Source organism: Planomonospora parontospora (assembly GCA_014647935.1).
Taxonomy (GTDB): domain Bacteria; phylum Actinomycetota; class Actinomycetes; order Streptosporangiales; family Streptosporangiaceae; genus Planomonospora; species Planomonospora parontospora.
The window spans coordinates 205,347-317,634 of the sequence record BMQD01000005.1 but is presented as its reverse complement, the minus strand read 5'-3'; the positions used below and the strand labels follow the sequence as shown (position 1 = coordinate 317,634).

General features: G+C 70.5%; 108 protein-coding genes, 3 tRNA genes and 4 pseudogenes (1 of these 115 running past the window's edge). 63 read left to right on the top strand and 52 right to left on the bottom strand.

Annotation, left to right across the window (positions count from 1 at the left end; all coding sequences use genetic code 11):
* Positions 1-203: 203 nt before the first annotated feature.
* The gene (locus IEZ07_RS36190) at positions 204-371 is read left to right on the top strand and encodes a site-specific integrase (protein WP_307729014.1); all 168 of its coding nucleotides are present in this window, start codon (positions 204-206) and stop codon (positions 369-371) included.
* A 188-nt stretch (positions 372-559) separates the two neighbouring features.
* Here IEZ07_RS36190 and IEZ07_RS10745 read toward each other — a convergent pair whose 3' ends face one another.
* Complete coding sequence (locus IEZ07_RS10745) at positions 560-970, bottom strand: hypothetical protein (protein WP_191894582.1); 411 nt, start codon at positions 968-970, stop codon at positions 560-562.
* A 530-nt stretch (positions 971-1,500) separates the two neighbouring features.
* Here IEZ07_RS10745 and IEZ07_RS10740 point away from each other — a divergent pair.
* Positions 1,501-1,962, top strand: a complete 462-nt coding sequence (locus IEZ07_RS10740) for a hypothetical protein (RefSeq protein ID WP_191894581.1) — start codon at positions 1,501-1,503, stop codon at positions 1,960-1,962.
* Between the two features lie 438 nt (positions 1,963-2,400).
* Positions 2,401-2,709 carry a DUF7677 family protein gene (locus IEZ07_RS10735; RefSeq protein WP_191894580.1) on the top strand — a complete coding sequence of 103 codons (309 nt, stop codon included), beginning with the start codon at positions 2,401-2,403 and terminating at the stop codon, positions 2,707-2,709.
* Between the two features lie 39 nt (positions 2,710-2,748).
* Here the strand turns inward: IEZ07_RS10735 and IEZ07_RS10730 are convergent, their stop codons facing one another.
* Complete coding sequence (locus IEZ07_RS10730; protein WP_191894579.1) at positions 2,749-3,483, bottom strand: DUF6193 family natural product biosynthesis protein; 735 nt, start codon at positions 3,481-3,483, stop codon at positions 2,749-2,751.
* 463 nt (positions 3,484-3,946) lie between these two features.
* Between IEZ07_RS10730 and IEZ07_RS10725 the strand changes: the two genes are divergently transcribed.
* The gene (locus tag IEZ07_RS10725) at positions 3,947-4,465 is read left to right on the top strand and encodes a hypothetical protein (protein WP_191894578.1); all 519 of its coding nucleotides are present in this window, start codon (positions 3,947-3,949) and stop codon (positions 4,463-4,465) included.
* Positions 4,466-4,719: 254 nt separating this feature from the next.
* A complete protein-coding gene (locus IEZ07_RS10720) occupies positions 4,720-5,262 on the top strand; it encodes a hypothetical protein (protein WP_191894577.1) in 543 nt (180 codons plus the stop codon).
* 245 nt (positions 5,263-5,507) lie between these two features.
* Here the strand turns inward: IEZ07_RS10720 and IEZ07_RS10715 are convergent, their stop codons facing one another.
* Positions 5,508-5,858, bottom strand: a complete 351-nt coding sequence (locus IEZ07_RS10715; protein WP_191894576.1) for a hypothetical protein — start codon at positions 5,856-5,858, stop codon at positions 5,508-5,510.
* A gap of 272 nt (positions 5,859-6,130) precedes the next feature.
* Here IEZ07_RS10715 and IEZ07_RS10710 point away from each other — a divergent pair, with 272 nt between their 5' ends.
* The 5 genes from IEZ07_RS10710 (at position 6,131) to IEZ07_RS10690 (ending at position 9,579) form a co-directional block, all read left to right on the top strand.
* A complete protein-coding gene (locus IEZ07_RS10710; RefSeq protein ID WP_191894575.1) occupies positions 6,131-6,973 on the top strand; it encodes a helix-turn-helix domain-containing protein in 843 nt (280 codons plus the stop codon).
* Positions 6,974-7,081: 108 nt separating this feature from the next.
* Complete coding sequence (locus IEZ07_RS10705) at positions 7,082-7,486, top strand: ATP-binding protein (protein WP_191894574.1); 405 nt, start codon at positions 7,082-7,084, stop codon at positions 7,484-7,486.
* The gene (locus IEZ07_RS10700; RefSeq protein ID WP_191894573.1) at positions 7,477-7,758 is read left to right on the top strand and encodes a hypothetical protein; all 282 of its coding nucleotides are present in this window, start codon (positions 7,477-7,479) and stop codon (positions 7,756-7,758) included. Before IEZ07_RS10705 ends, IEZ07_RS10700 begins: the two co-directional genes overlap by 10 nt.
* A 157-nt stretch (positions 7,759-7,915) precedes the next feature.
* Positions 7,916-8,755 carry a sigma factor-like helix-turn-helix DNA-binding protein gene (locus IEZ07_RS10695; protein ID WP_191894572.1) on the top strand — a complete coding sequence of 280 codons (840 nt, stop codon included), beginning with the start codon at positions 7,916-7,918 and terminating at the stop codon, positions 8,753-8,755.
* Between the two features lie 5 nt (positions 8,756-8,760).
* On the top strand, positions 8,761-9,579 hold the full coding sequence (locus IEZ07_RS10690; RefSeq protein ID WP_191894571.1) for a protein phosphatase 2C domain-containing protein: 819 nt from the start codon (positions 8,761-8,763) through the stop codon (positions 9,577-9,579).
* A 1-nt stretch (position 9,580) separates the two neighbouring features.
* On the opposite strand, the gene IEZ07_RS10685 is transcribed toward IEZ07_RS10690, so the two are convergent.
* The 4 genes from IEZ07_RS10685 to IEZ07_RS36185 form a co-directional block, all read right to left on the bottom strand.
* Positions 9,581-9,745 carry a hypothetical protein gene (locus IEZ07_RS10685; protein WP_191894570.1) on the bottom strand — a complete coding sequence of 55 codons (165 nt, stop codon included), beginning with the start codon at positions 9,743-9,745 and terminating at the stop codon, positions 9,581-9,583.
* A 343-nt stretch (positions 9,746-10,088) separates the two neighbouring features.
* On the bottom strand, positions 10,089-11,051 hold the full coding sequence (locus IEZ07_RS10680) for an ankyrin repeat domain-containing protein (protein WP_191894569.1): 963 nt from the start codon (positions 11,049-11,051) through the stop codon (positions 10,089-10,091).
* Positions 11,052-11,477: 426 nt separating this feature from the next.
* Positions 11,478-11,566 (bottom strand) — tRNA-Ser (locus IEZ07_RS10675).
* 154 nt (positions 11,567-11,720) lie between these two features.
* Positions 11,721-14,159 (bottom strand): MinD/ParA family ATP-binding protein, encoded by a 2,439-nt coding sequence (locus IEZ07_RS36185; RefSeq protein WP_307729013.1) that lies wholly within the window; start codon positions 14,157-14,159, stop codon positions 11,721-11,723.
* 114 nt (positions 14,160-14,273) lie between these two features.
* Here IEZ07_RS36185 and IEZ07_RS10665 point away from each other — a divergent pair, with 114 nt between their 5' ends.
* Positions 14,274-15,230 (top strand): NAD(P)H-quinone oxidoreductase, encoded by a 957-nt coding sequence (locus IEZ07_RS10665; RefSeq protein WP_191894568.1) that lies wholly within the window; start codon positions 14,274-14,276, stop codon positions 15,228-15,230.
* Positions 15,231-15,234: 4 nt separating this feature from the next.
* A complete protein-coding gene (locus IEZ07_RS10660) occupies positions 15,235-15,747 on the top strand; it encodes a bacterial proteasome activator family protein (RefSeq protein ID WP_068900086.1) in 513 nt (170 codons plus the stop codon).
* A gap of 91 nt (positions 15,748-15,838) precedes the next feature.
* Here IEZ07_RS10660 and IEZ07_RS10655 read toward each other — a convergent pair whose 3' ends face one another.
* Positions 15,839-16,636 carry an HAD family hydrolase gene (locus IEZ07_RS10655; RefSeq protein ID WP_191894567.1) on the bottom strand — a complete coding sequence of 266 codons (798 nt, stop codon included), beginning with the start codon at positions 16,634-16,636 and terminating at the stop codon, positions 15,839-15,841.
* A 245-nt stretch (positions 16,637-16,881) separates the two neighbouring features.
* On the opposite strand from IEZ07_RS10655, the gene IEZ07_RS10650 reads away from it, so the two are divergent.
* Positions 16,882-17,085 carry a cold-shock protein gene (locus tag IEZ07_RS10650; protein WP_043619750.1) on the top strand — a complete coding sequence of 68 codons (204 nt, stop codon included), beginning with the start codon at positions 16,882-16,884 and terminating at the stop codon, positions 17,083-17,085.
* A 358-nt stretch (positions 17,086-17,443) separates the two neighbouring features.
* On the top strand, positions 17,444-18,970 hold the full coding sequence (locus IEZ07_RS10645; RefSeq protein ID WP_191894566.1) for a hypothetical protein: 1,527 nt from the start codon (positions 17,444-17,446) through the stop codon (positions 18,968-18,970).
* 16 nt (positions 18,971-18,986) lie between these two features.
* Here IEZ07_RS10645 and serS read toward each other — a convergent pair whose 3' ends face one another.
* The 3 genes from serS to IEZ07_RS10630 form a co-directional block, all read right to left on the bottom strand.
* Entirely contained in the window at positions 18,987-20,249 is a 1,263-nt protein-coding gene (gene serS / locus IEZ07_RS10640; protein ID WP_191894565.1) for a serine--tRNA ligase, read from the bottom strand.
* A gap of 120 nt (positions 20,250-20,369) precedes the next feature.
* Positions 20,370-21,290 carry a prephenate dehydratase gene (gene pheA, locus IEZ07_RS10635; RefSeq protein WP_191894564.1) on the bottom strand — a complete coding sequence of 307 codons (921 nt, stop codon included), beginning with the start codon at positions 21,288-21,290 and terminating at the stop codon, positions 20,370-20,372.
* A gap of 9 nt (positions 21,291-21,299) precedes the next feature.
* The gene (locus tag IEZ07_RS10630) at positions 21,300-22,625 is read right to left on the bottom strand and encodes a glycosyltransferase 87 family protein (RefSeq protein WP_191894563.1); all 1,326 of its coding nucleotides are present in this window, start codon (positions 22,623-22,625) and stop codon (positions 21,300-21,302) included.
* A gap of 65 nt (positions 22,626-22,690) precedes the next feature.
* Here IEZ07_RS10630 and IEZ07_RS10625 point away from each other — a divergent pair, with 65 nt between their 5' ends.
* A complete protein-coding gene (locus tag IEZ07_RS10625; protein ID WP_191894562.1) occupies positions 22,691-25,210 on the top strand; it encodes a hypothetical protein in 2,520 nt (839 codons plus the stop codon).
* Here the strand turns inward: IEZ07_RS10625 and mptB are convergent.
* From mptB to IEZ07_RS10610, 3 genes are all read right to left on the bottom strand, one after another.
* Positions 25,110-26,681, bottom strand: coding sequence for a polyprenol phosphomannose-dependent alpha 1,6 mannosyltransferase MptB (mptB, locus tag IEZ07_RS10620; RefSeq protein ID WP_239319902.1), 1,572 nt, complete (start codon positions 26,679-26,681; stop codon positions 25,110-25,112). The two genes, IEZ07_RS10625 and mptB, sit on opposite strands and share 101 nt — an antisense overlap.
* 75 nt (positions 26,682-26,756) lie before the next feature.
* Positions 26,757-27,458 carry a glycosyltransferase gene (locus IEZ07_RS10615; RefSeq protein ID WP_191894561.1) on the bottom strand — a complete coding sequence of 234 codons (702 nt, stop codon included), beginning with the start codon at positions 27,456-27,458 and terminating at the stop codon, positions 26,757-26,759.
* 79 nt (positions 27,459-27,537) lie between these two features.
* A complete protein-coding gene (locus IEZ07_RS10610; protein ID WP_191894560.1) occupies positions 27,538-27,891 on the bottom strand; it encodes an STAS domain-containing protein in 354 nt (117 codons plus the stop codon).
* A gap of 258 nt (positions 27,892-28,149) precedes the next feature.
* On the opposite strand from IEZ07_RS10610, the gene IEZ07_RS10605 reads away from it, so the two are divergent.
* Positions 28,150-28,677 carry a hypothetical protein gene (locus IEZ07_RS10605; RefSeq protein WP_068900105.1) on the top strand — a complete coding sequence of 176 codons (528 nt, stop codon included), beginning with the start codon at positions 28,150-28,152 and terminating at the stop codon, positions 28,675-28,677.
* A gap of 11 nt (positions 28,678-28,688) precedes the next feature.
* Here IEZ07_RS10605 and IEZ07_RS10600 read toward each other — a convergent pair whose 3' ends face one another.
* Together IEZ07_RS10600 and IEZ07_RS10595 are read right to left on the bottom strand one after the other, a co-directional pair.
* Entirely contained in the window at positions 28,689-29,816 is a 1,128-nt protein-coding gene (locus tag IEZ07_RS10600; protein WP_191894559.1) for a sensor histidine kinase, read from the bottom strand.
* Positions 29,813-30,508, bottom strand: coding sequence for a response regulator transcription factor (locus IEZ07_RS10595; RefSeq protein ID WP_068900110.1), 696 nt, complete (start codon positions 30,506-30,508; stop codon positions 29,813-29,815). The genes IEZ07_RS10600 and IEZ07_RS10595 overlap by 4 nt, the downstream gene beginning before the upstream one ends.
* Before the next feature lie 136 nt (positions 30,509-30,644).
* On the opposite strand from IEZ07_RS10595, the gene IEZ07_RS10590 reads away from it, so the two are divergent.
* The 3 genes from IEZ07_RS10590 to IEZ07_RS10580 all read left to right on the top strand — a co-directional run bounded on the left by IEZ07_RS10590 (position 30,645) and on the right by IEZ07_RS10580 (position 31,885).
* Positions 30,645-30,809: a hypothetical protein gene (locus tag IEZ07_RS10590; RefSeq protein ID WP_157237496.1), complete on the top strand. Its 165-nt coding sequence runs from the start codon at positions 30,645-30,647 to the stop codon at positions 30,807-30,809.
* A gap of 16 nt (positions 30,810-30,825) precedes the next feature.
* Positions 30,826-31,089: a DUF6412 domain-containing protein gene (locus IEZ07_RS10585; protein WP_191894558.1), complete on the top strand. Its 264-nt coding sequence runs from the start codon at positions 30,826-30,828 to the stop codon at positions 31,087-31,089.
* A 91-nt stretch (positions 31,090-31,180) separates the two neighbouring features.
* The gene (locus tag IEZ07_RS10580; RefSeq protein ID WP_191894557.1) at positions 31,181-31,885 is read left to right on the top strand and encodes a YidC/Oxa1 family membrane protein insertase; all 705 of its coding nucleotides are present in this window, start codon (positions 31,181-31,183) and stop codon (positions 31,883-31,885) included.
* Position 31,886: 1 nt separating this feature from the next.
* Here the strand turns inward: IEZ07_RS10580 and IEZ07_RS10575 are convergent, their stop codons facing one another.
* Positions 31,887-32,336: an ATP-binding protein gene (locus IEZ07_RS10575; protein WP_068900116.1), complete on the bottom strand. Its 450-nt coding sequence runs from the start codon at positions 32,334-32,336 to the stop codon at positions 31,887-31,889.
* A gap of 265 nt (positions 32,337-32,601) precedes the next feature.
* Here IEZ07_RS10575 and IEZ07_RS10570 point away from each other — a divergent pair, with 265 nt between their 5' ends.
* Positions 32,602-33,180, top strand: a complete 579-nt coding sequence (locus tag IEZ07_RS10570) for a methylated-DNA--[protein]-cysteine S-methyltransferase (protein WP_191894556.1) — start codon at positions 32,602-32,604, stop codon at positions 33,178-33,180.
* Between the two features lie 39 nt (positions 33,181-33,219).
* Here IEZ07_RS10570 and IEZ07_RS10565 read toward each other — a convergent pair whose 3' ends face one another.
* From IEZ07_RS10565 to IEZ07_RS10550, 4 genes are all read right to left on the bottom strand, one after another.
* A complete protein-coding gene (locus tag IEZ07_RS10565; protein ID WP_191894555.1) occupies positions 33,220-34,590 on the bottom strand; it encodes a purine-cytosine permease family protein in 1,371 nt (456 codons plus the stop codon).
* Positions 34,591-34,894: 304 nt separating this feature from the next.
* Positions 34,895-35,227 carry a rhodanese-like domain-containing protein gene (locus tag IEZ07_RS10560; protein WP_191894554.1) on the bottom strand — a complete coding sequence of 111 codons (333 nt, stop codon included), beginning with the start codon at positions 35,225-35,227 and terminating at the stop codon, positions 34,895-34,897.
* 55 nt (positions 35,228-35,282) lie between these two features.
* Positions 35,283-35,888: a TenA family protein gene (locus tag IEZ07_RS10555; RefSeq protein ID WP_191894553.1), complete on the bottom strand. Its 606-nt coding sequence runs from the start codon at positions 35,886-35,888 to the stop codon at positions 35,283-35,285.
* A 44-nt stretch (positions 35,889-35,932) separates the two neighbouring features.
* A complete protein-coding gene (locus tag IEZ07_RS10550; protein ID WP_191894552.1) occupies positions 35,933-36,511 on the bottom strand; it encodes a DM13 domain-containing protein in 579 nt (192 codons plus the stop codon).
* A 239-nt stretch (positions 36,512-36,750) separates the two neighbouring features.
* Here IEZ07_RS10550 and IEZ07_RS10545 point away from each other — a divergent pair, with 239 nt between their 5' ends.
* Positions 36,751-37,386: a GOLPH3/VPS74 family protein gene (locus tag IEZ07_RS10545; protein ID WP_239319904.1), complete on the top strand. Its 636-nt coding sequence runs from the start codon at positions 36,751-36,753 to the stop codon at positions 37,384-37,386.
* A gap of 207 nt (positions 37,387-37,593) precedes the next feature.
* Here the strand turns inward: IEZ07_RS10545 and IEZ07_RS10540 are convergent, their stop codons facing one another.
* Positions 37,594-38,583: an LCP family protein gene (locus IEZ07_RS10540; RefSeq protein WP_239319906.1), complete on the bottom strand. Its 990-nt coding sequence runs from the start codon at positions 38,581-38,583 to the stop codon at positions 37,594-37,596.
* Positions 38,584-39,170: 587 nt separating this feature from the next.
* Between IEZ07_RS10540 and IEZ07_RS10535 the strand changes: the two genes are divergently transcribed.
* Positions 39,171-40,679 carry a hemolysin family protein gene (locus tag IEZ07_RS10535; RefSeq protein WP_191894551.1) on the top strand — a complete coding sequence of 503 codons (1,509 nt, stop codon included), beginning with the start codon at positions 39,171-39,173 and terminating at the stop codon, positions 40,677-40,679.
* Positions 40,676-41,707 (top strand): hemolysin family protein, encoded by a 1,032-nt coding sequence (locus IEZ07_RS10530; protein ID WP_191894550.1) that lies wholly within the window; start codon positions 40,676-40,678, stop codon positions 41,705-41,707. The genes IEZ07_RS10535 and IEZ07_RS10530 overlap by 4 nt, the downstream gene beginning before the upstream one ends.
* Before the next feature lie 550 nt (positions 41,708-42,257).
* On the opposite strand, the gene IEZ07_RS10525 is transcribed toward IEZ07_RS10530, so the two are convergent.
* Positions 42,258-42,340: transfer RNA gene (locus IEZ07_RS10525), tRNA-Leu, on the bottom strand.
* Between the two features lie 94 nt (positions 42,341-42,434).
* Between IEZ07_RS10525 and IEZ07_RS10520 the strand changes: the two genes are divergently transcribed.
* The 7 genes from IEZ07_RS10520 to pknB all read left to right on the top strand — a co-directional run bounded on the left by IEZ07_RS10520 (position 42,435) and on the right by pknB (position 51,177).
* Entirely contained in the window at positions 42,435-43,175 is a 741-nt protein-coding gene (locus IEZ07_RS10520; RefSeq protein WP_068900132.1) for an FHA domain-containing protein, read from the top strand.
* A gap of 17 nt (positions 43,176-43,192) precedes the next feature.
* A complete protein-coding gene (locus tag IEZ07_RS10515; RefSeq protein ID WP_068900135.1) occupies positions 43,193-43,660 on the top strand; it encodes an FHA domain-containing protein FhaB/FipA in 468 nt (155 codons plus the stop codon).
* Positions 43,657-45,024, top strand: coding sequence for a Stp1/IreP family PP2C-type Ser/Thr phosphatase (locus IEZ07_RS10510; protein ID WP_191894549.1), 1,368 nt, complete (start codon positions 43,657-43,659; stop codon positions 45,022-45,024). The genes IEZ07_RS10515 and IEZ07_RS10510 overlap by 4 nt, the downstream gene beginning before the upstream one ends.
* Positions 45,025-45,028: 4 nt before the next feature.
* The gene (locus IEZ07_RS10505) at positions 45,029-46,405 is read left to right on the top strand and encodes an FtsW/RodA/SpoVE family cell cycle protein (RefSeq protein WP_191894548.1); all 1,377 of its coding nucleotides are present in this window, start codon (positions 45,029-45,031) and stop codon (positions 46,403-46,405) included.
* Positions 46,402-47,859, top strand: coding sequence for a peptidoglycan D,D-transpeptidase FtsI family protein (locus IEZ07_RS10500; protein WP_191894547.1), 1,458 nt, complete (start codon positions 46,402-46,404; stop codon positions 47,857-47,859). The genes IEZ07_RS10505 and IEZ07_RS10500 overlap by 4 nt, the downstream gene beginning before the upstream one ends.
* The gene (locus IEZ07_RS10495) at positions 47,856-49,220 is read left to right on the top strand and encodes a serine/threonine-protein kinase (RefSeq protein WP_191894546.1); all 1,365 of its coding nucleotides are present in this window, start codon (positions 47,856-47,858) and stop codon (positions 49,218-49,220) included. Before IEZ07_RS10500 ends, IEZ07_RS10495 begins: the two co-directional genes overlap by 4 nt.
* Positions 49,221-49,302: 82 nt before the next feature.
* Positions 49,303-51,177 carry a Stk1 family PASTA domain-containing Ser/Thr kinase gene (gene pknB / locus IEZ07_RS10490; RefSeq protein WP_191894545.1) on the top strand — a complete coding sequence of 625 codons (1,875 nt, stop codon included), beginning with the start codon at positions 49,303-49,305 and terminating at the stop codon, positions 51,175-51,177.
* A gap of 153 nt (positions 51,178-51,330) precedes the next feature.
* Here pknB and IEZ07_RS10485 read toward each other — a convergent pair whose 3' ends face one another.
* A complete protein-coding gene (locus IEZ07_RS10485) occupies positions 51,331-51,903 on the bottom strand; it encodes an anthranilate synthase component II (RefSeq protein ID WP_068900147.1) in 573 nt (190 codons plus the stop codon).
* 227 nt (positions 51,904-52,130) lie between these two features.
* Between IEZ07_RS10485 and IEZ07_RS10480 the strand changes: the two genes are divergently transcribed.
* Positions 52,131-52,376, top strand: a complete 246-nt coding sequence (locus IEZ07_RS10480) for a cell division protein CrgA (protein WP_191894544.1) — start codon at positions 52,131-52,133, stop codon at positions 52,374-52,376.
* 50 nt (positions 52,377-52,426) lie between these two features.
* Here IEZ07_RS10480 and IEZ07_RS10475 read toward each other — a convergent pair whose 3' ends face one another.
* Both IEZ07_RS10475 and IEZ07_RS10470 read right to left on the bottom strand, forming a co-directional pair.
* Positions 52,427-53,341 carry a rhomboid family intramembrane serine protease gene (locus IEZ07_RS10475; RefSeq protein ID WP_191894543.1) on the bottom strand — a complete coding sequence of 305 codons (915 nt, stop codon included), beginning with the start codon at positions 53,339-53,341 and terminating at the stop codon, positions 52,427-52,429.
* A 246-nt stretch (positions 53,342-53,587) separates the two neighbouring features.
* The gene (locus IEZ07_RS10470) at positions 53,588-54,124 is read right to left on the bottom strand and encodes a peptidylprolyl isomerase (protein ID WP_068900153.1); all 537 of its coding nucleotides are present in this window, start codon (positions 54,122-54,124) and stop codon (positions 53,588-53,590) included.
* A 179-nt stretch (positions 54,125-54,303) separates the two neighbouring features.
* On the opposite strand from IEZ07_RS10470, the gene IEZ07_RS10465 reads away from it, so the two are divergent.
* Complete coding sequence (locus IEZ07_RS10465) at positions 54,304-54,927, top strand: hypothetical protein (RefSeq protein ID WP_191894542.1); 624 nt, start codon at positions 54,304-54,306, stop codon at positions 54,925-54,927.
* A gap of 211 nt (positions 54,928-55,138) precedes the next feature.
* On the opposite strand, the gene IEZ07_RS10460 is transcribed toward IEZ07_RS10465, so the two are convergent.
* On the bottom strand, positions 55,139-55,765 hold the full coding sequence (locus IEZ07_RS10460) for a hypothetical protein (RefSeq protein WP_191894541.1): 627 nt from the start codon (positions 55,763-55,765) through the stop codon (positions 55,139-55,141).
* 262 nt (positions 55,766-56,027) lie between these two features.
* Here IEZ07_RS10460 and IEZ07_RS10455 point away from each other — a divergent pair, with 262 nt between their 5' ends.
* Together IEZ07_RS10455 and IEZ07_RS10450 are read left to right on the top strand one after the other, a co-directional pair.
* Positions 56,028-56,696: a response regulator transcription factor gene (locus IEZ07_RS10455; RefSeq protein WP_068900160.1), complete on the top strand. Its 669-nt coding sequence runs from the start codon at positions 56,028-56,030 to the stop codon at positions 56,694-56,696.
* A 1-nt stretch (position 56,697) separates the two neighbouring features.
* Positions 56,698-58,020 (top strand): sensor histidine kinase, encoded by a 1,323-nt coding sequence (locus tag IEZ07_RS10450; RefSeq protein WP_191894540.1) that lies wholly within the window; start codon positions 56,698-56,700, stop codon positions 58,018-58,020.
* 140 nt (positions 58,021-58,160) lie between these two features.
* Here IEZ07_RS10450 and IEZ07_RS10445 read toward each other — a convergent pair whose 3' ends face one another.
* From IEZ07_RS10445 to IEZ07_RS10435, 3 genes are all read right to left on the bottom strand, one after another.
* Positions 58,161-59,123: a GNAT family N-acetyltransferase gene (locus IEZ07_RS10445; protein ID WP_191894539.1), complete on the bottom strand. Its 963-nt coding sequence runs from the start codon at positions 59,121-59,123 to the stop codon at positions 58,161-58,163.
* A gap of 93 nt (positions 59,124-59,216) precedes the next feature.
* A complete protein-coding gene (locus tag IEZ07_RS10440) occupies positions 59,217-59,972 on the bottom strand; it encodes an MBL fold metallo-hydrolase (protein WP_191894538.1) in 756 nt (251 codons plus the stop codon).
* Positions 59,973-60,125: 153 nt separating this feature from the next.
* Positions 60,126-61,298, bottom strand: coding sequence for a GH25 family lysozyme (locus IEZ07_RS10435; protein WP_191894537.1), 1,173 nt, complete (start codon positions 61,296-61,298; stop codon positions 60,126-60,128).
* A 330-nt stretch (positions 61,299-61,628) separates the two neighbouring features.
* Here IEZ07_RS10435 and IEZ07_RS10430 point away from each other — a divergent pair, with 330 nt between their 5' ends.
* The 4 genes from IEZ07_RS10430 to IEZ07_RS10415 all read left to right on the top strand — a co-directional run bounded on the left by IEZ07_RS10430 (position 61,629) and on the right by IEZ07_RS10415 (position 64,909).
* On the top strand, positions 61,629-62,498 hold the full coding sequence (locus IEZ07_RS10430; RefSeq protein WP_191894536.1) for a GNAT family N-acetyltransferase: 870 nt from the start codon (positions 61,629-61,631) through the stop codon (positions 62,496-62,498).
* 241 nt (positions 62,499-62,739) lie between these two features.
* A complete protein-coding gene (locus IEZ07_RS10425; RefSeq protein ID WP_191894535.1) occupies positions 62,740-63,252 on the top strand; it encodes a SigE family RNA polymerase sigma factor in 513 nt (170 codons plus the stop codon).
* The gene (locus tag IEZ07_RS10420; protein WP_191894534.1) at positions 63,249-64,199 is read left to right on the top strand and encodes an endolytic transglycosylase MltG; all 951 of its coding nucleotides are present in this window, start codon (positions 63,249-63,251) and stop codon (positions 64,197-64,199) included. The genes IEZ07_RS10425 and IEZ07_RS10420 overlap by 4 nt, the downstream gene beginning before the upstream one ends.
* Positions 64,200-64,273: 74 nt before the next feature.
* Entirely contained in the window at positions 64,274-64,909 is a 636-nt protein-coding gene (locus IEZ07_RS10415; protein ID WP_191894533.1) for a LysE family translocator, read from the top strand.
* Between the two features lie 125 nt (positions 64,910-65,034).
* Here the strand turns inward: IEZ07_RS10415 and IEZ07_RS10410 are convergent, their stop codons facing one another.
* The 5 genes from IEZ07_RS10410 to IEZ07_RS10390 form a co-directional block, all read right to left on the bottom strand.
* The gene (locus tag IEZ07_RS10410; RefSeq protein ID WP_068900175.1) at positions 65,035-65,601 is read right to left on the bottom strand and encodes a DUF4291 domain-containing protein; all 567 of its coding nucleotides are present in this window, start codon (positions 65,599-65,601) and stop codon (positions 65,035-65,037) included.
* Positions 65,602-65,666: 65 nt separating this feature from the next.
* Positions 65,667-66,518 (bottom strand): DUF72 domain-containing protein, encoded by an 852-nt coding sequence (locus tag IEZ07_RS10405; protein WP_068900178.1) that lies wholly within the window; start codon positions 66,516-66,518, stop codon positions 65,667-65,669.
* Between the two features lie 154 nt (positions 66,519-66,672).
* Positions 66,673-67,533 carry a 3-methyladenine DNA glycosylase gene (locus IEZ07_RS10400; RefSeq protein ID WP_239319909.1) on the bottom strand — a complete coding sequence of 287 codons (861 nt, stop codon included), beginning with the start codon at positions 67,531-67,533 and terminating at the stop codon, positions 66,673-66,675.
* 118 nt (positions 67,534-67,651) lie between these two features.
* Positions 67,652-68,368, bottom strand: a complete 717-nt coding sequence (locus IEZ07_RS10395; protein ID WP_191894531.1) for a response regulator — start codon at positions 68,366-68,368, stop codon at positions 67,652-67,654.
* Positions 68,365-69,525, bottom strand: coding sequence for a sensor histidine kinase (locus IEZ07_RS10390; RefSeq protein WP_191894530.1), 1,161 nt, complete (start codon positions 69,523-69,525; stop codon positions 68,365-68,367). Before IEZ07_RS10390 ends, IEZ07_RS10395 begins: the two co-directional genes overlap by 4 nt.
* A 143-nt stretch (positions 69,526-69,668) precedes the next feature.
* Here IEZ07_RS10390 and IEZ07_RS10385 point away from each other — a divergent pair, with 143 nt between their 5' ends.
* From IEZ07_RS10385 to IEZ07_RS10365, 5 genes are all read left to right on the top strand, one after another.
* The gene (locus IEZ07_RS10385; protein ID WP_204054360.1) at positions 69,669-70,892 is read left to right on the top strand and encodes a serine hydrolase domain-containing protein; all 1,224 of its coding nucleotides are present in this window, start codon (positions 69,669-69,671) and stop codon (positions 70,890-70,892) included.
* Positions 70,893-71,280: 388 nt separating this feature from the next.
* Positions 71,281-71,919, top strand: coding sequence for a hypothetical protein (locus tag IEZ07_RS10380; protein WP_191894529.1), 639 nt, complete (start codon positions 71,281-71,283; stop codon positions 71,917-71,919).
* A gap of 184 nt (positions 71,920-72,103) precedes the next feature.
* Entirely contained in the window at positions 72,104-73,003 is a 900-nt protein-coding gene (locus tag IEZ07_RS10375; protein ID WP_191894528.1) for an ABC transporter ATP-binding protein, read from the top strand.
* The gene (locus IEZ07_RS10370) at positions 73,000-73,776 is read left to right on the top strand and encodes an ABC transporter permease (RefSeq protein ID WP_191894527.1); all 777 of its coding nucleotides are present in this window, start codon (positions 73,000-73,002) and stop codon (positions 73,774-73,776) included. Before IEZ07_RS10375 ends, IEZ07_RS10370 begins: the two co-directional genes overlap by 4 nt.
* A gap of 88 nt (positions 73,777-73,864) precedes the next feature.
* On the top strand, positions 73,865-74,815 hold the full coding sequence (locus tag IEZ07_RS10365) for a WD40 repeat domain-containing protein (RefSeq protein WP_191894526.1): 951 nt from the start codon (positions 73,865-73,867) through the stop codon (positions 74,813-74,815).
* On the opposite strand, the gene IEZ07_RS10360 is transcribed toward IEZ07_RS10365, so the two are convergent.
* Positions 74,812-75,078: a hypothetical protein gene (locus IEZ07_RS10360; RefSeq protein WP_191894525.1), complete on the bottom strand. Its 267-nt coding sequence runs from the start codon at positions 75,076-75,078 to the stop codon at positions 74,812-74,814. The two genes, IEZ07_RS10365 and IEZ07_RS10360, sit on opposite strands and share 4 nt — an antisense overlap.
* 705 nt (positions 75,079-75,783) lie before the next feature.
* On the opposite strand from IEZ07_RS10360, the gene IEZ07_RS10355 reads away from it, so the two are divergent.
* Positions 75,784-76,212: a hypothetical protein gene (locus tag IEZ07_RS10355; RefSeq protein WP_191894524.1), complete on the top strand. Its 429-nt coding sequence runs from the start codon at positions 75,784-75,786 to the stop codon at positions 76,210-76,212.
* A 361-nt stretch (positions 76,213-76,573) separates the two neighbouring features.
* Here the strand turns inward: IEZ07_RS10355 and IEZ07_RS10350 are convergent, their stop codons facing one another.
* Entirely contained in the window at positions 76,574-77,749 is a 1,176-nt protein-coding gene (locus IEZ07_RS10350; protein WP_191894523.1) for an MFS transporter, read from the bottom strand.
* A 507-nt stretch (positions 77,750-78,256) separates the two neighbouring features.
* On the opposite strand from IEZ07_RS10350, the gene IEZ07_RS10345 reads away from it, so the two are divergent.
* Both IEZ07_RS10345 and IEZ07_RS10340 read left to right on the top strand, forming a co-directional pair.
* Positions 78,257-78,652: a MerR family transcriptional regulator gene (locus IEZ07_RS10345; protein ID WP_191894522.1), complete on the top strand. Its 396-nt coding sequence runs from the start codon at positions 78,257-78,259 to the stop codon at positions 78,650-78,652.
* A 106-nt stretch (positions 78,653-78,758) separates the two neighbouring features.
* A complete protein-coding gene (locus IEZ07_RS10340; RefSeq protein ID WP_191894521.1) occupies positions 78,759-79,682 on the top strand; it encodes an NADP-dependent oxidoreductase in 924 nt (307 codons plus the stop codon).
* Between the two features lie 306 nt (positions 79,683-79,988).
* Here the strand turns inward: IEZ07_RS10340 and IEZ07_RS10335 are convergent, their stop codons facing one another.
* The gene (locus IEZ07_RS10335; protein WP_191894520.1) at positions 79,989-80,987 is read right to left on the bottom strand and encodes an SDR family NAD(P)-dependent oxidoreductase; all 999 of its coding nucleotides are present in this window, start codon (positions 80,985-80,987) and stop codon (positions 79,989-79,991) included.
* Positions 80,988-81,068: 81 nt separating this feature from the next.
* Here IEZ07_RS10335 and IEZ07_RS10330 point away from each other — a divergent pair, with 81 nt between their 5' ends.
* Positions 81,069-81,671, top strand: coding sequence for a TetR/AcrR family transcriptional regulator (locus IEZ07_RS10330; RefSeq protein WP_191894519.1), 603 nt, complete (start codon positions 81,069-81,071; stop codon positions 81,669-81,671).
* Between the two features lie 327 nt (positions 81,672-81,998).
* Here IEZ07_RS10330 and IEZ07_RS10325 read toward each other — a convergent pair whose 3' ends face one another.
* The 3 genes from IEZ07_RS10325 to IEZ07_RS10315 all read right to left on the bottom strand — a co-directional run bounded on the left by IEZ07_RS10325 (position 81,999) and on the right by IEZ07_RS10315 (position 83,422).
* A complete protein-coding gene (locus IEZ07_RS10325) occupies positions 81,999-82,631 on the bottom strand; it encodes a DUF6461 domain-containing protein (protein ID WP_191894518.1) in 633 nt (210 codons plus the stop codon).
* Between the two features lie 159 nt (positions 82,632-82,790).
* A complete protein-coding gene (locus IEZ07_RS10320; protein ID WP_191894517.1) occupies positions 82,791-83,132 on the bottom strand; it encodes a winged helix-turn-helix domain-containing protein in 342 nt (113 codons plus the stop codon).
* Positions 83,129-83,422 (bottom strand): hypothetical protein, encoded by a 294-nt coding sequence (locus IEZ07_RS10315; RefSeq protein ID WP_191894516.1) that lies wholly within the window; start codon positions 83,420-83,422, stop codon positions 83,129-83,131. The genes IEZ07_RS10320 and IEZ07_RS10315 overlap by 4 nt, the downstream gene beginning before the upstream one ends.
* Positions 83,423-83,549: 127 nt before the next feature.
* Between IEZ07_RS10315 and IEZ07_RS36270 the strand changes: the two are divergent.
* The 5 genes and pseudogenes from IEZ07_RS36270 to IEZ07_RS10290 form a co-directional block, all read left to right on the top strand.
* Positions 83,550-84,023 (top strand): annotated as a pseudogene (locus tag IEZ07_RS36270) (site-specific integrase); the annotation flags it as partial.
* A 209-nt stretch (positions 84,024-84,232) separates the two neighbouring features.
* Positions 84,233-85,423 (top strand): annotated as a pseudogene (locus IEZ07_RS10305) (IS3 family transposase).
* 90 nt (positions 85,424-85,513) lie between these two features.
* Complete coding sequence (locus tag IEZ07_RS10300; protein ID WP_191894515.1) at positions 85,514-86,179, top strand: hypothetical protein; 666 nt, start codon at positions 85,514-85,516, stop codon at positions 86,177-86,179.
* A 182-nt stretch (positions 86,180-86,361) separates the two neighbouring features.
* Positions 86,362-87,547: pseudogene (locus IEZ07_RS10295) on the top strand (transposase family protein).
* A gap of 43 nt (positions 87,548-87,590) precedes the next feature.
* Positions 87,591-87,845: a tyrosine-type recombinase/integrase gene (locus IEZ07_RS10290; protein ID WP_191894660.1), complete on the top strand. Its 255-nt coding sequence runs from the start codon at positions 87,591-87,593 to the stop codon at positions 87,843-87,845.
* A 1,158-nt stretch (positions 87,846-89,003) separates the two neighbouring features.
* Here the strand turns inward: IEZ07_RS10290 and IEZ07_RS10285 are convergent.
* Both IEZ07_RS10285 and IEZ07_RS10280 read right to left on the bottom strand, forming a co-directional pair.
* Positions 89,004-89,303 (bottom strand): annotated as a pseudogene (locus IEZ07_RS10285) (DnaA ATPase domain-containing protein); the annotation flags it as partial.
* A gap of 1,300 nt (positions 89,304-90,603) precedes the next feature.
* A complete protein-coding gene (locus IEZ07_RS10280; protein ID WP_191894514.1) occupies positions 90,604-91,332 on the bottom strand; it encodes a hypothetical protein in 729 nt (242 codons plus the stop codon).
* A gap of 265 nt (positions 91,333-91,597) precedes the next feature.
* On the opposite strand from IEZ07_RS10280, the gene IEZ07_RS10275 reads away from it, so the two are divergent.
* Positions 91,598-92,008: a hypothetical protein gene (locus IEZ07_RS10275; protein ID WP_301549315.1), complete on the top strand. Its 411-nt coding sequence runs from the start codon at positions 91,598-91,600 to the stop codon at positions 92,006-92,008.
* A 26-nt stretch (positions 92,009-92,034) separates the two neighbouring features.
* On the opposite strand, the gene IEZ07_RS10270 is transcribed toward IEZ07_RS10275, so the two are convergent.
* Both IEZ07_RS10270 and IEZ07_RS10265 read right to left on the bottom strand, forming a co-directional pair.
* Positions 92,035-92,508, bottom strand: coding sequence for an NUDIX domain-containing protein (locus IEZ07_RS10270; protein WP_239319913.1), 474 nt, complete (start codon positions 92,506-92,508; stop codon positions 92,035-92,037).
* 42 nt (positions 92,509-92,550) lie between these two features.
* Entirely contained in the window at positions 92,551-93,765 is a 1,215-nt protein-coding gene (locus tag IEZ07_RS10265) for a helix-turn-helix domain-containing protein (RefSeq protein WP_275413810.1), read from the bottom strand.
* Positions 93,766-94,172: 407 nt separating this feature from the next.
* Between IEZ07_RS10265 and IEZ07_RS10260 the strand changes: the two genes are divergently transcribed.
* The 9 genes from IEZ07_RS10260 (at position 94,173) to IEZ07_RS10220 (ending at position 101,064) form a co-directional block, all read left to right on the top strand.
* Positions 94,173-94,487: a hypothetical protein gene (locus tag IEZ07_RS10260; protein ID WP_191894511.1), complete on the top strand. Its 315-nt coding sequence runs from the start codon at positions 94,173-94,175 to the stop codon at positions 94,485-94,487.
* 5 nt (positions 94,488-94,492) lie between these two features.
* Positions 94,493-94,771 carry a hypothetical protein gene (locus tag IEZ07_RS10255; protein ID WP_191894510.1) on the top strand — a complete coding sequence of 93 codons (279 nt, stop codon included), beginning with the start codon at positions 94,493-94,495 and terminating at the stop codon, positions 94,769-94,771.
* A 183-nt stretch (positions 94,772-94,954) separates the two neighbouring features.
* Positions 94,955-95,689 (top strand): GntR family transcriptional regulator, encoded by a 735-nt coding sequence (locus IEZ07_RS10250; RefSeq protein WP_191894509.1) that lies wholly within the window; start codon positions 94,955-94,957, stop codon positions 95,687-95,689.
* 126 nt (positions 95,690-95,815) lie between these two features.
* Complete coding sequence (locus IEZ07_RS10245; RefSeq protein ID WP_191894508.1) at positions 95,816-96,241, top strand: plasmid replication, integration and excision activator; 426 nt, start codon at positions 95,816-95,818, stop codon at positions 96,239-96,241.
* A gap of 81 nt (positions 96,242-96,322) precedes the next feature.
* A complete protein-coding gene (locus IEZ07_RS10240; RefSeq protein ID WP_191894507.1) occupies positions 96,323-97,735 on the top strand; it encodes an FtsK/SpoIIIE domain-containing protein in 1,413 nt (470 codons plus the stop codon).
* Entirely contained in the window at positions 97,732-97,935 is a 204-nt protein-coding gene (locus IEZ07_RS10235) for a hypothetical protein (protein ID WP_191894506.1), read from the top strand. Before IEZ07_RS10240 ends, IEZ07_RS10235 begins: the two co-directional genes overlap by 4 nt.
* The gene (locus tag IEZ07_RS10230; RefSeq protein ID WP_191894505.1) at positions 97,932-99,614 is read left to right on the top strand and encodes a replication initiator; all 1,683 of its coding nucleotides are present in this window, start codon (positions 97,932-97,934) and stop codon (positions 99,612-99,614) included. Before IEZ07_RS10235 ends, IEZ07_RS10230 begins: the two co-directional genes overlap by 4 nt.
* Entirely contained in the window at positions 99,611-99,856 is a 246-nt protein-coding gene (locus IEZ07_RS10225) for an excisionase family DNA-binding protein (protein WP_191894504.1), read from the top strand. The genes IEZ07_RS10230 and IEZ07_RS10225 overlap by 4 nt, the downstream gene beginning before the upstream one ends.
* Positions 99,856-101,064 carry a tyrosine-type recombinase/integrase gene (locus IEZ07_RS10220; protein WP_191894503.1) on the top strand — a complete coding sequence of 403 codons (1,209 nt, stop codon included), beginning with the start codon at positions 99,856-99,858 and terminating at the stop codon, positions 101,062-101,064. The genes IEZ07_RS10225 and IEZ07_RS10220 overlap by 1 nt, the downstream gene beginning before the upstream one ends.
* A gap of 58 nt (positions 101,065-101,122) precedes the next feature.
* On the opposite strand, the gene IEZ07_RS10215 is transcribed toward IEZ07_RS10220, so the two are convergent.
* The 4 genes from IEZ07_RS10215 to IEZ07_RS10205 all read right to left on the bottom strand — a co-directional run bounded on the left by IEZ07_RS10215 (position 101,123) and on the right by IEZ07_RS10205 (position 103,179).
* Positions 101,123-101,198 (bottom strand) — tRNA-Ala (locus IEZ07_RS10215).
* A 435-nt stretch (positions 101,199-101,633) separates the two neighbouring features.
* Complete coding sequence (locus IEZ07_RS10210) at positions 101,634-102,356, bottom strand: HAD-IA family hydrolase (protein WP_191894502.1); 723 nt, start codon at positions 102,354-102,356, stop codon at positions 101,634-101,636.
* A gap of 54 nt (positions 102,357-102,410) precedes the next feature.
* Positions 102,411-102,530, bottom strand: a complete 120-nt coding sequence (locus IEZ07_RS35560) for a DLW-39 family protein (protein WP_218061633.1) — start codon at positions 102,528-102,530, stop codon at positions 102,411-102,413.
* Positions 102,531-102,894: 364 nt separating this feature from the next.
* Positions 102,895-103,179: a GNAT family N-acetyltransferase gene (locus IEZ07_RS10205; RefSeq protein ID WP_068900216.1), complete on the bottom strand. Its 285-nt coding sequence runs from the start codon at positions 103,177-103,179 to the stop codon at positions 102,895-102,897.
* Positions 103,180-103,428: 249 nt separating this feature from the next.
* Between IEZ07_RS10205 and IEZ07_RS10200 the strand changes: the two genes are divergently transcribed.
* Positions 103,429-104,286 carry an NAD(+)/NADH kinase gene (locus tag IEZ07_RS10200; protein ID WP_239319915.1) on the top strand — a complete coding sequence of 286 codons (858 nt, stop codon included), beginning with the start codon at positions 103,429-103,431 and terminating at the stop codon, positions 104,284-104,286.
* Between the two features lie 681 nt (positions 104,287-104,967).
* Here IEZ07_RS10200 and IEZ07_RS10195 read toward each other — a convergent pair.
* From IEZ07_RS10195 to IEZ07_RS10185, 3 genes are all read right to left on the bottom strand, one after another.
* Entirely contained in the window at positions 104,968-108,069 is a 3,102-nt protein-coding gene (locus IEZ07_RS10195; protein ID WP_191894500.1) for a PAS domain-containing sensor histidine kinase, read from the bottom strand.
* Positions 108,070-108,215: 146 nt separating this feature from the next.
* On the bottom strand, positions 108,216-109,505 hold the full coding sequence (locus tag IEZ07_RS10190; RefSeq protein ID WP_204054363.1) for an MFS transporter: 1,290 nt from the start codon (positions 109,503-109,505) through the stop codon (positions 108,216-108,218).
* Positions 109,506-110,053: 548 nt separating this feature from the next.
* On the bottom strand, positions 110,054-112,288 hold the 3' portion of the coding sequence (locus IEZ07_RS10185; RefSeq protein WP_191894499.1) for an EAL domain-containing protein. The gene runs 678 nt beyond the window's last position; the window shows 2,235 of its 2,913 coding nt (coding positions 679-2,913); its start codon lies beyond the right edge, outside the window; its stop codon occupies positions 110,054-110,056.

Genomic DNA, 112,288 nt, shown 5'->3' with positions numbered 1-112,288 from the left:
CCCCGGTGCGGCGGGTTGCAAGAGAGCGGCGGGCGCTGGGTGCGGTGCGCGGCCCTGAGGCCCGCGCCGTCCGGGACCGGCGCCCACGCCGCACGCCCGAACGGCTGGCGGGCGGCGGGCCGTGTGGCGGCGCGCCGCGCCGCCGCCTTGATGAATTCGGCGCACACGAGGACGGGCGCCTGTTCCGGACCTCACGCGGTGGCGTGAGCTCCATCGGGACCTACTGCGAGGCGTGGAAGGCGGCCCGGCACCTGGCGTTGGCCCCCGAGCAGGTCGCTTCGCCTCTGGCGGCACGGCCGTACGACCTGCGGCACGCGGCCGTCTCGCTCTGGCTCAACGCCGGAGTGGCGGCCCCCGACGTGGCAGAGTGAGCGGGACACGGGGTGGACGTACTGCTCAAGGTCTACGCCAAGTGCATCGACGGCGGCGCGGAGATCGCCAACCGCAGGATCGAGGACGCGTTGGCCGCGTGACCGTCCGCATCATGAAGGGGCCTCGGGAACAGCGGGGCCCCTTCTCTTTTCGCCTCACCACGAGTGCAGGCACCCGGCTCCCCGCGTCAGCCGGCCTCTGTGTTCCAGCCTTCGTCGAGTCTGGCCAGCAGCAGCATCACACCGGCCCGATGCCCTCCGCCCCCGGACGGGTCGTCGGCGACGCGGTGCAGCATGTCCGTGGCGTCGCGGACGCACCTCATGATTCCTTCGATGAGACCGACAGACCCGGCCGACGGGTCCACGTAGGTCCCGAACCCCGGTTCCGGATGGAAGCATCCCCACCAGTCCAGCAGCGCGTTCAACGCCTCCTGCCGGGGTGGTCCCGGCCGTTCCCCGATCGCCTCCAGCAGCACGCTCGTCGCAGGGACGGCGGCCGGGTAGAGAGTCCCGGCGTGGTCGTTCGTGACCGCGTACCGGAGATCGGCCAGCGCTCGGGCGGCCTGCCCATCGTCTGCGGACCTGACCAGCGCTTCCATCGCCGCTCGGGCATCCTTCGGGAGATACCAGGCCGGTCCCGGTATCCGGTCCCAGTCCATGTGCTCCACGGCTTCCCTCCCGATTCCCAGGGCAGGATTCCCCCGCGTGACCTCGGAGAACATCTCAAGATCCATCCCGCATATATCCCGCGAACACCGGCCGAGAGCCGCTCACGGTGGCACACGGCTGCACACGCCGGAAACGGTCAACGGCGCCTCACCGGGGCGGAACCCCTGGTCAGACGCCGTTTCGCGCGCTCAGCGGAGAGCGTGGGATTCGAACCCACGAGGACCGTCACCGGCCCTAGCGGTTTTCAAGAGGGCTGTGTTCCGGGCGACGGCAGAGTTTCTGAGCAGGGCGAAAGCCTCTTCCCTGACCCGAACGATGGAAGATCATCCCGCATATATCCCGCAGGCTCCTCACCCCCCTCTAACCATGATCCAGGAACTGATCACGCCCTTCCATCCGTGGAAGCTCCCCCAGCCCGGCTCTTGACCTACCCTCTCCGCCATCCGAGATCATGTCGGCCATGTGGTTCTTCCGTTTCCTCGCCATCGGACTCCTCAGCGGGATCCTGATGGTCCCGCTCCTGCACTCCCCGCGGGGTGACGGATTCGAGCATCTGCGCCTGGACGCGATCATGAGTCTGGAGATCGGCTGGTTCCTCATGGTCCCGCTCGCACTGGTGGTCGGAGCCGGGAAGGCCTTCTCTTCCAGCGAGCGTTCCCGGCCGGCGCCTCCGGGCTTCGTCCTGGGAGGGATCACCTTCGCGTTCGGCGCTCTGGTCCTGCACCAGGCGATGGCCGCGTCACGATGGCTCAACGGCTCGCCGTCCGGAGTCGGTGATCCGGACGGCGAGTACGTCATGGCGGCGTTCGCCGAACTTTCGGGTGCGGCGATCATGATCGTCGGCATGGTGATCCTGATCGGTCGGGTGGTCGCCATCATCGATTCCCGCGAGGCGAATATCCCGACACCCACGAGCCGTTGATCAGAGACGGAAAAGCCGAGCTACTGACATCCTGCTTGCAAAGACGCATACCGATCATGGGCGACCAGCGAAGACGCAGCTCACGGCACTGATCGTGTTCCCCGCGACTTCCCGCTGTTCCCCCTCGCTTCCCGTCCCATCGGGCACGCGACAGGCACGGCGTCGAACCGTCGACAGTTTTACAGGGCATGACCGTTCCCGATGGTGCAGTGTGCCTGACCTGCGGCAGAGCAGCTCTCCGCATCGACAACGACCTTGATCATTGCACGCATGTTGCACATCAAGGCAGACGCGCCCGGAGACTCATCCCCCGAGTAGCGGAGGGGCCTCCCAGTAGGGCGAGCACCCCATTATGGAGGTCAGCTGCCGAAGATCATCCCGCGTATATCCTGCAGCAGTCACCACCAATGTCATGGTCATCACGCCAGATAATGAAGTATGCCCCGACTTTCTGAGGATGTCCGCGCCAGCCTGCGCCTCTTTGCGTTCTACCTGGCCAACGGCACCATCGACATGGAGCTGTTGGAGGACATCGACTACCGGCCAGCCCTGATGGAGTTCGGTTCGCCGCTGGAGATGGTGTTTACGATCTTCACCAATGTGCTTGAGGTAGACGAGAACGGCATGGTCACCAACGAAGGGGACGCTCAGAGGCGGGCAGCCCAGTGGATCCGCCATCACTGTGACCCGTCTTACGAGGTCGACCCGCCGTTCCAACCGTGGGAGACCGAACTCATCGGCCCTTGACCATCGGCTATCCATAGCTTTGCCGTGGAACGGCGCGCACTACTTTCCATACGCTCCGGTCACGGCTGGCCCGATACCGGTCGGCAGGTGCCTGGCAGCCAGCGCTACCGCCTCCTCCGGGCCGGCGGTCTCCCCCAGCACCGGTCCATACGAAGATGCCTTGACGACGTAGCCGTCCCTGCCGACTTGCAGACACACCACGTCGGGTGAGAACGGTGAACCCGTGGTCGTCGAGAATCGCAGTAACCAGTGGCTCACGTACGGAAACAACTGCCGTAGCCTGGGCTCGGCGTAGGCAGCTTCGACCAGCACGCGGTATTCGGGCCATGGCGCCTCTTCCGCATCCTGCCGCACCCACTCCCACTGAACTGACACCAGATGTGCCGGCCCCTGCTCGGCAGCCTCGGCTAGATAGGTCAGTTCGGTGAAGGGTGCCGATCGTTGAATATCGCGTAGCGGTGTCCCATGTCGCCACTCCCGCGCGACCTTGGCAACCTCAGACAGCTTCTGCGTCTGACCTGAGATCAAAGGTGTGCCTTGGCCCCAGCCGTTGATCAGCCAGTATCGACTGATGTGGCCGGCACTAACACCGAGGGCTTCGCGATGCGGCGTCGCGCTAGGAACGCTGGCATGAAGCAGTGGCTGCGTCTCGCTGGCCGCCACAGCACCGAGTATGAATCCGTGCTCCTTGGCCACTTCCTGAAGGGCTGCGGCCAGACTCCCCTTAGCTGCCACATCGGGATAGAGATCGGCCGGGTCTGGGAACGTCGTCACAATGGCGAGTCTGCCGCATACGACATGGTCTGCTGATCCATAGGTCCCCGAACGATGTCCAGGACCGTTCAAAGCCGTCCATCGTGCTGCTCGCCGGAGCTCCGACCGTTCAGATCCGTCCGGCCCAGTTCATGATCGTCCGTTCGGGTGGCTCCCAACATGGCTCCCAGAAATCCAGCGGATCACCTGCTTGCGAATCGGTCCGATCTCGGGCCGTACGGGCCGTGAACTGGGGGGAGGGCTCCCTGGGAGTGACCGAGACTGACTCCTATAGATGGCCTCTAATGGTCCGGTGATCAGGCCGTGCCCGCGGTTTCATCCGCCATCGGCGTGCGAAGATGCAGCTGTCTCTCCGTGGTCCGCGAAGCAGAAGCCGGAGCAACCCGAAAAGGAATGCGATCTCAAACACCAGGGAGCGCATGGAAGCAGATCTTGTCGCTGGCAGAGTCTATGCTTCCCTCCCATGAGCACAGATGAGACTCCTGTCATGCACACCATGCGAATGGACGTGGAAGTGGAGGACTGCGGTCGGGTATATCTCCTGGATCGGGGGGACTACGGGGCCGCCGACAGGAAGGAGGAATCACCAGCCCACTCCATCGGACTCATTGAAATTGAGGGGAGAGGAACCGCCAGCCTGAGAATAGGCCCACAGTGGGGGACGATTCCCTTCACAGTGACTGTCTCCGACCGGGATCCAGGCGCTGACCTTGACGGCTATGAGGACGTCGTGGAGATCAGTTTCGAATCCCCGTCGGGCGATGTCTTCCTGGTGGGATGGCTCATGGACTGGGACGACGAAAAGGCACACAACCTTTCTCCGCTTCTTCCTGGCCCCGGTACTTACCGCTTGCGGTACCACCTCAGAGGAATGGAAGAGGAGCGATGCTGGACGGATGATCACTATCTTCAGGTATGGCCTGCCTCACAGCATGATCCGGCCATACTGAAAACGGAAGGCGAAATCTTCCGGCGCTTCTGAAGCCTGATCCGAATTGAATCCGCGCTGTCAGCTTGGGAACCGGCTACTGATGTTACCGGGTTGAGCTGGGAAAACGGGGGTGCAGGTCAGAGGGGGCGGGTTGACCGTGAGTCCCCGTGAGTGACCGTGCTTCCCCGCTCGTTCTGGCACGCATCTGGCACGGAAGCCGTTCGGTACCCATCGCTCGCGGGCAGCTCGGTTGCGCTGCCCCGATAGCCGAAAACTGTCGCTGACGAACTCTAGGCTTCCCGCCTATGAGCAGCGATGAGACCCCTGTCGTGCACATCAAGCGGATGGAAGTTTATGTGGAGGACTGCAGTTCGATCTATCTCTTGGATGAGGGGCGCTATGAGGCCTCCGCTGGGCCAGATGACTCCCTGACTCACTCCATTGGGCTTATCGAAGTGGAGGGTAAAGGCATCGCTTGCCTGAATATCGCTACTCAGTGGGGGGTAGTGGACTTCACGGTGGCTGTCGCCGATCGGGATCCGGGTACCCACTTTGACGGCTACGAAGACATTGTGGAGATCAGTTTCGAGTCCCTGTCGGGCGAGCTCCTCCTGGTGGGGTGGCACACAGATTGGGACGAAAAAAAGGTGCACAACATTCCTCCGTTGCCTGTCGGCCCCGGAACATACCGCTTGCGGTATCACACCCAAGGGGATGCGGAGAGCTGGTCCATAGATGGTTACTACCTTCAGATATGGCCCGCGCCGCAGCATGACCCCGCCGTGCTGAAAACTACGAGTTACTTATTTCAGTACTTGCTGAGCCCTGAAGCTTGGGAACCGCAGTGATCACGGACTTTGGGCTCTGAACCCCTGGTCACGACAGCCTCGGGCCAGTTGTGAGTGCCCGTGATTTCCCCTTGTTCTCCGCCTGTCAGGCATGCAGCGGGCACGGGACGGCTGCTCCTCCGTCGCGTCGGTGCCCGGTGGGCCAGGGCTGAAGAACGAGGCCCTGGACCGTCGATCGCCCCCAGCCATGTACGGTGGTCGGCCACCGCCGGGCGATCGTAAGGGATGCATCGGCATGCAGCGCATCAGAGATCCGGCCACACGTGGGTGTCCATGTACGGGGATCGTCCGGTGACGAACCAACTCTGGATGTCGAGGAGGCGCTCCAGGGCGGCTTCGTAGTACTCGGGGGGCTCCGGACGGGGAAAATTCGAGTGGCTGGTCCAGTTTGGAACGAAGTCCGCCAGATACCAGTAGCCTTCGACCAGCCATCGATCAAGCTGATCTTTGGTTTCCTGCTGGGCGCAGACTCGGCGCATCGCCTTCTCCAGGTGGCTGAATGCCTGCCGATCCCAGCGAAGGTCGCATCGGAGCTGAAGGAGGAAGGACCCGCTTTCAGCGTCGAATTCCCGCCGGAGCAGTTTGAGATCGTCCACGTAGCTCAGCATGCCATCGTGCCGAGTGCGGCGGCGCGGCGCTGGGGTCGGTGCGTTAGTTGGGTACGGCGCGGCAGTCGTACGGAGGGCGGCCCCGCGGGCGGGTCCGGCCGGGACCGGCCCCCAGGCCGCATGCCCGGACGGATCCCGCAGAGCGGGAGCCGTGGCGGCGGCGCGACGCGCCGCCGCCCTTGATCACCTATAAGAACAATTCGGCAGTGATCCGGGGAGAGCCCGCTCTGCGCATCATGGCCGGTGGTAGAACGCTCGGTGTGGACGATCGACAGGACCGGTTGCGGGAGCTGGGCGAGCTGCTTCGGCGGTTGCGCAAGAGTGCAGGGCTGACGGGCAAGGAGCTGGCGCAGCGGGCCGGGGTGGCGCAGCCGACGATCTCGCGGATCGAGACAGGGCAGCTCCTGCCGACTCCTGAGACCGTCGACCGGGTTTCGGCTGCTCTTGAGCTGGATGAGGCAGATCGCGGAGCACTGGACGCGCTGCTCGTCCGGCTGCGTGACGAGGTCTCCCGTCTCAAGGGTGGGTTGGCCGGCCGGGAGGCGGCGAACGCGGCGCGGGTGCGGTCGGCCGGTTGGATGGCCGTGTTCTCTTCGGCAATGGTGCCGCCGCTGTTGCAGACGGCGGAGTATGCCCGGCTGGCCCTGACGATCGGCCGGGAGGTGGACGAGGATGACGCGGCCAGGGCGGCGGCCGTACGGGTCGAGGCGCAAGCCACGCTCTTCGAGGTGGGGCGGAAGTTCGCTTTCGTGCTGACCGAGGGTGCGGTGCGGACCTGGCCGGGTTCCCCCTCGTTGATGCTTGCCCAGCTCGACCGGCTCGCTCAGGTGGCCACGCTGCCACATGTCCGGCTCGGCGTCGTTCCGTGGAGGACGGAGGCGCCGGCCTTCCCGCTGCACGGGTTCACCATCTTCGACGGTTCGGTGAGCGTGGTCGAGAGCCTCACAGGTGACCTCACACTGACCGAGACGGGTGACTTGGAGGCGCACGAGGAGGTCTTCGAGGCGTTCGCCGGGGCCGCGCTCTACAAGGACGAGCTGCGGACTCTCCTGGCTGAGATCGCGGCGGACTACCGGGCGTTGGAGAACCACTCAGCAAACTGACGCATTTATGCGTGGAATACCTTGAGCAGCTTCTACTGTTGGTCATACGCTTCCGGCATGGATGTATAGCCCCCTATACAACGGAGTACGCCCATGTCAGGTTGGCGCTTGTCCCGTCACTTCCTCGGCTCCACGGCCTCGGTGCGTGAAGCCCGCCGGTTCGTCACCGCGTTCCTGAACGGCTGGCCCATCGTGGAGGCGGCCGAGCTGATCGTGAGCGAGCTGGCCACCAACGCGATACGGCATTCGGCCAGTGGCCGGTTCGGCGGCCGGTTCCTCGTCACCATCCACGTCGGCCGGGACCGGCTGTGGCTCGCCGTGCTCGACGAGGGCGGCCCCCGCACGCCCGAAGTGCTGCCCGACGGCCAGGAGGACGAGGGCGGACGGGGCCTGCTGCTGGTCTCGACGCTCGCCGACTCCTGGGGAGTCGACGGCGACGAGCAGGGCCGTACCGTCTGGGCGCTGCTCAGCACCGAACCGGCTGCGGCCATGCAGGCGGCGTCATGCCGGTGACCGGCTGCCTGAGCCCGCATCTTCCGCTTCCGCAGTCCCAGTGCGAACGCCTGGACTGGCACCCTCCCCGACTCGGGGAACGAGTCCGCGTCATCGCCTGGACCTGCAAGTGCCGGGTACCGCTCTACGAACTGTGCGAGGCCGGCGGGCAGGCGTTCATCCGCCGTGCCGTTCATAAGGGCGGCAGGTGGAAGGTCCAGGAGACCTCCCGGTGGCGATCGGCCGAGGCGCACGCGATGTGGACGGCGCTGCTGTCCGGTCTGGCCCGGTGAGGCGGTGAGCCCGCGCGGTGTCCCGAACCGGCGCTCTGTGATCCGGACGGTGGACCTGAAAACCGGCGAACCGCTCGAAACAGTACCGTCAAGGGGGATAGACGGCATTTCGTCTAGGGGCCTAGACTCGGTGGAGCACCACCGAAAGGGAACCACCGTGCCATCGAGCGACCTCGACCGTATCGCTGCGATCGACGATCCGTATCTGCTGCTGCGGGCCGCGACCGAACGCCTCAACGCCGCACAGCAGGAGGTCACCGAACTGGCCCGGCTCCGCCGTCGCGTCATCCAGGAACTCCACGCCCAGGGCATGTCGTATGCCCAGATCGCCGAGAAGGCCGGCCTGTCACGCGGGCGCATCCACCAGATCAAGCACACCGGTCCGGCCCCCGAAGGCGCGTTCCTCGGCACCGGCACCATCACCCTGGCCACCCCCCTCAAGCGCGAGGCCGGCAACGCCCGGCCCGTCGTCGCCATGGAGGACGTCACCGCCGCCAAGCGGCTGGAAGACCTGGCCCGCGGCTTCGGCCTGGCGGTGAATCTCGAACACGTCCCCCTCGGCGGCGACATCGATCTGAACCGGTCCAACCTCATCGTCATCTGCGGGCCGAAGCTCTCCCCCGTCATGGGTGCGCTCTACGAGTCCGACCCGGTGCTCGAATGGGTCAAGGACGGCGCGTGGACCCTGCGTGACCGCCGCACCGGGCGCAGCTACCGCTCCGGCGAGGACTCCGAACCGGCCCGCCCGGTGGACTACGCCTACCTCGGCCGGCTGGCCCGCCCCGACGGCAACGGCAACCTGCTGGTCTTCACCGGCATCCACCCGCACGGCACCCTCGGCGTGGTCGACCTGCTCACCTCCGAGACCGCCACCCTGTGGGGACAGGTCGGCGAGAACCGCTTCTCCTGCGTGGTCGGCGTCGAATACGACCCGGCGACCGGGGAACCCGTCAGAGCGGAACTCGCCAGCCCCCTCTACCGGCACGAGGAGCCCTGACCCCCATGCGCGTCACCTTCGCCACCGAAGCAGCCCCCGGCCGACCCAACGAGGACTTCGTCGCCGCCACCCCGGACGCGGTCGTCCTCCTCGACGGGGCCGGCACCCCGGCGGGTTCGGAGTCGGGCTGCACCCACGGTGTCGCCTGGTACAGCCGCGCCCTCGGCTCCACCCTGCTCACCGCCATGACGCAGACCTCCAGCCCGCTGATCGAGATCCTCGCCGAAGGCATCAAGACCGTCGCGTCCATGCACGACTTCACCTGCGACCTGACCCACGCGGGCTCGCCCTCGGCCACCGTGGTCATGCTGCGCCACAGCGCCGACACCTTGGATTGGCTGATCCTGGCCGACTCCGTCCTCGTCCTGGACACGGCCGACACGGCGGAGCCCATGGTCATCTGCGACGACCGGGAAGCCCTCGTCGGCGCGGCCCACCGCACGACCATGGACGCCCTGCCCTCCGGCAGCCCCGAACACGTCGCGGCCCACCGGGCGTACGTGGAGACCCTGCGCGGCCACCGCAACCGCGACGGCGGCTTCTGGGTCGCCTCCGCCGACCCCCTCGCCGCCGACCAGGCCCTCACCGGCACCGTCCCCGCCCACCAGGTGCGCGCCGCCGCCCTGCTCAGCGACGGCGCCTCCCGCCTGGTCGACCGCTTCGCCCTGACCACCTGGCGGCAGACCCTCGACCTCCTCGACCAGCACGGCCCCGCCGAACTGATCCGCCAGGTCCGTGAGGCCGAGCACTCCGACCCGCACGGCGAACGCTGGCCACGCGGCAAGGCCCTCGACGACGCCACAGCCGCCTACTGCCACATCTGACCTATTCCACCCACCACCAACCGTCGCCTAGGTCGCGCACGGGGTTGCCGATGTCCCCCGAAGCGGTCTGGACGATCGTCGTCGAGGTCGGCGGACCCGGCAGGTGAGCGATTCCCCTGCCGGTCTCGGCCCGCCAGGAGTCCTCGAACACCGGCAGGTAGAGCACGGTCCTTGCTGCCGTATCTGGCCGTCTATCGACAGGTATTCCATCCACCACGGTGCGGTGAGCCGCCGGCCCTTCTCGTTCGCTTCGACGAGGGCGGCGAACTCGTCCCGGTGCAGCCAGAACTGGCTGTCGATGTAGACCGTCTCCCAGTCGGTCGTCCAGATGACCGAGCCCACGGTCACCGATGCCACCAGGACGGCGACGGAACGGCCGTAGGTCTTGAGTGACAGGTAGGACATCACGGCGGTGGGATACGGGTCTCCTCGTTGCTCGGGGGCCATGCAGCCGGCCTCTCTCCGGAGGAAAAGCCGTATGGCTTCAGCACATGGAAGACCGGTTCTGCCTAACGCAGGGCTTCGGGCAGCTTCAGCCACATGTCGGCCTGACCCGCGATCGACCGGTTGTCGGTCGGCCGCAGACCCGCTCCGGCATAGCAGTAGGCCTCGGCCTGGCCGTGGTACAGGTAGGCGGTGAGGATCTCCTGCGGTGACTCTCCGGAGTAGGTGTCACCCCCGCCGGGATGGGTGTCCCATTCCTCGATCCCACCGTCGCGGGCAACGGCTCCCTGGTTGCCGCTCTTGGGATTGGCGAACAGCCCGTAGCAGACGGTCCCCACCGACAGGCGCTCGATGACGCCGGGATCGGACGCGGCGTATCCCCACGGTTGAACGACGACACACCCGCCGGGCACGTCCGTGACGCCGATGATGCTCAGGCTGGCGTCGAAGTCCTCCCAGGGATCCTCCATGATCTCTTCGACGTCGGCATCGTCGGCCGGTACGGCCTCCAGACGCCGTGCCGCCTCAGCGGCGGTGATGCCGGCCACGCAGGCGATGCTGTAGCCGTCGTCGTCGAAGTCCCCCAGCGCGGCGATCAGACGTCTGGCCTCCGCCACGGCGGCGCTCTCTTCGACGGACAGGCCCGTCTTCCCGGCGGGGAGAGCGAACAGGTCAGGGGTGGGAGTGGCCAGGCTGAGCCGTCCGGGGGACCAGCCGTTCATCATCGGCCGCCACGGGTCGGCTCCGGCGGTGACCAGGGCTCGGGCGTTGTCGGGGCGGTTGGCGAAGACGGCCACCCAGAGCGCCGTACGGTCTTCGTACTCCGCATCGACGTCGTCGACGCGCCGGGCCAGTTCGGCGACCACCTCGGGCGACCCGTACTCGGCCGCCGCATGGAGCGGCCGTCCGTGGAAGTGCGCCCCCGAATTCGGGTCGGCGCCCGCGTCGAGCCGGGCGCGGATCAAGCCGAGGTTCGTCCAGTCGCTCCAGCCGATGCCGGACCATCCGGATCCGTCATTGCCAACCATGGCTCTCCTTGAGTGGACGTACGGGATATATGACCGCCGATCATGACGTATGAGGCCGACAGATTCGGAGTGCGGACGCAGTGGGTTCACGAGAGAACGGCACTCTCCGACGCTCATGGTCATACCGGCCGGCGAGAGGCTGGGCGAAGTCGGCAAAAGTCAGTAGGCCCGCCGCCACGAGGACGCAGCCGATACCAACGCGTCACCGTCGCGGCACCGGTTGGCATCCGGTGAGCGGATCCGACGCGACCGCCGAGCCTTTACAGGTGCGCGACCTGGAGAAACAAGACCGACATCATTCCGCGTATATCCCGCGAACACCGGCCGAGAACCGCTCACGGCGGCACACGGCTGCGCACCCCGGAAACGGTCAACGACGCCTCACCGGGGCGAAACCCCTGGTCAAACGCCGTTTCGCGTGCTCAGCGGAGAGCGTGGGATTCGAACCCACGAGGACCGTCACCGGCCCTAGCGGTTTTCAAGACCGCCGCCATCGTCCACTAGGCGAGCTCTCCTCACCGGCCCGTCCGACGGACGCGCCGAATTGCACCTTAGTCTCTCACGGCCCCGCCCCGCTGGCGTCTCGTCCGGATCACCGTACGAGACGCCGGCGGGCGAGACCACCGGTGGGCGAGACGCCGCCGGAGCGGATCTCACGACCGGCAGGCCTCAGGGCTGCGGGGCGGCGAAGCCGTCGCCCACCGAGGCCGCCAGGCGGAGGTAGGCGTCACGGGTGGCGGGCTGGAGCCTTTCGAGGTCGATCTCGGCGCCCTCTTCGAGGTGGGGGTCGTAGGGGACCCGGATGACCGCGCGGCAGCGGGCGGCGAAGTGGGCTTCCAGGCGGTCGAGGTCGACGGTGGACTTCGACCGCGGCCGGACGCTGCACAGCACCACCGTGGCGGAGCGGACGAGGTCCTCGTAGTGGTGGGCCTCCAGCCAGTCGAGGGTGGCCGAGGCCGCCCTGGCGCCGTCCACGGACGGGGAGCTGACCAGGACGAGCTGGTCGGCCAGGCCGAGGACGCCGGACATCGCCGAGTGGAGCAGACCGGTGCCGCAGTCGGTGATGCAGATCGAGTAGAAGTTCTCCAGGACCTGCGCCACCGCCTGGTAGTCGGACGCGCTGAAGGCCTCCGACACCGACGGGTCGCGGTCGGAGGCGAGGATCTCCAGGCGCGACGGGGCCTGCGAGGTGAAGGCCCGGATGTCGACGTAACGCTTGATCTGGCCGCGTTCGTTCAGCAGGTCGCGGACGGTGGCCGCCGTCTCCAGCTCCAGTTTGTCCGACAGGGTGCCGCGGTCCGGGTTGGCGTCGACCGCGATCACCCGGTCGCCGCGGGCCTGGGCGAGGGTGGCGCCGAGGCCGACCGTGGTCGTCGTCTTGCCGACACCGCCCTTCAGGCTGAGTACGGCGACGCGGTGGTGGCCGGTGGCGACGGGGGTCCGGGCACGGGTGATCAGCTCACGGCGGCGGCGGACCTCCGGGGACTCGCCCGGCCTGATCAGCCCCGCCGACGCCTTGAAGACCAGCTTCCGCCATCCCCCGGAGGGCCCGTTGCGACGCCCCCGGAGCAGGGACTCCGGGTCCAGGCTGTCGGCCGACGGCCTGGCACCCCCCGTACCCTGCTGCCGGGCCGGGGAACTGAACGCGGGCGGCGGGCTCGGCTGACGACGGCGCGGCTGGTACGGCTCGCGCACCGGATCGGCCGCCTCCCGGTCGGAGGCGAACCCCCGGTCGGAGGAGGTGAAGGCCGCCGCCTCCCTGTCCGGGGTGAACGCGGTGTCCCCCGCGGCTCTGAACGGCGTGTCCTGGGTGGATGCGGAGGCCCTGTCCCGGTCGGAGGCCCTGTCCCGGTCGGGGGCCCTGTCCCGGTCGGGGGCGAAGGGCGTCCCACGACCGGAGACGAACGCGGTGTCGTCGTCGGGTCCCAGATCCTCCCCGGTCCGGCCGAAGGCCGCGGCGCCGGAGAGTTCGGAGGCGAATCCGCCGGACCCGAAGGGGCGTTCCTGGGTGTCCGGGGCCGTGGAGTCGGAACGGTCGGCGCCGAAGGAACCGGGAGCCTGCAGGGAACCGGAGGAATCGGAAGCCTGGAAGGGGCCGGAATGCTCGGCGGGGAAGGACCCGGAGGACTCGGGCCTGAACGGCTTCATGGGGGTCAGCGGTTCTTCGGCCGGCGCGCCGGGACGGCCGTGGCCGCGGTCGGTGTCCCCCCGGGTGAACCGGTCGCCTTCCGTGTCGGCACCGCCGAAGGTGAACCGGTCGGAGTCGGAGCCCTCACCGTCGGAATCGAGGCGCCGGGTCTCGGACTCGCCGCCGTCGAAGGCCGGCCGGTCGGATTCGTCGTCTCCGCTGAAATCGAGACGACCGCTCTCGGACGGCCCACCGCCGAACCCGAAACGCCCGGTCTCGGACGACCCGCCGCCGCCGCCGAAGCCCCCGCTCTCGGACGCTCCTCCGCCGAACCCGAAACGACCCGTGTCCGGCTCGCCGCTGCGGAAATCGAAGTGCCCGGTCTCGGACACGGGCGTCTCCACGGACCCCGTCGAAGAGGACTCGGCCGGCTCGTCGGGGCGCCGGGGCTCCTCGAAGAGACCCCGGGACGCCTCCCGCTCCGGATCACCGAAGGCGCCCAGCGCGTACGTGTCCCCGGAACCGGAACCGGAACCGAGGACCGGAGCCGGGTCGGACTCGGGACGGGGCAGCGGCTTCAGCGGAGCCAGGAAGCCGTCGTTGTCCTCGAGGGAGGGCGCGGGGGGCAGCGTGAAGGAGCCCACCGCCTCGGCCGCCTCGGTCCACTCCGCGGCGTCCGCCTCCTCGGCCGACCGGCCCGCCGGGGCGTCCCCGGCCTTCGACGCCGTGCCGGCGCCAGAGGAGGCCGAGGGAGCGTGGTCCGGATCGGCGGCGGTGCGGAACAGCGGCGACGAGACCGCGTCGGTCTCCGCGGGCACCAGGCTCCACGGGTCCTGCGGGTACGGCGAAATGACGGCGTCGTCCATCGTGGCGGTGACCTGCGCGGTCACCACGACGGGCGGCGCCTCCTCCTGTTCCTTGATCGCATCGAGCCAGGCGAGCTGTTCCTCGAGAGATTCCTCACGATCGTGTCTTGCCACCGTGTTCCCCCTCGGGATGGGCTAAAGGGGCAGCAAACACATTGAAGATTAACGCCCCGTGTTCTCTCCGATGCAGGCAACCACCGAGTTGGCTCTCCCGGTAGCGTGAGTTACATGCACGCCATCGTGATCGACAAACCTGGTGGACCGGAAGTCCTCGCCTGGCGGCAGGTTCCGGACCCCCGACCGGAACGGGGCGATGTCATCATCGACGTGACCGCCTCCGCGGTCAACCGCGCTGACGTCCTGCAACGGCAGGGACTCTACTCCCCTCCTCCCGGCGCCTCGCCGTATCCCGGGCTGGAGTGCTCCGGAGTCGTCGCCGAGGTCGGACCGGACGTCGAGGCGTTCAGGCCGGGCGACCGGGTGTGCGCACTGCTGACCGGCGGCGGATACGCCGAGCGGGTGGCGGTTCCGTGGCAGCAGGTCATGCGCGTCCCGGAAGGGGTCGACCTGGTCGAGGCGGCCGGGCTGCCCGAGGTGGCGTGCACGGTCTGGTCCAACGTCTTCATGACCGCGCGCCTCCGCAAGGGCGAGACGCTCCTCGTCCACGGCGGCGCCAGCGGGATCGGCACGCTCGCCGTACAGCTCGCGAAGGCGTTCGGCTCGCACGTCGTCGTCACCGCCGGTTCGGCGGAGAAGATCGCCCGCTGCCTGGAGCTCGGCGCGGACGAGGGGATCGACTACCGCGAGGAGGACTTCTCGGAGAAGGTCCGGGCCGACGTGATCCTCGACATCATCGGCGGCGGATATCTCGCGGGGAACGTCAGGGCCCTCAAGACCGGCGGCCGGCTCGTGGTGATCGGGATGCAGGGCGGGACCCGGGGCGAGCTCGACCTGGGAGCTCTGCTCACCAAGCGGGCCTCGGTGCACGGCACCACGCTGCGGGCCCGGCCGGTCGACGAGAAGGGCGTCATCGTGCGCGGCGTCGTGGACAACGTCTGGCCGTTGCTCGACGCCGGCGCGATCCGCCCGGTGGTGCACGCCCGGGTGCCGATGAGCGACGCCGCCGAGGCCCACCGGCTCCTGGAGTCCGGAGAGCACGTCGGGAAAATCCTGCTAGTAGGTTGAGACTATGAACGCTGAGGAGAGCACTCCGCACGTGGTCGTCGTGGGTTCCCAGGGCCTCCAGCCCAAGGAGGACGGCAACGACGAGCGGTCGATCACCGATCTGGTCGAGCAGCCTGCCAAGGTGATGCGCATCGGCAGCATGATCCGCCAGCTCCTCGAGGAGGTCCGCGCGGCTCCTCTGGACGAGGCGAGCCGCAAGCGGCTCAAGGAGATCCACCAGAGCTCCATCAAGGAGCTCGAGGACGGCCTGGCCCCGGAGCTGGTCGAGGAGCTCGAACGGCTGTCGCTTCCGTTCACCGAGGAGAACGGCGCCCCGCCGAGCGACGCGGAGCTCAGGGTCGCCCACGCGCAGCTGGTCGGCTGGCTGGAAGGCCTGTTCCACGGGATCCAGACCACGCTGTTCGCGCAGCAGATGGCCGCCCGCGCCCAGCTGGAGAACATGCGCCGGGCGCTGCCCGGTGGCGCCGGGCTCCACCAGGACGGTCCCCATCAGGCCAGTTCCGGCCCCTACCTGTGACCACCGCTCCGATCTGATCCCCGCACGGCACGCGGTCTGCCCGGCGTACCGGGAGCAGGCCGCGCGCCGTGCGGGACCACCGGAAGCCGGACTACCGGAAGATGTCCTCCAGGACTCGCGCGACCCCGTCCTCGTCGTTGGCTGACGCCACGTGGTCGACCGCGGCCAGGACCGTGGGATGGGCGTTGGCCACCGCGTAGGAGGTCCCGGCCCACCGCAGCATCGGCAGGTCGTTGGGCATGTCCCCGAAGGCGACCACCTCCGCGGGCCCGATGCCCTGCGTCTCCGCCAGCTCGGCGAGCGCCGAGGCCTTCGTCACCCCGTGCGCGCTCATCTCGATCAGGGCCCGGCCGCTGGAGTGGGTGGGCGTGACCCGGTCGCCGACCAGCCCGCAGACCGCCTCGTGGAGGAGGTCCGGGTCCATCCCGGGGTGCAGGGCCAGGAGTTTGGCGCACGGCCGCGAGGTGAGGGTGTCCGCGGCGACGGACAGCCCGCCGACCGCCTTCCGGTCCCACCCGCCGAGACGGAAGTCCGACTCGTGGGCGAACCCACCCTCGTACTCCACGGAGAACGACAGGTCAGGCACCTTTTCCCGGAGCCGTCCGACGACCTCTTCCAGCACGTCTGGCTGGATTAGGCGTGATTTTACGATTTCCTCGGTGTGGAGGTCGTAGACCAGGGCACCGTTCGCACATATGGCCAGGCCTCTGTGTCGTACGGCCCCCGCCACGGTGTGCATCCAGCGTGGCGGGCGGCCGGTCACGAAGACCAGGGTGGCGCCCGCCTCCTCCACCCGGGCGAACGCCGCGGCGGTGCGGGGCGAGACGGTGCCGTCGGAGCGGAGGGCGGTGCCGTCGAGGTCGGTGGCGACGAGCCGGGGTCTTCCCATAACAGATCCCAGTCTGCACGGTGCGCCCCGGCGCGCCAGCGCCGGGACCGTCCGGGAGAGGAATCTTCCTGATCGCGGGAACACCCACAGGCGGGATGGTGTTAGATATGATGGCGTTGTATTAGCTGATCCCGTAGTGCATAACCAGAACTTGCAAGTCTGAGCCACCCGGGGCCCCGCTGTACGACACACTGGGGTTCACGAGGTGTGAATCCCAAAGTTTCAAATCCTGAGGGAGAGCTTTAATGGCTCAGGGAACCGTCAAGTGGTTCAACGCTGAAAAGGGCTTCGGCTTCATCGCACCGGACGGCGGTGCGCCGGACGTGTTCGTTCACTTCTCCGAGATCGTCGGCAACGGCTACCGGAGCCTCGAGGACGGCCAGCGGGTCGAGTTCGAGATCACGCAGGGTCAGAAGGGCCCGCAGGCCTCCCAGGTCCGCGCCATCTGACTCGGCAAGCCGTCTGAACCACACAATCAGACCTAGACAGCACTAGATCCCGCTCCGGGGTCCCGTCTCATTCCAGTGGCGGGTTCCCCGGAACAGGAGGTGAAGGCGAGGCTCGCCCTGGGCGAGCCTCGCCTTCGTGCTTCCCGGCCCCTCCTCCCGCCCCCGGACCTCTCCGCATCGCACACGTCCGCGGGCCTATCAACGCCGGACACGCCCTCGGGTCGCCCTCGGCCCCCGGCGCCGGACACGCCTCCCGACGCCGATCAGCCACCCCCTCCGACGCCGGAGGCGGGACACGGCTTGATCACAGCAGCCGCCCCCGCCGAACCCTGTCCTGGACCGGCACATCTACCCCGGTATGAGGCATCCGACCGGCTCCGCACTGGCGTGGCTCGTCCACCCCGCGACCGTCACCGCCACCTTCCTGCTGCTCGTCAACGACCACCTGCTCAAAGCGCTGTGGCCCGGCCCGATCACCGGCAAGCTCAGCGACTTCGCCGGGCTCATGGTCGCCCCGCCCCTCCTGGCCCTGGCCCGCGTCCCGCCTCCGGCCGCCATCGCCGTCACCGGCCTCGGTTTCGTCCTCGTCAAGACCACGCAGACCGGCGCCGACCTCGCCTCCCAGGCCTGGACGCTGCTCGCCGGCCCCTCCCTCGTCCTGGCCGACCCCACCGACCTCGTCGCCCTGCCCGCCCTCGTCGCCGCCTGGGCCGTCCACCGGCGCAGCCGTACCGGGCACGCCGTACGGCAGGCCCGCACACTCGTCATCGTCCCCGTCGCCCTCATCGCCGTGACCGCCACCGGTCAGGCGGACATGCCCCAGCAAGCCCGCACGGTCTTCAGCGACGGTGAGACGATCACCGTCCTCAGCGATCACGGTCACGGCAACGGCCCGGTCGTCTCCCGGGACGGAGGTCGTACCTGGGTCAAGCCGGTGCCGCCCGCACCCGCTCCCGGATCGGCTCCGACACTGTCGGGCCGGCCCTCCCCGGTGACCCGGAGCTGCGTTCCGGGGGACCCCGCGCACTGCTACCGCGTCGTCCCGCCCCGTCTGGCCGTGGACGAGTCCCGTGACGGCGGAAGGACCTGGACCACGGTCTGGGGGGTCTCGAAGGGGCGTGAGGAGCTGCTCGAACGCACCGTGACGGAACACCTGGGGCCGGGGGCGTGGCAGGGGTCCCAGGCCATCGTGGTGCATCCGGTGGCGGGCGGTCACGTGGTGGTCGCGGCGAACGGCAGCGACGGCATCGCCGTGCGGGACGCGGACGGCGCCTGGCGGCGGTTCGGCTTCTCCGCGGGGGGTTTCTCCGCTGAAGGGGCCGCCCCGCTGGACTCGGCGAATGTGAGCCTGACCGCGGAGTACGTCATGGGGTCGTTCGCGGGGCTGTTCGTGTTCCTGGCCGGAGTCGCCACGGCCCGGCGCGGCGGCCTGGACGAGGACGGCCCGGCGGCGACCGCCTATGTTCTCGCGGCGGTCGGCTTCTTCGTCGCCGCCATGGGCGTGAGCGACGACGGTTTCCTCTCTCCGCTGTTCGTCGCGGCGGGGATCGGCTGCGCCGTGGCGAGCCTGGTCAACGCGGCCATCGCGTTGCTCCCGGCAGGTCGGTCGGCCTGGACCTGGACCTGCCTGATCACCGTACCCGTCTTCACCGCCCTGGTGATATGCGCCGTCTTCGACGGCTGGGTCGCGGGCACTCCCGACCGCTACTCGACGGCCGTGCTGATCTCCTGGCTCACCGCGATCGCCGGTGCGGCCGTGTCGGTGCTGGTCGCCTGCAAGGGCGGGAGGAGGCCCGCCCGGGAGGGGGAGGACCCGCCCGAGGCGGGACGGGACCGGTTCTGGAAAGGAGGTGAGGACCCGGCGGAGCCGGATCCTCACCGGTGAGGCCTCGCCGGCGGGCCTACTTGGCCGGCTCCAGGACGTCGAGGCCGACGTGGGGGCGCAGCGCCTCGGGGATCACGACCGAGCCGTCGGCCTGCTGGTGGTTCTCCAGGATGGCGACGATCCAGCGGGTGGTGGCCAGGGTGCCGTTCAGGGTCGCGGCGTGCTGCGGCTTGCCCCCGGAGTCGCGGAAGCGCACCCCCAGGCGGCGGGCCTGGAAGTCGGTGCAGTTGGAGGTCGAGGTCAGCTCTCGGTAGCGGCCCTGGGTGGGGATCCAGGCCTCGCAGTCGAACTTGCGGGCGGCCGAGGTGCCGAGGTCGCCCGCGGCCGTGTCGATGACGCGGTAGGGCACCTCGATCTTGGCGAGCATCTCCTTCTCCCAGGCGAGCAGGCGCAGGTGCTCCTCCCGCGCCTCCTCCGGGCGGCAGTAGGAGAACATCTCGACCTTGTCGAACTGGTGGACGCGGATGATGCCCCGGGTGTCCTTGCCGTAGGAGCCGGCCTCCCGGCGGAAGCACGACGACCAGCCGGCGTAGCGCAGCGGCAGCTCGCCCGCATCGAGGATCTCGTCGGCGTGGTAGGCCGCCAGCGGCACCTCCGACGTGCCGACCAGGTAGAGGTCGTCGTCGGGCAGGCGGTAGATCTCCTTGTCGTGGGCCACGTGGAAGCCGGTGCCCTGCATCGCCTCGGGCTTCACCAGGACGGGCGTGATCATCGGGACGAACCCGGCCTCGACCGCCTGCTGCATGGCCATGTTGAGCAGCCCCAGCTGGAGGCGGGCGCCGACGCCCTTGAGGAAGAAGAACCGCGAGCCGGAGACCTTGGCGCCGCGCTCCATGTCGATGGCGCCGAGCAGCTCGCCCAGCTCCAGGTGGTCTCTGGCCTCGAAGTCGAACGTGCGCCGCTCGCCGACCTCCTCCAGCACGACGTAGTCGTCCTCCCCGCCGTGCGGAGCGTCCTGGTCGACGATGTTCGGCACCGTCTGCAGGACCGCGTCGAGCTCGCCGGCCAGCTTCTCGGCCTCGGCCTCCAGGGACTTGACCTGCGCGGCGAGGTCCTTGGCTCGGCTCAGCAGCTCCGCCTTCTCCTCACCGGAGGCCTTGGACACCAGCTTGCCCATGTTCTTCTGCTCGGCGCGCAGCGACTCGAACGACGCCAGCGCGGAGCGGCGGCGCCCGTCGAGGTCGAGCAGCGTGTCGACGACAGAGTCGTCCTCACCGCGGGCACGCTGCGACGCCCGTAGCCGGTCGGGATCCTCACGAAGGGTACGCAGGTCAATCACAGACCCAGGCTACAGATGAGCGGTTCGGGCCCGCACACGGATAAGGAGTGTCCAGCGGGTCTTTCGACACAGGGAAAGGCGCCGGAAGGCCCGGGATGGCCCCCGGAGGGCGCGGGCCCGCTAGACCTGCCCGCCCCTGATCCTGGCCAGCCAGCCCGACGCCTCGTCGAAGTCGGCGTCGGCCGTACCGCGCCTGATCTGCGGTGCGAGGCCGTCGGCGCGCGGGTAGCTGCCGAGGAAGCGCACGCCTTCGCAGACCCGGTGCAGGCCGGAGACCGCCTCGCCGACCCGGGCGTCGGCGATGTGGCCCTCGAAGTCGAAGTGGAAGAAGTAGCGGCCGATGCCGTCGCCGGTGGGCCGCGACTCGATCCGGGTCAGGTTGACCCCGCGCACGGAGAACTCCGTCAGCATCTCCAGCAGCGCGCCCGGGTGGTCGTCGGAGAGGAAGGCCACCAGGGAGGTGCGGTCGGAGCCGGTGGGAGCGGGCGGCGGGGCGGGCCGGGAGAGCCGGACGAACCGGGTGACGGTGTCGGAGCGGTCGCCGATCCCCCCGGCGAGCTCGACCAGGCCGTAGTGCTCTCCGGCGATGCGCGCGGCGATGGCCGCGTCGTACGGCGAGCCGGGCAGCGCGACCTCCTGGGCCGCGCCGGCGGTGGACGGGGCGGAGACGGCCACGGCGTCGGGCAGCTCGCGGGCGATGTAGCCGCGGCACTGGGTGAGGGCCGCCGGATGGGAGATGACCCGCTTGATGTCGCCGATCTCCTTGCCGGGCCTGGCCAGGAGGGAGAACTCGACGGGCAGCAGCAGCTCGGCGGTGATGAGCAGCGGCTCGCTCCGGGCGAGCTCGTCCAGGGTGGTCGCGATGCCGCCCTCGATGGAGTTCTCCAGCGGGACGACGGCGCCGTCCGCCTCGCCCCGCCGGGCGGCGTCGAGCGCCGCGCCGACGTTGGCGCTCGGCAGGCGCTCGGCTTCCGGCGCCAGGATCCGCAGGGCCTCCTCGGCGAAGGTGCCCTCGGGTCCCAGGTAGGCGAGTTTCAGCATGCCTCCAGGCTATCCGGCGGCCGTCCGGAACCGTGCGGAGAATTCCACATCCGACGCCTGAAAAGTACGGAAAATCACGCGCCGCCCCGGCAGCCAGGACCCCAGCAGCCAGACCAGGGCCAGCGCGCCGAGCCCGAACGCGTTCTGCACCAGCTTGCCCAGCACCGGGCTGAGCACCGGGATCTCCGCCGCCTTCAGTGCCACCCCCCACCAGGGGATCGGCACCACGTAGTAGAGCCAGACCCCTGCCGCCACCCGGACCCTGACCGGGTCCCGCCCGTCGCCGGCGATCGCGCCGAGCACCACGACGACCCAGGCCAGGTGGTGGATCCAGGCCACCGGCGAGAGCAGCACGGCCATCAGGCCGGTCAGGGCGACGGCGGTCGTCGCGTCGCCGTCCAGCAGCGCCGCGCGCGCCCGGCGGAAGCCGTACCAGCCGACCGCCGCCACGAGCGCCAGCCAGAGCAGGCTCGTCAGCGCGTCGGGCAGGTAGAGCCGGATGAGCATGCCGCGCATCGACTGGTTGGTGGTCGCCGCGTTGGAGCCGAGCCGCTCGGGGTCGAGCAGCGCGCGGAACCAGAAGTCGGCGGCGTCGGCCGGGATCACCGCGAACGGCAGCAGGGTCAGCAGCCCGGCGGTGAACGCGGCCATGAAGAGGGCCCGGCGCTGCTCGGGACGGGCCCCCGGGCCGAAGCCGGTGACCAGCAGGTAGATCAGGAAGACGCCGGGGGTGAGCTTGACCGCGGTGGCCAGGCCGATGAGCATGCCGCGCGGCCAGGCCGGCCGCCGCGCCGCGCAGTCGGCCAGGCAGAGCGCGACCAGCAGGATGTCCACCTGGCCGAACCGGACCTGGTCCCTGATCGGCATCAGGTAGGTGCAGGCGACCGTCAGGAACGCGAACGCCAGCGGCGTCCAGAGCGACCGCGGCGGCGTCCACCGGGCCCCGGCGGGAGGCCGGGCGCGGTCGAGACGCTCCCAGACGGCGCGGAAGCCGTACCAGACGGCGACCATGAGCGTGGCGAAGATCCCGGCCGTCCAGACCCACTGCGCCGCCGTCCACGACATCGCCGCCAGCGGCGTGGCCAGCAGCGCCGCGATCGGCGGGTAGGTGAACGGGAGCAGCTGCGGCGCGGGCGTGGCGAAGTCGTAGACCGGCCGCCCGGCCAGCACCATCTCCCCGCCGGTACGGTAAACGTCCAGATCGACCAGACGCTGGTCGTCGACGTTGCCCAGCCAGTGGAGCACCAGCGGGGCCGCCGCCAGCGCGATGAGCGCCGGCACCGGCAGCCACGCCCGGATGGGCCGCCTGGTCTCGGTCGCCTCGTCGGTCCTCACGACCAGGCAGGCTACCGTGACGCGGGAACCGGCCGTCGACGGACGGGAACTGAGGGGGAGACCGGATGGGCCCAGCACGCGGACGCCGCACACCGCACCGGAACGCTCCGGAGCACGCCCGCCGGACCCCGGCGCCGGGCGCCCTCGGCGCCGCCGCGGTCCGGGCGGCCCGCCTGGCGCTCCTGCTCGTCACCGCCGCGCTCCTCGCCCTGCCGGGAACCGCTACGGCCGCCACCCCAGCGGGTACGGCCAGCGCCACCGCCGCCCTGCCGGGAACCGCTACGGCCGCCGGCCTGCCCCCCCTCCCGGGAGCGGGTACGGCCGGCGCCTCCGCCGGGGACGGACGGCCCGCCCGGGTCGTGGTCGTCGGGGTGCCGGGGCTGCTCTGGAGCGATCTGGACCCGGTGCGGACGCCGAACCTGTGGCGGCTGACCGGCTCCGGCGGGGCGGCTTCGCTGTCCACCCGGGCCAACCCGCCCAGGGGACGGGGCTTCATCTGCCCGGTGGAGGGCTGGCTGACGGCCTCGGCGGGGCAGCGGGCGGGCACGTCCGCCCCGGGCTGCTCCCCGCCTCCGGTCCCGCAGGTCTCCGGTGAGGGCGCCGTCGTGCCGGGCTGGGCGCAACTGGTCGCCTTCAACGCGGACACCTCCTACAAGCCGGTGCTCGGTCAGCTCGGGCAGCTCGTCGCCGACGCCGGGGGGAAGGTGGCGGCGGCCGGGCCGGGGGCCGCCCTCGGGGCTGCTGACAAATCCGGAAAAGTAGCCAAATACGCGGAGACGGTGGAGCAGCTGGGTGAGCTGACCCCGTACCGGCTCGTCGTCGTCGAGGCCGGAGACCTCACCCGCGCCTGGCTCGAGGACGGCAGTGGCAGCGGCACCGGCAGCGGCAGCGGCAGCGGGACCGCCACCGGGACGGACGGCGGGACCGGCGCGGCCGGTGACGCCGCCGACACCGGCGACGGCACCGATCGCGACGTGCCCGCCGCGCCGGCGGACGAGGTCAGGCGCGAGGCCGTGGCCGGGATCGACCGCCAGGTCGGCGCCGTCCTCGACCGCCTCCCCCCGGACTCCACGCTCCTGCTCGGCGGCCTGTCCGACGCCTCCGACGTGGCCCACCTGCACGTGGCGATCGCCTCCGGCCCGTCGCCGGACGGCTCGCCGTACCCCCGCGGCTACCTCACCGCCGCCTCAACCCGCCAGAACGGCCTGGTCACCACCACCGACCTGACCGCCACCGCGATCGCCCTGCTGGGGCTGGAGACGCCGAAGACGGTCGTCGGCCGCCCCTGGACCGGCGGGGACCCCGCCCCGGGCGCCGGAGCCTCCGGAGGCGAGGGAGACGCCTCGGGGGACGCCGCGGAGGACGCCACCGCGGCCGTCGTGGCGGACCTGGCCCGCGAGAACCTGGCCAGCCGGGTGGTGAACCGGGTCCGCGGCCCGTTCTTCGGCGGCTTCGTGGCGGTGCAGATCCTCTTCTACCTGCTGGCCGCCGCCGCGATCCGCCGGGGCTGGGGCGGTGCGCGGGCGCTGACCGCGGTCCGGGCCGTCGCCGCGGTCAGCGGGTCGATCGCGGTCGCCACCTTCCTCGCCCAGTTGGTGCCCTGGTGGGCGTTCCCGGTCCCGATGGCCGGGGTGGTGCTGACCATCCTCGGCATCGCCTGCGCCGTCGCCGCACTCGCGTTCGCCGGGCCCTGGCGGTCGCACGTGCTGGGCCCGCTCGCCGTGGTAGCCGGGATCACCTCACTCACCCTGCTGGCCGACGTGATGACCGGCTCGACGCTCCAGGTCAACGCCGTCACCGGGTACGAGCCGGTGGCCGGCGGGCGCTTCTACGGGTTCGGCAACATCGCCTTCGCCGTCTACTCCGCCGGGACGATCCTGGCCCTGGCCGGAATCGCCCAGTGGCTGACGTCCCGGGGACGTCGCGGGCTCGCCCTGGCGGTCTGCGCGCTGTACGGCGGGCTGGCGGTCTTCGCGGACGGCTGGCCGGGCTGGGGAGCCGACTTCGGCGGGGTCCCGGCGTTCCTGACCGGACTGGCAGTCTTCCTGATCCTGCTCTCCGGCCGCCGGGTCTCGGCCGTCCGGCTCGGCCTGGTCGGACTGGCCGGGATCGGCCTGATCACCGCGATCGCGGTCGCCGACCGGCTCCGCCCCGCAGGGCAGCGCACCCACCTCGGCGCGTTCGTCCAGCAGGTGCTGGACGGCGAGGCCGGGACGGTGATCGCCCGCAAGTTCACCGCGATGGTCGGGGTCACGGTCGGCAACTGGTCGCTGACCCTGCTCACGCTGGTCGCGCTGGCCTTCCTCTTCCTGGTGCTGGACCGCCCCTCCCGCTGGGGCGCCCCCGCCCTGGGACGGGCCTACGCCCTCGCCCCGGCGCTGCGGGCCGGGCTGATCGGCGCGCTGACGTGCGCGCTCATCGGGTTCCTGATGAACGACTCCGGCATCGCCATCCCGGCCATGGCCCTCACGGTCGCGGTGCCGCTCACGCTGGCCGCCTGCGTGCGCGCACTCCGGCTCGCGCCGCCCACCACAGCAGAGCGGCCGTCAGAGCCAGCAGGGACCACGGCACCACCTGCTGCCTGACGACGGTCTTCAGCCAGAGCAGGTCGTCGGGGCGGAGCGCCTCGCGGGCCGGGAGGTAGCCGAGCGAGAGGATCGCCGTCCTGGCCACCACGAACCCCTCCAGGGCCGGCCAGGCGGGCGCCGCGGCCAGCAGCGCGAAGGCCAGGCCGTCGTACCAGGGCAGCGCGTACGGCGCGGCGAACAGCCAGGCCACGACGATCACCGCCGCCACCAGCGGGGCCGGTACCTCCGGCGGAACCGGCCGCAGGACCGGCGCCGAGGTCGACGGCGACGGCGGGACCGGAGGAGCCGAGGGAAGAAGCCGGCCGCCCGCAGGGACCGCACCGCCCGGGCCGCCCGGCACGGCCCGGAACACCAGCCACGCCAGGACCGCCAGCAGGAGCACCGACCCGGCCTGGATCCAGACCGCGTACGCGCCCGGCCCGAACAGCGACTGGAGGGCGAGCTTCACCGGCTGCCACGGGGTGCCGAGGGAGACCTTCCGGCTGGCCGCGCCCACCTGGTCGAGCACGTGCGGCCCGGCGATCCCGTAGACCGCCGCCACCGTGGCCGTCGCCGTACCGGCGACCAGGGTGAGCCTGCCGGGCCGGCGGCGCAGCTCCCAGGCGGGCCCGAGCGCGACCAGCCCGGCGTTGAGCTTGACCCCGATCCCCAGCCCCAGCAGCACCCCCGACGTCGCGCCCCCGGCCGCGCCCCGCAGGGACGAGAAGGCGAACAGGGCGGCGACCATGCAGGCCACGGCCATGGTGTCGACGTGCATCCCGGCGGACAGGTGGTAGATCATCAATGGGTTGGCCGTCCAGAGCAGCGCCGCCCGCCGCTGGAGGTCCGCGTCGGCGGCGGTCAGGCGGTGCAGCAGCAGCCCGGTCCCGACGAAGGCCGCGGCGTTGAACAGCGCCATCCCGAAGACGGTCAGCCGGACCGAGTCACCCCCGGCCAGGCTCGCCAGCGCCTGCACCGCCGTCGCGACCGGACCGTAGACGCTCGTCACCCCGGCCCACTCCTCGACGGCCCCCGCCACCGGGTCGCCGGGGAACGCGGCGGGCGCGACTGCGTACGGATCACGGCCCAGCGCGGCCAGCCGTCCGTAGGCGGCGTAGTTCAGGTGGTCGGCCGAGCCCGACGGCGGCAGGAGGGCCAGCAGTGCGGCCACGGCGGAGCCGGCCCAGAGCAGCAGCCGCGGATCCGGCCGCCACCGCGACCGCAGGGCCGCGGCCAGACCGGTCCCGCCCAGCGCGATCGCCGCGGCGGCCAGGGCGATCACCAGGTGGCCGTCCGGCCCGGCGTCCAGGGAGTACGGCGGGTGCCAGGAGGGGCCGGGCAGGCCCGGCACCATGGCCGAGGGCCCCAGCAGGCCGATCAGGACGGTCAGCCCGGCCGAGAGCCCGATCGCCACCGGGGCGAACACGCCCAGGGCGTCACGCGCGCCGTGCCGTACGGGTCCGCCGGCCACCGCCGTGTCCTGAGTCACCCGCAAATTCCAGCACACCCGCCGCAGTGCCCGCGGCGACCCCGGGCCGCTCACGACGATCCCCGGCGGCGAGGCTCAGACGTGCAGCGCCCTGCGGGCCAGGAGGGCGCGGGCGACGTCGCGGAACTGCCGGGTCCGGTGGAGCTGGGCCCGCCAGTCGGTGCCGGTGGCGCGATGGGACATCTCCACCTCGACCTCGCGGACCCGGAAGCCCCGGCGGAGCAGGTCGATCGTGAGGCCCGTCTCCACGCCGAAACCGCGCGCCAGCGGCCGGGCCGCCTCGAAGGCGGCCCGGGTCAGGCAGCGCTGGCCGTTGAGCGGCTGGGTGGGCGTCCAGCCGGTGGCGCGCTCGATGCCGTCACGCGCGAGCCGGACCACGAACCCGTGGCCCCCCAGCTTGACCCGGGTGACGAAGACGGCGATGGTCATGTCCGCCTCACCCGCCACGACCGGCTCGATCAGGGGCACGGCCGTGTGCGCGGTCTGTCCCAGGTCGGCGTCCAGGAACAGCAGGTGCCGCGGAGCCCCACCCCGCTCCTCGTCGAACAGCCGCACGACCTCCGCACCGCTCTCCATCGCGGCGGCCTTGCCCCGGTTGCGGCTGTGCCGTACGACGCGGGCTCCGGCGGCCCTGGCCACCCTGCCGGTCCGGTCGGCCGAGCCGTCGTCCACGACGACGACCAGGTCCACCCCGGGCAGCGCCCGGGCGGCGGCCACGGTGGCACCGATCCGGTCGGCCTCGTCCTTGGCCGGGATGATCACTGCTGTGCCGGTCATGCCGCCCTCTTCCGCAGGTCGCCTCGTCCGCCGGTCGCCGCGTGCGCGCGGCCCTCCGTCCCGGGCCCCGCGAGGCGGCTCACGCCTTGGGCTCGGCCGCCAGCAGTTCCTCGGGCACCGCCTCGTGGACGGTGAACACCGAATCGAGACCGGTGACCTGAAGAATCTTACGGACGGCGGGGCGCGGCCCGGCCATCTCCAGGACCCCTCCCTGCTCGCGCAGCCGTTTGAGCGCGGACAACAGGACGTTCATGCCGGTGGAGTCGCAGAACTCCACGCCGGACATGTCGACGACCATGAAGGCGGCGGCGCTCTCGTCCAGCAGCCGATCGAGCTCGGACTGCAGGCGAGGCGCGGTATATAGGTCGATTTCTCCGACAATGGTCACAATTGTGTGGCCACCATGAGATCGAGTTGAGACTTTTAGCTCCACAGCGGGCACACTAGCGGCGACGGAGCCCCGGGTCACGCTCTACGGCCCAAGGGGGTGTCCTGTTCAAGGTTTTGCCTGCCGGGGCTATCGGTCCAGGCCCTTTGTCGCCCGTTCTCCCCTCACGCGAACCCTCGGTGCGCGAAGCTTGACAGCGTGCAACACCGGCTCGGCCGGAAAGGGGGGAGGCCCGGAACCTCCCGACCGTCGCTGCACCAAGTCGACGACGGACGACGAGTAGAAACGGGCCCAGTATCTTCGATGAACAACGATCTTCCTGAGGATCCCCAGCGCCAACTGCTCCGCACGCGCCTGGAGTCCACCATCACGCGCGCCACCAGGTCCACCTCGTGGCAGGACGCGACCCACTCCCTCCGCGGCCTGGTGAACCGCGAGGGCTTCGTCCCGATCCGGACCCGCCTCACGAGCGACGACCTCGACTTCCTGGAGGGAGCACGCCAGGAACTGCTCGACTTCGCCGAACTCGGGATCCGGCTCCTGGACCTGCACCAACCCCGGGACGCGGGCGGCATCACCAGCGACGCGGCGCATCCGATCCTGCGCTGCCGGAGCTGCATGTGGCGCTGGCCGTGCCCGACCTTCCGGGCGATGTCGGAGAGCTTCGGCGCACTGCGGGACCCCCTCTCCCGCGAGCCCGCCGAACCGGCTCCCGGCGGCGCCTCCCTCTCCGACGAGGTCCAGGTGACCCTCATGGTCCCGGCCCAGTCGGAGGGCCAGGCCGCCCTGTCGGCGGTGCCCCGGAGGGTCGTCGGAGACATGCCGGTCTGACCGCGGCGGTCTCACTTCGACAGGGGGAGGCGGATCTCGAAGCGGCAGCCGGGCCCGGTGTTGACGACGCCGATGGCACCCTCGTGGGCCTCCACGATGCCTCGGGCGATCGCCAGGCCGAGCCCGGCGCCCGCACCGTCCCCCCGCGGGCTCCGGGCCGCCTCCCCGCGGAAGGCCACGTCGAAGACCCGGGGCAGGTCCTCCGCCGGGATCCCGCCGCAGCGGTCGGTCACCGACAGGCGGGCCAGCCCGCCCTCCACGGTCGCGCGGACCGAGACCGTGCCGCCGGCCGGGGTGTGCCGGATCGCGTTGGCCACCAGGTTGCACAGGGCCCGGGAGAGCTCCCCCGCGTCCGCCTGGACGGGCACCACCGGGTCCACGGAACCCGCCAGCCGCACCCCCTTGGCCCGGGCCAGCGGCTCCACCCCGGCCAGCGCGTCGGCGACCAGGTCACCGAGGCCGATCCGGCGGCGGGACAGGCGCAGCGCGCCCGCATGGATCCTGGACAGCTCGAACAGGTCGTCGACCATTCCGGAGAGGCGGTCCGCCTCCAGCCGGATCCGGGCGTGGTAGCGGTTCACCGTCTCCGGGTCGGAGACCACGCCGTCCTCCAGTGCCTCTGCCATGGCGCGCATCCCGGCCAGCGGGGTGCGCAGATCGTGGCTGACCCAGGCGACGAGCTCACGGCGGGCGCCCTCCAGCGCGCGCTCGCGCTCGCGGCCGAGACGGATCCGCCGGTAGGCCTCGTCGAGGGCGGCGGCGATCGTGCCGAGCTCGGCCGGGAGACCGCGGGGCGGGGTGAACTCCCCCGAGTCGGGCACGTCGTGCACGGCGGCGACGAGCCTGCGGCTGGCGGCCACGACGCGTCGGCCGAGCACCGCCGCCACGCCCAGGCCGGCCAGGCCCCCGATGACGACCACGCTGAGCACGATGTCCCGGGAGCCGCCCTCGATGATCATCCTCATGGTGATCGCAGCGACGCCCGCCACCGTCACCACGACGGGGACCGCGGCGAGCACCGCGAGCATCGTCCCGATCGACCGCTCACGGAGCAGGTGCATGGCGCCCAGCCCGGCGAGCGCGACCGGCAGGCCGAGGCCGGCGGTGACCGCGGCGATCTCCACGATCTCGGGGATCACGCCGGCTCCGCGGGCTCGTATCGGTAGCCCACGCCCCAGACGGTGACGATGCGGCTGGGCGCGGTCGGGTCCGGCTCGATCTTCTCGCGAAGGCGGCGGACGTGGACGGTCACCGTGGAGGAGTCGCCGAACGACCAGCCCCAGACCTGGTCGAGCAGGGTGGACCGGCTGAACGCCTGGCGGGGGTTGCGCATCAGGTGGGCCAGGAGATCGAACTCGCGGGCGGTCAGCGTGACCTGCTCGCCGTCGAGCCGTACCTCGTGCGCGCCCACGTCGACCACCAGGTCACCGTCCCGCAGCACGCCCGTGCCCGTCGGCATCGACGCGCCGCGCGCCCGCCGCAGCACCGACTGGACGCGCAACGCCAGCTCGCGGGGGCTGAACGGCTTGGTGACGTAGTCGTCGGCGCCGGTCTCCAGGCCGGCGACCCGGTCGATCTCCTCGCCCAGCGCGGTCAGCATGATCACCGGGACCGGCCGGCGCTCCCTGAGCTTCCTGCAGACCGTCAGGCCGTCCAGCTTGGGCAGCATCAGGTCGAGCACGAGCAGGTCGGGCGGGTCCGCCAGCGCCCGCCTGAGCGCCTCGGCGCCGTCTCCGACGCACTCGACGCGATGCCCGTCGCGTTCGAGGTAGCGGGCCACGACCTCGGCCACCGTCGGGTCGTCCTCGACCACCAGAATGCGCGCGCTCATGGCCCCACGGTAGGCCCGCGCGTCCCCCTCCGGAGGAAACCGTCACCGGCCCGTAAGACCCCGGCGCGCCATCGTTATGCGCCATCGTTATGCGGCCCGCCCCGCACCGGGCCGATCTCCGGCGTACGGTGGACCCATGGGTCGTATCGTGATGGCAGTCCTGGGCGTCCTCCTCGCGCTCTACGTGGTGTTCGGGCTCGTGCTGCCCGCCCTGTTCGGGCTGTTCAAGCTCCTGCTGGTGCTGGCCTTCGTGGCCTTCGTGGTCGTCGCCCTGGTCACGGTCGTCGGCCGGTCCAAGTGACCCGGGCGGCCCTGCGGTGAACCCCCTGCTCGTCCTCCAGACGCTGTTCGTCTGGCTGCCCGACGGCGGCGCCCTGACGGTGACCGCCGTGGCCGGGCTGGGCGTGCTCCTCCTCGCGTGGGCGCTGCGCACGGCGCCCGCCGCCGCCGCGGCCCGGCCGGGCCTCCGTCCGCCGGGGCGGGGCCGCGCCGCACCACCGGTCTTCGTACGGCAGTGCGATCCCGGTGCGCCCGGACGCTCCCGTCCGCGAGCGCCCTCCGCGGGCCCGGCGCCCGCGTGACCCCCTGAGAGAGCACCCTCCCCCCGATCCGGGGGAGGGTGATCGCGGGTGCCTTCTGCGCCGACTCCACTCCGTTCAGAAGGGCTCCTCGGTGTTCGATCCCGTCCTCGGCCTCACCGCCGACCTCATCGCCGCGCTCGCCGGCCCGCTGGGCTCCACCGCGCCGGCGATCGTCCTGTTCACCATCGCCGTCCGGCTCCTGCTGCTCCCGCTCAGCGTCATGCAGGCCAGGGGCGAGCGGGTGCGCAGACGGCTCGCTCCCCGGATCAGGAAGCTGCAGGACCGCCACGGCCGCGACCCTGAGCGGCTCCGGCGGGAACTGGCCGCCCTCTACGCCGCGGAGAACGCCTCACCCCTGGCGGGCTGCCTGCCGGGCCTGGCCCAGTTGCCGTTCTTCGCGGTCATGTACCAGGTCTTCGTCTCGTCGACCATCGCCGGGCAGGCGAACGCGCTGCTCACCCACGGGCTGTTCGGTGTGCCGCTGGGGCAGCAGTTCGCGGGCACGGTGGCCGGGTTCGGACTGATCAGCGGCCCGTCCCTGGTGTTCGCCGGGCTCTTCCTGCTCCTGCTGGCCGTGGCGGTGATCACGTCGCGGCGGATCCGGCGCACGATGGCCGAAGGGGACCAGGAGGTCCAGCCGGCGGCCCTGCGCGGGCTGATGCCGCTGCTCCCGTTCGGGACGCTCCTGGCGGCGGCCGTGCTGCCGCTCGCGGCGGGGATCTACCTGCTCGTCACGACGGCCTGGACGGCGGGGGAGAGGGCGGTGCTGTACCGATCCTCTCCCTCCCCCGCCTGATTCAGATGCACTCCCGGACGGCGGGTGAGGGAACGGCGGCATGACCGTTGCTCACCGTGTCGGCGGTCGCGACGGCCGCCCACACGGTGGTGACGTCCCCTTCGTGTCTGACCCCCCAGTTCTCGGCCAGGTATTCGACGATGCCGAGCCCCCGGCCCCCCAGCGAGGAGAGCGCGGCTCTCCCCGCGCGGGGTTCGGTGGCCGAACCGCCGTCACTCACAGCTACCTCGACATATCCGTCAGTGCACTGCCATGCCACTTTGATCTGCCCGGACGGCAGGGGGTGCGCATGCCGGAGCGCGTTACTCAGCAGCTCGCTCACCACCAGCACGGCGTCATCTATCACGGTCTCGTAGACGCCCCATTCCTGCAGGTCAGAGCTGAGGTACTGACGTGCGACGGCGACGCTGGACGGTGCATACGGCAACAAGACGACGCTCGACGGACCCACCTCCCCCTATCCCTGTTCCCCCCTGAGGAGCACACCCCAGTACGACCGAAATGCCCCGTTAGATAGTCATAGAAACCGCAGACCGGTTACAGCTTGTGCACGCTCGACAATAGATCGGCGCTTCCATTGCCGCCTCGTTACCGCCCCGGCGTGTCCCTGCCGGTAACGGGAGCCGGGCGTGTCGGAGCCCGCCGGGGCGGACCCGGCCTGGTGAGCCGTCCGATACGCTGCCGTGACCACGCGCCTGGACGGGAGAGGGTGGGACATGTCATCCGGGTCATCCGGCGATCTCGACGCACTGCTGCGGGTGACCTCGCCCACCTACGTGGGGGACAGGCATCCCGACGTCGCGTTCGGCGTCCACGAGGGCCCGGTGGGGCGGCTGATCCTCGCCGTGTCCGGCCGGGGCGTGGCGGCCTGCAGCTACGAGGACGAGAACGTCGTCTTCGAGCGCGTCGCCCGGGGTGTCAGCTCGTTCATCGGGCCCGACCCGCGGCGGCTCGACCCCGTCCGCCGGGAGCTGGACGCCTACTTCTCCGGCCGGCTGCGCACCTTCACCACCACGGTCGACCTCCAGCTCGCCACGCCGTTCGCCAGGACCGTGCTGCAGATGATGCTCGCCGTGCCGTACGGGACGGTGACCACCTACCGGGAGATCGCCGAGCGGATCGGCCGGCCGCGGGCGCTGCGCGCGGTCGGCAACGCGCTCGGCGCCAACCCGGTGTGCGTGATCGTGCCCTGCCACCGGGTGGTCGAGAGCGAGGACGTGCTGGGCGGATACGCCGGCGGCACGACCGCCAAGGAGCGGCTGCTCCGCATCGAGGGACGCCACCGCCCCCGGTAGCCCTCCGGAGATCCCGCGCCGTCCTCCAGCGGCGGTCCGTCAGCGGCGGTCCTTCAGCCGGCCGCGGAGGGCGCCGACGGCCAGGGTCACCAGGACGGGAACGATGAACGCGGCGAGGGAGGCGCTCATCCACGGCTGCGGGACGAGCCCGACCAGGTCCCGCGCGCCCGTCCAGAACGCCTTCCACCAGGCCAGTTCCGGCGCCGTCGGCAGCGCCGCCAGCATCCACCAGGCCGCGAAGCCGAGCACCCACGGCAGGACCATGAGCCAGCGCGAGGGCGCGGTCTCCGAGGTGTCCCAGCGGTCCCTGCCGCCGAGCAGGAAGTAGTCCACCGCGAGGACGGCGAACATCGGGACGAAGACCGCTCCGATCAGGCCCAGGAAGGCGGTGTAGGTGTCGGCGCTGACGAAGATCGCGAGCAGGGTGACCAGCGCGCCGGTGCCCGCCGAGATGATCCGGCGGTCCAGCCGGGGCAGCAGGTTCTGCAGGGACATCGCGGTGGAGTAGACGTTCACGAACGACTGGTCGGTCTCGCGCAGCACCAGGATGCCGAAGAAGAGCCAGCCGAGCGGGGCTGCCACGAACGGGTCCCAGACCTTGTCCGGGTCGTTGCCCACCAGTGCCAGGGCGGCCACGCCCAGGGTCAGACAGGCCACCTGGGCGATGGTGTAGCCGCCCACCACGCCGGTGAAGGCGGCCCTGCCGGAGCGGGAGAAGCGGGCGAAGTCCGCGGCGACCGGGACCCACGAGACCGAGAGCGCGATCACGTAGTCGACGGAGGGGGCGAACGCCTCCCAGGTACCCGCACCGATCGCCGGATCCCTGCTGAAGAGCGCGTAGGCGAACCAGGCCATCGAGACGACCACGCCGGCGGTGACGAAGCGGCGCAGCAGGCGGACCGCGCCCAGCGGCCGGATGGTCAGCGCGGTGGTGATCGCCCCGCCGAGGACCACCCAGACGGCGTACGGCACCTCGGCGCCGAAGGACCCGGCGATGGCCTGGGCGCCCTGGGCGATGACCCAGAGCTCGAAGGCCCCCCAGCCGAGCATCTGGACGATGTTCAGCACGGTCGGCACGTACGACAGCCGCGCGCCGAACAGGCCCCGCAGCAGCACCATGGCCGGGGCGCCGGTCTGCTGGCCCGGGATGGCGGCCAGCGCCACCATCGCGGTGCCGATGAGGCTGCCGACGACCGCGGCCGTCACGGCCGCCAGGAAGCTCAGCGGCCGGTCGCCCAGCGGGTCGATCAGCGCGATCGCACCGGAGAACCCGAGCAGGCTGACGCCCAGGTTGGCCCAGAGCGCACCCTGGTCGAGCACCCCCAGGGCCTTGGGCGGGGCCTCGTCGAGGGTGAGGGGGGCTTCCGCGTGCTTCGCGGCCACCCCGGAGTCGGCGACGTCGGACGTCATCACGCGCTCCCTACGCCGGCATTACCCGGACAGGTTCATGCGGTCGGCGGCGCGTGGGAGGGCCTTCTCCGGCCCTCCGCGTGGTCCCGCCCTCTCAGCCCGGCTCCGCCCGAGCTCCCGCGGTAGATATTCCGTCCCGGATTATGCCATCCGCACCGTTCGGCGCAAGAGCCCGGGTCCGGCGGCCCGGCCCGCTCCCGCCTGACTCGACCTCACCCGCTCCCGCCCGGCCTCACCCGCCCGGTCCCGGCTCACCCGTTCCCGCCCCTCAGGCCGCGGACGGGTTCCGCCCGGCCCGCCCCCTTCAGGCCACGAACGGGTTCTGGCCGGTTTCGCTCACCATCGGACGGCCCGCAAAGGCCCAGGACTGCATGCCGCCCCCGACGTTGACCGCGTCCCGGCCCAGGTGGTTGAGCCAGGCCGCGGCGTGCGCGGAGCGCCCGCCCACCCGGCAGACCACGTAGACGGGGACGTCGCCGGGGACCTCCCCCACGCGCGCCTGCAGCTCCCCCAGCGGGATGTGCACGGCCGTGGGCGCGTGCCCCGCCCGCCACTCGTCGTCCTCGCGCACGTCCAGCAGGAACGCCTCATCGGGTACGGCCTGCACTTCGACCTCAGGAACATTCATGGCCCCCATGATGCCCGCTCGGCGGACCCCCCCGCCCGGCTGCGGCGGGAATCCCCGCCGCAGGTCAGGGCACGTCCCAGAAGGCGAGCTCGTGGGCCATCCCCGCGGTGAACAGCTCCCTGGCCCGCCGCGGGTCGGGAGCCGCCTCGTCGATCATCACGGCGATGCGCCCGGTCAGCTCCGCGAAGCCGGGGTGGGCGTAGGTGTCGACCCAGGCGCGGTAGCGCGGCTCGGCGGGCGGGTTCTCGGCCAGGATCCGGCCCAGCGTCGAGTAGCCCCACATGCAGGGGTAGAGCGCCGCCAGCCCTTCGGCGTAGGAGGCGGCCGACTCCAGCAGGAACGCGGTGTAGGCCGCGCACGCCGGCCCCTTGCGCGCCCCCTCCAGGTCGGCCCCGAACTCCGCGGACAGGGAGCGGTGCAGGTCCAGCTCCTCGTGGAAGGTGGCGTGGGCCAGGTCCACCAGGTCGCCGAGGTGCCCGTCCGGGGCCTGCCAGGCCAGCCGGGAGAACACCCGGACGTAGTCCAGCAGGAAGAGGTAGTCCTGCTCCAGCCACGACCGGAACACCGGCTCGGCCAGGTCGCCCCGGGCGATCCCGGCCACCGTCGGATGGACGAGCTGCGCGTCGAGCAGGGGGCGGCCGATGGCGTGGAGTTCCGCAGAGATGCTCATAGGCCGCAGATTGTCGCAGAGACCGTCCGGCCCTCCGGACGGGGTCAGGCCAGCGCGGCGGCGCCGAAGGAGACGCTGAAGCGCTTGCACCAGATGGTGACGGTCCGCAGATCCTCCAGGTCGGCCCCGGCGGGGATGGCGTAGTTGGCGTCGCCCTTGTTGCCCTTTAGCCCGCCCAGCTCCAGGTGCTCGCCGTCGTCGAGGTTGAACCACCCCGCCCGGCCCTCCTTGACCGGCTGGTCGCTCAGCCAGACCCGCAGGTCCGGCCCGTCGGAGGTGTCCAGGTCCTCGATCCTCAGCACCCGGCGACCGTCGGCCAGCTCCAGCACCTTGGCCGTGCCCGTCGTGCCGTGTTCGTGGGAGACGAACACGCCGGTCGCCACGGTCCTCGGCCCGGAGACCGGTTCGGCGGGCGTGTCCGGGGCGCCCTCCTCGCCCTCCGCTCCCGGCGCGGAGGAGGCGGGCACGGAAGAGGCGGCCGCGGACGGTGGCGCCTCGTTCACCTCGACCGTGGTGAACAGCCGCCACGGCTGGAACAGGTACAGCGCGACGGCGAGCCCGGCCGCGCCGAGTGCCAGGACCACCCGGACGGCGGGGTGGCGGAGCGGTCTCTTCGTTCTCACGGGTCCTCCCGGCGCGCTGTCGGCTTCGCCCCGAAGGTACGCCCGCGATCCCGGCCCGGCTCTTACGTGGTGCTTACGTCCCGGTCGCGGCTCGGCGCCCGGCGGGGGCGGCACGGCGGGGACGGCACGGCGGGGACGGCACGGCGGCGGACGCAGGGATGCCCGGTGCGGGGATGCCCGGTGCGGGGATGCCCGGTGCGGGGATGCCCGGTGCGAGGATGCCGCAATAGGGTCGGATCATGACCACCATCGCCGAAGAAGTCCTCCTCCTCGCCCACGAGGAGACCGAGGGCAAGCCACTGGTCGGGGCGACGCAGCTGGACTCCGCGCTCGGCGGCGCGCTGCTGGCGGAGCTCGCCGTGAACGGCCGCATCGACCTGGACGGGAAGAAGGTCACGGTCAGGGACGCGACCCCGCTGGGGGACGAGGAGCTGGACGCGACGCTCGCCCGGATCGCCGGGGAGGCCAAGGAGCGCAAGCCCGACTGGTGGGTCTACCGGCTCTCCTCCGCCAAGCTCCGCAAGCGCCTGCTCACCGGGCTGGCCGAGCGCGGAGTGCTGAACGAGGAGCACCGGAAGGTCCTCGGGATCTTCCCCGTCGCCCGCTACCCGGAGCGCGACCCGCGGGTGGAGCGGGAGATCCGCGAGCGGGTGCAGAGCGTGCTGGACGGGGCGGACCCGGACGAGCGGGTGGCCGTGCTGATCGCCGTCCTGCACGCGGCCAAGATCGACCGCAAGGCGTTCCCCGGCGTGCGCAAGGAGCGCGTCAAGGAGATCGTGGAGAGCGAGTGGGTGGGCCAGGCCGTGGCCAAGACCATCGATTCGATCAACGCCGCCATCGCGGTCGGAGCCGTGGCCGTGGTCGCCGCATCCTGACGGGTCCGGACCTCCGGCGGGGACCCGGTCGGTCCTGCCCGGATCCCGCCGGGCCCCGTCCCGTCCGGTCCCGCCCCGTCTCGGCCCCTCCAGCCTCGTCCCGGCCCGTCCGGCCGTGACCGGTGCGGACCGCGGCTCCGGTCGGGCATCCGCCCGGACCGGCCCGTCCGCCGGGGCCGGGGACGCTGCCTGGCGGGGCCGGGGACGCTACTTGGCGAGGACGTCCTTGGGGACGGGCTTGTCCTCGGCCAGGGCCCTGAACATGCGCAGGGCCTTCTCCCGGTCCCACTTGACGACCGACTGGCCGTTGATGGTGGGCAGGGAACCGATCGGCACGACCGTGGTGACGGGGTTGTCCCCCATCGCCAGGGCGAGGGAGAGCAGGTCGAACGAGCCGGTCTCCGTCCCGACGGCCACCGAGTCGGTGGCGCTGAACGCCAGCGGGACGGAGGTGAAGGGGTTGAGCAGGACGCCCGGGCTCGCGGCCTTCTTCACCACGGCGGAGAAGAACTGGCGCTGGCGCTGGGTCCGGTCGAAGTCGGGGACGGCCCCGGTCGCGCGGGTGCGGACGTAGCCGAGGGCCGTGCCGCCGTCGAGCGTCTGCACGCCCTTCTTCAGGTTGATCCCGGCCTTGGGGTCCTTGATGTTCTGCTTGACGTCGATCTCGACGCCGCCGATGGCGTCCACGATGCCCACGAAGCCGCCGAAGCCGATCTCCATGTAGTTGTCGATCCGCAGCCCGCTGACCTGCTCCACCGTCTTGGCCAGCAGCTTCGGCCCGCCGTCGGAGTAGGCGTAGGCCGCGTTGAGCTTGTCGCTGCCGTGGCCGTCGATGGGGACGTAGGAGTCACGGGGCAGGCTGACCAGGGTCGGGCGGCCGTCGCCGTCGGGGATGTGCAGCAGCATCATCGTGTCGGTGCGGCGGCCCACGGAGCTGCCGGTGGCGAGCTTGCGGCGCTGGGCCTTGGTCAGGCCCTCCCGGCTGTCGGAGCCGACCAGCAGCCAGTTCGTGCCGGGGGTGTCGGCGGGCCGCCCCTCGTAGTCGCCGAGCGCCTCGATCCGCTTCAGCCGCGAGTCGATCGTGAAGTATCCGCCGACGGCGAGCACCAGCAGCAGGACGAGCAGGCCCGCGAGGATCCGCAGGAACCACCGGCCCGGCCGCCTCGGCCCCCCGCCGCCTTTCGGCCGCAGGCTCATGTTCGGCATCCGGAAACCGCCCTTCCCGCCGGAGGAGGGGGCTCCGGGCGGAGTTCCGGGAGGACTCCCCGCGGAGCCCGCGGGCCCGGCGGGGGATCCGGGCGAACCCGGAAGGGGCCGGACGGGGGCGCTGCCCTGCCGTGCCTTGCCGTACACCCGGGAGACCGCCCGGGGCGTGGTCTCGTCCCGCGCCACGGGTGTGGGCACGGGCGACCGCAGCGCACGGGTGCGGTCGTCGTCTTCCTGCCAGTCACCCACGTCGAATCTCCGCCACTTCTCGAAGCCGCTTCCAGCCCTGCGTTTCCAACCGGCGGCGGGAACGAGGGAATCATCACCATCGACGCTACTTCGTGGCTCTCACCCGCGTAGAGGCGTCGTCAAGGTTTCCCTGTGGAAAAGTACTCAGAAGGGTACTGGACGGTCGAGAACCCGATCGTTGAGCCATCCGGAAACATCGATCACCGTCCCGATCGTTACCGTAGAAGACGACAACCACTCGAAAGGATGATCGTGTCCACTCCGGACTCGTGGAGTACCTGCCCGTGCGCGTGCACGGGCCCCACTGACCTGATCGGGAGAGCCGCCCGGTGAACACGGCTCTCGGCCTGCTGGCCGTACTGCTCCTCACCGCCGCCACCGGCTACTTCGTCGCCCAGGAGTTCGCCTTCGTCGCCGCCGACCGCGGCGTGCTGCGCGAGCAGGCCGACGCCGGTGACGCCGCCGCCCGGCGCGCGCTGGAGGTGACGGGGCGCCTGTCCTTCATGCTCTCGGGCGCCCAGCTCGGCATCACCGTCACGGCCCTGCTGGTCGGCTTCATCGCCGAGCCCGCCATCGCCACCGTGATCCGCCCCGGCCTGGAGGCCGCCGGGCTGCCCGCGGGCGCGGTGCCCGGCGTGGCGATCGCGCTGGCCGTCGCGGTGGCGACCGTCGTCCAGATGGTCCTCGGCGAGCTCGCCCCCAAGAACCTCGGCATCGCCCGGCCCGAGCCGGTGGCCAAGTTCCTGGCCCGCTCGACCCTGGTCTACCTCAAGGTCGCCGGACCGGTCATCCGGCTGTTCGACTCCGCCGCCACCGGCCTGCTCCGCAAGGTCGGCGTGGAACCGGTCGAGGAGATCGAGCACGGCGCGAGCCCGGAGGAGCTGTCCCGGATCATCGCCGAGTCGGGCGCGACCGGCGACCTGCCGCCGCGCCTGTCCGAGCTGCTGGAGCGCGCACTGGAGTTCGGCGACCGCACGGCCGAGGACGTCATGGTCCCGCGCCCCCGCGTGGTGCTGCTCCGCGACGACCGCCCGATCTCCGACCTGCTCGACGCGGTCCGCGAGCACGGCCACTCCCGCTACCCGGTGCTCTGCCGGCGCACCGGCGAGGATGTCGTCGGCGTCACCGGCGTGCGCGAACTGCTCCGCTCGGACCTGGCCGACGACGACCCGCTGGAGCTGATCACCCGCCCGGCCCTGCTGGTCCCCGACTCCCTGCCGCTCCCGGTCGTGCTGGAGCGCATGCGCGCCGCCCGCGACGACCTCGCCTGCGTCATCGACGAGTACGGCGGGCTGGCCGGCGTGGTCACCGTCGAGGACCTCGCCGAGGAGCTCGTCGGCGAGCTGGTCGACGAGAACGACCCCGAGCCCGCCGGCGTCGTGGCGGGCGGCGACGGCACCTGGGACGTGCCCGGCACGCTCCGCCTCGACGAGGTCGAGCGGGCGACCGGCCTGTCCCTCCCCGAGAGCGACGGCTACGACACCATCGCCGGGCTGGTCCTGTCCGTGCTCGGCCGCATGGCGGAGCCCGGCGACGCGGTGCCCGTCACCCTGACCGTGGAGGGCGACCCGCTGGAGGCGGACGGGCCGGACGAGGCCGAGGCGGTCCTGACGGTCCTCTCGGTGCACCGCAGGGTCCCCGAGTGGGTACGGCTCGCCCCGGCCGGTCACGCCGGTCGCGACCTGCCCGAGGCGGAGCCGGCCGGGCGCGCGGCGGAGCCGGGGATCCCGGAGGGCGGGGCTCCCGGTGAGGACTCCCGTGAGGATCCCCATGAGAGCTCCCATGAGCGGGCCCACCAGGGCTCCATGGCCCGGAGCGGGCGGGTGAGCGGCCGATGAGCACCACCGGAGCGCTGCTGCTCGGCGTCGCCCTGCTGATCGGGAACGCCTTCTTCGTCGCCGCCGAGTTCGCGGTCATCTCTGCCCGCAGGCACCGTCTGGAGGAGCTCGCGGGCAAGGGCGGCCGGCTGACCCGGCTGGCCGCCCGCGCCGCCGTACGCGGCGGCAGGGAGCTCTCCCTGATGCTGGCCGGGGCCCAGCTCGGCATCACCCTGTGCTCGCTCGGTCTGGGCATGGTGACCGAGCCGGCCATCGAGCACCTCCTGGAGCCGGTCTTCGGCGCGATCGGGGTCCCCGAGTCGTTCCGGGTCCCCATCTCCCTGGTGATCGCGCTGGCCCTGGTGACCTTCCTGCACATGGTGGTCGGCGAGATGGCGCCCAAGTCGTGGGCGCTGACCCACCCGGAGATCGCGGCGATGGGCCTGGCCCTGCCGTTCCGCGGCTTCACCCGGGTGGTCCGGCCGGTGCTGGCCTCCCTCAACGGTCTCACCAACGCCGCGCTGCGGCTGTTCGGCGTGCACGCCAGGGACGAGCTGGCCACCACCAGGACCCCGGTCCAGCTGGCCATGCTGGTCGGCGAGTCGGGCCGGATGGGACTGCTGGACCGCGACGAGCACGACCTGCTGACCCGGGCCCTGCGGGTCCACCAGCAGCCGATCGAGCGGTTGATGCTGCCCATCGCCGAGGCCGTCCGGGTGGCCGCCGACGCCACCGCCGCCCAGGTCCGGCGGACCGCCGGCGACAGCGGTCACCTGCGCCTGCTGGTGGGCTCCGGCGACCCCCGCGACGTCCTGGGGGTCCTGCACGTCCGGGACGTCCTGATCCGGCCGGAGGCGAGCCCCGCGGAGCTGGCCCGCCCCGTTCCCCGGCTGGAGAGGTCCACGACCGTCTCGGAGGCCGTCGCCACCCTGCAGGAGGCCCACGCGCACGTGGGCCTCGTCAGGGACGCGGACGAGGTGGTCGGCATGGTGAGCCTCACCGACCTGCTCGGCGAGCTGCTGGACGTCCGGGTGCCCGTCGCGCACTGAGCCGGATTTACGGACGGGCCGGAGAAGTCGCCTTCTCCGGCCCGTTTTTCTCTGTCAGCGTAAAACCGCAGCCCGCAAAGCCTGTGCAAGCCGTCCGAAAGCCACCGACAAGCGACCGCGACTAGAAAGGACCCGGGGCGCCGTCCGACACGGCCCCCGGAGGCCGTCCACCGGCCCTCCCCGGCCACTACACCGACCGGACCGCCCACCGGTCCACGGAGACCCATCGCCCACCCCTCCGGACCCGAAGCGCTCCCGGAGAACCGGGAAGCCGCCCCGTCCCGAGCCCGAGAACCCGTGACCCCCACCCCGGCAGGAAACCCGCCCCAAGGGAGGCGCAACCTGGGCGGGGGAACAAGCCGTCCCGAGCCCCCGCCGGAGAACCCGTGACGCACAAGAAGCTCAGACCCGCCCCAGGGGAGGCGCAGCCGGGGGCGTGGGGGCGGAGCCCCCACATCGGGGGTTCCAGGGGGTCGCCCCCTGGAGGGAACAACGAAAAGGCCCCGGGGAAGCGGACTTCCGTCCGCGACCAGCCGGGGCCGACTTAGAGTGGGCGAGGAGGGATTTGAACCCTCACGTCCTTTCGGACACACGGACCTGAACCGTGCGCGTCTGCCGTTCCGCCACCCGCCCTTGTTTGGGTGCGCTCGAAACATTAGCACGGATCAGCCGGTACCCACGAACCCGGATACGATCCTTCTAGATGACGGAGGAAGGGAGGTACCCGGTGGGAGTCCTTCAGCGCTTCGAGCGGAGGCTCGAAGGCTTGGTTGAGGGGGCCTTTGCGCGTGCGTTCAAGTCCGACCTTCAGCCGGTCGAGGTCGCCAGCGCGGTGCAGCGGGAGATGGACGAGCGGGCCGCGATCGTCGCCCAGGGGCGGACGCTCGTCCCGAACGACTTCGTGGTCGAGCTGTCCACGACCGACAGCGAGCGCCTGCAGGTGTACGCCGACAGCATCAGCCACGAGCTGGCCAACCTCGCCCGCGAGTACGCCAAGGAGCAGGGCTACTCGTTCGTGGGACCCGTCCGGGTGCGTTTCGAGACGGCGGACGACCTCGCGGTCGGCCTGTTCCGGATCCGCTCCGGAGTGATCCGCGGAGCCACGGTCGAGCAGGACGAGATCCGCAAGCCCGTGACCGACGTGCCCGCCGGCCGCTCGCACGCGTTCGAGGGCAGGCCCCGGCTGCTGGTCTCCACCCAGGATGACCCGCAGGGCCAGCGGTCCTACGATCTGACCACACCGGTGACCCTGCTCGGCAGGGGCACCGACTGCGATCTCCGGCTCGTGGATCCGGGCGTGTCCCGGCACCACGCCGAGCTGCGAGTGGAGGGTCCGCAGGTCATGCTCGTCGACCTCGGCTCCACGAACGGCACTTTCGTCAACGGCCAGCCGGTTCGCCGGATCGAGCTCCAGAACGGCACTCGCGTGACGCTCGGGCGCACGACCCTGGTTTTCCGGCGCGATTAAAGGTAAACAGACGGTCCATGTCCGAGCTCACGCTGCTGTTGATCCGCCTCGCGTTCCTCGCGGTGCTGTGGTTCTTCGTGATTGCCGCGGTCGGTGTGATCCGGACAGACTTGTTCGGATCCCGCACGCCCGCCACCGCTCCCGCGCGCAAGGCTCCCAAACCGGCCAAACCCGCGGCCAAGTCCAAGAAGGGGGAGCCCCGGCAGATGGTCGTCACCGGCGGCCCCCTCCAGGGCACCACCATCACCCTCTCGGAGACGCCCATCACCATCGGCCGGGCGAACGACGCCACCCTGGTAGTCAGCGACGACTACGCCTCCAGCCGGCACGCCCGGCTCTTCCCCCAGGACGGTCAGTGGATCGTGGAAGATCTCGGATCGACCAACGGCACCTACCTCGACCGCTCCAAAGTCACCCGTCCGACTCCGGTGCCGCTCGGCGTTCCGATCCGCATCGGTAAGACCGTCATCGAATTGCGCAAATGACCATCGCACTCCGTTACGCCGCCCGCTCGGACGTCGGTCTCCTCCGCGAAGGCAACGAGGACTCGGCGTACGCCAGCGGCCGCCTGCTCGCCGTCGCGGACGGCATGGGCGGACACGCACACGGTGAGGTGGCCAGCTCGGTCGCCATCGCCGCCATGTCGTCCCTCGAAGAGGACGCACTCGGGGGTGACCTGCTCAGCGCCATCGAGGCGGCCGTCCGCGACGCCAACCGCCGTCTCCACGAGATGGTGGGGCGGGACCCCAGTCTCAAGGGCATGGGCACCACCCTGACCGCCATGCTCTGGTCGGGCACCAGGGTCGCGCTGGTCCACGTCGGCGACTCGCGCGCCTACCTGCTGCGCACCGGGGAGCTCTACCAGATCACGCACGACCACACCCTCGTGCAGTCGCTGGTGGACGACGGCCGGATCACCCAGGAGGAGGCCGCCACCCACCCCCAGCGCTCGATCCTGCTGCGCGCGCTGGACGGCAGCGGCGAGGTCGACCCCGACCTGTCGCTCCGCGAGGCCCAGGTCGGCGACCGCTACCTGCTCTGCTCCGACGGGCTGTCCGGGGTCGTGAGCGCCGAGACGCTGCACCACACGCTCTCCACGATCGACGACCCCGAGACGGTGGTCCGCACCCTGATCGACCTGGCCAACCGCGGCGGCGGCCCCGACAACATCACCTGCGTGGTCGCCGACGTGCTGGAGCTGGACGAGGGGTTCTCCTCCCCGTCCACCGAGGCGGCCGTGGTGGGCGCCGCGGGCTCCACCCTGAGCCTCTCGCAGCCGTCACCGGCGGCGCCGGGCACGGCCGGGGCCGGGGGCGGGGCGATCACCATGCCCCAGCCCGTCGTCACGGACGACGACCTCGACGGGCCCGCCCCCAGAGGGCAGGCGGCGGCCCGCCGCCCGGCCAGACGCCGGCGCGTGTGGCCGATCCTGGCCTCGCTGGGAGGCGTCGTCCTCGTCGGCGGCGGCCTAGGCTGGTATTTCGGGAGCCAGTGGCTCGACGACCAGTACTTCGTGGGGGTGCGGGGTGACGAGATCGTGGTCTACCGCGGGGTGAACACCACCCTCGGCCCCGTCGAGCTCTTCGACCCCGTCCGCGGCACCAAGGTGGCGGTCTCGACCCTCGGCGCGTTCCAGCAGGGCCAGGTGCGCGACGGCATCCCGGTCGCGAACGTCGACGCGGGCCTGAAGAAGGTGGCCGAGCTGAAGGCCTCCGCCGAGCAGACCCCCGACACCGGCGACACCGGCGGCAAGGCCCCCGACGACGGCACGACCAGCACCGATCCGCCCGCCGCCACCGGCCCGCCGCAGAAGGGCACCCCCACCCCGAATCCCACAAGGTCACAATAGAGACATGAGCACCCCTAGCGTCGAACCCGTCCCCCTGCCGGCCAAACGGCGGTTGGCGCAGCTGGCGATGCTCGCCTTCGCGGTCGTGATCACGTTGGGCGCGTACGCCAACGTGGGCCTGGCGATCGACGGGCAGATCCCCTCCGGCATGCTCACCTACGGCCTCAGCCTGGGCGGCTTCATGCTGGCCGCCTACCTGGTGCTGGCGAAGTTCGCGCCCTGGGCCGACCCGCTGATCCTGCCGCTGGTGACGCTGATCAACGGCCTCGGGCTGGTGATGATCTACCGGCTGGAGGAGGTCAAGGCGTTCGGCGCCTCGGCCAACCAGCAGCTGCTGTACACCGCGATCGGGGTCGTGCTGTTCGCCGTGACGCTGGTCGTGCTCCGCGACCACCGGGCGCTGCAGAGGCTCACCTACACCGCCGGGGCCATCGGCCTGGTCCTGCTGATCTCGCCGCTGCTGCCGTTCATCGGCGAGGACATCAACGGCGCCCGCATCTGGATCAAAGTGCCCGGCGGTCAGCTCCAGCCGGCCGAGTTCGCCAAGCTCGCGCTGCTCGTCTTCTTCGCCGGCTACCTGGTGGCCAAGCGCGACGTGCTGGCGCTGGCCGGGCGGCGGCTGCTCTTCATCGACCTGCCCCGCGCCCGCGACCTCGGCCCGATTCTCATCACCTGGGGGCTCAGCCTCGGCGTGCTGATCCTGCAGAAGGACCTCGGCTCCTCCCTGCTCATCTTCGGCACGTTCATCGCGATGCTCTACATCGCCACCCAGCGCACCTCCTGGGTGCTGATCGGCATCCTGCTCTTCGTCGGCGGCGCGGTCCTCGCCGGGCTGATCTTCGACCACGTGCAGGCCCGGTGGGAGGTCTACCTCAATCCCGAGGACCCCGAGCTCTTCGTGAAGACCGGCGGCAGCGAGCAGCTCATGCAGGGCCTGTTCGCCATGAGCGAGGGCGGCGTCCTCGGCACCGGGTTCGGCCAGGGCCATCCCGAGCGGATCCCGCTGGCCATCTCCGACTTCATCTTCCCGGCCATCGGTGAGGAGCTGGGCCTGACCGGGCTGATGGCCCTGCTGATGGTCTACGCGCTGCTGGTCGAGCGCGGCCTGCGGACCTCGATCGCGGCCCGCGACCCGTTCACCAAGCTGCTGGCGGGCGGCCTGTCGTTCCTGCTGGCCTGGCAGATCTTCATCATCGTCGGCGGCGTCACCAACCTGATCCCGCTCACCGGCCTGGTCACCCCGTTCATGTCGCAGGGCGGCTCGGCGCTGCTGTCCAACTGGATCCTCATCGCGCTGCTGGTGCGGATGTCGGATGCGGCGCGCAGGCCGGCGCCCCAGGCCATCCAGGACGAAGGAATGACGCAGGTGTTCCAGCGATGAACAGTCCCCTCAAGCGCGTCGCCCTGGCCTGCATGCTGATGTTCGGCCTGCTCATGCTCAACGTGAACTACCTGCAGGCCGTACGGGCGGAGGACCTGCGGTCGGACTCCCGCAACGTCCGCAACTTCTACGACCGCTACGAGGTCCAGCGCGGCCGGATCACCGCGGGGAACAAGGTGCTCGCCGAGTCGGTCGAGACCGGCGACAACACCTTCAAGTACTCCCGCCGCTATCCCGAGGGCAAGGTCTACGCGCCCATCACCGGCTTCTTCGCGCCGGAGAGCGAGCGCGACATCGAGCGGGCCAAGAACGACCTGCTCGACGGCTCCAGCGCCGACCTGCTCATCCGGCGCAGCATCGACCTGTTCAGCGGCACCCAGACCAAGGGCGCCAACGTCGACCTGACGATCAACCCGAAGGCGCAGGAGGCGGCCTACAAGGCGCTGAGCGAGAGCGGCAAGAAGGGCGCGCTGGTCGCGATCGAGCCGAAGACCGGCGCGATCCTGGCCATGGTCTCCGTCCCCACCTACGACCCGAACCCGCTCTCCAAGGCTGACAAGGCGGGGGTGAACAAGGCCTACGAGAAGCTGGCCGAGGACGAGGACCAGCCGCTGCTGAACCGGGCGATCGAGCGGACCTACCCGCCGGGCTCGACCTTCAAGGTCGTCACCATGGCGGCCTACCTGGAGAGCGACGACACCCTCGGCCCGCAGAGCCAGATCGACGCCCCGACCCGGCTCGACCTGCCGAACACCACCGCCGACCTGCCCAACCACGGCAACTCCGCCTGCGGCAACGGGCGCGTGACGCTCTCGTACGCGCTGGAGAAGTCCTGCAACACGCCGTTCGGCAAGATCGGCATGGACCTCGGCTACGACGCGATGAAGGAGCAGGCCGCCAAGTTCGGCATCGGCGGGGAGCAGCTGGAGATCCCGATGCCGGTCTCGGCCAGCAGCATCGGCGAGGAGGAGGACCAGGCCGCGCTCGCGCAGGCCTCGATCGGCCAGCGCAACAACCAGATGACGCCGCTGCAGATGGCCATGGTCGCGGCGGGCGTCGCCAACAACGGCGTGGTCATGAAGCCGTACCTCGTCAACAAGGTCGCCGACGCCGAGGGCGGCGAGGTCGAGACCGCCGACCCCGAGGAGCTCTCCACCGCGATGAGCGAGGAGACCGCGGCCAAGCTCAAGGAGATGATGGTCAACGTCGTCAACCTGGGCACGGCGAGCGCGGCGCAGATCCCGGGCGTCGCCGTCGCCGGCAAGACCGGCACCGCCGAGACCTCCGGCAACCGCGCCCCGCACGCCTGGTTCGTCTCCTTCGCTCCCGCCGAGGACCCCAAGGTCGCCGTCGCGCTCATCGTCGAGTCGGGCAGCGCCGGTGACGACGCCTCCGGCGGCCAGACCGCGGCCCCCATCGCCAGGAGCGTGATGGAAGCGGTGCTCGGTAGATGACGTCGTTCCTCGGGGACCGCTACCGCCTGCTGGAGCGCATCGCGGCGGGCGGCATGGGCGAGGTCTGGCGGGCGAGGGACGAGCTGCTCGGCCGCGAGGTCGCCGTGAAGCTGCTCCGGCGGCACCTCGCGGACGACCCCGCCTTCCGCGGGCGGTTCCGCACCGAGGCGAGGATCGCCGCCGGGCTGGCCGACCCCGGGATCGCCCAGGTCTTCGACTACGGCGAGGCCGACGACGTCGCCTACCTCGTCATGGAGCTGGTCCCCGGGGAGTCCCTGGCCGCCATCCTGGCCCGCAACGGCGCGCTGAGCCCCGAGGTCGTCCTCGACGTGGTGCACCAGACCGCCAGGGGGCTGCACGCCGCGCACGCGGCCGGGATCATCCACCGGGACGTCAAGCCCGGCAACCTGCTGGTCACCGGGGCCGGCGCGATCAAGATCACCGATTTCGGCATCGCCAGGGCGCTGGAGTCCGCGCCCGTCACCCAGACCGGGACCATCCTCGGCACCGCCCAGTACGTCAGCCCCGAGCAGGCGTCCGGCATCACGCTGACCCCCGCCACCGACCTCTACTCGCTGGGCGTCGTGGCCTACGAGTGCCTGACCGGCCGTCCGCCGTTCACCGCCGCGAACCAGGTGGCGATCGCGCTGATGCACCTCAACGACCCGCCGCCGCCGCTGCCCGCGAGCGTCCCCGGCCCGGTGCGCGACCTGGTCGCGGCCTGCCTCGCCAAGGATCCCGCGCAGCGCCCGGCGAGCGCCAGGGAGCTGTCGGACCGGGCGTACGTGCTGCGCGAGTCGCTCGCCACCGCGGGCGCCGCGGGCCTGGTCCTGCTCACCGATCCCACCGGCTACCGGGGCCTCCCCGCCGCGGAGGCCGTACCGGACCCGGCGGGCGCCGTACCGGACCCGGCGGGCGCCGGGCGGGCCGCGCCGCGCCGCAGCGGGCTGCGCCGGGCCGGCGCGATCACCGCGGTGGCCGCGGGCTGCGCCGCCGCCGTCGGGCTGGGCGCGCTGATGTTCCAGGACCTGGGCGGTCCGGACGACAGGCACGAGTCGGTGAAGCCGTTCACCCCCGAGCCGCGGGCCTCCACGTCGCCGTCCGCCGCCCCCGGCAGGAGCAGACCTGCGACGACCCGGCCGGCCACTCCTCCGACCAAGTCGCCCCGACCTTCACCGTCGCCGTCGGCTACGGTAAGTACGTCGGCCACGCCCACCACGGGGCCGACGAAATCAGCGACCCCGAGCCCCACACCGACCACTCCGACCCCGACTCCCCCGCCCCCGACGACGACCCCGGAACCCACGCCGAGCGTCACCACCGAGCCCGGCGAGACGGTCCCACCGAATGGGGAGACGTGATGCGGGAAGGGGCCGATGATGGACACCGGTGGCCTGAGAGCTCACCGGCACCCAAGATGAACGGTAAGGGACAGTGCAGGAAATGACTCAGCCTCGACGCCTAGGCGACCGCTACGAGCTTGACGGCGTCGTCGGGCGTGGCGGCATGGCCGAGGTCTATCGCGCCCGAGACATCCGGCTGGACCGGATCGTCGCGATCAAGACCCTCCGTGCGGACCTGGCCAGGGACCACACGTTCCAGGCGCGTTTCCGCCGCGAGGCGCAGTCCGCCGCGTCGCTGAACCACCCGTCCATCGTGGCGGTCTACGACACCGGTGAGGACACCTCCGAGGGCGCGCCCGTGCCGTACATCGTGATGGAGTACGTCGACGGCAGCACGCTGCGCGACATCCTGCGGGCCGACCGGCGGCTGCTGCCCGAGCGGGCGGCCGAGTTGGTCGACGGGATCCTGCGGGCGCTGGACTACAGCCACCGCGGCGGCATCGTGCACCGGGACATCAAGCCGGCGAACATCATGATCACCCGGAACGGCGACGTCAAGGTCATGGACTTCGGCATCGCCCGCGCGATGGCCGACTCGGCCGCGACGATGACGCAGACCGCCCAGGTGATCGGCACCGCCCAGTACCTCTCGCCGGAGCAGGCCAGGGGCGAGCGGGTCGACGCCCGCAGTGACATCTACTCCACCGGCTGCGTGCTGTACGAGCTGCTGACCGGGCAGCCGCCGTTCACCGGCGACTCGCCGGTGGCGATCGCCTACCAGCACGTCCGCGAGGACCCGATCCCGCCGTCGCAGATCGACCCGGAGATCCCCGCGTGGGCCGACGCCATCGTGCTCAAGGCGATGGCGAAGGACCCGGCGCACCGCTACCAGAGCGCCGGTGAGATGCGCGCCGACATCCAGCGGGCCCTGCAGGGCATGCCGATGGACGCCCAGACGATGGCGCTGGCCAACAACTACGGCGCGGCCACCCGGACCATGCAGCAGCAGCCCGGTCCGGGCGGGCCGGTCACCCAGCGCACCACCGCCGTCCCGGCGTACGAGTACGGCACCGAGGACGGCGCCGGCCGGGGCGAGCGCGGACGCCGGCGCGCCCAGGGAGGCGGCAACACCGCGCTCAAGACCGCCGCGTGGATCCTGATCCCGCTCCTGATCATCGGTGCCTTCATCGGCGTGGGCTACACCTTCCTCAGTGCTCCGGGCACGCCCACGGGTGACGGCAAGGTCGAGATCCCGGCGCTGGCCTCCCAGACGGTCGAGGCCGCGACCAAGCAGCTCGGCGCTCTCGGGCTGAAGGTCAAGACGACCGAGGAGTTCAGCGAGGAGCAGCCGAAGGGCGCGGTCATCGAGACCGACCCGGCGGCCGGCGCCAAGGTGGACAAGAACACCGAGGTGAAGGTCGTCGTCTCCAAGGGCGTGGAGCGGGTCACGGTGCCCGACGTGGTCGGCAAGACCGTCGAGGAGGCCACCGCCGAGCTCGAGGGCAAGGGCTTCGAGGTGACCGTGGTGACCAAGGCGTCCTCCCGCCCGCAGGGCGTCGTCCTGGAGAGCGACCCGGAGGCCGGGAAGAAGGCGGCCAAGGGCGGGACCGTCCGCATCTACATCCCCAAGGAGGCCGTCGAGGTCCCGGACGTCACCGGTTACACGGTGGGTGACGCGACCAAGGCGCTCAAGGACGCGGGCTTCAAGGTCAAGACCGTCGAGCAGCCGAGCGACCAGGCGGAGGGCACCGTCCTCAGCCAGAGTCCCGGGAGCGGTGCGAAGATCCAGCCGGGCACCACGATCACGCTCACCGTCTCCAGCGGCCAGCCTCCGATGCCGACGGCGGAACCGACCCAGCCGACCGACGATCCCAGTCTCCCGAGCGACGAGCCGACCGACGACCAGCCGGACGTCCCGAGCGACGAGCCGACCGACGACCCGTTCTTCGACAGTCCCGATGGGGAGCACGGCTGACCGGCCGCCCGGCCTGAGAGGGCCCCCGTCCGTGGCGGGGGCCCTCTCGCGTATGCCGGACATGGCTCCTTCCGGGCACGCGAAGAGCCCCTCCGCCACTCGGGGGCAATGGCGGAAGGGCTCACTGGTTAGTCGTACGGTACGCGGGCGGCGTTACACGATCCGTGCGAGCCAGTTCCCGAGCAGCCGGTGCCCGTACTCGGAGATCACCGACTCGGGGTGGAACTGCACGCCCTCGACCGGCGCCGTACGGTGGCGGAGCCCCATGATCACGCCGTCGTCCGCGGTCGCGCTGACCTCCAGGACCTCCGGCACCGTGCCGGGCAGCACGGCCAGCGAGTGGTAACGCGTCATGGTGACCGGGGAGGGCAGCCCGGCGAAGACCCCGCGCCCGTCGTGGGAGATCGCGCTCGTACGGCCGTGCATCAGCTCCGGGGCCCGCGTCACGACGGCGCCGTGGGCGACCGCGATGGCCTGGTGGCCCAGGCAGACGCCGAGCAGCGGCAGGTCGCGGGCCTCGCAGTGGCGGACCAGCGGGAGGCTCACCCCGGCGTCCTCGGGAGCGCCGGGACCGGGGCTGATCAGGACCCCGTCGAAGCCCGCCGTGTCCTCGACCGTCACATGGTCGCGGGGGCGCACGTCGCAGACGGCGCCGAGCTCGCGGAGGTACTGGACGATGGTGTGCACGAAGCTGTCGTGGTTGTCCACGACGAGGACGCGGGTCACCGTGCCACGACCGGGCAGCCGGGGAGGATCTGCGATTCACAGCGGGAGAACACGACACATCAGACTATGTCCACCCGCCGACCGGCCCGTCCCGGGTGGAGAAAGCCCGCGCCCACGGGATCGCCATGTCCCATCTGCGCCGACTATCCTTGCTCACCAGCGACTACGCTAGCCGACAGAGCCTGCGCACGATCCGGATCGCGCAGGATTGACGCAGGAGAACCCCAGTGCCCAAGCCCAAGACTCGCAAGAAGGCGGTCTACACCCCGCCGAAGACGACCCAGCAGGTCAAGATGAGCCCGCGCTGGCTGGCGCCGGTCATGGTGGCCTCCTGGATCATCGGCATCCTGTGGATCGCCATCTACTACGTGGCGCCGGACGCGCCGCTGCTCGGGACGCTCGCGAACTGGAACCTGCTCATCGGGTTCGGTTTCATCATCTTCGGTGTGATCCTCTCCACCCGCTGGCGTTAGAACTTTCCACAGGGCTGTCCACACCCTGGGGACGCGCGTCAGGGTGTGGATCAGCCGGGGATGTTCCGCACGAACTCGTCGTAGGCGTACGGCGGCAGCAGCACGACCGTGGCGGTCAAGAGCAGCAGGACGGCGGCGCAGCCGGCGAGCTGGACCGTGGTGCGGTTCCTGGCCGGGGCGTAGGCCATGATCACGGAGACCACGACACCGGTGACCAGACCGCCGAGGTGACCCTGCCAGCTGACACCGGGAAGTCCCCCCAGAGCAGGAATCATCTGGAGGAGGGGGAACAGTAGCGTGATCGCCACGTTGATACCGATCAGCCAGAGCAGACCGCGAACGTCGCGGCCGAGTTTCTTGGCGATCACGAAGAGCGCGCCGAACATGCCGTAGATCGCACCCGACGCGCCCACCGTCAGGAACTCGGAGAGCAGGTAGATCGCGACGGATCCGCCGAGCGCGGAGAGCAGGTACAGCGCCAGGAAGCGAGCCGCGCCGAGCCACCGCTCCAGCTCCGGGCCGATGATGTAGAGCGCCAACATGTTGAACAGGATGTGGGTGAGCGAGAAGCCCCCGCCGCCGAGCGGCGAATGCAGGAAGGAACCGGTCAGCAGGCGCCACCACTCACCGTGGGCGACGGCACCGGCGGCCATGCCGTAGTAGCTCACCACCTGCGGGAAGACGCTCTGCACGATGTAGGCCAGCACGTTGAGGATCAGCAGGCCCCAGGTGACGTAGGGCGTGGTGACCGCCCCTCCGCCGAACACCGCCTGCGCCTGCCGTACGCCCTTGTTGCCCTCGGCCACGCACTCGGGGCACTGGAAGCCGACCGCCGCGTCGCGCATGCAGTCGGGGCAGATGGGCCGCTCGCAGCGCTGGCAGCGCACATAGGTCTCGCGGTCCGGATGGCGGTAGCAGGTGGGAACGGCCTGGGTCCCGGACTCGCCGGGGGGCTGGGTGGTCATGACGCGTCGGCGACCCTTTCGACCGTGCTCGGATCCTCACCCAACCCTATGCAGATTTCCGGGTACCGTGCGCCCGGCCCCTGTGCGCACGGACCCTGTGCGCCAAGGCTCCGTGCGCCGGGGCAGCGCGTGCCCGTCACCGCGGCCTACGTGATCCGGGCGTCCGTGCGCGGCGGCCGCCGCAGGGCCTGTGCGCCCCCGGCGTCCGTGCGCGGCGGCCGTCACCGCGGCCGCCGCACGGGAGGTTCAGCCCTGGACGCGGTCGATCGTGACGCTCTCCAGCACGACCGGGTCGACGGGGCGGTCGCCGGGGCCCGTCGGGGTCTTGGCGATGGCGTCGACGACTTCCTGGCCCTCGACGACCTCACCGAAGATGGTGTGCCGGCCGTTCAGGTGCGGCGTGGGCACCACGGTGATGAAGAACTGCGAGCCGTTGGTGCCGCGGCCCATCTGGATGCCGGCGTTGGCCATGGCGAGCAGGTAGGGGCGGTTGAAGTAGAGGTCGGGGTGGATCTCGTCGTCGAACTTGTAGCCGGGGCCGCCGATGCCCTGGCCCAGGGGGTCGCCGCCCTGGATCATGAAGCCGTCGATGACCCGGTGGAAGACGGTGCCGTCGTAGAGCCTGTCGGTGGTCTTCTGGCCGGTCTCGGGGTGCGTCCACTCCCGGGCGCCCTCGGCCAGCTCCACGAAGTTGCGCACGGTCTTGGGCGCGTGGTCCGGGAAGAGCTGCACCTTCACGGTGCCGCGGTTCGTGTTCAGGGTAGCGATCAACTTCTCAGCCACGGTCGGGCTGCCCCCTTCAGGTAATCACGCAAAGCCTGCCTCAGGCGCTGCATTTGTGCTGTTGTGTCAACTATGGCCGTCACCGGCCCGTCAACATCCTCCCACGACTGGTCATGATTGAGCCGCTTTCGAGCGGGAAGGGGTCGCTGCGGGGCCCCAACGACAGGGGAGGAGTTGCCGTGCCTCTTGCAACACTGTTTGGAAAGCGCAACACCAGCATGGTTCCGGAGACCCGGATGCGACTGGCCAAGCACCAGGCCATGGTGGCCAGGGACCAGGCCATGCTGCAGATCGCCCGAGCCGCCGAACGGGTCGGCCCGATGGCCGCACAGGCCCGTGAGGCCGCCCTCAGCGCCGCGGACGAGAAGATCAGCGAAGCCCGCAGGTGGGCCGCGCCGCAGCTGGACGCCGCCGCGCACACCGTCGAGCAGCAGCTGGGACCCAAGCTGAGCTCGATGCTGTCCCAGGCGGCGACCAAGCTGGATCCCTCACCCCCGGCCAAGGTCAGATCCCGCAACTGGCCGATGCTCCTGCTGCTCACCGGCCTCGCGGCCGGAGCCGCGGGTTTCGCGATGTACCGCAAGAACTCCAGCCAGTGGACCGACACGATGAAGGGCAGCGCGAGTGACGCGTCCCACTGGATGAGCGACAAGGCGAAGACCGCGGCCGACAAGGTCTCCGGCGTGGCCGGAGGGATGAAGTCGAAGGCCGAGGAGTTCAGCCACAAGGCGGACCCCAAGGCCGGTGTGACCGGCCAGGGCACCGACGCCGACCGGAGCGAGGTCACCAGGAACATGACCTGATCTGACCTGATCCGTGACCGCCGTGTACGGCCCGCGCCCCCTCGGGTGCGGGCCGTACACGCGTGCGAGGAGCCGCCGGCGGTCTGCGGGCTGCGGGTTCGCCCCGAGTCCGGGCGGCGGGACCTCCTCGGAGCCGCTCCGTCCTACCGAGCGGCTCCCGGTGTGCGTGCCGTACCGGTCCCCGCCCGGTACGGCACGGCGCCCGGGGTCGTTATCGCCGCTTGGAGACGCAGACCACGGCCGGCTTGCCGGGCAGCTTGCGCACGCGGACGGCCTCCTCCGGACCGGAGGAGTGGAAGGAGCCGGAGGAGCCGTGGCGCGGGACGGGAACCGGTCGCCCCTTGACGACCTCGCAGGACCCCTTGCCGGGGAACGCCTTCACGCAGTGCGGCTTCCCGTGGGGCTTCTTACCGCGGACCGCCTCACCGGGCACCCGGACCTCGTCCCACCCTTCCGGGTGGACGGTCTCGCCCCGCTCCGCCACCCGGACCTCGGACAGGTCGTCGGCGGGGAGGGCGGGCACCGCGGGCGCCGCCTCCACACCCCCCGCCCGCCTGCGCCCCTCGGTACGGATCCTCTCCCGCTCCACCTCGGTGAGCGCGCGGGCGACGAACCCCTTCCCGCCCCTGCAGGCGATGGTGACGGCACCCTCCGCCGGGGTCGCCGGGACCGCCGAGACCGCGAGCCCGGAGGTCCCGGAGGACGCGAGTTCGGAGGCTCCGGAGGATTCGAAGGATTCGGCGGGGGAGGGCGTTCCGGAGGCGCTGGCCGCGCCGGTCAGGACGGTCATCAGGGCTCCGGTGGTCACCGCGGCGGCGGCGAGGAAGCGGATGCGCATGGTCGGTTCTCCTCGTTGGGTCGAAGTCCGGCCGGCGTCCGGCCGGCGCCCTTCGGATCGAAGTCCTGTCGGCGCCGGGCGGACGTCCGGCCGGCGGCCGGTGCCCGCTGGGGCATCGGCCGCGTCCGGTGGAAGGTGCGCCCACACCGTCCCTCCCGGAACCTGAAGCCGTCCTGAACGCCACCGAAGCCGGCTTCGGGTTCCTCCTCGCCGTCCCGCCTTCTTCAGGGTGGCTTTAGGTCGCGTCAGGCACGCTGGCGTCATGCGCGTGCTGCTGGTGGAGGACGAGAAGCGCCTGGCCGACCTGCTGAAGGGCGGGCTGGCCGGCGAGGGGTTCGCGGTGGACGTCGCCCACGACGGCCGGGAAGGGCTCTGGATGGCCGGGGAGAATCCCTACGACGTGATCGTGCTCGACGTCATGCTGCCCCGGATGAACGGCTACACCGTCTGCTCGCGGCTCCGCGACGCGGAGAACTGGACGCCGATCCTGATGCTCACCGCCAAGGACGGGGAGCACGACGAGGCCGAGGCGCTGGACACCGGCGCCGACGACTTCCTGTCCAAGCCGTTCTCCTACGTCGTCCTGTCGGCCCGGCTGCGCGCCCTCGTCCGCCGGGGCGGCCGGGCCCGGCCGGCCTCGATCAGGGTCGGCGACCTGGTCGTCGACCCGGCGGGGCTGCGCTGCCACCGGGGCGGGGTGGAGGTCTCCCTCACCCCGAAGGAGTTCGCGGTCCTGCACGGCCTGGCCCGCAGGCAGGGCGAGGTGGTCTCCAAGGGCGAGCTGCTCGCCCAGGCGTGGGACTTCGCCTACGACGGGGACCCGAACATCGTCGAGGTCTACGTCAGCGCGCTCCGCCGGAAGATCGACGCCCCGTTCGGCCGGTCGTCCCTGGTGACCGTGCGAGGCGCCGGGTACCGGCTGGAGGCCTGAGATGTCGCGCCTGTCGGTCCGGGTCCGGGCGACCCTCGCGGCCACCGCGATCGTGGCGGTCGCGCTGGCCGCCGCTTCCGCCCTGCTGGTCGGCGTGCTCAGCGAGCGCCTGATGGCGAGCGCCTCCGACGAGGCCTTCCGGCGCGCCGGGGTCGTCGCCGAACGGATCTCCGGCGAGGCGCTTCCCGTACCGGACCGCTCGGCCGGGCGTGCCCCCGGGGCCGCCGACCCGGACGTCCAGATCCTCACCGAGGCGGCGCACCCCCTCGCCGGGGCGGAGTTCTCCGTGCACGCCGCTCCCGCCCTGCCCGCCGAGCGGTGGGCACCGGAGGACGCCTTCGTCACGGCCACGGCGCCGGTCGGCACCGCCGGGGGGACGGTGGTCGTGCGGGCCCGCGCCTCCCTGGAGCCCGCCCAGGCCGCACTGCAGACTCTGAGGACCGTCCTGCTGCCCGGCATCCCCGCGCTGCTCCTGCTGGTCGCGGCCCTCACCTGGCTGGCGGTCGGCCGGGCGCTCGCGCCGGTCTCCGCGATCCGGGCGGAGCTGGCCGACATCACCGCCAGCGACCTGCACCGGCGGGTCCCCGTACCGAGATCCCGCGACGAGATCGCCCGGCTGGCCGAGACCACGAACCGCACGCTCGACCGCCTGGAGCTGGCCGTCGGCCGCCACCGGCGCTTCGTCGCCGACGCCGCCCACGAGCTGCGCAGCCCGCTGGCCGTCCTGCGGGCCCGCCTGGAGCTCGCGCCTCCCCAGTCGCTGACCGCCGAGGCGCTGGCGGACGTGGCGCGGATCCAGGCGCTCACCTCCGACCTGCTGCTGCTGGCCCGGCTGGACGCCGACGAGCCGGTCCGTCATGACGAGGTGGACCTGGGCCAGGTCGCCGCCGAGGAGGGCACCCGGGTCCGGCCGCGGCCGGAGGTGCGGGTCGCCCTGGAGATCGCCGCCGACGTGCTGGTCCGCGGCTCGGCCGAGCAGCTGCGCCGCCTGGTGGCCAACCTCGTGGACAACGCCGTACGGCATGCGGAGTCGGCGGTCACCGTCCGGCTGGCGGCGGAGGGGGACGAGGCCGTGCTGGAGGTGCGCGACGACGGACCGGGCATCCCCGCCGAGCACCACGAGGCCGTCTTCGACCGCTTCACCCGGCTGGACGAGGCCAGGGACCGGGACGCGGGCGGCGCCGGGCTCGGGCTGGCGATCGCCCGGGACGTCGCGGTACGGCACGGCGGCGGCCTGGCCGTCGCGTCCGGCCCGCCGGGAGCCTGCCTGCGCGCCCGCCTCCCCCTCGCGCCTCCGGCCGGGGCCGCGTCGCCACCCGCCTGAGCGGTACTCACCCGGCAGGCGGCCACCGGATGAGCAGGTCGGGCGGCCACCGGGCGAACAGGTCGAGTGGCCTGCGGTCTGGCGATGTTCCCCGCTCCGGCCCCGGCCGAAGCGGGGCCGGAGCGGGCGGGCGGGCAGGATCAGGCCAGCCAGATCGCGTGCGTGATCGTGCGGTCTTCGACGGTGAACCCGGCGCGGGTGTAGACGCCGAGGGCGCCGGTCGGGCTGTCCGCGTCGACCGACAGCCCCGCACGCTGGTAGCCCTGCGCGCGGAACTCGGTCAGGGCGTGCGCGAGCATCGCGCTCGCCACCCCTCTTCCCCGCCACTCGCGCAGTGTGCCGATGATCTGGATCCACGCCTCACGGATCCCGGTGGCCGCGGTGTCGGCCTCGTAGTGGCTGGTGAGCAGGACGGCCACGCTCGTCCCTGAGGCGTCCACGGCGACGAACGACGCCTCGGGCCGGAACGCCTTCGTCCCGATGAGGGCGTTCCGCCAGGACTCCGCCGTGTGGCGGGTGCTGCCCCAGTGGTCGGAGAAGGAGGCGTTGCGTACCTTCCGGACCGCGTCCTCCAGGTCGTCGTGGTAGGCGACGATCCTCAGCCCTTCCGGGAGCGGAGCCCGCGGCGGCTCGGCGGTCAGGTCGCGTCCCATACCGCAGAACCAGCGGACGGGCGTCAGGCCCGCGGAGGCGACCAGGGCCTTCCCACCCTCGTTGCGGTCATCGACGTAGGCCAGGAGCTCGAGGGGCCGGCCGGGGAAGCGCTTCTCGTGGAGCGCCGGCGCGCTCCGGACCGCCCAGTCGACCAACCGCCTGCCCAGGCCCCGGCGGCGGTGGCCGGGGTGGACCCCGCCCCCCAGGATCATCCGGTGGAGCGGCTCGGCGGCGGGCCTGGCCATGAGCACCCCGAAGGCGACCAGCCTGCCGTCCTCCCACACGCCCAGGGTGCCCTCGTCCGTGTCGACCAGCGGATCGGCCAGGAGCTCGGTGACGTCGTCGACGCCGTAGTTCTCTCCGGTCTTGTCCTCGGCCTCGATCGCGGCGCGCAACCCCACCAGGGCGTGCACGTCGTCCAGGGACAGGGGGACCCACTCAGACGTCATGCTCCCGGAGCATAGGCAGCGCCCTCCGCCGGCTGCGACCCGTTTTCCGGCCGCTCCTCCCACGCGGCGGTCCGTTCCCCCGCCGGGTCCGCCCTACCGGCCGCGGAGCCGCGCGGCGATCTCCGCCATGGTGTCCCCGGGGAACGGGGCCCGGGCGGGGTCACCGCCGGTCGTCAGGATCTCGACGGCGGTGACGAGGTCCGCGTGCTGGCGCCGTACGAAGTCGCGGTCGACGACGGCGCCGTGGCCCGGGACGACCGCCTCACCCGGCAGGTCCAGCAGGCGGGCGAGCGTGTCCGGCCAGTCCAGCGGGAACGCGTCCCCGAACTGCGGCGGCGCGCCCTCCTCCACCAGGTCCCCGGCGAAGACCACCCCGGCGTCGGGGACCTCGGCCACGACGTCGTTGTCGGTATGGCCCCGGCCCAGGTGCCGCAGGTGGACCGGGCGGCCGCCGAGGTCGAGGGTGACGGAATCGGTGAACGTACGGCCCGGCGGGACGATCTCCACCTCGGCCAGTTCCTCCGGACCCTCGTGGAGCCAGTTCCGCCGCTGCGCCTCGCCGGTGGCCTCGGCCGCCTCCGCGCAGCGGACGTGGCCCCAGATGTCGGCGGGCAGGAAGACCGCGTTGCCGAAGAAGTGGTCGAAGTGCGCGTGGGTGTTGAGCACCGTCCACGGCAGCGCGGTGATCTCCCGGACGGCGTCGGCCAGCTCCCGGCCCTGGCGGTGGGACATGCGCGTGTCGACGACCAGGCAGCCCTCACCGCCGACGACGAGGCCGGCGTTCAGGTCGAACGACTCGTGCCGCCTGACGTAGACGCGGTCACCGACTTCCCGCCACTGCTCGATCATCCTCCGAGGATGTCAGAACCGGGAACGACCGCGGACCTCGCACCGCGGATCCGGAGCCGGGGGCGGGACCGTGAACAGCGGCCGGGACGGACCCGGGTCACCCGGCCCGCCGGGACGGACCCGGATCGCCGGACCCACCGGGACGGACCCGGGTCACCGGGCGGCGGGCAGGGTCAAGGTCACCGGGCCGGCCGCGATCCTCAGCCCCCGCTTCGGGCCGCCGGGCCCGGCGGGCGCGACCGTGAAGGTCAGCCGGGCCGTCGTCTTCGGGCCCAGCCTGGTGATCGTGCAGCGCACCGCCGTACCGCTGAACCGGCAGCCCCTGCCGGCCTTGGTGAACTTCTGGCCGCCGAACGTGCGGCCGGCGAGCTTGAGCGCCGTGACCGGTTCGGTGCCGGTGTTGGCGACCGTCACCGTGTAGGTGTTCCCGCGCGCCGCGCCCTTCAGCCGGATCTTCGACGGCGCCCGGGTGAGCGTCTTGAGCTGGGACGGCGTGCCGTTGAAGGAGTTCTGGCCGCCGGGCAGGGAACCGCTCCTGTCCGCCGACTGCCAGAAGGTGTGACGCTTCCAGCCCGCCGGGAGCTCCCCCGGCTCCGTGCCCCACCGGGCCAGCCAGAGCGGGTTGCGGCCGAAGGCGCGCGAGTCGCCGGTGCAGGTCCGCCACCAGCTCGTGGTGGTGTAGATGATCGCGTCCTTGCCGGTCCGCTGCCGGTAGCGCCGGGTGAAGTCGCCCACCCAGGCGACCGCCTGCTCCGGGGTGAGCCCGTAGCAGTTGTCGAGGCGGTTCTTCTTGCCGTACGGATTGTCCTCCAGGTCCAGGACGCCCGGCAGCGTCCGGCCGTCGGAGGTCCAGCGGCCGCCGTTCCGCACGAAGAAGTCGGCCTGCTCCGCACCGCCGGACTCGTGCGGCTGGGCGAAGTGGTAGGCCCCGCGCAGCAGGCCCGCCTCGGCGGCGCCGCCGTACTGCGCGGCGAACCGGGGGCTGACGTAGTCCACGCCCTCGGAGGCGTGCACGAACGCGAACGCCGCACCGGCGCCGGCGGCGGCCTCCCAGTCGATGTCCCCCGTCCAGTTGCTGACGTCGGTCCCGACCACTCCCGGCGCCCGGCGCGATCCGAGGCCGGAGAAGCCCGCGGGGGCGGGGGCGGAGGCGTCCGAAAGGACGGACCCGCCGGCGAGGACGGGGGTGCTCGCGGAGAAGGGGACGCTCGCGAGGGAGGACGGGTGCGTGAGGGCGGAACCGGAGGGCAGCGCGGACGCCTGCCCGGTCTCCAGGGCCAGCACCCCCGCCGCCATGACGGTGATCACTGCGGTCCGATGTTTCACGTGAATCATCCCTTCACCGGCGGAAGGGATGATCATGACGGGTTCCGTCCGCCGGCCGCAAGCGCCTCGGCGAGTCCGGGCCCGTCCGAAGGCGGCCCCTCCGGCGTCATCACCGCGTCCGGATCAGAGGCATGATGCTCGTATGGAACGCGATCTCGTGGAGCCGCGCGTCCACGCCTGAGACCTGACCTGCTCCGGGGCCCGCCCCTGAGCACCGAAGACCGGCCAGGACCGGGACCGGCCCTCGTCCCCGCCCGACGAAGAGTCCGAAGAAGATCCGATGAAGGGTCCGAGGAAGGCCCGGCAGCGACCCGAGGAGGAGCCGAGCAGGTGTCCGACATCACCATGCGGCCGTACGAAGGCGCCGAGGACCTGCGCAGGATGCAGGAGCTCGCCCAGGCGGTCTGGGGGCGGGGCGGCCGGTGCCATGTGGGGGAGCTCGCCTGGGATCGCTTCCAGCACGGGGGCCGGGAGTCGGAGTGGCCGACGATGCTGTGGGAGCGCGAGGGCCGCACGATCGCGTGGGCCTGGGTGCGCCTCCCCGGCGGCCTGCAGTTCGTCGCGCCCGACGACCTCGCCGACGAGGTGCTCGACTGGTTCCACGAGGTCACCGCGGGCGACCGGCTGGCCACCACGATCCTGGACACCGAGACGGGCCTGGCGGGGGTCCTGACGCGCCGCGGCTACCGGCGGGCGCAGGACGCGTCCTTCCTGCTGCGCATGTCGCGCGGCTTGGAAGGGCTCCCCGAGGTGGAGACGCCGCCCGGGTTCACCGTGCGCTCCCTACGCGGGGACGAGGACGTCCCCGGCCGGGTGGCCGCGCACCGGTCGGCCTTCCACCCGTCCAGGGTCACCGAGGAGAGCTACCGCCGGGTGATGCGGGCGTGGCCGTACCGGCGCGAGCTGGACTGCGTGGTGGAGGCGCCGGACGGGCGGCTGGTCTCCTACTGCCTGGCCTGGCTGGACCCGGACAACCGCGTCGGGCAGTTCGAGCCGGTCGGCACCTCCCGGGAGTTCCAGCGGCTCGGCCTGGCGCGGGCCGCGTGCCTGTACGCGATGCACCGCCTGCGGGCCGAGGGGGCGGAGGAGGCGATGGTCTACGCCCGGGGGGACGATGCCCATCCCGTCCCGGCGAAGCTGTACGGCTCGCTGGGATTCAGCGCCGGGGCCCGGACCGTGACGTACACGCGCTCCCGCTGAGTCACGTATCCCCGGACACCGGCGTCCTCCCGCCACACCGGCCTACCGCCTGCCCGGCCTCCCGCCGCACCGGCCTACCGCCTGCCCGGCCTCCCGCCGCACCGGCCTACCACCGCGCCATCCTCCCGCCCGGCTCTCCGCTCCCGCCCGGCTCTCTCCGCTCCCTTCCGGCTTTCCGCCGTACCGGCATAGATCGGCGCCCCGCCCGCGTCCTTGCTTGGTGACACCGCGAGGAGGACAGGTGGATCCAGGTTTCGAGGCGGGCTTCCGGGAGTTCGTCGTCGCCCGGTCGGGGGCGCTGTTCCGCACCGCGTACCTGCTGACCGGCGACCGGCACGCCGCCGAGGACCTGGTGCAGTCGGCACTGGCGAAGACGGCCGCCAGGTGGCGCGGCCTCCGCGACCCCGCGGCCGTCGAGGGCTACGTCCGCCGTGCCATGTACCACGAGCAGGTGAGCTGGTGGCGGCGCCGCTCCCGGATCACGGAGGTGTCCACGGAGCAGCCTCCCGACCGGGTCGGCGACGGGCACGCCGAGACCGCGGACCTCCGCCTGGTGATGCGTACGGCTCTCGCCCGCCTGACGCCCCGGCAGCGGACCGTGCTGGTGCTGCGTTACTTCGAGGACCTGTCCGAGACCGAGATCGCCCGGTTGCTCGGCATCGGGGTGGGATCGGTCCGCAGCCAGATCCACCGGTCGCTGGAACGGCTGCGGAAGGCCGCTCCCGAGTTGGACGGCGTGAGGGAGATGCGATGAACATCGAGGACCTGCTGCGGGAGACCCTTTCGGACATGGCCCATGAGGAGCAGCCACCTCCGCCCGGCCGGTTCCTCCGGTCCCGCCGGCCTTCCCGTCGCGGCCCTGCCCTGGCGGCGGCCGCCGTCGCCGTGCTGGCGGCCGGAGCGGCGCTCGTGGCCGGAGGGCTGCCCGCACCTGTGGCGGATCCGCCCGGCGTCACGGGCCGGGGCCCGGACGAGACGCGTGCGGAGACCCCGCGAAAGCCGATCGTCCTGACCGTGCGGGCGGGGATGCGGCTCTCCCAGGTCCTGCGGCTGCTGTCGGACGCCACCGGCAGGCCGGTGGCGGAGTTCGAGCGGGCCGCGGAGGACGGCGGGGCGCTCGGTCTCCCCGCCTACGCCAAGGGGGCGCTGGAGGGATTCGTCTTCCCCGCGGCCTACGAGTTCCCGGCCGGGTCGAGCCCCCGCGAGATCCTCGCCGCGACGGTGGCCCGGTTCGACCGCGCCGCCAGGGACGCCGGGCTGGTGGAGGGCGCCGGGCGGATCGGCCGTACGCCGCTGGAGGTCCTGACCGTCGCCAGCATCGTCCAGGCCGAGGCTGTTCGCGCTGAGGACATGCCGAAGATCGCGCGGGCCGTCTACAACCGGCTGGACCGCACGCCCCCGAGGAAACTGGAGCTGGACAGCACGGTGATGTACGGCTTGGGCAAGACCGGTTCCACCGCCTCGGTCGAGGATCTCAGGAGCCGGTCCCGCTACAACACCTATGCGCGCCCCGGCCTGCCGCCCGGCCCCATCGGCAACCCGGGCGCCGCCGCCATCGAAGCCGCGCTGCGTCCGGCCCCCGGTCCCTGGCTGTTCTTCGTGACGACGGATCCCGGCAGGCGCGTCATGAAGTTCGCCGACTCCGAGGCCGGGTTCATCAAGCTGGTGGAGGAGTCCCGCAGGAACCGGAGGACCGGGTGACGGAGCGGCGTACCGGGTGAGGCGTCCCGGGGCGGCCGTCGTGCCCGCACCGCTCTGGGCTACGGTGAGAGTCCATGGACGTCTACGGCTCGATCGCCTCGTTCGCCGTCGTCGTGGGATTCCTCACGCTCACGCCCGGCTTGGACACGGCGCTGATCCTGCGCACCTCGCTGCTGGCCGGCAGGAGACCCGCCTGGGCCGTGGTCCTCGGCATCCAGGCCGGAACGCTCGTGTGGGGCGTCGTCACCGCCGCCGGCCTGTCCGCCCTCCTCTCCACCTCCCGGCTCGCCTACGAGGTGCTGCGCTGGGCGGGTGTCGCCTACCTGGTGTGGATGGGCGGCCGGATGCTCTGGCACAGCCGCCGGAGCGGCGCGGGCGGGACGGCGGCGTCCGAGCCGTCCGGGAGGGACGGATCGTGGCCCGCGTTCCGCCGGGGACTGCTGACCAACCTGCTCAACCCGAAGATGGGCGTCTTCTACGTCGCGATGCTCCCCCAGTTCATCCCGGACGGCGCGCCGCACGTCGCGATGGGCGTCCTGCTGGCGGGCGTGCACGTCTGCGAAGGGCTGCTCTGGAGCGCCCTGCTCATCGGGTTCACCGGGCTGGTGCGCGGCTGGCTGGGCAGGCCGTCGGTCAAGCGCGGCCTGGACCGGCTGACCGGCCTCGTCGTGATCGGGTTCGGGCTGCGGCTGGCGACGCAGCCCTCCTGAACCTCCGGGCACGGTGGGCGCCCCAGACCCGGCGCGCCCGGCTCACGCGCGGGCGTCGCGAGCTTGCGCCTGCCCGCGCTCACGGTCATGCTCCTGCACGAACCTGCGCCTGCCCGCGTCCACGGTCACGAGCCGACGAGAAGCCGCCGGGCGATCTCCGGGGGCACCGGGTACTCACGCTCCGGGGGCAGCAGCCGCTGCGCCTTCGACGCCTGTCCGGTCTGCACCAGCCCGGCGATCCTTCTCACCGTGGGCGTGACGTCGGTGAGGCCGACGACCCACTCGTCCGCGAACCTGCGGATCAGGGTCCGGCCGATCCCGACCTGGATGCTGTAGTGGTTGAGCGCCGCCCCGCGCAACGAGCGCTCGGGGTCCCACTGGACGTGAACCGCCGCCCGGTCGACGGCCTCGGGTCCGGCCGTCGTCAGCACGGCCCGGGAGAGCGCCTCGTGCCATCCCTCCCGGGTGATCCGCACCGCCAGAACGCGCTCCTGCCCCGGCTTCCGCGCCCAGTTGCTGCGGTGCATGAGCCAGAGGAACGAAGGCTTGATCCACGTCATGCGGGTGAACGAGAAGGGCGGCACGAACCGCTCGGCGCTGAGGGCGGGGTCGGCCACGGCGGGCGGGTACGCCTGGTAGACCACGATCGTCTCAGCGTCGTAGTCCGCTCTCACCTGGTGCTGAACCGGCATGCAAGTACCCTGCCGCCCCGTCCCGCCCCGGCACAAAGCGTTTTCTCCCCCGTACGGCCTCGCTGTCAGAACAGGGTCAGCGGCTCGACCGGCGCGGGCTCGGGCAGCGGCTCGACCCCGGGCAGCACGGCTCGCACCTCGTCGTGGAAGCGGCGGGCGAGCACCGGCGCGTCGGCGTTGTCGGGGGTGTGCACGAACACGGTCGGCGACCGGCCCTCGCGCAGCCACCCGGCGACCGTGGCGACCCACTCCTGCCAGCCCTCGACCGTGCGGGCCGTGTCGTCCCGGCCGAGGTAGCGGACGATCGGACGGTCGGTGAGAGCGGGCGCCCGGCGCGGCACACGCGGTTTCTTCAGCCACGCGTCCCGTTCGGCGTCGCTGGTCGGCGGGCTCCGGAAGAAGGCCGTGGTGTCGAACGGGACCCACTCGGCCCCGGCTCCGGACAGGACCCCTTCGAGAAGCCGCGCGGACCGCTCGTCGTCGAAGAACGCGCGGTGACGGACCTCGACGGCGTACCGGTACGAGCGGGGGAGCCCGCGGAGGAAACCCGCCAGCACGTCGAGGTCGGCCGGTCCGAACGACGCCGGCAGCTGGACCCAGAGGGCGTGGGCCCGCGGCCCGAGCGGTTCGATCGCCTCCAGGAACGCCCGGAGCTCCTCGTCGGCGCCGGTGAGGCGGCGCTCGTGCGTGATCGGCTTGGGCAGCTTGACCACGAAGCGGAAACCGGGGCCGACCTGCCCCGCCCACGACTCCACCGTGCTCCTCGCCGGCGTCGCGTAGAACGTGGTGTTGCCCTCCACCGCGTTGCACCAGGTCGCATAGGCCCTCAGGCGCTCCTCCGGAGGGAGCGGGTGGGGCAGGAGACGCCCCTGCCACGCCTTGTGCGTCCACATCGCGCATCCCACATGAAGCCGCATGGCTCCGACGCTATCCGAGACCGGCGGCGTCCGGGCCTGCGGCATGGCCCTCCCGACGTGGCCGGCACCGTGCGGCTCGGCACCGTCACCGGCAGAGCCTCCGGCCGGTGACGGCTAAGCGGTTCTCACGGGCCGCACTTCGGACCGCGGGTTCTCAGGGGCGACGGGCGTCGGAGAGGAGCCGTTCGCAGGCGTCGAGCAGGAGCTGCCGGTACGGCCGCGCCCGCTCGGCGAAGCCCCGCTGCTCGGCGGCGTACTCGGCCCGCCCCTCGGGCGTCTCGATCCGGATCGGCCGGTGGCCGAGGGCGCTCAGGTCGTACGGGCTGGCCCGCATGTCCACCTCGCGGATGTCGCGGGCCAGCGCGAAGCAGTCGGCGACCAACTCGCTGCCCACCAGCGGCGACAGCTTGTACGCCCACTTGTACAGGTCCATGTTGGCGTGCAGGCAGCCCGGCTGCTCCAGCTCGCGCTGCCGCTCGCGCGTCGGCTGCAGCACGTTGAGCGGGCGCGCCTCAGGGGTGAAGAAGCGGAACGCATCGAAATGACCGCACCGCACGCCCCGCTGCTCCACGACCTCCGCGATCTCCTCGTCGCCGAGCCGGAGCGGCCAGGCGTCGTGCCGTACCTCCGCGGCCCGGTAGACCATCGCCCACTCGTGCAGGCCGAAGCAGCCGAGATAGGCCGGCCGCGACGCGGTGGCGGCCAGCAGCCGCGCGATCCACTCGACGGAGGATCCGCGCCTGTCCATCAGCGCCGCGGTGTCGAGCACGGCGCCCTCGGGGGTGTCGAGGTAGGAGCGGCCGAAACCGCTCGCCCCCTTCAGCACCACCCCGGCGCCCGGATGCCACCGCCGCAGCCAGGCGGGCCGGTGGTCGTAGTAGACGAACAGGAAGTCCTCGACGGGATGGCTCTCCCGCCGCGCCTTGCGCGCCAGGTAGGGCGCCGTCCACTCCTCGACCCGTCGCCGGTGCTCCTCCGCCCGGGCCCGCCACACCTCCGGCTCCAAAACCTCCACCGCCGAATGGTACGCGCGGACCGGCGGTGCACGCATGAGCCGATCTCAGGCCCGCCCCGGACCCAGGACGCTACGGACCCAGGACGCTACGGACCCAGGACGCTACGACTCCGGGACGCTACGACTCCGGCCGGGAACCGGCACGGGCGGTTCCGCCGGCAGGGCCGGTGTCCGCAGACGAGGGCACGACCAGGCCGGTCTCGTACGCCACCACCACGGCCTGGGCCCGGCTGCTGAGGCCGAGCTTGCTCATCGTCCGTTTGACGTGGGTCTTGATCGTCGCCTCGCTGAGCACCAGGCGCTCGGCGATCTCGGCGTTGCTCAGACCGGTGCCGACCAGGCGCAGCACCTCCGTCTCGCGCGGGGTCAGCTCGCCCAGCCTTCCGCGGGCGCCCGTCGCCCGGTGCAGTCTGGCGTACGCCTCGATGAGCCGGTGCGTGATCCGCGGCGCGATGAGGATGTCACCGGCCGCGACGGTGTTCACGGCCGCGATGATCCGCTGCGGCGGCGTGTCCTTGAGCAGGAAGCCGGAGGCTCCGGCGCCCAGCGCGGTGTACACGTACTCGTCGAGGTCGAAGGTGGTGAGAACGACGACGCGGGGGTGGTGTCCGCCGTCGTCGGCGAGGATGCGGCGGGTGGCCGCGATGCCGTCCATCACGGGCATCCGGATGTCCATCAGCACGACGTCCGGCCTGGTCTCCGCGGCGAGGGCCACGGCCTCCGCGCCGTCAGCGGCCTCCCCGGCGACCTCGATCCCGGGTGCGGCCCGCAGCAGGGCGACGAGGCCGGCCCGGATCAGTGCCTGGTCGTCGGCGACGAGAACGCGGACGGTCATCGTGCCTCGCCCAGCGGCAGTTGCAGGGTCACGGTGAAACCGCCCTCCTTCGCGGGTCCGGCGCTGAACACGCCGCCGTAGAGTTCGGCGCGCTCACGCATGCCCCGGATGCCGTGCGACGTCGGCGACGCGTGGACGCGGTCGCCTCCGTTGCCGTCGTCGCTGATCCGGACAGTGAGGGTGTGCGGGCCGTAGTCGACCCCGACCCGCGCCGAGGCCGGGCCGGCGTGTTTGAGGACGTTGGTCAGCGACTCCTGCACGATCCGGTAGGCGCACAGGTCCACTCCCGGTGGAAGCGGGAACGGGCGGCCGGTCACCGACAGCTCGACCTCGACGCCGGCGTTGCGCGTACGGTTCACCAGTTCCTCCAGTTGGGCGAGTCCCGGCTGCGGACGGTATCCGGAACCCGCGACGGGCTCGGCGCCGGCCGCGACGTCCGGCTCGTCGCCGGATTCGTCGCCGGGCTCGATCCGCAGCACGTCGAGCAGGCGGCGCATGTCCAGCAGCGCCTCCCGGCTGGCCTCTCCGGCGGTGGCGATCGCCGTCCGCGCCGTGTCCGGGTCGCTGTCCAGCACGTACTCCGCCAGTCCCGACTGCAGTGAGACGACCGACATGTGGTGCGAGACGATGTCGTGCAGTTCCCGGGCGATGCTCACGCGTTCGTCGGCGGCCGCGCGCGCAGCCTGCGCCGCCAGCCGCTCGGCCCGCAGCGCCCAGTTCTTCGTGCTGTAGCCCAGCGCCCAGACGCCCGCCATGATGAGGCCCGTCTGGGCGATCTCCGACCAGGCGGCGGCGCCGGTCGGCGCGCCGCCGGTGAAGTAGGCGACCACCGTCATGGCGATCGTCGCCAGGAACATGACGGCCGCGACGCCGGGCCCGCGCAGCATGGCGACGGTGAACATGCCGACCAGGATGCCGACACCGCCGTTGGGGAAGTCGCCGTAGCCGAGCAGCGCGTACGCGGTGAGCGCGCCGACGATCACCGCCGTGGTGAGCACGGGTGCCCGCTGCCGCACCGCGATCGGCATGACGGTGAGTACGGCGACGGCGCCCTGGGCCCACGGAATCCGGCCGCCGTGCTGTTCGCTGAGGGTCACCATGGTCAATCCGGTGAACACGACGGCCAGCAGCACGTCCACCAGAACGGATCGCAGCATTGTCCGCACCGGCCCCACGGTATCCACTGATCGCCGGCACGTAACCGGCCGATCGGGGTAGTCGCGGTTACCCCCGGAGGGGTAGCCGAAGTTGCCGTCGTCGGGTGACGACCCGCGCCGATGCGATCCGTAGGTTCGACGGCGTGACGAAACGACGAATCAGAGCAACCGCGTGCACCGCCGTCGTCCTGGCGGGCGGGATGGCACTCGGGATCGCCGCCGCCGGCGCCGCCGGCGCCGACGCGAGCCCCCGCCGCGACCTCCGGTCCACCCTGCAGCACGACGCCGACGAACTGCTGAAGTACGGCACGCCGGGCGTGCTGGTCGGCCTCGACCGGGCCCGCGGCGACATCACGGTGCGCAGCGGGTTCGGCGACCTGGCCGGGCGGACGCCGGTGCCGTGGGACGCGAAGTTCCGCATCGGCAGCTTCACGAAGACGTACGTCGCGGCGACCGTGCTGCAGCTGGCCGGCGAACGCCGGCTGTCGCTGGACGACACCGTGCACCGGTGGCTTCCCGGACTGCTGACCGGCAAGGGCATCGACGCCCGGACCATCACCGTGCGGCAGCTGCTGCAGCACACCACCCCGCTGCCCGACTACACGCGCAAGCTGACGATGATCATGAGCGAGAAGGAGTTCCAGAAGGACCGGTACAAGACGCTGACGGACGAGCAACTCGTCCGGATGGCGATGAGCCTCCCCGCGCGGGACCTGTCCAAGGGGCGCTGGGAATACTCGAACACCAACTACACCCTGCTCGGGATGATCATCAAGCGGGCCACCGGCAACCCCTGGCAGGAAGAGGTGCGCGACCGCATCCTCCGGCCGCTGGGCCTGCGCAACACCTTCATCCCGAAGACGGATCCGGCCGTCCCCCGGCCGCACGCCATCGGATACGAGCGCTTCCCGGGAGAAGGCGCCTCGCAGGAAGACCCCAAGTACGGCGAGTTCATCGACGCGACCAGGATCAACCCGTCCCTCGCCGGCGCGGCCGGCGCCATGATCAGCACCACGGACGACTCGAACCGGTTCCTGCGGGCGCTGCTGGGCGGCCGGGTGCTGAAGCCGGCCCAGCTGGCCGAGATGAAGAAGACCGTGCCCACCAGCGCGGCCTTCCAGGGCTTCCTCCCGGGCGCCCGCTACGGGCTGGGCATCATGTACATCTCGAACTCCTGCGGCGGCCACTGGTCCCACGGCGGCGACATCTTCGGCTACATGACCCGCAACGGCGTCACTCCGGACGGTTCCCGCAGCGTGGTGGTGTCGCTCAACACCGACTCGCTGAAGCCCGAGCCGGGCGTCCCGAACCCCACGAAGGACGTCACCGTGAAGCTGATCGACCACGCCCTGTGCGGCGGCCGGTAACCCGACCACCGACTGGTGCGAGCCGTTCCCCCGCCGAGCCGTTCCCCTGCCGCGGCGGCTGGCTCACCGGTTCCCGGCGGGGCCGTACGGCCCCGCGGAACCCTCCGGCGGGGCAGACGGGGTCCCCCGCACGGGTCCGGGGCCGTAGGAGGTCGCGCTGCCCGTCTTCCCAGGGCAGCGCGGCCGTCACCGGTCGGCGCGCCGCTCGTTTTCGGAACAAGCCGCGATATCGACCTCGTACGCCGCGGTCTCCCGTTACGGCCAGTCCGAAAACGACATGCCGAATCCACCGGACACGTGCGCCGACCCTATTTCCCCATGGGCACGCGAAGACGACCCGGAATTCCACCCGTTGACCCGTCGAAGCGCATCGCCATACCATCCGACGATGGAGATCAAATACGTCACCGACGAGCTGTGGGCCGCCTCCGGGAAAGTCTGGCGGGACGACTCCACCATTCTCCTTCTCGGCATGGGCAAGATCGGCATCTCCGGAGCGGGGCGTACGGACATCTACAGCGGATCCTTCGCGGGCTGCATGGGCATGATCGTCAGCCCGGTGGACGGGGACGGCGGTCTCGTCTCCCATGTCCACGAATCCGGGCAGGCACCCGGGCGCCGGAAGGAGTTCCTCTTCGAGGCCGCCTCCGGAGCCCTGGGGCTGGCGAGGAGGCATTTCATTCTCAGGGGGAGCGAAAAGCTTTCCCTTGTCCTTTTCTGCGGACACCAGCGGGATTTCCAGGGAAACCTGGAGAACCCGGAGCTGGCCGCAGATCTGGAGGCGGCGGACAAGAACCTGGAGGTCCATGACATCCGATCCGAGCGGGACCGGGCGGACGCCCTCTTCCTCGATACGAGAGAGAAGGTCCTGTACCTCTGGAAAAGGATACTGGAGACGGCAGCAAACGATCTCTACAGGAAGGCCGAGGCGTTCGAAGAGCGTGAGCAGGAGCTCTTGAAGGCCGAGGGCGTGCTCGCGCTCAATTGTGCGAAGGACGGCGGGATGCCGTGGCGGCTCTACGACTGACCGGTCGTTCCGAACGAGGTACGGCGGCGGCACCGGCGGCCGATGCCGCATGCCGGCCGACGACACATGCCCCTGGAGCACGGAGAGCAAGGTCATGAAGGGCCGTGCTCGGCTCCCTCACTGCGCCGGTGTACGGGCTGAACGAACTGCTTGATCGAGAAGAACGCACGTGAGGCGACGGGACATGATCCGAATAGACGGACTGACGAAGCGCTTCGGTGACAGGACGGCCGTGGACGGCCTGACGTTCACCGTCGAATCCGGCAGGGTCACCGGGTTCCTCGGCCCGAACGGGGCCGGCAAGTCGACGACCATGCGGATGATCCTCGGCCTCGACAGGCCGGACGCCGGGAGCGTGACCGTCAACGGCCACGACTACGTGGGCATGGCCAGGCCCATGCACGAGGTGGGCGCCCTGCTGGACGCCCGCGCGCTGCACCCCAGGCGTACGGCCCGCGACCACCTGCTCTGCATCGCCCGGTCCAACGGCATCCCGGGCGGACGGGTGGACGAGGTGCTGGAACTGGTCGGGCTGGAATCGGTGGCGCGCAAGCGGGCCGGTGATTTCTCCCTGGGGATGAGCCAGCGGCTCGGGATCGCGGTGGCGCTCCTCGGCGATCCCAAGGTGCTGCTGTTCGACGAGCCGGTCAACGGCCTGGATCCCGAGGGCATCAAGTGGATCCGCGAGCTGATGCGCGGGCTGGCCGGTGAGAACCGCACCGTCCTGGTCTCCAGCCATCTGATGAGCGAGATGGCGCAGACCGCCGACCATCTCGTCATCATCGGCAGAGGGAGGCTGATCGCGGACATCGGGATCAGCGAGTTCGTCCGGCAGGGGTCCAACGTGCTGGTGCGGGCGGACGACCCGGATCGGCTCGTCCCTCTCCTGGCGGAGGCGGGCGGTTCCGTCAGGCAGGGGACCGACGGTTCCTTCATCGTCATCGGCCTGGAGGCCAGGCAGGTCGGCAAGGCCGCGCTGGCCGCCGGGATCGTGCTGACGGAGCTGACGCCACAACGTTCACTGGAACAGGCCTACATGGACCTGACCCGCGACAGCGTCGAGTTCCAGGCGAGCGCGGCATGAGGGCCGCCATCGCGGACACGATGCGGTCGGAGTGGACCAAGTTCCGCTCGGTCCCCTCCAACATCCCCATCCTGCTGGCGACCGTCACCGTCATGGTGGGCGCGGGCGCGCTCACCGCCGGCAGGGCGAGCGGGACCTACCGGGCGGCGGGAGCGGCGTTCGACGCCACCTACATCAGCATGTACGGCGGGTTCCTGTTCGCGCAGATCAGCGTGGGCGCACTCGGCGCGCTGGCAGTGACCTCCGAGTACGCCACCGGGACGATCCGTACGAGCCTGACCGTGGTCCCGCGGCGCGGACGGCTGCTGGCCGCCAAGATCTGGACGTTCGGTCTGATCACCCTGGTGATGGGAGAGGTCGCCGCCTTCGGCTCGTTCCTCCTGGGTCAGACCCTGATCGGCGCCGCCGGTGCTCCGTCCGCGACGCTCGGCCAGCCCGGCGTCCTGCGCGCCGTCGTCGGCATGGGGATGATCTGGTCACTGGTGGGCCTGATCGGCGTGGCACTCGGCTGCCTGCTGCGGAACACGATGGCCGCCACGACCGCGGTGACCGTCGTCAATTTCATCATCCCGATCATCGGGCCCCGCCTCATGCCCGCGGCCGTCGGGGACTGGGTGACCGTCTACTGGCCGATCTCGGCCGGACTCCAGGTCACCACCACCGTCCACCACGCGGACCGGCTCGCTCCGTGGACGGGGTTCGGCCTGATGACCGCCTTCACCGCCGGTCTGCTGGTGGCGGCCTTCGCGGTGTTCCGCTCGCGGGACGCCTGACGGCGGCACACCGGCGCCGCCATGCGGTGTCCGGGGAGGTCCGTCCCACACGGAGGTCCGGTGGGGACGGGGCTATCCTCCGATCGATATGACCCTTCCTTTCCGGGACATCCAGATCGAACGCTGTACCCCGGCGGATGTCGCCTTCCATCCCGGCGGCGGCTGTTTCGCCGTCGCCGGAGAGGACGGGACGGTGCGGTTGTGGGACACCGCCACCGGCCACGCCGTCGGCCGGTCCCCGGCCGCCCCTGCCGAACAGGCCTGGGCGGTGGCCTTCCACCCCCGCGGCCGTCTGCTCGCCACCGGCTGGTCGGACGGCGCGATCCGGGTGTTCCGCACCGACGCCTTCCAGCCCGCCGGCGAACCACCGGACGGCCGCACCGACGCCTTCCAGCTCACCGGTGAACCGCCGGACGGCCACACCGAGGGCGTCACCGCGCTGGCCTTCCATCCTCGGGGGCATCTACTGGCCAGCGCGGGCCAGGACGGGACCGTACGGCTGTGGCACACCGGCACCCTGCAGCCCGCCGGTGAACCGCTGGGCGGCATCGGCGATCCCGCCCACGCGGTGGCCTTCTCCCTCGACGGGCGGCTGCTGGCCGGCACCGCAGGCCGTACCGTGCGGCTGTGGGACGGCGAGACCGGACGGTCCGTCGGCCACTTGCCGGGTGATCACAGCGGATCCGTCCACGCGGTGGCCTTCCACCCCGGCGGGCGGCTGCTGGCCGCGGCCGGATACGACCGCAACCAGTTGAGACTGTGGGACGTCACGACCGGCTGCCCCGTCGGCGAACCGCTGCGCGGCCATCGCGGGGATCACGTCTGGGCGGTGGCCTTCCACCCCGGCGGCCGGTTCTTCGCGACCGCCGGCGACGACCTCACGGTACGGCTGTGGGACACCGCGACCGTCCGGCCCGCCGGTGAACCGCTGAACGGTCACACCGGGCACGTCTCCTCACTCGCCTTCCACCCCCGGGGGCACCTGCTGGCCGCCCCCGATGCGGGCGGCACGGTGCGGCTGTGGAGCACGGCCTCCTAGCGGCCCGGCGACACAGAGCCGGCCTGCGAGGCCGCCGTCCGCCACCGACGCGCGAAGAGGCGGCCGCCCCACCGCAACCCCTGGAAGAAGAACCGGACCAACCCGAAGAGGAACGCGACCTCGAACAGCAGTGAACACATGAGCAGGACCTCGCTGAGCGACTCCCCGCCGCTCTCGCGTCCCCACTCGGCGAGTACGGACGTGGCCACCATGCCCAGTACGTATCCGAGCAGCGCCAAAGCCTCGTTGTACCCGGTCCGCATGGGTTGATCCTAGATCCGCCCCAGGCCCAGGAACCTACGGATCCGACCAGGAACCACTGTGACCTCCGCTGGAAGGACGTCCCTCCGGCGCAGCTCTGCCAGGGCATGCGACCGGGCGGGCATGCGGGCGTGCGACCGGTTCCACGGGAGCTGGAAACCGCGAAACCTGGCAGACTTCCCAGGGGTGACGGCCTTTTGGGCGATAAGAGCCGTTTCGCTGTGGAGATCGGCGAGGAGCACGACGTTCTGCGCCGGGTGGACCTGTGAGCGGCCGACAGCGCTTGATCCCCCGTGAGAACGATTCGGCTTCGTTGATCGCTTCCCAGGTCAGGGGTGATCGTTTCCCGGCGGGGTGGCAGACGGCCCTTGCCCGCCTTGTCGAGCTGCTCGCATCCGGCCAAGATCCGGGCCTTGCAGGCGGCGGTGCAACGGCGGGCGGTAAGCCGCTCGCGTACCTCGGAGCGGGAACCTCGGGCTTCCGATTTTCATGCTCCCCCGAAGGTATGTCCCCTTCTCGCCCTCAATGCAGATTTCGTACTTGTTTAATATCTATGTCTAGTTTGACAGGCAGAAACCGAACGTAATCGCTTGACTCAGAAATGCGTAAATTTTTTGCTCAGGCTTGTCCGGATGTGGCACCTAGGCCAAGATTAGTAAAGTCTTCAACTACTTAGTTGGAGAGCCACCGCACGGATGAGGAGAAGCATGAAGCGCACCGTCTCCGTTCTCATCACCGGCATCCTCGGCGCCACGCTCGCCGGCGTCGGTCCCGTCTCCGCGGCCACCTCCCCGATCGACTGCTCCGCAGGGGAGTACACCCGGATCCGGGAGAGCTTCGTCCCCACCAATGTCGAGAGGCCTGCGGTGGACGGTTTCGCCTACCGCTTCGGCAGTCCGTCACCGACCACGTACGAGGTCTGCCTCGACGTCCCGGACGACTCGACATTCACGATCGAGGTACGGAGCTGGTCCAACGGCTCACCGGATGAGACGTTCGTGGACGACCGGCCCGGGGACAAGGTCTTCCGCTACTCGCTTGGCGCCAACAGCTTCTGGCAGATCTACGGCACGTTGACCGGGCCCGACAGCACCTTCCTCTACTACACCTGGCACGAGAAGAAGATCGCGTCCTGACGCCGAACGGGCTGACCACCTCACTCAGCGATGCGGCCGGCTCTACCGCTCCAAGCGACCCCGAAGCCTGCTTCATCCCGAGTTCAAAGCCCGCATACTCCCGACCTCTCAGACGGCTCGGCGAGCGACTGGATCTGTCGCCGTAAGCGAATTTCGCTGCCGCACGAGATCGAAGGCCACTTCCCGATCATGGGAGGTGGCCTTCGACACGCGGCGGGATGTTCACGGGTGTTCGCGACATGCAGTCGGATCAGGAGTTCGTTGATCGCTTCCCAGGCCATGGATGATCGTTCGCCGGGGTCGGGTTGTTCGCACGGCTTGGTAGTGGCTCATGTCGGCTGCGGGAATGCAGTGCGCCGGCTCAGCGGGGTTCAGGGCGCGACCATAGGGATAACGCCATGAGCACAGCGGTCAGCCCTCCGCAGATCATCACGGTGGAGACCGAGAAGACGTCGACGACGCGGCCGCCGAGGAACGCGCCGAGAGCGAAGGTCGCCTGGAACGAGGAGGTGAAGACGACCGTGGCGGCTTCGGGTGCGTGAGGGGCGGCGCTGATGAACGATGACTGCGAGCAGACGGGCACGCCTCCATAGGCCAGGCCCCAGACCACGAGCAGCACCACGGCGCCGGCGCTTGTGCCGCCGACCGAGGGCAGCAGCAGGGTGGCGGCCGCGATCAGGCAGCCGCAGGTTGCGAAAGCGGCTCGGAGGCGTGTGGCGACGGCCTTGCCGACCAGGAAGTTGCCGGCGATCCCGGCGATGCCGTACGCCAGCAGGACGGCGCCGACGGCGGCGGGAGGCAGGCCGGCGACGTCCTGCAGGAAGGGCGTGATGTAGGTGTAGGTGCCGAAGTGGGCCAAGACGATGAGGAAGGTGGCCAGCAGGGCACGGTGACAGCCCCGCGTACGTAGTAGGTCGAGCAGAACGCGAGGGCTGGTGACCTGGTAGGCGGGCAGTGGTGGCAGCAGCAGCATCAGTGCGGCCAGGACCAGGATGGCCAGCACCGCCAGCACCAGGAAGGCGGCCCGCCAGCCGATGAGGTCGCCGATGAAGGTTCCGGCCGGTACGCCGAGCACGGAGCCGAGCGGCACGGCGGAGAAGATCACAGCGGTGGCCGTGCCGACGGCGTGCGGCGGCATCAGGCGACCGGCCAGCCCCGCCCCGATCGACCAGAAGCCGCCGATGGTGAGGCCGACGAACACCCTGGAGATCAACATGACCCAGTAGGAGGTCGCCACGGCGGCCAGCACGTCGGCCACGGCGAGAACCGCCATGAGGATGCACAGCATGACGCGGCGGTCCAGGTGGGCGGTGGTCAGGGTGGCGGCGGGGGCGGCGATCGCGGCGACGATGCCGGGCAGGGCCATGGTCAGCCCCGTGATGCCGTCGGAGATTCCGTAGTCGGCGCCGATGGCGGGCAGCAGGCCGATGGGCAGGATTTCGCTGGTGACGATGGCGAAGATGCCCAGCGTGAGCGCGGTGACGGCGAGCCAGCCGATGAGGGGCGAACGCGACCGGGCCAGCGTGGTGGTTGACATGGTTTCCGTTCGGGGAGGCGCGCGTGGACCGTGGGCGTCCAGCCAAGCAGTGATGACGCAGCGGGCACTGGCATGTTTCGGACGCGACCGTCACCGTGGCGACGTCCGGTGGGCCCGTAAGGCCGCGGCCGCTTCCGCACCGACGTCTCTTACCTGCCCGACCTGGAAACCTGCCCGGCCGGCCTGCTATTCAGCCGGAAAAGCCGCTGGCCACCGTCGAGGTCGACGACTGGACACGAGCTGAGGCGATGCCCTCCGACGAGGAGATCTCCCGCGTCCGCCGGCTGATCTTCCGCATCAAAGCCGAGCCTCGCTGCAGGCCGACCTGGCCAATCCACAAGAGCGCAACGGCCGTTCGGAGACCCGCATCCGTCAGCTTCAAGCGCGTACAGACGAACGTGCTCAGTCGTTGGACCGAGACGACAACCCTGCGGCCATGGCGGTGTCCTCGAGCGTCCATGACTCGTCGGCGGTCCGAACGTGGAGCACGCGCGTAGACTCTCGGGGATGCGGATCGGCGAGCTGTCCAAGCGCACGGGCGTGAGTCCGCGCTCACTGCGGTACTACGAAGAGCAGGGCCTGTTGACCAGCTCACGCTCCGACGCCGGGCAGCGTCACTATTCCGATGCCGCGGTCCAGCGCGTGTCGCTCATCCGACAGCTGTTCGACGCGGGTATGTCCAGCCGGGTGATCACGACTGTGCTGCCGTGTGTGGACATCCCAGGTGACCTGGACGTCGCCGAGGAGACGTTCACGGCGATGATGCGCGAGCGCTACCGGATCGACACCGACATCGCGCACCTGATCGAGGCCCGGGATGCACTCGACGTGCTGATCAAGGCCAACAGCCGGCACCGGGCGGAGCTGTCCACGACCGCGGAACCGGTGGCACATTCGGCCTGATGCTGTGACCTGCGTCTCACCCGGTTGCCCCTTACATCAATGTCAGGGGTGAGGATGGCTGCAGAGCCCGGAATCGCCGGGTCGGCCATACGGGAGGCGGCAGAGAATGGGACAAGCGTGGGGTTTCGGCAAGCATGGCGGGCCCGAGGTGCAGGAGTTCTTCGATCGTCCCGATCCCGACCCCGGTCGCGGCGAGGTGCTGATCCGGGTCCACGTCGCCGGCGTGAACCCCCTCGACCACGCCCTGCGCTCGGGTCTGGTCCCCGGGCTCGACGGCGGGCGTCCGTTCCCCCGCGTGCTGGGCGTGGAGGCAGCGGGAACCGTTCTCGCCCGGGGCGAGGACGTTGACGGGCTCGAGGTGGGTGACGCGGTCTTCGGCTTCGCACTCACCGGTGGCGGCACCTACGCCGAGACGACGGTGCTGTCCGCACCGAACACCGCGCGTATTCCGGCGGGCCTGTCCGCGACCGTGGCGGCAACGCTGCCAGTGGCCGGGACGACCGCGGTGGATGCGCTCGATCAGCTCGGCCTCCCGGCCGGCGCCACGGTCCTGGTCAACGGGGTCGGGGGCGGAGTCGGCCTCGCCGTCGCCCGGCTGGCCATCGGGCGCGAGCTGCGTGTGATCGGCACCGGGAGCACCGCCAAGCGCGAGCACGCCGAAGCCATCGGGGTGCGGTTCATCGACTACACCGCCGAGGACGTCGTCGCCGCAGCACGTGAGCTGGTTCCGGACGGCTTCGACGGGATCGTCGACCTGGTCGGAGGCACCTCGCTGCGGACGGTCGCTCCGCTGGCCCGGAATCCCCGCACCGTCATCGCCGTAGGTGACATGTCTGTGCCCGATGTCGGCGGGCGTTTCGTCGAGCGTCGCCTCGACCGCGAGAACCTGGAACGGTCCACCCGGCTGGCCCTCGACGGAGTCCTCGCACCCGTGATCACCGCGGTCCACCCGCTCTCCGACGCCCCGGCCGCCCTCGCCGCCGTCGAGAACGGTCACGCCTCAGGAAAAGTCGTCATCAAGGTGGCATGAGAAGTGCCCTGCCGACCGATGCCGTCGGCCGTCCATTGCGGACCGACGAGAGCCCGTGGTCAGCGCATCGCCAACTGAGCACGTTCACCTGTACGGGTTGAGCACATTCAGGCGTACGCCGACACCAGCGCGTGCTCCAAGCAGGCGACGGTCGCCACATCAGGCCATGACCGGCCTGTCAGCAGGTCAGCTCGCTCTGCCGGTTCATGCACCACTTCGCTGGACGTGACCCACCTGCAGGAGGCCGAGCGCATCCATCCTCGGACCGCGAGACTGAGCACGCGGTCCGGTCGGTGTGCCATCGCGTCACGTGGAGGCCGGGCCGGTCTCGCCTCCCTGGTCCAGCAAGGCGTTGATCATCTCCTGGAGCCGGGCGCGTCCCACGGTGCCGAGCGCGCCAGTCAGGGCTTGGGCGAGCTTGTCGAACGGGTCGTCCATCGGCAACTCCTTCACCTTCTCGGCCAGTTCCTCCACGCTCCACAGCCCGTCTCTGTGGATGTGTCCGCCGAGGGACCAGCCGTGGTTGACCGCGACCGTTCCGCCCCGTACCGACAGCACCTGGCCGGTGAGCGGACAGGCCGAACTGGCCAGGTAGGCGGCGACAGGCGCGCTGGCAGCGGGGTTCAGGGGGTCGAACCGGCCCGCCTGCGGTTCCTGACTCATGCCGGGAACGGCGAGGGTGAGCCTGGTGCGGGCCATCGAGGGCGAGATGCAGTTGACCCGCACGCCGTACCGGCCGAGTTCGAGGGCTGCCACGGTGGTCAGCGCCGCGACTCCGGCGTTGCCCGCGGCGTAGGAGACCTGCGCGGGCAGCGGGTTGAGCAGTCCGGAGCCGGAGGAGGTGTTGACGACGGCGCGGTCGGCGTGGATTCCTGCTTGGAACTGGTTGCGCCAGTGGCGGGCCGCCCAGTGCGTCACCGCGAAGGTGCCCTTGAGCTTGACGGTCAGGACGTCGTCGAAGTCCTCCTCCGACAGGTCGGCCAGGCCCATGTTCCGTTCGATGGTCGCGTTGTTGACCACTACATGCAGGTCGCCGAAGGACTGTAGTGCCGTCTCCACCATGCGGCGGGCGCCGTTCCAGTCGGCGACGCTGTCGGTGTTGGGCACGGCCTGCCCGCCGCGGGCAGTGATCTCCTCGACGACCTTCGTTGCCACGCCGGCATCGCCGCCTGTGCCGTCAATGGCGACGCCGGGCTCGTTGACGACGACCTTGGCGCCTTCGGCGGCGAAGAACAACGCCTCCTCTCGCCCGATGCCGCGTCCTGCTCCGGTGATCAGGACGACGCGTCCGTTCAGGCTTCCCATGATGACCACCCTTCAATGGCTACAGTCTATGTATCGATGCATAGTATGCATCAATTCGGAAGATGCAATAAACTGCCCCGCATGGTGGAGAAACTCGGACTGCGGGAGCGCAAGAAGCAGCGCACCCGGCAGGCGCTGATCGAGGCGGCGGTTCGCCTGTTCGAGAACAAGGGCTACGACCACGTGACCGTGGCCGAGATCGCAGACGCCGCAGAGGTGTCCCCCCGCACCTTCTTCCTCCACTTCCAGGCCAAGGAGGACGTGCTCCTGGCCAATGCCGACCTGCGCGTCGACCTGGCGCTGCAGACGATCGCCGAGTGCCGCGCCGAGGAACGGCTGCCCGAGTTGCTGGTACGGGCAATGGACCAGATGATCGCCAACGCCTGGGACAGCGACCTCTCCAGCGGGCTGGCGGCGCTTCGGACACGGCTGGCGGCCTCGGTGCCGGCACTGCAGGCCCGGCTGCTGCAGCGTTACCTCACCGCGCAGGCCGAACTGGCCCAGGCGCTGCAGCGGGCATTCCCCGACAGACTCGACGCGATCACAGCCTCCGCCCTGGTCGGCGCGATGGTGGGCGCGGTCAGCGCGTCCGCCTTGACAGCACTGCAGCGCGGCGACGGGCCTGCCGAGGTACGGAACGCCATGCGGGAGGCCATGGCCCTGGTGGCGCGATCCGTCCCCTGATCGCTCTGGGGTGTACTCCGCGACTCCACCGCCCAGGGACTTGCCCTGCCGCCCGTGGAGGGGCTACCTCGGCCGGACTCTGGCCAAGCTCCACCGCCACACCAGGCGGCACTTGAAAGTGCTCAACCGACGTCTACGGCTTCAAATACGGCCAGTCGGCCGACCGTTCGCCCGACTGATGGACACGCCGTTGACCAGCCACTACGCATCCGAGCGGTTCATAGAAGAAGCCGGGGTGTTCACGAGTGGCCCTGACCTGCGGACGAGCCAGAGAATCGTTGATCGCTTCCCAGGATGGGGATGATCATCTCTCGGCCGATCCTGCATTCAAGGTCTGGGTGGGTGCCAGGAGGGATCGCCGATGCGCGAGTGCCGCGCCTGGAACCAGTCGGTGGCGATGTCGGTTTCCGTGATGCGCCCGATCAGCGCCAAGGTCGAGCTGATGCTCTCCGGACCCTCCACGGGATTGTCGAGGACGTCGTCATCGGTGATCTGGAAGCGCAATCCGTCCATCAGATGGTCGAGCGCGTGCGGATCGTCACCGAACCGTTCCTCTGTCCAGCTAGGCTCGAAGGAGACGATCATGCGCCCGTCACGGGCGTACTTGAAGTACTCCCTGCCGTGGATGTTCATACTGAAGCTGAGGGCCTGACGGCCGCCCTGGGTGACGGACATCAGGGACGCGTCATCGTCGACGAACCCCGGCACGATCCCGATCCAGCCGTTGACCTCGGCCACCCAGCGGGAGCCGTCGTCGAGGTGGTGGTCGAGGATCTCGCTCAGGTAGCAGGGGGTGCGGGTGTCGAGGTCCAGCTGGAAGGCCGAGGCGAGGGTGCCGAGGTCCACGCCCTTGATCCACAGGGCGCAGAATCCCAGCGCCCACAGGTCCATCTCGGAATCGAGCTCTTCGGTGAAGATGGTCGATTCCAGAAGGTCGTACAGGTGGGTCCGTGACTGCATGGGTCACCTCTCGGATCCATGATGGGCGCGTCAGCCCCGCTGAGCACAAGGCGACAGGAGGACGCACTGATCGAAACAAGGGCAGACCGTAGCGCCTGCGACCGACACGAGGCGGCCGACATCTGCGCCGCGCCGCAGGACGATCTGGCCGGTCCGGCGTCAGCCGGTGAGATCGGCGATGGCTCGCAGCGCTGCGACGTGCCTCGCGTACGCCGCCTTCCCCTCGTCGGAGAGTGACAGCCACGTACGCGGTCGCCGGCCGACGCGCCCCTTTTCGACGTGGACGTAACCCGCCTTCTCCAGCAGCGCCACCTGTTTGGAGAGCATCGCGTCGGTGATCTCCACACTGTCCCGCACTGCGGCGAACTCAGCGTTCGCCAAGCCGGCGAGCGCGGCGACGATCGAGAACCGGACCGCGTGGGTCAGCAGGTCGTCCAGATCATGACGCGGGTGGCTGAGGCCCCTCGCGTGCCCGCGATCGCCGTCTTGTCCGTGGCTCATGCGTGCCGTTCCCGGAGCGCTCCGATGAGCATGGGTAGTGCGACGATCACGCTGGCGGGCAGCCAGTACGCCAGGTCTCCGATCGTCTCGCTGGCGCCCACGGCCAGCGCCACGCCGTAGAGCGCGAAGCTGCCGACCCAGTAGGGGTTGATGCGCTGACGCGTTCCGGAAAGGTGGGCCAGGCGGCTCCGCTCCCAGACCGTCATAACCACGACCAGCACCCCCCACGCGGCGAAGACGGCGGCTTTCAACAGCTTCGACTCGATCAGTCCGACGCTAGCCGTGACCAAGCCGATGCTGACACCGAATACGACAAGTTTGGTGCTGGCCCAGCGCGCCCGTGCGCGCAGCCGCTGAGACGCGTTGGTGGCGGAGCGGAGCGCGTCACGAGCCGCCTCAGGTGTCATCCCGTTATTCATGCATACCACTCTGGCATGTAGTTACCGAAATGGCAACTACATGCCCATCTGGCTAACTGCCCGACTGTCACCGGGACGTTCATCCTGCTCTCCCGCCTGTCGCCGACCCATCGCGAAGCCGTGGCCTGTCGAGGAGGCGCGGGCCTTCCTGGAGTCGGCCCGGACCCATGAGGACCCGATGTATCCGGTCTACGTCCTGGGCCTGCGCCTCGGTGAGGCCCTCGGCCTCCGCTGGAAGGACGTCGACCTCGGCAACGCTGAGATGACCATCGGCTGGCAGCTCCAGCGGGTGGCCGGCCAGCTCCTCCACCGGCAGACCAAGACGGACGTCTCGGTCGCGACGTTGCCTTTCCCCGAGATCGTGACGACGGCGCTCCGTGCCCGTCGACGGGCACACGACACGGCCCGGGAGACGGCGGGGGACTCGTGGCAGGAGACGGGCCTCGTCTTCACCACCGCGAGCGGGAGCCCCGTGGAGCCGTCGAACTTCCGGCGCAGCTTCGCCAGGGCGTGCGACCGGGCGGGGTGCGGAAGGTCAACGTCTACGCAACCCGGAAGACCTGCGCGTCACTCCTCGTCGCCCTCGACGTCCACCCGCGCGTGGCCATGCAGTGGAGTTGACCCGGTTTGGTGGACACCTGACCTCTGGAGAACCCTGGTTCCCGGAAGAAGGAGTCCGCTGTGCCGAACAACTATCCGCCGGAGTTTCGCCGGCAGATGGTGGAGCTGGTGCGCACCGGACGGACGCCGGAGGAACTGGCTCGGGAGTTCGAGCCTTCTGCTCAGTCGATCCGTACCTGGGTGCGCCAGGCCGATCTGGATGACGGCCGCCGTGCCGACGGCCTGACCAGCGCCGAAAAAGACGAGCTGGCCCGGCTGCGCCGCGAGGTCAAGATCCTCCGCGAGGAGAAGGAGATCCTGCGCAAGGCCGCGGTTTTCTTCGCACGGGAGACGGATCGGCCGAGATGAGGTTCCGGCTGATCGGTGCGGAGAACGACCACCACGACGTCTCCCTATTGGCCCGGGCGGGAGGGTGTGTCGCGCCAGGGCTACTACGCCTGGCGCAGGCGCCGGGAGCGCGGTCCGTCGGCGCGTGCTCGCCGCGACGCCGAGTTGACCGGGAAGATCCGCGCGCACCACGCCGCGTCGGACGGCATCTACGGAGCACCGCGCATCCACGCCGACCTGCGCGAGATCGACGGCATCCGGATCGGCCGCAAGCGGGTGGCCCGGCTGATGCGCACCGCAGGACTGTCGGGCGTGACCCGCCGTAAAGGCTGTCGTACCACGATCCCCGATCGGCGGGCTGCGGCCGCATCCGACCTGGTCAAGCGCCAGTTCACCGCCGAGGAACCGAACCGCCTGTGGACCGCTGACATCACGTATGTGCCGACCGGGCAGGGCTTCCTCTACCTGGCTGTGGTCTTGGATGTGTTCTCCCGGCGGATCGTCGGCTGGGCGATGGCCGAGCACATGCGCACCGAACTGGTCACCGGCGCGCTGGCGATGGCGATCCATCAGCGCCGCCCCAGTGCCGGGGTGATCCATCACAGCGACAAGGGCGGTCAATATACGTCGGTCGCCTTCGGGCAGCGGTGCGCCCAGGCCGGGGTCCGTCCCTCGACGGGGAGAACCGGGACCTGCTTCGATAACGCGATCACCGAGAGCTTCTTCGCCTCGCTGGAGTGCGAGCTGCTCGACCGGCGGGCCTTCGGCACCCGGTCGGAGGCCGAGCGGGCGGTGTTCGCCTACATCGAGGGGTTCTACAACCCCCGGCGCCGTCATTCGGCCGACGGTCAACTCAGCCCAGCCGAGTACGAGCGCCAGCAGGCCCTCAAGAACGTCCATCAAGACGGCTATGCTGCTGCGTAGTCGCAAGCCCTGATGTGTCTACCGAACCGGGGCAACTCCATTCCCGAACCAGCCCTGTCCTGGTTAAGGGAGCGCCGTTAAAGTACCAGAGTGATCACTAAGCGTTCGATTTTCGCCAGCCTCTTATGTGGGGTGCTCTTTGTACAGGCCCCTGCTTTGGCGGAGGCCTCTCCCGAACCACCGTCTCCGGATCAGTTTAAAGCCGCCCTTCTTCTTCCGGAGGATCTCGGCACCGACTTCACCCGCACCACGGACTGGAACAGAGACCCCAGTCAGTACGACATAGTCACCGGCTCGAAGAAGGCCTGTATCAAAGCGGTCAAGGGCATCGTTCCGCTCTACCGGGCCAAGGCCGCGACCTGGCTGAGGAAGGACGACGAGTGGGAGGGGGTGAGCGAGTACATCCTGAGTGGCACTCGCGACAAGATCTCTACCCTGGAGCGGGCAGCCAAGGTCATGGTCCGTGACTGCAGCGGCGTCACGGTCACCACGGACGCCACCAAAGAAACGATCCGCAAGCTGTCGGTCGGCAAGCTCGGTGACAGGGTCTACGGGATCAAGCTCCGTAGCGGGTTCCCGGGCAGGAATCTGGACAAGGAGTCGATGGTTGCGATCGACATTGTGATCATCAGGGTGCGGAACACCCTGATCGCGTTGGAGCACGATGGCCACGTGAGCCAGTTCGATCCCGCGCTCACCAAGTCCGCCGCTGAGACAGCCACGAGGCGGCTCCAGGAAGTTCTGGAGGCTTCGTAGCGGCCTTTGTGACGGCGTGGCGCTCGTGCTGGCGAGTTCGGTCGGTGCGGCGGGGACGGTGGTCGGCGGGCGGCCCGAGTGCGGTCCCGGCCGCGACCGGCCCCCAGGCGGGACTGTACGGTGGTTTTCGGCTCTGTCCCGTAATCGGTGGTAGCCGTACGTCACCGGTGCCAGGCTGGGGCATGCTGAAGATCGATGCTCTTGCGGGTGTGGTGTTTTCGGGATTGTCTGCCCTAGTCATCGAGGATGTGGCGGACGAGGGCGATCTGATCCGGGTGATGGCGCGGACCCGGGACGATCCCGTGCGGTGTCCGGTATGCGCGACGCCGACCGACCGGGTACATGGGTTCTGCAGCCGGATGGTCGCGGACCTTCCCATGGACGGCCGGCAGGTGGTGGTGTCGGTGCGGGTGCGGCGGATGGCCTGCCCGGTCTGGAGCTGCTCGCGGCGGACGTTCCGGGAGCAGGTGCCCGGGCTGCTGGAGCGCTACCAACGCCGAACGAACCGATTCGCCGACCAGTTGGGCGCGGTGGTCAGAGAGCTCGCCGGCCGAGCGAGTGCCCGGCTGTCTAGAGCCTTGGGCGTTCACGTAGCGCGGTCGACCGCGTTGCGGCTGCTCAGGCGGCTGCCGCTGCCCGCGGTCGGAGTACCGCGAGTGCTGGCAGCAGGTTCACGACCTCCTCGGCAAGGGTGTCGGCCTGCTGGAATGCGCCCGCCGACTCGACGTGTCCCTGAACACCGTCAAACGCTACGCCCGCAGGAGCGAACCCGAGGAAGTCCGCCGCGCTCCGCGCTACCGGCAGACCCTCGTCGACCCCTACCGCGACCACCTGCGCGCCCGCCGCGCCGAGGACCCGGCCGTCCCGGTGATGCGGCTGTTCCATGAGATCGCAGAACTCGGCTACACCGGCAGCCTCAACCTCCTCTACCGCTACCTCATCCAGGGCCGAGCCGAAGGCGACCGGCCCGTCATCACCGCCCGCCATTTCACCCGCCTCCTGCTCACCGGCCCCGACCGGCTACGCGACGCCGACACTGACCTGCTGCGGGATCTCACCACCGCCTGTCCCGAGCTGACCGAACTCGCCCGTCTCATCCGTGTCTTCGCCGGCCTGCTCACCCCGGCCGAAGGCAACGACGCCAAGCTCACTGCCTGGATCACCGCCGCACGCGTTGCCGACCTACCTCACCTGCACGGCTTCGCCCACGGACTGGAGCTCGACCGCGCAGCCGTCGATGCCGCTCTCACCCTGCCCCACCACAACGGCCGGACCGAGGGCGTCAACACCCGCACGAAAAAGATCATGAGACAGATGTACGGCCGCGCCGGATTCGACCTTCTTCGCCACCGCATCCTCCTGCCGTGACCCTTACCCAGTGCTACCACCGATTACGGGACAGAGCCGTTAACTGGACACACCCGAGCCGAACCTCCGGCGCAGCTTCGCCAGGGCGTGCGACCGGGCGGGTGTGCGGAAGGTCAACGTCCACGCGACCCGGAAGACCTGCGCGTCGCTCCTCGTCGCCCTCGACGTCCACCCGCGCGTGGCCATGCAGATCCTCCGGCACAGTCAGATCTCGGTGACCATGAACATCTACAGCGAGGTCTCATCGGAGGAGACGCGCAAGGCGCTCAAGAAGCTCGGTGACCGGCTGGATTCGTAGCCGTTGCTGTATTTCGCTGCTGCATAAGATCGAAAAGGCCACTTCCCGATCATGGGAGGTGGCCTTTGAGCTGGGGTGGAGCCTAGGAGATTCGAACTCCTGACATCCTGCTTGCAAAGACGCATACCGATCATGGGCGACCAGCGAAGATGCAGATCACAGCGCTGATCGCGCTCCCCGTGGCTCCCCGCTGTTCCCTCCTGTTCTCCATCCCATCGGGCACGCGACGGGCACGCGGCCACTTCTTCGCCAGGGCCGTCCGAGCCGTAATGGGAGCTCGTAATCGAGCTTTGAGCTGTACTGTCCGGGTGTGGATGTGAACCAGTGTGTGCCCCTGTTGCAACATCCCCGCAGCCAGCGATCTTCGTGGTGATCGATGGGACAGAACTGAAGCATGAGATCTGGCCCACCGATCACTCTCAATGTCGAGCGAAGGGCCAACCACCACCAGGGCCGAGGGGCGCCGAGCTCACCTCGCGTTAGTCAATGGCCTTCTGAAGCCATGTCGCCACTGCTACAGCGATTCCAATGCCTGTAGCCAAGCCAGTCCCCAGCCCGGTGATGCCACCGACTGCAAAGCCCGTCACCCCTCCGACTGCTACACCGGTGAGCCCTGAGAAGCCGAGGATCGTCACCCAGCGGTGAGGAAGCCGCGGTGGTTCAGTAGCAGGTTGGTTGTTAGCCTGCGAGGATGGCTGGAATAACCTCATGATGAAACGTTCCTTCTGCTAGCAGTGTGGATCGGACGTGAGAGCGGCTCCCTGTTGGCGCAGGGGGCCGTTCACTTTGGAACGGCCTCGCCAGCCTTCGCGCGGGTGAGGCTGGGTGAGCACTACAAACCTTGTGCGCCCCAACCCCTAGGCAAAGCTCCTTTCGCAGCTAGGTCAGCCCCGATTATGGTGACCATGCAAGCATCCATCATGCTGTGCTTGTCATCCCCCGGAACCCCCTCTATGGGTCTTGAGTTTCTTCTTGGAAGATAGGAGATGTCATCACAGCAGGGGGTGCGGAAACTGTGGACGAGCCTCGTTTTCGCAGCTCACGTCCTGTTTTTTCATCCACGAGGGTGTGGGTGGAGCCTGTGGGAAACCGGCCCTCCTATGGACGGCCGCCCCTACCCACAAGCCGCCCCAGCTCAAGGGTTCTCCAGGCTTTCCAGTAGCGGCCGCGGAAGTTGTCGGCCTTGTGGTCGCGGATGGAGTTGATGAAGTCGTTGGTGAACTCCTCCGAGCTGACGTATCTCACCCGCGCGCCGTCGTAGAGGCTCTGCGCGTAGTGGCCGATCGCGTGCAGCAGGTGAGTCTTGCCCAGGCCGGAGTCGCCGTAGATGAACAGCGGGTTGTACGCCTTGGCCGGGGCCTCGGCCACCGCGACCGCGGCGGCGTACGCGAAGCGGTTGCTGGAGCCGATGACGAAGGTCTCGAAGGTGTACTTCGGGTTCAGCCGCGCCGGCTTCCCCTACAGCGCGCAGACCTCACCCGCCTGATCATCCCGTCTGCCGTCGACCCGCCCGCAGGGGAAGCGGGCCGGGGTCACGGGGCCAAGGTGGAGCGCCCCACTGGACGAACGACCTTGGCCCCGTGACCCCGGTCTGCTCGGCTTGTCCCGGGTCGATGGGAGACGGGATGATCAGGCCTTACCTCAGCCATCGATAGACAGAGGCGTCAGGAGCACGCCTTGATGATCATCCCGGAGCCGGAGCGCCCCCGCCGGGAGCTGGCTCTACCGACGATTCATGATGGCTCGGATAAAGCCAGCCAGAGCTTTCAGGATGTCAGGGCGCTCGGTTGGCTGGGCTCCCTTGAGCGAGACGAGCGAGACGACGAGAACGACGAGGCTGACACTCAGCGCTACCAGAGCAGGAGGCCAAACGACGGCGGACACAGATAACCCCTTGAGGTCTCATCCGTGCTGCTCATCTCACGGGGGCGGCGTGTCACGCGCGAGCTCTAGTTGTAGACGCAAGCCTACTCTACCGACTGGACCGGGATGTTCCGCTTTGTCCAGGATGAATCGGTAGCGTGCTCAGCAATCGCACGGAACAGTTCGTGCACATTCACCCGGTAGTCCCTGTGACAACCGCAGGTCACGAAACCCATCCCTCCGATCGACCCCTCCCAGATGGGAACGCCATCTCGAGGGACCCACTTGGGTCCCTGCAAGACCGTTTGATAGAACCAAAAGGGCAGGGGATTGGTATTGTTTCTGCTAGATGGCGGTATCACCTTCATAATGGTGGGGACGAAATTTAAACGTGCACGCCCTGGTAGATCTTCGAGAGCGGCCTGACGTGCGCTTTCGTAGTACTCAGCTTCGGATGACCACTCTTCCGGGTCAGTAAGCCCCATGTAGTACCAGTGAAGCGCACGCAGGCTTTCGTCACGAGAGAACCGATGACCGGTGTACCAAAGCCAATAACCATCAGGCAGTAAGATGCTGGCTGCGAGAAGGCGGCCACAATTCCTGTGAGGGCAACGCGAGTCGGCAATAATCGCGGGCCTCATGCGTCCGCTTCTGACTTCCTTCAAGATCTGTTCCGCTCTTGCTTCTAGATCTTCTTCTACGTTCATGACGTCACTCCAGTCAGCGGCGAAGCTGTGTTAGCGGCCCGAGCGCGGCCCCGGCCGTGACCGGCCCCCAGGCCGCATGCGCGGCCGGGGTCCGCGACGCGGGCCGCGCGGCGGCGCGGAGCGCCGTCGCCTTGATCCCTACAAGAACAATTCGGCAACGCCGCTGCGTTTGGCAGTAAGCCCTCGCTTCAAGCTTCCAGGCCTGGCAGCAGCGAATGAGGACGGTCCATCAGCTCATCGTCCAGACGGACTCCGCTCTCCACCTCGATCACGGCCAGACACGCTGCGGTGATGTCCACATCCGCCTCCGCCTCCTCGCTGTCGTAGCCCCTCAGGAAGAGTTCGGTGTAGGCGCTTAGCGGGCCAAGATGGTCCGTCCAGTGGGTGAAGGGGATCCAGCCCGGCTCGGGATGCTCAAGGAACCCCTCGGCGTTTCCATAGCGGGCGTACATGACGGTGTTGCCCTCGATGTCGAGCGACAGACGCCAATGACGGAACCCGTCACCGGCGAGCCGGTCGGTCATCTCCTGGCGCTCTTCTCCCAAGTCGATCCAGCCCAGGGTGACGATACCGGCCCCGACTTGGTAGAGGTCGAGACCACGGCCGGCATCCGTCGGTCCGGGTTCATGGAGGTGGAGACCATCGCCGACGTCCGTCGGTCCGAGTTCTCGTAGCACGGCGGGATCGGCTCCGAGGCGTCGTACGGCAGCCTGAACCGTGAGGATGCCAGAGTCAGGGATCGTCACGGTGTATGCCAAAGTGTCCAGATCGCTCAGCATGTCGTCGTAACGGGCGATGATCTCGTCAAGCACGAGCTGAACGACCTTTCTGAACGGCTTGAGCGGATCCGCCGGATCGGGTTCGGTCTGCAGTATCCATCGGGACCTCCTCGGACGGAACAGTCGGGTGACGTCCAAGATTTTTAGCACCGAATGGCTGCCGGGTCTTGACGCACGGTCTCGCTCTCAAACGCAGCGGCGTTGAACAATTCGGCAGTGCGCTCAGACGCGTGTGCCAGCATGGATCTTGAGTGCGTCATGCTTCTACTCGTTGACCAGAGGGGACGGACCATTGCCTGACTGAGCGACGAGCACGGGAGCGGCCATGTCCAGGATGTCGCTGAACTGGAAGCTAGCGGGATCAGGATGGGCCGACTGTACGGTTGCTGATGATCAAGATCAGGTGGAAGTCGCTGTGTCGTACTTCCCCCCGCATACGGTGGAAGAGCTGCTAGCCGCGGTGGCACGGCTGGTCGTGGGCGAGCAGGAGACCCGCGCGCAGTTCGAAGCAGAGCCCACCGCCTTCCGATGGATCTTCTACCGGGGGGATACGGATGTCTGGATCCGGTTGCTCCGCCTTCCCGACGGCAGCAAGCACGACAAAGCCGGAACGGAGATCTGGTCGAGCTGGCAGACGGTCGACTCTGTCGCCCAAGCAGTGATTCGATGCTTCGATCAAGTCGCCCACTCCTACGGAGAAAGCACCTACCACGCCAAGTGGGGCCACCCGTTTCCTCGCCGGGAGCTTGAAGCCCTCCGGGCTGCATGGCGCGGCCTGGCCTCTGAGTCCCGGGGAACATCCCCAAGCCTGTGAGACGCGCCTGAACGTAGTGGCGTTGATTAGTTCGGCAACTGCTGGCCATACTCCAGGTACAGCGGGCGGCCGAGGCTGCGGGCGGTGACGGCGGCCGTGACACGGTGGGCGAGGCGTTCGATCAGGAGGCCGGGCAGTTCCTCGACCGGGTGGAAGTCGTAACCGGCCAGTTCGTCGGCGCCGAGACGGATGCTGTCGCGCATGCTCGGGCTGAGGGTCCCGCCGTCGAACAGGAACAGGACCTTGTCGCCTTCCTGCGGGTGGGGCGCCCAGTCGACCACCAGGAGGTCGCCGATCGGCGGTTGGATGCCGAGTTCCTCATGGACCTCACGCACGCACGCCTGAAACGGGGTCTCCCCCGGCTCGATGTAACCGCCGGGGATGTCGCGGTAGTCCTTGTAATGGGGGCGGACCAGGAGCACGCGGCCGTGCTCGTCGAAGAAGAGTGCCCCGGCTGCGGCGCGGGGGGTGGCCATGGGCGGGGTCTCTTGTCCGGTCATGATCCCTACGGTACGGGAAGTCCGCCCCGTGCGGAGGGTGGCTCAGGTGACGCGGAGCCGGCGGGCCAGGTCGCTGAGCCGATGACTGGGCTTGCCCTTCTGCCGGCGGATCCAGCTCAGGACGAGTTGGCGGCTGAGGTAGTGGTGGCGGATCTGCTCGGGGGCCAGGTGCTCGGCCTGAAGGAGCGCCTCCAACGCCTCGTCGGTGCGGTTCCACAGGCTAAACGCCTGGGCGACGGCAATCCCGTGGCGGGCGCGGCGCTCGATCGGCAGAGCGCTGGTGTCCAGGCCGGGACCGAGGTCGATGGCGACTTGAACGTCTCCCAGCTCGATGGCGGTCGCCACCTGGTGGATGGCCACGTTGGTCGGGCCGAACGCGGTCCACACGTGGTTGGCGTCACCGCCCAGACGACGGGCGGACTCCGCGGCCTCCTTCAGGAAGGCTTGGGTGGTGGTGCGGTCCTCGGCGCGGGCGGAGGCCATCGATCCGGCGAGGAAAAGCGTGCCGTACACCGACAGCAGTTCCGGGCCGGCCTGGGACAGGTCTGACTGGAGGAGTCCGGCGGCGTCGTTGGTCAGTTGGGCGGCGGCGTCGTAGCGGCCGTTGGAGAGCAGAGCGTGGGTGACCGAGCGCAGGAGTGAGGCGACCACGATCTGATCGCCGGAGTTCTGGGCGTAGGTCAACCCGCGTTCGGCGGCGATCCACGCGAGATCGGTCTCCCCGACCTTGACGAGGATGGTGGCGGCTGCGTGGTAGGTCTGGCCCAGCAGGCTGAGCGCCTGAGTGTGCTGATCTCCCTGGTAGGCGCTGGCGGCGTGGTGGGCTTCGGCGAGAAGGGCCGGAAGGCGGCGGACCACGAGGCCGTACCGGGATGCCTGGTAGGCGTGCCAGACGTCGGCGATCTCGCTGCGCAGCTCGGTGAGGCTGGGCGGCTCGTGCGCTTGGGCGAGAGCGGCGAGTGGGGTGAGCTGGCGGTAATCGGTGATCGCCGCCCGCAGTGCCGGGACGGTGCGGTCCCCGCTGTCGGGGCTCCAGTCGAGTAGGGACGGCTCGGCGAGGAGATCGCCGAGGGCGACGTCCAGGGCGACCGCCAGAGATTTGATGACCGACAGGCGGTCGAGATCGATCCGGTCGTTCTCGACCTTGCTGAGCCAATCGACCGTGCGGCCGACAAGGCCGGCCAGGACTTCCTGTGACATTCCGCGTCGTCGGCGGTACCACGCCACGCGTTCCCCGATGGTCAGGTGATCCGTCATGCCTCGCATACCGGTCAGCCTCGCATGGATAACTCGGGGACCCCGGAATTCTTTTCCGGGGCGGAGCGGCCACTGCTTCCTAGTGTCTCGGCATACCGAGAAAACGTCCATGACGACGGAGGAAAAGGAGTGGACACGACGGGCACACGCAAGACCGGCGGGGAGGGCTGCTGCTCGGCCTGCCGGGGCAAGGGGTGGCGATATGCGCAGGTGAGCGCGGCCTATGGAGCGCAGGCCATCGACGGCCGACGCGCGCGGAGAACGCGGAGCGATTGCTTCGACTGCGCCGGAACCGGACGGCAGGGAACATGACAGACACACTTGTTTGGTGGCGACCGGCTGAGTCCGCGACTGGCGATCCTTCATATGCCGCCGCGTGCCTCGCTGAGGAACTGCGCAATCTGGGAATGCCCGCCGATATTCACTGCGGTGTCGGAGTCGCATTGGTTTCGGTCTGGATCGACTTGGTCGTCTGGACGAACGGGGTCTCCTATCACTGGTGGTCGGGGAACACCTCGGCGCGCGGACGGCGGCTGTATGCCTACAGCCCGGTGAGTGATCCGCTGACGGCCGCTCGCCGGGTCGCTGTCCGGTATGCGGAGCTGCGTGGCGCTCACCCGTCGTCGAAGCTGGTCGAAGAGGTCCAATGCGTGCTGCCGGACGATCGCCGACCGGTCGACCTGCGCGGGCGACACCTCGCCGCACCTGCGCAGCCGGGGTGATCGGTGTGACCGTCAACGAGCTGAATGCCGTCTACGGCAGGCGGTGGAGGATCTCGGCGGCCCTGGGAGGCGGGTGGTACGCGGTGCGCCGAGACGACCTGTCCCAGGAGAGCATGCGACGCGGGCTGTCCTACGTGCGGTGCGGGCGGACCCTGGAGGAGTTGGCCGGCCGTCTGGCGGCCGAGAAGCGCATCGAAGAGCAGTGGCGGACGGTCAGCGTGCCGGGTGAGGTGCTCGATCTGGTGGCCGACGATCCGCCGGAGCAGGCGCGGCAGCGAGGTTGACCGCTGCGGGCGTGCGTCCGACGTCCCGGTGTGTCCTTCGCCTCCGCGTCCCTGGCCCGGTAAGCCTGCCCTCCCACACCCAGGCTTACCGGGCCTTCCGCGTTCAGGCGAGGGGTGGAAGATTCGGACGCTGATGCTACGCTCAACCTGATAGAACATGTTAAAGCTGGTAAGGCGGTTGTAATGGCAGCTCCACGCGGGGACGGCCTCAAGTACGAGCGGGTGCTGAACGCTTTGCGGTCACGCATCGCGGACGGGACCTATCCGCCGGGGATGATGCTGCCCTCTCAGAGCCAGCTTGTCGCCGAGTTCGACGTGTCGCGGCCGACGGTGATCGAGGCGCTGCGGCTGCTCCGCCAAGAGGGACTGATCGAGTCGCAGACCGGGCGCGGTTCGTTCGTGCGCGGGAAGGTGCCCGCGCTGAACCTGGAACGCGCATACCCGGGACAACGCCTTCTCGATCTCGCCGAATCGGAGTCCTCCGCCGAACTGCTGCAAGCCGGCATCATCGTCGCTCCTGTCCGGGTCACCACCCTGCTTGAGCTGCCCGCCGGGTCCAAGGCTTTCCTGCGGCAGTACGTCCTGAGCGATGAGGACGGCCCCATAGAGCTGGTGTCGGCGTGGTTCCCCATCGACTTGGTCACCGGGACCAAGTTGACCTCGCCCGAACCGATGGACGAAGGAATCCGGCGCCATCTGTACGGCCGTAAGCGGCTGCGGCTGGACTACGCCATGGAGCGCACCCTCGCGCGTTCGGCCACGGCGGAGGAGGCGCACGCCCTGAAGATGCCGGCCGGTGCGCCTGTGCTGAACCTCGTGGTAACCGGACATGATGCCGACGGCAAGGCGCTCCAGCTCGTCGACGCGGTCCTTCCCGGGGATCGTCACGAACTGCGTGACGCCTACCCCCTGACCTGACATCGCCTGACCGATCTCCTCTGCAATCCAACTTGACATGACAGGTTGGGCGACCTACCTTTGTGGAGCAACCTGATAGGTCAGGTTGAAAAACAAACATCTTCTGTAAAGCTAGGAGTACACGTCATGGCCCTTCAGGGACCCATCCCCGTCAGCTTCGACCAGGTCTTCCCGCACGGCTGCTACCTCGTCGGCGAGGTTGAGCAGGTCAAGGACTTCGACGCCTCGACCAGCAGCCGGACCGTCTACGCCAAGGACAAGACCACCGGTGAACTCGTCTGGCAGATCGCCGTCATGGACGCCGACCCGGCCGTGAAGATCAGCCAGAAGACGGTGGCGGTCAAGATCCTCTCCCCGGTCCAGCCGGTGCCCCCGCCCCCGGTGCCCGGCCTGCCGATCACCCCGGTCGAGTTCGACGGCATGACCGTCACCCCGTACGTCAACCAGTCCACCGGCCGCCTGGCCTACTCCATCCGCGCCACGTCCATGCGGGCTCCCCGCACCGCCGCCCCGGCCAAGCACGCCCCGGCCGGCAAGGACATCGCGGCCTGACACGAAAGCGGGGCCGCTGGAACTGGCATTCCGGCGGCCCCTGGTCTCCCCAGATGCGATTCAAGAGAGGACTGAAGTCTAATGTTCAAGAAGATGCCCGGTGACGAGGCACAGCACCTCGTCTCCACCACACCCGATACCGCCGTGGTGTTCCGCCCGGCGGTGGTCCGGACCCCGGCGTTCGTCACGCTCGTCATCTTCGCCTGGCGGTTTCTCGCCGGTCTGGTGCGGCTGCTCTGGCGGCACCCGATCGCCTCGGCCGTCGTCGCCGTCCCGTGCGTGGTGGCGTGGCTGTACGGCTGGCGCATGAGCCTGGTCCTGATCGCAGCGGCCGTGACCGTGCTCGCGTTGTGGTGCTCGGTGCACCGGCCCTCGTTTCTGCGGCTGGTCGGCTGGCGGCTGCTGGCCTTCTGGCGCTTCGTCTGGGTCTACCGGCGGCACTGGCAGGCGGTGATGGTTGTCTCCGGACTGGGGCGGCATCTGCGCGGCCGGGACTACCTCCCCCACCTGGTGCGGGTGCGCTGCACCTCGTGGGCCGACGTGGTCACCGTGAAGATGCTGCACGGCCAGGCGGTCAAGGACTGGGCCGACCGCATCGACCATCTGGCGCACGGCTTCGAGGCGCGTTCCTGCCGGGTCTCGATCGCGCGGGCGGGCCGCCTGGTGCTCGTCTTCCCCCGGCATGATCCCCTGGTCACACCGCTTCCGGCGATGCCGATCCCGGACGAGGTGTCGGTGGGGCCGGTCATGGTCGGCGCCCGTGAGGACGGCTCGCCCTGGCTGCTGAACGTCCATGGGACTCACGTCCTGGTCGCCGGGGCCACCGGAGCGGGCAAGGGCTCGGTGATCTGGTCGACCATCCGTGGCCTGCTCCCGGCCGTCCGTGTGGGCCTGGTGCAGATCTGGGCGCTGGATCCCAAGCGGATGGAGCTGTCCTTCGGCCGGACCTTGTTCGGCGACCGGTACGCGGCGACCCCGGAGCAGTGCGCCGATCTCCTGGATGCGGCCGTGGCGGTGATGCAGGAGCGGGCCGACCGGTTCGCCGGCCAACAGCGCTCCCACACCCCCACCGTGGAGGACCCCTTCGTCCTGGTCGTGGTCGACGAGGTGGCGTTCCTGACCGCCTACCAGTCCGACCGGGCCTTGAAGCAGCGCATCTCCGCCGCCCTGGCGAGCCTGACCACGCAAGGGCGGGCGGTCGGCGTCGGGGTCATGGCCGCCCTCCAGGACCCGCGAAAAGACGTGCTCACCATCCGGAACCTGTTCCCCGACAAGATCGCGCTTCGGTTGGACGAGTCGGAGCAGGTGGACATGGTGCTCGGCGATGGCGCCCGGGACCGGGGCGCGCTGGCCGACCACATCTCCCCGATCCCGCAGCAGGGCGCGGGCGTCGGCTACGTCCGCCTGGAAGCCTCCCCGGATCCGATCCGGGTGCGCGCGGCCTACGTCTCCGATGCCGACATCCGCGCCATGGCCGAGGCGGTGGCGGCATGAGGGTCTGCTTCTACGGCACCGACGAGGAGATCACCCGCATCTGCGAGCGGCCCGTCCTGGCCCTGCTCGGGCCGCGCCGCACGCAGCGCGTGGTGGCCTTCGAACTGTCCGACGTCGCCATCAGCACCGACCCGTACGGGGCCGTCTACCGGCTGGCGGCGGACCTGGCCGAGATCCACCGCGAGGAGGTGAACGAATGAACGCCCCGACGACCGACCGTTCCATCTCCCGGGCGCAGCGGCAGCGGATGCCGGTCGCGCTGGACGTGGCGGTGGAGATCGCCAAGCACAACGGCGTGTGCATCCGGCCGATCGTGCTGCGGCGGCTCGACGTGCGCACCGGCCACAGCGAGGACGTCAACGTCCCCTGCGGCGCCACCCGGGAGGCCAAGTGCCCGCCATGCGCGAAACGCAACCGCTACCTGCGCATGGCCCAATGCCGGGAAGGCTGGCACCTGGACGCCGAACCGGCCACCACCCCGGATGAGGCGGACGAGCAGCAGCGGTGGCTGATCGAGTTCCGCGCCGACGCGCAGGCCAAGCGGGACGCGGCCGAACGCGACGGCACACCCGAGGAGGTCGCCGACTGGGATGAGGCGATCGCCGAGATCGATGAGGAGATCCGCGCGGCCGGGATGCGCGGCAGCCTCTCCGGCCGCAACGCGGGCAAGCGCTCCCGGTCGACCCGGCGGCGGCAGGACGCCCCGGACCTGCCCAAGCGAGCCATGAACCCCACCACGCTCGGGCGGACCTTCACCGGAGCGAACGGGGCGGTCTACCGACCGTCGATGTTCATCACGCTCACCCTGCCGTCCTACGGCCGGATCCGGGCCGGTCAAGGCGTGCCGGTCGACCCGGCCAGCTACGACTACCGGCGGGCGGCTCGGGATGCGCTGCACTTCTCCAAGCTGGTCGACCGGTTCGTGCAGAACCTGCGCCGGGTGGCGGGCTATGACGTGCAGTACTTCGCGTCCGTGGAGCCTCAGAAGCGGCTCGCGCCACATCTGCACATGGCGGTGCGCGGCACCCTGCCCCGCGCGGAGATCAAGCAGATCGCCGCCGCGACCTATCACCAGGTGTGGTGGCCGGCCGTCGATGAGATCCGCTTCGAGGGTGATCACCTGCCAGTCTGGACTCCACGGGCCGACCTGCCCAACGAGGAGACCTATCCGGACGGCCAGGACGGCGACTACCTCGACCCGGTCACGGGAGAACTGCTGCCGACTTGGGATGAGGCGCTCGACCGGCTCGACGCCGACGCCGACGACGAGGCCGAACCCCTGCACGTGCTGCGCTTCGGCGACCAGGTCGACGTTCAGGGCGTGCTCGCCGGGACCCCGGACGCCGACCAGTGCATCCGCTACCTGTCGAAGTACCTGACCAAGTCCCTCGGTGAGAGCCTCGACACCGACGATGCCGCCCGGCGGGACCATGCGGCCCGGCTCGTCGAAGCGCTCCGGTACGAACCGTGCTCGCCGGCCTGCCCGAACTGGCTGCGGTACGGCGTGCAGCCCAAGGGCGCCAAGGCCGGAATGGCTCCGGGCCGGTGCCGGGGTAAGGCCCACAAGCCCGAACACCTCGGCTACGCCGGACGCCGGGTGCTCGTCTCCCGGAAGTGGTCGAACAAGACCCTGGCCGAGCACAAGCGCGACCGCCGTACCTGGGTTCTGGAAGCGCTCGGCCTGGCCGACGACCCCGCCAAGAGCGACCCGCACCGCTACCTCTGGAAGCCCGTCCCGGCCGGGGACGGCGACGTCCCCTCCCTGGCCCTGCGGCTGCTGCGCATGGTCGCCGAACGCCAGCGCTGGCGAGCAACCCTCCTCGCCCTGCGAGAGAAAGCAACCGGACAAGGCCCTTCAGCGATGAGAGAGGCGGCATGACGAGAACGGAGCCCACCTCTCCGCTTCCCGAGCTGGCCCGGGGCCGGCTGCTGACCGTCGAGGAGGCCGCCGAACGGCTGAACACCACGGTCCGCTTCCCGCGTCGCCTGATCGAGGAACGCCGGATCGCCTTCGTCCACATCGGGCGCAACGTCCGTATCCCCGAAGCGGCGCTTGAGGCGTTCATCGCGGCGGGATTTGTCGAACCGATCACCACCACGCGACGTAGGAGGGCTGCGTAATGGCCAAGACCGCACTTGCCGCGCCCGATGAAGAGCCTCGGCGGCCGCGCAAGAGGAAGCCTGCCAAGAGGCGCTTCGGTCGCGTTCGGCAACTGCCCTCGGGCCGGTGGCAGGCTCGATACTCCGGCCCTGACGGGGTGGACCGCCCGGCCCCGGAGACCTTCGCGACGAAGAAGGACGCCGAGGTCTGGCTGACCAGGAAAGAGACGGAGATCCTCGACGGTGAGTGGATCGACCCGGACGCCGGGAAGATCACACTCGGCGAGTACGGCCGCGCCTGGATCGAGGAGCGGCCGAACCTCCGTCCCCGGACGGTCGAGCTGTACGGCTACCTCCTCCGGGCCCACCTCGTCCCCACCTTCGGCGAGAAGGCGCTGAACGAGATCAAGGACCCGCAGGTCCGGCGGTGGCGGAAGAAGCTGCTCGACGCGAAGGTCAGTGAGGTGACCGTCGCCAAGGCGTACCGGCTACTGAAGGCGATTCTGTCCACAGCTGTGGATGACCAGCTCATCAAGCGGAACCCGTGCCGGATCAAGGGCGCCGGTCAGGAGAAGTCACCGGAACGCCCGGTGCTCACGATCGCCGAGGTCTACAAGCTCGCCGACACGGTCGAACCGCGTTACCGGGCGCTGGTGCTCCTGGCGACCTTCGGCAGTCTGCGGTGGGGCGAACTGGCCGGCCTCCAGCGCCGAGACCTCGATCTGGACGCCGGAACCGTGCGGGTGGAACGCCAGTTGATGCAGATCACCGGCAAGGGCCTCGTCTTCACCGAACCCAAGTCCGCGGCGGGCAGGCGAACGGTGGTGATCCCCGAACTGATCATCGAGGACCTGCGGGAGCACGTGAAGGACTTCACCCAGGACGGGGACAAGGGACTGATCTTCGCCGGTCCGGATGACGGGCCGCTCCGCAACACCAACTTCAACCGCCGTGTCTGGACTCAGGCGCTCCAGGACACGGGCCTTCCGAAGATCCACTTTCATGACCTCCGGCACACCGGCAACACCCTCGCCGCGAGCGCCGGGGCGTCGATCCGGGAGCTGATGGAGCGCATGGGCCACTCCAGCACGCGCGCCGCGATGATCTATCAGCACTCGACGGACGAGCGGCAACGGGAGGTCGCCCGCAAGCTCGACGGCCTCGCCCGTGGGGCGCTCGGGGAGCGATCGGGCACGCAACGGGCACGGGAGCCGGACGAGGCCGAATGAAGATCAAAGCCCAGGTGAGGCGACCATGCCTGACCTGGGCTTTTTCATGTCGTGAGGCTGGTGGAGCCTAGGAGATTCGAACTCCTGACATCCTGCTTGCAAAGCAGGCGCTCTGCCAACTGAGCTAAGGCCCCTCTGCGGGTGACATGACCCGAGGAAACACCGTGAACGGCGAATCCGTGTTCATCACACACCGCCAGGACAGCATATAACGCTCTCGTCGGCACGGACGCCGATCCACGATCCGCGCTGTGGCCCCGGGGGCGACACCGGCCCCGGGGCAGCAGGTCGTACGGGATCGAGCACCTGGCCGTCCCAGGCAGGACCGGCCGGTCGCGTTCGGCAGTTCCGATCGACGGCTTCGTCCGGCCCGGTGCGGGTGACGCTTCGAAGCCGCCGCTCCGCCGCGAGACAGCGGGGAACGCGAGGTCAGGCCTCGAGAGTAAGCCGAGGGAATGTTGGAATTCTGCTTCGGTCGAACTCTGCGAGGTGCGATACGTCCCGCTCACGGAGTGGCGCTGCGCGCACGCCGTACGGCCTTCGGTCGGCCGGCGCCAGCGCCGGGGACGTCAGCGGACGGAGGAGGCGGGAGTGCGGGTCACGATCAGGTCGTCGCCGAGGACGAGGCCGGGGAAGTCGGCGATGGAGTCCAGGACGTGGGTGGCGCCGCCCTTGACGAGCCGCTCCCGGCTGTGGCTCCCGGTCAGGACGCCGGCGATCACCGAAGCGCCCGCCCGGCGGCCACAGAGCATGTCGCTCTCCGAGTCGCCCGCGACCGCGACCTCGCGGACGTCCTCGACGCCGAGGCGCAGCAGCGCGGTGAGCACCATGTCGGGCCTCGGACGGCCCCGGCCGCCCGTGTCCTCCGGGCTCAGCGCCAGGTCGATCCGGTCGGACCAGCTCAGCGCGGCCAGCACGTGGTCGAGGGTCGACCGGCTGAATCCGGTGATGAGGCAGACCTTGACGCCGGAGCCCTGAAGCTTCTCCAGCGTCTCCACGGTGCCCGGGACGGGAAGGAGTCCCGAACGGTCGATCGCGCCCTGGTAGGAACGTTCGAAGGTCAGGTTGGCCGCCTGCGCCTGGGCCTCGTTGTCGGGGAAGATGCCCCGGAAAACGTCGATCTTGGGGCAGCCCCGGGACCGGTGCACATGCACCATGGCACGTGCGTACGCGCCGGTCCCGGGCACGATGCCCTGCGTGGCGATCGCCTCGGCGAACGCCCGTTCGACCATGGCGACATCACCGATCGTGGTGCCTGCCAGATCCAGACAGGCAAGCTTGATGGGTGCCATTCCCCCAACCTTGCTTCAGGACCGTGGGCACACCTTGATCGGCAGCCGCTTCGGTCAGTTATCGCTGCCGGTCGCCTCGGTCCACAGATCGAGCTCGGCGCGGTCAGCCTGCACCTTACGCCAGACCAGCAGCCCCCCAAGGGCGACGAGCGCCAGAACGAGCAGCTTCTTCACGGTGTGACCCCACTTCTCGACGGTCTCACCTGCCGGGGTGAGACAACGCCCGGTTCCAAACGGTTCCTTGCAGCCTAGCAAGGAACGGCAGCCCGGCCAGGAAGGCGCTTGATACCAGAGCGGCGAATCTGCGCGCACTGCGTGATTTTCATCACGATTCCACACCCTGGGCGTTCACGGGATCACGATCCGCCACGGGCTCCGCCGCGTGGCCGTCCTCGTTCTCCGGGCAGCCCACGCGAGCACCAGGTGATCCGGCCCCGGCTCGCACCGGTCGTGGCTTCGTACGGCCCCGCGGTGGCGTGCCTGACCGGGTCCGGTCCCGGCCCGCACCGGTCGTGGGCGGACGCGCCCGGCCGGGCGGTCAGGCCTCCTCGACCAGCCCGGCGTAGGTGGGGTGCCGGTCGATCCAGTTCTTCACGAACGAGCAGCGGGGCCGTACCCGCGCCCCCTCGGCGCGCGCCGCGTCCAGCGCCGCGCGGGCGAGCGCGCTGCCCACGCCCCGGCCCTCGAACGCGGGATCCACCTCGGTGTGGGTGTAGACGATCACGCCGTCCCGCCGGGTGAACTCCAGCTGTCCCGCGTGCTCGCCGTCCACCTTGGCCTCGAAGAGGTCCTTCTCGGGTACGAACGCGATGCTGACGGTCATCACAGTCTCCTCGGTCTCTCCTGCTGCCACGATCAGCCGGTTCCGTCCGGCTTTCATTCCCCGGCCGCACGGGCCCGGGCCACCCTCCCCCCTGCCACCGCGCTCCCGGATCATGTACGGCACGGCGGGTCGTCCCGCCTCCGCACCGCCTCCGCACCGCCTCCGCGCCACGTCCGGCTCCGGTCCGGGAGGACCGTCCTCCGATCATCCGGACGGTCGTACGGTGTCCCCATGGGCATGGTTGAGACAGTGGGACTCGTACTGCACCCGCGGCGCGACTCGAAGACGGCCATCGACACGATCATCGAGTGGGCCCGCTCCCGGAACGTCACGGTGCTCGGGTCGCCCGAGGAGGTGGGGCGCATCGACTGCAGCGCGATCGCGGTCGACGGCGCCACCCTGGTCGATCGCGCCGACCTGCTCGTCAGCCTGGGCGGCGACGGGACGATGCTGCGCACCATGCGGCTCATCGCCGGGCGGCCGACCCCCGTGCTCGGCGTGAACCTCGGACGGCTCGGCTTCCTCGCCGAGATCGACGTGGACGAGCTGTCGGCCGCGCTGTCGGCCATCGACGGCAACCAGTACGCCGTCGAGCCCCGCATGGCCGTGCGGACGACCCTGCCGGAAGGGGCGACGGTGACCGCGTTCAACGACATCGCCCTGGTGCGCACCCCCGGTCACGGGCTGTCCGAGGTCGCGGTCTCCGTGCAGGGGCACCCCTTCGTCCGCTACGCCTCCGACGCCGTCATCGTGGCGACCTCCACGGGGTCGACGGCCTACAGCTTCTCCGCCGGCGGTCCCATCGTCTCCCCGACCGTCGAGGGATTCCTCGTGGTTCCCGCCGCGGCCCACTCGACGTTCAACAGGGCCATCGTGCTCTCCGCCGACGAGGAGGTCGCCCTCGACGTCCTGCCCACGAGCGGGCGGCTGGCCGTGGAGGTGGACGGCGCGGTCGTCGGGCACCTGCCGCCGGGGCACCGGCTCACCGTCACCGCGATGCGCGCCGCCGCCCGCGTCGTCCGGCTGGGGACGACGACCTTCTACGAGCGCGCCCGCCGCAAGCTCCGCGTCAGCGGCAGCGCCGAGGTCGACTGGGAAGTGCCCTGATCCGGGCCGCCCCAGCTCTCCCTGGGTCCTCCCGAGAGGGCACGGACGCGACACCGCCGAATACGCCGAATGCCAAGAAAGATCTACGTCGGCCGATGTGGACATCTTTTATCGGCGTGATTAGCGTTTATTGTGCACAGGGGAAAAATAGCCTATGCGGCAGATGTCGATGACCCTTGTGAGATGACCGTCGGCCGTGCGGGATCCGCCGCCGACGCGTCGGGTGGCCTACGTGCCGCCTGCGAGAACGCAGTGGTACCGGCGACACGGAAAGGAGGGTCGGACACCATCGGGAGCACCCGCGGAACGGCTTCCGCCGTGCGGGTGTAACGGTTCCGGATGAACGGGAGGTGGTTTCCGGTCACGCCTACGCGATTCCCGCACCTCGCCCCTCTCGATGAGGCGGCCGTGCGGATGAGGAATCCGACACGACAGTCGGAACAACGGTGTTGAACTCTTGGGCCCCGGCGCTTCCATGCACCGGGGCCCTGTCGTGCGATCCGGTCGGATCCCGGCGGCCCGGATCCTCACAGCCCTGTGCCACGACCGCAGCCCGGATCCTCACCGACCGGCAGGACCGACGGGTCGGATCCTCACCGACCGGCAGGACCGACGAGCCGGATCCCGACGGGCCGGATCCCGGGGCCGAGACGGGCCAAGACGCCTTCCGGGCGTTTCCTTTCAGGGCGTTTCCCCTCTGGGCGGTCCGGCGGAGGGCAGTCGGAGGGTGAAGACCGTTCCTCCGCCCTCCCCCGGGGAGGCGGTGATGGTGCCGCCGTGCGCCTCGACGATCGCCCGGGTGATCGCCAGTCCCAGGCCGGTGCCCTTGATCCCGGACTCCACCGCGGTCGACGCCCGGAAGAACCGGCCGAACAACCGCGGGTACTGCTCGGCGGGGATCCCGATGCCGGTGTCCGCGACCGTGACCGTGACCGTGCCGCCCCGGCCGTCTTCACTCCCGCTTCCGTTTCCGCCTCCGTTTCCGCTGTCGCTCCCGCCTCCGTTTCCGCTGTTCCCGCCGTTCTCGTTCTCGCTTCCGTCGCCGTCCCCGCCGCTGCCGTCACCGATCCCGTCACCCGGGCGGGCGATGACGGTGACCTCGCCCCCGTCCGGCGTGTACTTGACCGCGTTGGAGAGCAGATTGTCCAGCACCTGGCGCAGCCTCACCGGGTCGGCCCGCACCCACAACCCTGCGGCCGCCTCCATCCGCACCGCCAGCCGCTTGGCGGTCGCCGCCGGCCGGTGGTCGTCGACCGCCTGGCGCACCAGTCCGTCCAGCGCCACCGGCCGCGGCTCGAGCGCGATCCGTCCGGCGTCCAGCCGCGCCAGATCCAGCAGGTCGTCGACCAGCCGCTGCAGGTGCGCGCTCTTGCGGTCGATCACGTCCGTGAAGGCGCGCTGCTCGGTGCTCAGCTCCGGATCGTCCAGTAGGAGGGAGGCGTAACCGCGGATGGCGCCGATCGGCGAGCGCAGCTCGTGGCTGACCAGTGCCACCAGCTCGTCCTTCATCCGGTCCAGCTCCCGCAGCCGGCGCACCTGCTCCTGCCGGCGGGCCAGCAGGAGCTCGCGTTGCTCGGCCAGGCGGCGGCGTTCGGTCACGTCGCTGGTGATGCCGTCGACCAGCAGCCGGTCGCCCTCACGGCGCGGCCGGGCCCGGATCCACACCCACCGGGTCACCCCGTCCAGCCCGACGATCCGGCACTCCAGCCGGGCGGGTCTGGCATCGGCGACGGCGGCGTGGAAGGCGGCGAAGGACTCCCGGTCGCCGGGGTGGACCAGTTCGGCCATGACCGCGGCGGCGTCGGTGCCGGGAGGCAGCCTGCCGCCGAACACGGCGCTGCTGTCGGAGTCCAGATAGACCGGGTGGACCGTGCCGTCGGCGGTCACCTCGACCGTCCACACGTAGTCGTCGATCTGGGCGACGATGCGGTCCAGGTGGCGGCGTTCGGCATCCAGGGCCAGGGCGAGCTCGTGGGAGCGGCGGTGTTCCAGGTAACGGCCCATGTGGGCGCAGACGCCGTCCAGCATGGCCGCCAGGTCGTCGTCGGCCTCCTGGACGGTGTCAGCGAAGAAGGTCAGCACCCCCAGCACGCGTCGGCCGCTGCTCACCGGCAGGCCCATCGCGGCACGCAGCCCGACGCGCAGCACGGCCGGTTTCCGGGTGAAGTCGAGCGGGTCGGCGGCCAGGTCGGGGATCCAGGCCCGGCGGGCGCTCACCCACACCGTTCCGGCCAGACCGCCCCCGCGCGGGAACACGGCGGGTTCGTCGCGGACCAGCGCGTCGAGGTCCCGTCCGGGCCGGACCCACAGGCCCAGCCGCCGGATGACGGTCTCGTCGGGGTCGACCTGCCAGTATTCGCCACAGGTCCAGCCGAGCGTGCCGGCGACCGCGGCGGTGACGCCGGCGGCGACCTGCCCGCTGGAGGCGGCCTCGGCCAGCACCCGGGCCACCGCCTCCTGCGCGGTGCGCAGCAACTCGGCCCGGTGCCGCTCGGTGATGTCGTGGATGGCGGCCACCGCGCCCAGGCAGCGCCCGTCGGCGGCCTGGATCGGCCGGGCGTTGACCAGATAACGGCGCAGATCCGTCCCGGTCCCGGTCACGCGGGCCGTCACCTCGCAGCCGTCGACCCGCTCCCCGCGCAGCGCCCGTGCCAGCGGCACCTCCTCCGGTCGCAGCGGGGTCCGCCCGTCGGAGTCGTACAGCTCGTAGAGGGCGCTCCAGTCGCCCTTCCTCAGCTCCTCCGGGGAGGGCGAACCGGCGCCCGACCGCGAAGCCGGTTCGATCTCCCGCAGCGTCTGGTTGACCAGCACCACCGTGCCGTCGCTGTCGCAGGCGACCACCCCGGCGTCCAGGCCGTCCATCAGCGCCGTCAGGAACCGCCGCTCCTGCTCCAGCCGCCGCCGGGTCGCCACCCGGTGGCCGATGTCGCGCACGAACGTGTGCAGGACCGGTTCGCCCTGCTCGGTGCGGACCCGCAGCGCCATCTCCACCGGCCGCTCCCGCCCGGTCCGGTCGACCGCGGTCAGCTCGATCCGGCGTCCGGACGGGTACGGCGGGCCGGCTCGCCGTACCCGGTCCAGTTCGTCACGGAGCCGCGGCCGGAACCGGCGCGGGACGATCAGCTCGTCCACCGGCCGTCCCACGGCCTCGCCCGCCGAGCGGCCGAACAGCCGCTCGGCGGCGGGGTTCCACGCCGTCACGGTCCCGGCGGCGTCGATGGACACGAACGCGTCGGGCGACCGTTCCAGGACCGTGCCCAGCCGGGCCGCCGCCAGCCGTGCCCGCCCCTCGTCCAACCGCGCCGCGAGCTGCTCCTCCGCCGAGCGCGCCACCTCTCCCGCCAGGTGCAGCCCGCGTGGGTCCCACCCCCGGGGCCGTACGTCCAGCACGCACAGCACGCCCAGCACCTCGCCGTCGGGTGCACGCAGCGGGAAGGCGGCGCAGGCACGCGGCTCCAGCCCGTCGACGGCCGGCATGCCGCCCAGCCGGGCGTCGGCCCGCACGTCGGTCACGGCCAGCGGTGCGTCCACGGCCAGGATCCACCGGAACGGCGGGTGCGGGGCGAGGTCCCGTCCCGTCCAGCGCCCGGCCGGCCCCGTCGCGCCGAGGCACACCAGCCGGTCGCCGTCGGCCAGCGCCACCAGGGCGGCGGGCGCCCTGAGCAACCGGGCCGCCAGCCGGGCGGGCGCGTCCAGCGCGGACGCGCCGGGCATGTCGGGCGCGTCGAACAGACCGGTGACCCGCAGCGCCTGCGACCACCGCGACTCCCGAACCGTATCCACCGTCCTGGTCACGCCATGCCCCCGGATTCACCCTTACCCGGTGGGTCCGGACCGTCACCATGCCGGACACCCCGTGGAAAGCGGCGTCCGTTCGCCGCGCGGTGCGGCCCGGGCGGCGGCACCGGCCGTCATCCGGGCGGCCCGGATCAGTGCGACGGGACCTTGTCGGTGTCGGTGTCGGTGTCAGTGTCGGTGACAGTGACGGGCTCCGGCTCCGGGGCGCGCAGCCCGCGCACGCCGGGGGAGAGCAGCGCCGCGGCGGCGGACAGCGTGACGATCGCGGCGCAGCCGAGCAGCGCGGGCTCCGGACCGATCAGGGCGGCGACCGGCCCGGCCACCAGCAGGCCGATCGGACCGAACATCAGCGATCCCAGGGCGTCGTAGGAGCTGACCCGGGACAGGGACTCGGCCGGGATCTCGCGCTGCATGGTGGTGCTCCACAGCACGCCGAAGACGTCGAAACAGACGCCCATAACGACCGCGCCGACGACGATCGTCCACAGCGGGGCGCCCGATCCGAGCAGGAGGTACGGCAGGCCCGTGGGCGCGGTCAGCAGCGTCGCCACCAGGATGGGACGGCGGGGCCGCAGCCGCATCGCGATGAAGACGCCACCGATCATGCCGACCGCCTCGCCCGCCAGGATCATCGACCAGGCGAACGCCCCGCCGAGGCGTTCGGTGGCCACCAGCGGGCCGAGCACGCCGTGCGCGGCCTGCACGGCCATGACCAGCACGGAGAACTGTGCGACGACCACCCAGAGCCACTGCCGGGAGACGAACTCGCGCCAGCCGTCGCGCAGGTCGGCGAGGACCGAGTGCCCCTCGCCCGCCGTGCGCTCCGCAGGGGTGAGGCGCAGCGCCGCGATCAGGACCGCCGCCGTGGCGAACATCGCGGCGCTGACCGCCAGCGCCCAGCCGCCGCCGATCAGGACCACCGTGGCGCCGCTCAGCACGAGGCCGGCGACGCGTGAGCTGTTGGCGCCCAGTCCGAGCAGGGCGTTGGCGGTCTGCAGCCGGTCGGCCGGGACGACGTCGGGGATGATGCCGGTCAGCGCCGGGAAGAGGACCGCCATGGCGATGCCGCTGCACGCCGACGCCGTCACCAGCGCGGGAAGCGGGGTCCAGCCGGTGAGCAGCATCGCGGCGAGGCAGGTGAACGCCGCCGCGTTGAGCGCCTCGCCGGCCATCATCACCCGGTGCCTGGGGAAGCGGTCCGCGATCACCCCGCCGACCAGCATGAACGCCACCATCGGCAGCGCCTCGGCGGTGAGGACCACCGACAGCGTCGTGGCCGTCGCACCGGGCAGCTCGAGGACGCCGAAGGCGAGTGCGACGGGGGCGAACGAACTGCCCAGGACGGAGATGGTCCGCGCCGCGAGCAGCAGGCTGAAACGCCGATCGCGAAGCATGTCGATGTCGCGACGGTAGGTGGTCACGGCCGGCTCCTCACAGAATCCACAAGAGGAACCATCCTGCCGTCTTCCTATCGCGATGTCGCATCAATAAATCCGCACCGCCGGGACCGCCGGGGCTGCGAGTCGCGGCCGTCCTTCCACCGGTCTGCGGGGACACCGGCCGCGGCCGCGGCGAGAAGGAAAGCCTCAATTCTGGACGTACGGCTCCATCTCCCGGGCGGAGCAGGAACGAGAGAGCGTGTTCACACCCCGTGTTCGCACATTCACCTGATGTGAACAACCGACTACTGGTAGATACATCTGGTGCGGGTGAGGTTATCGAAGGGGGAAGCCACGCTCGCGTCGGGGGAGGGCGCCTTTGGTCACCGGGGCACGATGACCAGGGGCGCCCACACCCCCTCGGAGGAGCCGCACCCCACCTTTCGAAGCAGTGGGACGTCTTCCTTCGCGCCCACCCCACAGGACGGCCGATGACTCCGCCCGGTTTACCGGGCTCCTGATTTCTTCCCCGGATTCACCGGACGGGCCGGTTCAACCGACGGACAGGTGCGCCGGATGGACCGGCCGGACTAGCCGGCCAGGGCGGGCGGGTCGAGCCGGTCACAGCCGAGGCCCGCCGCACGGACGGCCAGCAGGCGGCCGACCTCCTCCTCGGGCAGCGGCGGCGCGAAGTGGAAACCCTGAGCCAGGCGGTAACCCAGCTGGTACAGCCTCCTGGCCTGCGCCTCGGTCTCCACGCCCTCGGCCACGGCCCGCAGCCGCAGCGCATGGGCGATCTGCACCAGCGAGGTGGCGATCACCGAGTTCTCGACGGTGCCCGTCACCCCGTCGACGAACAGCTTGTCCACCTTGAGCACGTCGACGGGACAGGTGCGCAGCAGCCCCAGTGAGGAGTGCCCGGTGCCGAAATCGTCCAGGGCGAGCTTGACCCCGAGCGCGTGCAGGGCCCGCACCGTCTCCAGCGCCGGTCCGCCGTCGAAGACGGCCGTCTCGGTGATCTCCAGCAGGAGGTCCTCCGGCCGGAGCCCGGTCTCGCGCAGCACGTCCGTGACGGCCTGCACGAACGACGGCTCCCGGAGCTGCCGGGGCGAGACGTTCACGCCCATCCGCACAGGCCCGGCGGCGCCGTACCGCCGCCGCCACTCGGCCATCTGGCGGCATGCCTCCCGCAGCACCCAGGCACCGATCTGAACGATCATCCCGTTGCGCTCCGCGACCGGGATGAACTCCGCCGGGGAGACCAGCCCGCGCTCCGGGTGGCGCCAGCGCACCAGTGCCTCCACGCTGGAGAGTTCGCCCTCGGGCAGGACCACCACGGGCTGGTACAGCAGGAACAGCTCCCCGGAGACGAGGGCGTGCTGCAGTTCGGCACCCAGCCGGGCGTGCTCGACGGTCCGGGCGTCCAGCTCCGCCGTGTACCGGACGTAACGGCTCTTACCCTGCTCCTTGGCCGCGTACATGGCCACGTCGGCCCGGCGCAGCAGCTCGCTGGCGTCCGTGTCCGGCCCGCCGGCCACCAGGCCGATGCTGGCCTGCACCAGCAGGTCATGGTCGGCGGCCCTGGCCGGAGTGCCGAGCGCCACGACGACGCGTTCGGCGATGCGGTCGGCCTCCTCCGCGGAGACGTCCCGCAGCAGGACGGCGAACTCGTCACCACCCAGCCGCGCGACCGTGTCATCGGGCCCGACGCATTCCCGGAGCCGGTCGGCGACGACCGTCAGAAGCGCGTCGCCCACCGCGTGCCCGAGCCGGTCGTTGATCGTCTTGAAGTCGTCGAGGTCGACCAGGGCGAGCACGACCTCGCGGGCGCCGGGACCGGGACCCGCACCGGTTCCGGCGTCGTCCCCCGTCCCGCTCCCGGTGTCGGTCGCGGTACGGGTTCCGGTGTCGGTCGCGGTTCCGGTGTCGGTCGCAGTGCGGGCGAGTGCGAGGGCGCTCGTCGTCCGCTCGGTGAACAGGGCCCGGTTGGCGAGGCCGGTCAGCGCGTCATGGGTGGCCTGGTGCGCCAGCTGGTCCTGGACGCGCCTGGTCTCGGTGATGTCGCGGGCGTTGCTCACGATGCCGCGGATCGCGGGGTCGTCCATCCGGTTCGCGCCGACGAGCTCCAGCCACCGCCAGTCCCCGTCCGCGTGCCGCATGCGGACCTGGCAGGTGGCGGTGGCGCCGGGGTCCCGCATGAGCCGCCTGCCCATCCTCCCGAGGAGCCGCACGTCGTCCGGGTGGGTGCAGTGGGCCACGGGCCGGCCGAGCCAGCGGTCGGCCGGTACGCCGAGGATGCGCTCGACACTCGAACTGACGTAGGAGAGCGTCCCGTCCGCGGCGGTGACGGCGATGATGTCGGAGGAGTTCTGCACGAGCGAGCGCGCCCGTCGCTCGTGCCGGCGCAGTTCCAGCATGCTGGCGTCGAGCCGGGCCAGCAGGTCGGCGTTGTCGTAGAAGGCCAGGATCTGGCGCCCCACCACCAGGCAGGTGATGACGGTCGCGCCCGCCGCGATCACCTGGGTCTCCAGGCCCGCCGTACGTGTCGAGACCAGCAGGAGGCCGCCGGTCGCCGCGATCGCGGCGTACGGCAGCAGGCTGAAGGGCCTGCCCCGTCCCGGAGCCCGGGTGGTCTCCCTCCTCTCTTCCCGCTGCCGTTCGGCCGCGATCGCGAGGAGGAGGAAGGTGATCGGGACCGCGACGTGGGCGACGTTGAGGTCCGGCCTGGACTGGATCAGCGGCATGAGCGCCCCGCCCGTCGCCCCGACCAGGGCCGCCGCCCCCAGGGCGGACAGCGACTCCCGGTTCAGCGGCCCGGCACCGGC

Bases quoted from the DNA above. Each gene is read 5' to 3' on its own strand.
- IEZ07_RS10210 (WP_191894502.1), bottom strand. From the start codon at position 102,356: ATGGCACCCATCAAGCTTGCCTGTCTGGATCTGGCAGGCACCACGATC.
- IEZ07_RS10370 (WP_191894527.1), top strand. From the start codon at position 73,000: ATGAGGGCCGCCATCGCGGACACGATGCGGTCGGAGTGGACCAAGTTC.
- IEZ07_RS10450 (WP_191894540.1), top strand. From the start codon at position 56,698: ATGTCGCGCCTGTCGGTCCGGGTCCGGGCGACCCTCGCGGCCACCGCG.
- IEZ07_RS10595 (WP_068900110.1), bottom strand. From the start codon at position 30,508: ATGAGCGCGCGCATTCTGGTGGTCGAGGACGACCCGACGGTGGCCGAG.
- IEZ07_RS10625 (WP_191894562.1), top strand. From the start codon at position 22,691: ATGGGCCCAGCACGCGGACGCCGCACACCGCACCGGAACGCTCCGGAG.
- IEZ07_RS10335 (WP_191894520.1), bottom strand. From the start codon at position 80,987: ATGGGAAGCCTGAACGGACGCGTCGTCCTGATCACCGGAGCAGGACGC.
- IEZ07_RS10205 (WP_068900216.1), bottom strand. From the start codon at position 103,179: ATGACCGTCAGCATCGCGTTCGTACCCGAGAAGGACCTCTTCGAGGCC.
- IEZ07_RS10505 (WP_191894548.1), top strand. From the start codon at position 45,029: ATGAGCACCCCTAGCGTCGAACCCGTCCCCCTGCCGGCCAAACGGCGG.
- IEZ07_RS10380 (WP_191894529.1), top strand. From the start codon at position 71,281: ATGGAGATCAAATACGTCACCGACGAGCTGTGGGCCGCCTCCGGGAAA.
- IEZ07_RS10395 (WP_191894531.1), bottom strand. From the start codon at position 68,368: ATGACCGTCCGCGTTCTCGTCGCCGACGACCAGGCACTGATCCGGGCC.
- IEZ07_RS10240 (WP_191894507.1), top strand. From the start codon at position 96,323: ATGTTCAAGAAGATGCCCGGTGACGAGGCACAGCACCTCGTCTCCACC.
- IEZ07_RS10455 (WP_068900160.1), top strand. From the start codon at position 56,028: ATGCGCGTGCTGCTGGTGGAGGACGAGAAGCGCCTGGCCGACCTGCTG.
- IEZ07_RS10355 (WP_191894524.1), top strand. From the start codon at position 75,784: ATGAAGCGCACCGTCTCCGTTCTCATCACCGGCATCCTCGGCGCCACG.
- IEZ07_RS10530 (WP_191894550.1), top strand. From the start codon at position 40,676: ATGAGCACCACCGGAGCGCTGCTGCTCGGCGTCGCCCTGCTGATCGGG.
- IEZ07_RS10225 (WP_191894504.1), top strand. From the start codon at position 99,611: ATGACGAGAACGGAGCCCACCTCTCCGCTTCCCGAGCTGGCCCGGGGC.
- IEZ07_RS10680 (WP_191894569.1), bottom strand. From the start codon at position 11,051: ATGGTTGGCAATGACGGATCCGGATGGTCCGGCATCGGCTGGAGCGAC.
- IEZ07_RS10440 (WP_191894538.1), bottom strand. From the start codon at position 59,972: ATGATCGAGCAGTGGCGGGAAGTCGGTGACCGCGTCTACGTCAGGCGG.
- IEZ07_RS10645 (WP_191894566.1), top strand. From the start codon at position 17,444: ATGAGGCATCCGACCGGCTCCGCACTGGCGTGGCTCGTCCACCCCGCG.
- IEZ07_RS10515 (WP_068900135.1), top strand. From the start codon at position 43,193: ATGTCCGAGCTCACGCTGCTGTTGATCCGCCTCGCGTTCCTCGCGGTG.
- IEZ07_RS10410 (WP_068900175.1), bottom strand. From the start codon at position 65,601: ATGCCGGTTCAGCACCAGGTGAGAGCGGACTACGACGCTGAGACGATC.
- IEZ07_RS10390 (WP_191894530.1), bottom strand. From the start codon at position 69,525: ATGCTGCGATCCGTTCTGGTGGACGTGCTGCTGGCCGTCGTGTTCACC.
- IEZ07_RS10420 (WP_191894534.1), top strand. From the start codon at position 63,249: ATGAACATCGAGGACCTGCTGCGGGAGACCCTTTCGGACATGGCCCAT.
- IEZ07_RS10720 (WP_191894577.1), top strand. From the start codon at position 4,720: ATGAGCAGCGATGAGACCCCTGTCGTGCACATCAAGCGGATGGAAGTT.
- IEZ07_RS10475 (WP_191894543.1), bottom strand. From the start codon at position 53,341: ATGACCACCCAGCCCCCCGGCGAGTCCGGGACCCAGGCCGTTCCCACC.
- IEZ07_RS10725 (WP_191894578.1), top strand. From the start codon at position 3,947: ATGAGCACAGATGAGACTCCTGTCATGCACACCATGCGAATGGACGTG.
- IEZ07_RS10340 (WP_191894521.1), top strand. From the start codon at position 78,759: ATGGGACAAGCGTGGGGTTTCGGCAAGCATGGCGGGCCCGAGGTGCAG.
- IEZ07_RS10510 (WP_191894549.1), top strand. From the start codon at position 43,657: ATGACCATCGCACTCCGTTACGCCGCCCGCTCGGACGTCGGTCTCCTC.
- IEZ07_RS10375 (WP_191894528.1), top strand. From the start codon at position 72,104: ATGATCCGAATAGACGGACTGACGAAGCGCTTCGGTGACAGGACGGCC.
- IEZ07_RS10350 (WP_191894523.1), bottom strand. From the start codon at position 77,749: ATGTCAACCACCACGCTGGCCCGGTCGCGTTCGCCCCTCATCGGCTGG.
- IEZ07_RS10230 (WP_191894505.1), top strand. From the start codon at position 97,932: ATGAACGCCCCGACGACCGACCGTTCCATCTCCCGGGCGCAGCGGCAG.
- IEZ07_RS10235 (WP_191894506.1), top strand. From the start codon at position 97,732: ATGAGGGTCTGCTTCTACGGCACCGACGAGGAGATCACCCGCATCTGC.
- IEZ07_RS10655 (WP_191894567.1), bottom strand. From the start codon at position 16,636: ATGGGAAGACCCCGGCTCGTCGCCACCGACCTCGACGGCACCGCCCTC.
- IEZ07_RS10545 (WP_239319904.1), top strand. From the start codon at position 36,751: ATGACCACCATCGCCGAAGAAGTCCTCCTCCTCGCCCACGAGGAGACC.
- IEZ07_RS10330 (WP_191894519.1), top strand. From the start codon at position 81,069: ATGGTGGAGAAACTCGGACTGCGGGAGCGCAAGAAGCAGCGCACCCGG.
- IEZ07_RS10405 (WP_068900178.1), bottom strand. From the start codon at position 66,518: ATGCGGCTTCATGTGGGATGCGCGATGTGGACGCACAAGGCGTGGCAG.
- pheA (WP_191894564.1), bottom strand. From the start codon at position 21,290: ATGCTGAAACTCGCCTACCTGGGACCCGAGGGCACCTTCGCCGAGGAG.
- IEZ07_RS10590 (WP_157237496.1), top strand. From the start codon at position 30,645: ATGGGTCGTATCGTGATGGCAGTCCTGGGCGTCCTCCTCGCGCTCTAC.
- IEZ07_RS10445 (WP_191894539.1), bottom strand. From the start codon at position 59,123: ATGACGTCTGAGTGGGTCCCCCTGTCCCTGGACGACGTGCACGCCCTG.
- IEZ07_RS10320 (WP_191894517.1), bottom strand. From the start codon at position 83,132: ATGAGCCACGGACAAGACGGCGATCGCGGGCACGCGAGGGGCCTCAGC.
- IEZ07_RS10245 (WP_191894508.1), top strand. From the start codon at position 95,816: ATGGCCCTTCAGGGACCCATCCCCGTCAGCTTCGACCAGGTCTTCCCG.
- IEZ07_RS10415 (WP_191894533.1), top strand. From the start codon at position 64,274: ATGGACGTCTACGGCTCGATCGCCTCGTTCGCCGTCGTCGTGGGATTC.
- IEZ07_RS10555 (WP_191894553.1), bottom strand. From the start codon at position 35,888: ATGAGCATCTCTGCGGAACTCCACGCCATCGGCCGCCCCCTGCTCGAC.
- IEZ07_RS10660 (WP_068900086.1), top strand. From the start codon at position 15,235: ATGAACGCTGAGGAGAGCACTCCGCACGTGGTCGTCGTGGGTTCCCAG.
- IEZ07_RS10360 (WP_191894525.1), bottom strand. From the start codon at position 75,078: ATGCGGACCGGGTACAACGAGGCTTTGGCGCTGCTCGGATACGTACTG.
- IEZ07_RS10560 (WP_191894554.1), bottom strand. From the start codon at position 35,227: ATGGGGGCCATGAATGTTCCTGAGGTCGAAGTGCAGGCCGTACCCGAT.
- IEZ07_RS10345 (WP_191894522.1), top strand. From the start codon at position 78,257: ATGCGGATCGGCGAGCTGTCCAAGCGCACGGGCGTGAGTCCGCGCTCA.
- IEZ07_RS10495 (WP_191894546.1), top strand. From the start codon at position 47,856: ATGACGTCGTTCCTCGGGGACCGCTACCGCCTGCTGGAGCGCATCGCG.
- IEZ07_RS10325 (WP_191894518.1), bottom strand. From the start codon at position 82,631: ATGCAGTCACGGACCCACCTGTACGACCTTCTGGAATCGACCATCTTC.
- IEZ07_RS10270 (WP_239319913.1), bottom strand. From the start codon at position 92,508: ATGACCGGACAAGAGACCCCGCCCATGGCCACCCCCCGCGCCGCAGCC.
- IEZ07_RS10220 (WP_191894503.1), top strand. From the start codon at position 99,856: ATGGCCAAGACCGCACTTGCCGCGCCCGATGAAGAGCCTCGGCGGCCG.
- IEZ07_RS10700 (WP_191894573.1), top strand. From the start codon at position 7,477: ATGCCGGTGACCGGCTGCCTGAGCCCGCATCTTCCGCTTCCGCAGTCC.
- IEZ07_RS10690 (WP_191894571.1), top strand. From the start codon at position 8,761: ATGCGCGTCACCTTCGCCACCGAAGCAGCCCCCGGCCGACCCAACGAG.
- IEZ07_RS10665 (WP_191894568.1), top strand. From the start codon at position 14,274: ATGCACGCCATCGTGATCGACAAACCTGGTGGACCGGAAGTCCTCGCC.
- IEZ07_RS10265 (WP_275413810.1), bottom strand. From the start codon at position 93,765: ATGACGGATCACCTGACCATCGGGGAACGCGTGGCGTGGTACCGCCGA.
- IEZ07_RS10540 (WP_239319906.1), bottom strand. From the start codon at position 38,583: ATGAGCCTGCGGCCGAAAGGCGGCGGGGGGCCGAGGCGGCCGGGCCGG.
- IEZ07_RS10250 (WP_191894509.1), top strand. From the start codon at position 94,955: ATGGCAGCTCCACGCGGGGACGGCCTCAAGTACGAGCGGGTGCTGAAC.
- IEZ07_RS10260 (WP_191894511.1), top strand. From the start codon at position 94,173: ATGCCCGCCGATATTCACTGCGGTGTCGGAGTCGCATTGGTTTCGGTC.
- IEZ07_RS10570 (WP_191894556.1), top strand. From the start codon at position 32,602: ATGTCATCCGGGTCATCCGGCGATCTCGACGCACTGCTGCGGGTGACC.
- IEZ07_RS10615 (WP_191894561.1), bottom strand. From the start codon at position 27,458: ATGACCGGCACAGCAGTGATCATCCCGGCCAAGGACGAGGCCGACCGG.
- IEZ07_RS10500 (WP_191894547.1), top strand. From the start codon at position 46,402: ATGAACAGTCCCCTCAAGCGCGTCGCCCTGGCCTGCATGCTGATGTTC.
- IEZ07_RS10735 (WP_191894580.1), top strand. From the start codon at position 2,401: ATGCCCCGACTTTCTGAGGATGTCCGCGCCAGCCTGCGCCTCTTTGCG.
- IEZ07_RS10650 (WP_043619750.1), top strand. From the start codon at position 16,882: ATGGCTCAGGGAACCGTCAAGTGGTTCAACGCTGAAAAGGGCTTCGGC.
- pknB (WP_191894545.1), top strand. From the start codon at position 49,303: ATGACTCAGCCTCGACGCCTAGGCGACCGCTACGAGCTTGACGGCGTC.
- IEZ07_RS10365 (WP_191894526.1), top strand. From the start codon at position 73,865: ATGACCCTTCCTTTCCGGGACATCCAGATCGAACGCTGTACCCCGGCG.
- IEZ07_RS10745 (WP_191894582.1), bottom strand. From the start codon at position 970: ATGGAAGCGCTGGTCAGGTCCGCAGACGATGGGCAGGCCGCCCGAGCG.
- IEZ07_RS10565 (WP_191894555.1), bottom strand. From the start codon at position 34,590: ATGACGTCCGACGTCGCCGACTCCGGGGTGGCCGCGAAGCACGCGGAA.
- IEZ07_RS10740 (WP_191894581.1), top strand. From the start codon at position 1,501: ATGTGGTTCTTCCGTTTCCTCGCCATCGGACTCCTCAGCGGGATCCTG.
- IEZ07_RS10605 (WP_068900105.1), top strand. From the start codon at position 28,150: ATGAACAACGATCTTCCTGAGGATCCCCAGCGCCAACTGCTCCGCACG.
- IEZ07_RS10460 (WP_191894541.1), bottom strand. From the start codon at position 55,765: ATGCGCATCCGCTTCCTCGCCGCCGCCGCGGTGACCACCGGAGCCCTG.